The organism is Rhizobium sp. FG96, from assembly GCF_057808655.1.
Genome location: NZ_JBMDIL010000009.1, coordinates 170,710 through 271,332, shown reverse-complemented (window position 1 = coordinate 271,332; position 100,623 = coordinate 170,710). Strand labels below are relative to the sequence as shown.

Here is a 100,623-nt window from a genome sequence, read left to right as displayed (position 1 = left end):
ATCAATGTCAGCTACTCAATCGGGGACACGCACGTTTCCATCACGTTCGATCCGGGCGATTTGCCCGATCACCCGCAACGCCGCCGACCCGTGGTTCCGAAGAAGGGCCGCGCCCTCGGCATCGATCTGAATCCCAACTGGATCGGACTGGCAGTCGCGTCGAATTGCGGTGGGGCTTCAAATGTCGACGACACCTACGTGCTTGAGCATGCGCTAGTGAAGCTCGACATGGCAGTCGACGCATCACCGGAGCTCGTGCGCTAGACGCTGGCGGCGGTCTGTGACCGGGCGATCTCCATGGCGAGGAAACACCGTTGCGGGACGATCGTGCTGGAGAAGGGACTGGGCAAGTTGCGGTCGAGCGGCAAGAGTCGCTCCCTCAACAGGCTCTTGGATTACTGGGCAAGGACGGTGTTCGCGCAGATACTGACGCGTCGCGCGCGTCTTGCCGGGATAGAAGTGCTTGAGGTCTGGGCGGGGCTCCTCGACCATCGGAAACCTCGCCTTCGATGCCCCCGACGCCTGCGCGTCGGCAACAGAAGTAACCAGACGCGGCATCGCCCGTCTGGCTGGAATCAAGGACGTCCTGCCAACTCTCGAGAAACGGTGCGTTTCCCGTCTATGGAAGAATGGGAAAGTGCCCGTCGAAATCAGTTCGTGGCAGGACGTTCATCGGACAATCAAAGCGGCGAAGATTGGCTGCCGCGGCCCGCACCCCGACGTGCCGATTGGCGCTCGGGATTCCGATGTCCATGGAACGAGTATGTTCTGTGGGCATGCGGTCGGCCGCCTTGGCAGACGTCACAGACCGGGATTGTTGTTCCGGCCGATCGTGACTTCGGCCAAGCCGGATGCAGTAGTTCGCCTGGAGGTGTTATCTCAGAAGGGCAGTTCGACACGAAAATCCGAATAGCCAATGATCACGTGGAGATGATGATCGACTTCGTTTCCAGAAAGGCCGCGACACCCTCGGGTCCTCCCTCACGGCCGACACCGGACATCTTATAGCCCCCGAATGGCACGGACGGTGTCAACTCTAGACCGTTGACACCAATCTGCCCTGTTCGAAGCCGGCGCGCCACGTTCACGGCAGCTTCGGTGCTGCCGAACACTGTGCCGCTGAGCCCGAAGTCGGTGCTGTTTGCAATCTCAACCGCCTCGTCGATAGTATCGTACGTGTGTACGGTTACCACTGGCCCAAAGATCTCTTCACTTGCGATACGGGAACGCGGGCTTACTCTTCTGACAACGGTCGGGAGAATATAGTTGCCCTTGTGCTTCCCATCGGGTTTGCCACCGCACAGAACCTCCGCACCCTCGACCACGCTGTCCTCGATGAAGGTCATGATCCTGTTGAACTGACGCTCGTTCAAGACTGGTCCTATCTGCGTGTCCTCGTCCCAAGGGTTGCCGACCCGCAGGTCGCTAATACGTTTGACAAACGCTTCAACGTACTCGGCTTCGCGCGAGCGCGGAACAAGAAGGCGCGATTGTGAAAAGCAAAATTGCCCGGAAAATGGCATGCTAAATTGCTGTAAAGTCGACATAGCAGTTTCGACGTCGGCATCCTCAAGCATTATCGCGGCGGGCTTGCCACCCAGCTCCAACGTGATCCGTCCCATCCTGGAAGCGACCGTCGAGGCGATGGCTGCTCCTGTTTGAACGCTGCCCGTGAAGCTCACTTTCGGGACATCGTGCGATGCGACCAGCTGAGAACTGACAGACGCGTCTGCAAGCAGAACGTTTATCACGCCTGGCGGAAAGCCGATTTCGTGGGCGCACTGGGCAACAAGCATTGCATCCAGCGGACTTTCGGGAGAGCTTTTGATGATGCATGTGCAGCCAGCGGCGAGGGCCGCTCCTAGCTTCGTCATCAAGATCGGCAGCGCCGCGTTCCACGGAATAATGAGCGCCGCAGGTCCGATTGGTTCCTGGATGACTTTCGCGTGGCCGCGGTGCGTAGGACGGTCGGTCTCGAAGGCGAATGACGCTACGAGGTCCGCGAAGTATCGCAGGCGCACGATAGCGAGTGGAGCAAGCCGCGACGTTAGGCTGATTGGTGCGCCGACTTGTGCGGTCCATATCTTCGCGCTGAGAGAAAGGCGTTCTGATAATCTGTCTGCCAGTCGATGGATCAGTATCGAGCGCCTCTGAGGTGGCATGTCGCGCCACGTGCCGCTATCGAAGGCCTGCTTCGCCGCCACGATCGCTGCTTCCATGTCAGCCGGCTCGGCCATCGGTGCAGCAAAGATGACTTTTCCGGTTGCCGGGCTGGTGATGTCCTTCGCGTCTTCCAAGGATCCTTTCACCCATGCGCCGTTGATATAAAAACTGTTGAATAGGTGCGATGGCACCTCGGCCTTCCAATCAATCATCGGGATACTGTCCTTCGTTCGCCGGTTTATGGCGTGAGCAGGCTGAACAATAGGCCGGGAACGATTGACGCGCTTTCATAGCGTTTCGAAATTGGCACCTGGTTGCGAAAGAGTTTGTCCTCGAGGCGCTTTTAGCCGCTACGCTACGATCGAAAGCTCTGTAATCAAGAGTTGCTACGCCTGAACTCGCTAGGCGAAATCCCATACTTCGATATGAAAAAGCGCGTTAGGTGGGAATGGCTCGAGAAGCCCACTCGTGCTGCGATTACGGCGATGGTCTCTTTGGTTTCGATCAAGCTCCGACGTGCGGCCTCCAATCGGATGTCCCTCAAGCACTCAAACGGTGTTTGCCCAGTAGCGAGATGAAACATCTTGTGAAAGTGAGATCGACTGTATCCAGCATCTCTAGCAAGCTCGGCCAGTTTGATGTCTGTTTCATACTCTTGTGAAAGGCGGTCGATCGCTCGTTGGACCATCGTTTTGGGTAGCGGCGAAACGCGCGTTTCGCGGTTTGAATCGGCCGTAGCGAGTCTGAGAAAGCGGGTGATCAACGCTTGCTCGATAGACTCCCGATAGAGACTCCCCCCATCGACCGCAGAGCCGGCTTCAATCGCAGCGAGATGAATTAAATGAGTTAGAGCTTCGTCCGCGACGGCTAGGTGATCACGGAGAATTGGTTTGTCTCCCATCTCCATTTCTTCTGAGAGCGCATGTGCAGCGTCTGCCCTTATCACGCAAGCAGTAACGTCGTAGGGAGTAAGTGCCCGGGTTGCAGGTATCCGCCCCGCCGTTCCAAGAGACAAGGTGTTGGGCGGTTTGACTACGCGCTGGAATTTCCCCACTCGATACTCCCGATCTACAATAGTGGGCTTATTCCCCCAAAGGATCACATAGTGACAGTCCAGCTCCTCTTCAGGGCGCGTTACGGCATCTAAATGCCGTCTTTCGACTCCAATCGCGTTCCAAGCCCTGCAATTCGTTGCGCCGGTCAGTGTTGAACCCCGGAGAAGGGCATTGATGCTTGATGTCTGGGTGTCCATTTTGCTGCCTTCTGTGCTTTGAAAACCATCGAGTTCTGTCGCGTTTCCCCGCGGTCAATTGTGAGCGGGGCCAGTCCGCGACCAAAGAACTTGCCCGTCTGGCTCGTTGAACGCAAATGGCGTCGAAAACTTGCCCGTCCAATCGCAAAGTGATTGCAAATGAAATGCCGGTGGCACGGACGTGCCGACATCGGACGCTATCGCCGAGCGCGGGTTGGAATCGGCGCTTGAACGACGTCGCCTCCGCCTGCTTACGTATAAGTCGTGTACCGCTGCGTGATACAACCGATAAGGTATTTTGTTATTGCAAATGTAATTGCGGTATTTTCTGAGCTTACTGTTGAAATATAAACGGCGTTATCAGCAACCATCATGCAACAAGAATTATGCATAGTGCAGAAATGTACTGGATGATTTTCGATTTAAGCGGAAATTATCAACTGGAGGCGATGTTGTTTATGCAAAACCTGACTGTCTCTCCTCTGGTTGGTCAGATGGGCTACGGCATAGCCTGTAGGACTCACTTTCTTCTGACTGTCGGGAAAGTTTCGAGGCTGAGCGAAATTGCAGCAAGGTTTCTGACCGGAGGCCGTGGGATCGGCGATAACCAGACGCGGTGGCTATCGGCAAAAACGCGATCGCATGCAAGGGACCTTCGACCAGCGTAGCCAGGCGCTTCATAAGTTAAGCGGGCCGGGAAACATCCTTTAACCAAGCGGTCAAAGCGCTGGCGGGCTGTAAAGCTATGCCCGAGTGACAAGTCGGACCCCTTCTTGCGCTCCATCACCTGCTTACACAAACGACCTTGGGCGAGCATCGAGAGCATCGTTGCGATCGCTCGCCGAGATCCAAAGTGAAGATCAAGAGGAGTACGGAGTTGGCAATGCCGTCTAACAAAAACTCGAGAGAAGTAGCTCAACGACCCCTCCGGCTCCGACAGTTCATTCCATACCTCACGATACTAGCGGGTCTGGTGTTGGCCTATACGTCCATTCTTCCACTTGTCTACATTGGCGGTGGGGCCGTAGGTGATCGGGGAGTCGCGAAGCTCCCGACGAGCCGGCAGGCTTATGAGATCACAAGTGTTTTCAACTCCCCTTCAGTCTCCGACAAGTCCGGAACAGCAAGGCTCTCACCAGCTGAACATCTGTCATCCCAACCTGCGCTCGACCTATCGGTTTTGATGGCAACCCTCGCGATCTATGCGGTTTCTATCACTGCGGTTTGCATAGCTGCAGGACTGGCGGCGCGCCAAATCACAGCGCCGCTCGCTAACCTGAAAGAGATGGCCGACCGCCTTTGGAGGGAAGAGGGAGGCGTCGACCGCATTCAGACTGGTGGCGTGGACGCTGCAGAAGTCCTGTCCGCAATGTACCAATCGGTCAATTCGCGACTCGATCAACGGCTGCAACTACTGACGTCATTTGCACACGACGTCCGAATACCTATCGAACGACTTCGGAATCGGGCAGCGATCGTTGCATCCGTCCACGAACGAAAGTTTCTGATCGACATGGGAGAGATCGAACAGCTTATTGACGAGGGCATCGCCTATGCCAGTCAGGGGCACTTACTCGATGAGAAGTTGGTGCTCCTGGAACTCGAGCATTTCCTCATCGAGATCGTTGAGGGGTACGCAGAGACTGGCAGGAACGTATCCCTGGCCGCATCTGTAACAGGTAAAATCCTCGTCAAGAAGACAGCCATCAAGCGCGTGATCGGGAATTTCATCGATAACGGCCTGAAATTCGCCGGCGCGGTCGAAGTGAGGTCTTCTTGTCTACCTTCCGGAGAATTCTCGGTAGCCGTACTTGATCGGGGTCCTGGTGTCGATGAAGACGAGCTGGAGAAGATTGTGCGACCCTTTGTTCGTTCCAAGAAGAACCTTCCGAGCACACCAGGTATTGGACTTGGCCTTGCCATAGCACATCAGTTGGCGCAGACGGCGAATGCTCGAATTATATTGGGCAATAGGCCTCGAGGCGGATTGATGGCCGCAGTCGTGGTCAAGCCAGCTGGCTTCGCCGAAGTCCTCGAAGTCGCGCTCCCGACGTCAGAGACCGAGGACTGGAACGTGCTCGCCAAAGATCCTTCCACGTCAACGTTGGTCTAAAGACGCGAGATCCAAACATATCAACAACTCCTGATTTAACGATTTCTTATATAGCTACAGTTGTAACATAGCCGGATATACGCGTAATCGGCAAGTTTGAGGCAAGGCGCTTACCACAATTTCCAGGCGCACTCGGAATTACAGAGGATGAGTTCAAAGGCCAACTCTTGAAGCAGTAAATGCCTTCCGCCGGATACGGCGACCGCCAATGAAAGTGTTCAGTACAGCGCGCCGCAAAACCATCTGCGGCGCGACACGCCGCGTCATTTTCGCGGAAAGCGATAGATATCATGGAGATAACGGAATGAGTATTTTTGGAAGCATGAAGACTGCTGTGTCTGGAATGAATGCGCAGGCCACCAGGCTCAGCACGGTTGCCGACAACATCGCAAACGTAAACACCGTAGGCTACAAGAGCGCGTCGGTCGCATTCTCCTCGCTTGTGATGCCCGGCTCTGCTGGAAACTACAACTCGGGAGGTGTAGAGAGCAAAACGCTGTATTCTATTTCGCAAGAGGGCAACTACACCTCCACGACCTCAGGTACTGACCTTTCCATCAAAGGGGACGGGTTCTTTATTGTGGAAGCCGCGGACGGAACAACCGTCCTAACACGCGCCGGTGACTTCCTTCCTGATAAGGACGGCAATTTGGTCAATTCCGCAGGGTTCACTCTCATGGGATACCCTTACACGTCAGGGTCGCCCGCGGTGGTGGTGAACGGCTTCGATGGGTTGGTGCCGATCAATGTGAACCAGAGCGGGCTTACCGCGATACCGTCAGATAGCGGCTACTACCAAGGAAACCTTAATTCCAATGCGAAGGTTGCACCGACAGGATCCGCCACTCTACCCAGCGCCAACGATCCGACCAGCACCACCGCTGACTACAAGAAAATCTCGATCGTTGGCTACGACGACTTGGGAAACACCGTGATGTACGACGTATATTTCACGAAGACGGCCGCTGGCGATCCAACCGCGGCACCTCCTGTAGATTCCTCGTGGGAGGTAGCGGTCTACCGCAACGCCGACGCAGCAGCCGGAGGGACCAGCGCCTTCCCCTATTCGTCGGGTCCTGTTGCTGTGGAGGCCCTCGATTTCGATGGCACCGGAAAGCAAACGACAAGTGGAACCTTATCTATTACCGACCCGAAGACCGGTAACACGATCTCCATGGACTTCAGCAAAATGACGCAACTTGCTTCCGATTTTTCGGGAACGGGAAAGATGAACGGACAGGCTCCAAGTCCGGTCACCGGAGTCAAGATCGATAAAGACGGAACAGTTTACGCCACCTATCAGTCCAGCGATCCGAAGCCGATATTTCGCATTCCCCTTGCGACTGTTCCGAGCCCGAACCTACTCACGACCCTGAATGGCAACGTGTACTCCGCGAACAGTCAATCGGGTGTCACGATTACCGGCTTTCCGCAGACGAATGGCTTGGGCGTTATCAATTCGGGCTCCTTGGAAGGGTCGAACGTCGATCTCGCCGATCAGCTTACCACCATGGTGGAGTCTCAGCGAAGCTATACCGCAAACTCAAAGGTCTTTCAGACTGGCTCTGATATCTTGGATGTTTTGGTAAACCTCAAGCGGTGATTGATGGATGTAGCGGACCACCTCTAAGGGTCCGCTGCATCCTTCTCTAGGCAGTAAACGTAAAGTCACGCCTCTGTAGAGCGACCCGCGCAGCGGCACATCTACACGCAATTACATTTTCATTCAGGGATTGGAAGATGCTCCTCAAACACCACACCGCGCTGGAAGAACCGCAGATCGCCGAAGCACTGCGAGCCTGGACTCAGTCAAGGCGACGCGAGGATCAATACCAGAAAAGAGCCGTCTGGTCGACGAGGGGGCCGGGTCCCGTTGCTCTTACAGGAGGGCATTGGAAAAGCGGCGTCTTGCTGATGCCGCCGGATTCGATCGTTTATCCGAGCCGGGTAGCGGCTCTTGATTGGCAATGGGATTCCGCAAAGCTTGGAGAGTGGGTAGGACACGTAAGCGCAAGGCTGCTCGTTCTTGACCTTGAGACATGCATGGCATGGACGCTAGACGTCACCGAGAACTACCAATCCGCTGTCATCCTACCGAGCGAAACAAAACTTTCGGCCAATTGCGCTGTGACCTTTCAAATCAAAGCCGGCGAGAGAGTGGGGAAGCTCTACAGCCCACCGTTTGTTCGAACGGTTTCGTTGAAAGTAACCTACCGACAGCTCGCTCCCCAAATAGGCTAGCTCGCCTGTTGGAGAACAGTTGGCCATTTCATACAAAAATTGAGACAGGCCCAAATCCGCTTATTCATCTTTGTTAGATTTTGTTGGATATGCGTGAAGGAAGGTACCTGCTCGGTGGACCAGAACACCGCTTCCGCCCTTCACGATGCTCTCAAAATATTGAAATTGCTAAGATTAATGTTGGACTTGGGAACGCGAAGCCGTCCCAACGTCAACTAACACGGGCTCACAGAACACAACGCAGATATCCGTTGAGGCTATTGTATCCTAAGGGAGCCGGCAGCTGTCCGGCGCAGGTAATCCATGAGCGAGGCAGCCATGTCGTCCAGTGATTTCGAGGGCACTTCAATTCAGGATGGAGCGCGCGGAATCTTTGCGCGCAGATACAGTGCTTTCGACGCCCGACGCCTGACAGCATCGCGAGGTTCTCGCCGCTTCCGCACCGAGATGGTTGGCGGACTGGCTGCGGGTTCTTTCGAATGGCTCTGCAATCGAACAATGTTCGCGCAGATCGCTATTCCTTTGGTGGGTAGCTCCATTCTCACGATAGCCGTCTTGGTTTGGTCACTCACCGCAGACGAAATGAAGATCTCGACTGAGATGTTTGTTTTTGGTCTTCCGCTAGCTCAAATCCTCTTCTCATTCGCAGTCGTTTTCCTTGCAGCGAAAGGAGCATCACGAACTCTCCGAGACTTTTCTGACGCAGCAGCGCAGATTGCGATCAGTACAAAGAGGGTTGCTGTCCAAGAGCGAGGTCCGCGCGAACTTCGGGCGTTGTCACGCGCGTTCAACGCAATGGGTGTGCGAGTAGAAGGGTACGTCGACGATCGAATGCAGATGTTGACGGCACTTGCACATGATATGCAAACGCCCATAACCAGAATGCGATTGCGAGCAGAACTGTCAGACGACTTCCCCGACCGAGAGAAGGTTCTAAGAGATTTGTCAGAGATGGAGCGACTTGTCCGCGAAGGCATCACCTATGCCAAGAACTCCTTGCATCGACTGGAAGACGAGGTTCTTGTTGATTTGCGGGCGTTCATTGAGAGCATCGTTTTCGACTACCAAGATACGGGTAGGGCAGTCAGGCTCTGTGCCAATGTTGACGGAGCCGTTACCCTTCGTCCAATGACGTTACGACGCATCATTTCGAACCTTGTGGACAATTCGTTGAAATATGCTCGGGATACAGAGGTCTGTGCGTACCGTGGTCGACGCGGAGATATCGTAATCGAGATTTTGGACCGGGGCCCGGGGATCGAACCGTCGATGCTTCAAGCGGCCACCCAACCGTTCGTCAAGCTCAAAGAGGGCGCAGGGGGCATTGGCCTCGGATTGGCTATTGCGCAACAACTCGCGCAGGATGTTGGTGCTGAGCTCCGCATCTGCAATAGGCCTGGTGGTGGCTTGAGAGCAGAGATATCGCTCGGGGTGAGCTCGCCAAGGCGCGTTTTCAACCGCCGGGACGTGAGGCGGTGACAAGCGCGTAACGGGGAGACTCGCTCCTTCAGGCCCGGGACAGCCTCGGGAGAGCCACCAGGGCTCCCGCTTGGACTGAGCAGCTAGAATTAAGTTCCTCCGGCTGTTGACGCAGGCGGCAGTTGCGGCACGCAAGGAAATGTTCCCGGCCGTATGATCAGCGTCTCAACCGTTCGTGACGAATACGCGTTTTGGCGAACCGTGGCCAACAGACGTTTAAACTTGACCGTGCCCGCTCAATTCCAGCGAAGCATTGATTAGCGCTGAGACCTGATACTGCGCGTGAGGGTGGCCCGTAACGACGGCACGCATGGGATCAAGCAATTCTGTATACCAGTGTATCTGACGGTGCAGTTATGACACTCGGTTGCAAGTAGCCTCATTCGGGACAAACCAAGCCCACGGTTCTGTGCTTAATTAATTTTTGAAGGATGAGCTGGAGAGGTTGCAGTGTTGAAAGCAGATTTGGAACGAGGGCGTACTTACGACCATTTTGAGGACCTTCTCAGTCCCTCCGTATACGAAGCCCTGCCGGACGATTGGGTAGTTGGCATGACGGACGTGATTGACTCTACTCTTGCAATCGATCAGGGGCGGTATCACGAGGTAAATTTCGCTGGAGCGTCTGTCATCGCGGCGCTTGGTAACCTGTGTGGTCATTTCGAATTTCCGTTCGTATTCGGTGGAGACGGCGCATCGTTCGCCGTTCCCGCATCCGATCACGCAACAGCTGTCCATGCACTGCGCCAAATCTCGTCTTTCTCGAGGACGGAGCTCCGTCTCCCGATGCGAGTCGGCCTAGCTGCAGTCAGCGCGATCCGTGCGAACGGACACGACATCAGGATGGCTCGCTACGCTGTTTCGGGGAACGCGAGCTATGCGATGTTTTCCGGCGGAGGATTGAAATGGTTCGAACGGCAAGTGAAGGCGGGAAGATTTCAGGTAGACGAAGAGGCGAGTGGCTCGAGTGTCCCGGATCTGCAAGGATTGGCGTGCGACTGGGATCCTTTCGTAAGTAAAAAAGGGACGATCGTTTCGTTGCTAGTCGAACCGGTTAATCCTGCAATGCCGGCTGATTTCGAGAAAGCTACGCGGGCAGTGATTTGCGTAGTAGACGACGGAACAAGCGATGGATCGCCTGTTCCGAAGGCGGTGCATACTCGACGGATCCGGGGAGCGGACAACGTCAGCGTGGCCACGTGGGATGACATAGCATCGAACTCCGACTTCAGAAAATTCGACGATTTGCTGCGGCTAACCGTCGATTGCAATGCGAGCCAGGTTGCCGGCATTGAACGAATTCTCCAGGACGCGAGTAGAAGAGGTGTAGTGCGCTATGGAATGCATTGTCAGAGCCATGCCGTTATGACGTGCCTTGTGCCATCGCCGAGTTCTCGATCTCACCTGCATTTCCTCGACGGGCGGGATGGCGGTTACGCGAGAGCGGCAGCCATGCTGAAGGCTGCTGCGTAATTCGCGTCAGCGTTAAAAAGGTGATTGGTCGAGCACTTTTGGCCGCACCATAAGATACACACCGATGCCGCCAGCAACGCCTCCGATCACTAGCATGTATCCAAAGCGGTAAATGCCTCCGCCTGTGTGGGTTGCCAATATCGCGAACGGGGAAAGCGCGCCGAGAACTGCGTATGCTGCATTGTACGAGAGTGAGACGCCACTGTATCTGACACGAGCGGGGAAAGACCTTACCATCACATAAGGCACTCCGGCAGCGACCGCTCCACTCAGTCCTGAACCGATACTGCGTAAATAAATCCCGCTGGCCCCGGCTCCAGACAATCCGTCTACTGCGAAAATGCCGACCGCTAAGAGTGCACCGCCGACAATGAAAAACAGTCCGGGGCCAACCTTGTCGACGACATACCCACCGCAGAGGACGCCGACCACAAGCGCCGAGGTGCTGATGCACGCGGCGATCAGAGACTCATGTGCAGTGATACCGTAAGCTTGTTCGAGGATGGTTGGAAGTAGTAGGGTCAGGCCGATCACGACGCCAGCCAGTACGCAGGTGCACAACATCGAGAGCACTATTCCTTCGCAGTGACCGGCCAATACGACCCGCAGAGGCATCTCGGGTACAAGTTGTTTCTCTGATCTCATTGTCTGAAATACTGGGGTCTCCGTCAGCGTGCGCCGAAGCTTGATGCCCACCAGGGCGAACGCCCCGCCTAGTGCGAACGGTAGCCGCCAGCCATATGCGGTCAGGGTTGCGGACGCCATGCCAATGTTGATGAGTGCAGCGATTGAGGAAGCCATGAGAATGCCGAACGTCAGACCGGCACACACTGTTCCGCATGCAAGTCCAATGCGTCGAGCCGGAACGTGCTCTGAAATGAAGGTCCAGGCACCTGGAACCTCGCCACCCAGCGCTATGCCCTGAAAGATGCGCAGAGTCAGTAACATGAGCGGTGCGGCCGGCCCAATGTTTGCGTATGTCGGCAGAAAGGCGATCGCTGTTGACGATATCGCCATGAGCAAGATGGAGAAAGCAAACACCTGCTTCCTCCCAAAGAGGTCTCCGAAATGGGCTAGTACCAACCCTCCCAGAGGTCTGAAAATATAGCCTGCAGCAAAGAGGCCAATGGACTGGATTTCAATGAGCCAAGACGGTAGCCCGGGTGGAAAGAACACCGCTTTTATCGTGTCTGCGAAGAAAACAAATACCGCGAAATCGTAGAATTCCAGTGCGCCTCCAAGTGCCACAAAGGCCAAGAGCCGACCATATGCCGATCCGGGGCCGGTCGCTGTAGGATTGCACTTCTCAGACGCATACCTCTTTGTGGTCAGATCTTTCCGCATGTGCCTCTGCTCTCTGTGCGCCTTATGCCGTATCGGGTCACTCTTGCAGCAAGATTGTCACGATCCATCTGTTGCCATCTTCACGTCCATGACCTTTGATAATGTTGAAGCGAGACTGATAGCGCTTACTGGCTTTCTCAAGAGCGTATAGTTGCCCACAAATCTCGTATCGATCGTATCTCTGTGGGGATCGACCATAAATACCGTGGGGACGGGCAGAAACGTCGCAGCGATGGCCGCAAGGGATGGCTTGACGGTCCAAAGATCGAGATCGAGAATGATCAGTTCGGGGGGGCGGGAGTTGCGTGCAATCCAACGCTTGACACCGCCAAGGCTGGATAAACCCACTGGCTCGTATCCTAGCGCCGCGATTTTATCTTCGTGCAGAAGTCTCACTGCGCTTTCACGCTGGCCGATCAAGATTGTCTGACCCGCTCCGCGCTTCAACACGCGTTCATTGAAGAAATCCGAGAGCGGAATGGCTTTGCGAGAGCTCGCGGGAAAGAAAATCTGAAACTTCGTTCCGCAGCCAATGCTGCTTTCGATGTCTATTCGGCCGTTCATTCCGGATACGTAGCCATGGACCGCCGCGAGACCTAGTCCTGTCCCCCCGGACTTTGCTTTTGTTGTGTAGAAAGGTTCAAAAATGTGGGGCAACACATTTGGAGGAATGCCAGCGCCGTTGTCGCTGACGGAGAGTACCGTATATCTACCGGCGCGGAGTTCCCCATGCGAAAGTTGAGTACGCCCCAGAAGATCTACCGAGGTGACTCGAACGCTAACTTCACCGTTATCGCCGGATGCCTGTACAGCGTTCGTGCAAAGATTCATTAGCACCTGCTGGCATTCGATTGGGTTTCCCAATACCGAAGAAGCAGGCTCTTCCGACAGAGTCACGCTGTTTGTCGGAGGGAGGGACATCTTGATGAGGGGAAAGATGTCTCTCACGGCTTCAGCGAGATCAAACGGTCTACTGATGCGCTCCCTTTTTCGGCTAAATGTCAGAATTTGGTCGATAATGTGCTTGGCTCGATGTCCACTCGACACCATTTCCTGGACATAGCGGCGCGTTTGATTGGAGTTGCGCCTTATCTGCAATGCCATTTCGCCGTAGCCGAGAATCGCTCCCAAGGCGTTGTTGAACTCATGGGCGATACCTCCCGCCAGCGTCCCGACCGCTTCAAGTCTCTGAGAATGTTCGAGTCTGGCTTCAAGTGCTTTCCGCTCTTCCCGGTCGCGGTGTGTTCTGATGCATTGCGCCAGTGCGACCACGGCGTTTCCCAAGAGACGTACTTCATTAGCGTCCGGTTTGCGTCGAACTTCGCTGTGCTGGAGAAACAACAGGCCTATGGACTGTTCGCCTATCCGACTGGCGGCGATCGACCCTGCACTCAGAGATCCCTCGGGGAGTGCTTGCAGATCGCTTTGTTGAAGGTTTTCATAGTAGAAACGGTCCCATTGGATCTTCTCGTTTCCAGATTGGGATCTTAGCCGGTGGGCGAAGCGCTCGACGAGCGTTTGAAACGAGACTGTATCGGACCTGCCGGACACGTGCTCTGTCTCGCCGGTCTGACTATTTAATATGGCGAATGCGAACTGGCTCGCCTCGAAAAAGTCTGCGGTCATCGCCAAACTGTCATACAGTGCCGCGGTTATCGTATCGAAATCTTCGTAGAACCTCTTCTTCGTATCGGATATTAGATTTTCGAAGTCGAGCTGTTGAGTGAGCTGATGGGTTTGCGATCGGAGCCGATAAATCAACACAGCAACATAACCGCATAGCAACGCTGAAATCGAGCCGAGCAACAGCCTGCTCCATGCCGACTGAGAACTCAGCATGCCGTAGCCGTTGAGGTACTCAGTCTGTAGTGCCTGTGCTTCCGTGGAAGTTTGCGATTGCTGGATCGCTTCGATCGTAGTGTCGACCTGTGGCAAGATCGTGAGTATCAACTTCGCATGGGTTACATACGACCTTACATCGGGCTTCCCGCCGGCGATCGATCCCGACAGGCCATCGAGTTGTGCCCGTATAGTTGACGCAAGGAGATCATCCGGCTGTGACGCGAAGCGAAGCATCAAGTTTCCGAGGTCGGGTCTGCCGGCAAGGGCGTTGCGGGTCGTTTGGTCCTCGCCATCGTGGAGTTCGCTCAGCATTTGGTTTGCGATGGAAAGCGAATTCTGGACAAGCGCGTTGTCCGTCTTGAATTGCTCGACTAACTGCTCGTCGCGGTCGATTGAATTTGAGAGACGTCCGAGCTCCGCGTCCAGGTCTGAGGTCGTCTCTACGCCACTTTCAGGGAAAAGTGTCGAAAGCTTGGCTACAGTGGCGTGCAGGTTCCCTATCGACTCAGCAAGTGGGTCATAGTTTCGCAGAAGGCCAGCTCGCGCCTGAAGCACGTCTCGCTGAAGTGATGCGTGATTGATGTCAATGGCACGAAGAGCCGTCAGGATCGCCTCGTGAGTTTCTCTCGACGGCACCCGCCAGAAAGCAAATAGCGCGAAGAAAATCGCGCCAGAGACGATCAAAGCAATTCGCCATAGCTCAATTGTTGATCGGTGACGACGGGGCTTCCAACTGGGTTCCATTGTACTGACCTGTGAGTGCCTCCAAGAATGCAACGAGAGACGCTGTCTCGGAGGGTTTCAGAGTGCGTCCGAGTTGGCTCTTCGCCATGATTGATACCGCTTCATCAAGCGTATCGACGCTGCCGTCGTGGAAGTAGGGTGCAGTTAAGGCAACGTTTCTAAGGCTGGGAACTCGGAAAACACCGATGTCCGCAGGGTTCTTTGTGAGTGTAAAGCGGCCCAGGTCCCCCTCATTGGGTTTTCGGGGCAGTTGGGGGGCGGAGAATATGCCAAAGCGCTGGTACATGTTGCCCCCGACATTTGCGCCTTGATGACATGACGCACATCCGAATTCCTTGAATAACCGGTAACCTTCGACCTGCTTTTCGTTCATCGCGGCGGCATCGCCCTTCAGATACCGATCCAACGGGGAGTTGGGAGTACTCAGGGATCGTTGGAAAGTTGCAAGGGCATCGAGAACGGCATCGCGGTCCGCTGGTTCTCCGTAAAGGTCCTTGAATGACTGAGCATACCGCTGACTTTCATGAAGTCGACTGACGATGGTGGGCCAATCTGCACCCATTAAGTTAGGGTCCAGAATAGCGGATTCGTTCTGATCCTCGATTGAAGCGAAGTCCCCGCGCCAGCCCAGTCGGGAATCGTTTGCCACGTTGAAGACTGTGGGTGCGTTAAAGCGATGCACTCTGCCTTTGTAACCGATGGTCCTGCGTTGTCTAATAGTCCCACCGACAGTCAGATCGTGGCAACTTGAGCAGGCGAGTTTGTTCATCCCTGACAAGATAGGATCGAAAAAAAGTGACCTGCCGAGCGCAACCTTTTGCTCATCCATCACCGGGAGCGACGGGAGTGCAGCCAGTGGTTCGCGACTTGACATCTGGCTTAAGCCCGTTGCTAGGGATGCCACCGAGGACAGAAGCAACGCAGCTCCGCAGGAGATGAGATATCTTCGTCTTCCGCCGGTCAACTTACCGCTCCGCTCGTAGACGCGTTTCAATTGGGCCGCCTTAGTTCCTTAACCGAGACTTCCGCATCGAAGATGTATCCCGTTCCGCGTTCAGTGAGGATCAGCTTGGGGTTCGAGGGGTCGACCTCGATCTTTCGGCGCAGACGCAGGATAAGCACGTCGATGCTCCTATCGAAAATTTCCTCGTCGTGAACGCGGCTTGCGGAAAGGAGTTGCTCGCGTGTCAGGATGGTGCGCGGCGTACCGAGAAAAGCGGTCAGGAGATTGAACTCACCCGCAGTGAGTTTTACTTCCTTGTCGCCATTGTGGGTGAGCCGCCGCTTCTGCACGTTTAATTCCCACGCGTTGAAGGAATAGATTTTGCGTTCTTTCCTGTCCGAAACCTGAGGCCGAGCGCGCAAAGCGACTCTAACTCGTGCCAGAAATTCTCTAAGCCCGAACGGCTTAGTTACGTAGTCCACCGCTCCAAGTTCGAGGCCGACCACTTTGTCTGTTTCCTCCAAGCGGTCACCACTGACGATGATTATGGGAGCGTCCGACTTCGATGAGAGCGTTCGCACTATCTCCAGGCCATCTTCGTGCCCGAGGTTCAGATCTACTATGACAAGATCGACGTGTTCTGCCGCAAGGACCTGCCCCAGTTGATGGCTGTCCTTTACGCCGCTTACGCGAAATGCATGCTGCGACAGATAATCGATCAGCAGGCCGCGAAGTTTTACATCGTCGTCCACGACCAAAATGTGTTTCAATGTCCGGACCCCGTGTCGGCAGACGCGCAGGGTTCTCTTGAACCCTGAGCTAAGTTGTTGATTTCCACGTCTTGACGAAAGGCATTCATCAGCTTTTGAGAGCTCCTTAGCGCCTTTTCAAGAGCCGAAGGGCGGAGTCTTCCGTGTCCGACGTGACATCTCCATTAAAGGCGCGGAAGTATCTCAAGTATGTCGAAAATCGCTCTTTTTGTATCTGAATGTAGCAATCGTTTGCCTGTTAGGGGACGGGGGGCAAATCGAGGTGTTCGATCTCGCAGCTGTATTCCAAGGAGTGTGCATCTCCAGCGTTCGGATAGGACGACGTCTCACCGTACGCGCTGTAAGGAAAATAGAGTTCGCACGCCCATGCGAAGTCGGTGAACAATCGCCTGAGGAATCCATGCCGTGCACTTGCGGGTCCGTTATCCACTGGGTTTACTGCGGGGGCCGTGTCTGAGACACCGGCGAGACGCTCCACTATGACTTGTCCGTCTACCGCTACGATACGGAGATCCACCCGACGAGGTCGGTCGCTTTCTGATGCCATATTCTGTCCAGTCCGTTCACGTGACGGCATTCTGGCAGAACGGACGGGCCGTTCGATTACCGGACAAGGAGCAATGGTTTCACTCGTAATGACCGCGATGTGGAGAGCGGTTGAGGTTGAGCATGCCATCTTTGCGGTGCTCGCGCCTAGCGGTCGCCTCGCTCGCAAGGCTGTTCGCTTACGAACATTTCGTAGCCGATGGTGGTGATACAGACTAGGCACGCGTTATCGTACCGTTGAGAGCGTAGTGCTCCAACAGTTTTCTTTCTGCGGCATATGGATGCCCCTCCCAGCCCTGGTACGAGAATCCGATCACGGTAATCTGAGACGTCGGAAAGGTCTGCAGAGCGGATGCGACGACAATCATGCCGCTGCTCGGCATGACATAAGGGTCTGTGCCGACAGCGAAAAGCTCTTCGTCGATCATATCGTGTACTGCCTCATCGATAATGTGGCAACGCTTTCCGTGTTCCTTACAGAAGCGGCGAAATTCGGCCGTGCTATCATGGCAAAAATCGTTCAGCTCTGGATATACTGCTGCAAGCATCGGCCCTATCGACCTCATTTTTCGCGGATCACGAACGCACCAGACTTCGCCAGCACTCAGGACTGGTTCGTGGTTTCGCCAGCTATGTGATTCAAGCAATTCCCGTGCGGGCTTTCCAGTATTGCAGACGGCGACGACATCAGTCCTCCCGGCACAATTGGCAAACGAGAGGCATCCATTTAAGCGAATCACGAAATCTGCCCGGCGAGCCATCGCTTCAGCATTTTCGATATGTCCGTTTCCCACAATCAGGACGGAGGCCGGCGCATGCTCTACGGCGTGCGGTCCGTCGAGAAGGGGATCGATGTCCATCGTGGGTCCTCTGCAATTATACGGGAGCCCTGAATTGCGGCGGGCGAGGTGTTTTGCCAATATCGAGCCACGAAAATGCAGGATAATTACTGTTGTAAATCAAAATCGTTTCGTTCGTAACGCAGTCGAGTTGGCGGTAAGCTTCCAGAAATAGCCCCATAAGGCCCTGAGCGCTATTCGTGGCAAAAAACCGTTTCAACTGTAATGGAAAACCGTAAGTGCTCACGAAATCGTTGGTGACATTACCCAATATTCGTCTTTAAGTAGCTTAAGTGGATGGTGAGGGTAACCCAGCACGGAGAGTAATCGTACTTCTCGCTAGCCGCCGTTCGAAAGCTCAGGGAAGCGATCCGAAATGCCTCTCATCCCGCGTTGTTCCGCTTTCCCCGCGGACTTTCCTCTGTTGATGCCCGACGGAGGAACTGATTTTTGTGGTCGCGGTCTCCGCTCGCAATTTAGATCGGGGCCGAAGACGTGGCGATAACGGCATTTCTCGCGGCCGCCTTTTGTGCGGTGCTCCTCGGAGCCCTGATCAGACTTGGCCGGCGGTCGGTATCGTTAGAGCAATGGGCCCTTGGAGGACGAGGCTTCGGCGCGTTCCTGGTATTTATGCTCATGGCCGGCGAGATCTATACCACCTTCACGTTTCTCGGCGCGAGTGGGTTCGCCTACGCCAAAGGTGGCGCGGTTTTCTACATCCTAACGTACACTTGCCTCGGCTTTGTCGTCTCTTACTGGCTACTGCCACCGGTATGGCGATACGCTACCAGCAGCCGTCTCGTTACCCAGCCCGATTTCTTCGAAGCGAGGTACGGCAGCCCTGCTCTCGGGATGGCGGTGACGATCGTGGGTCTCGCCGCCTTGATTTTCTATCTCATTCTGCAGCTACGTGGATTGGGCATAATCGTTGAAACTCTATCTGAGGGGCGGATTGGTCCAACCGCTGCGGTCGTGCTCGGTGCCACTTTGATGGCCTTGTATGTCATCTCATCTGGAATGCGCGGCTCTGCGTGGGCGTCCCTTGTCAAAGACAGCACGACGTGGCTCGTTTGTGCGTTCCTTGGAATCTATTTGCCTTATCACTACTATGGTGGCATAGCGGGTATGTTCCGGAAGATAGAGGCTGTACGGCCGGGGTTTTCTGCACTGCCAAATATCGGTGAGACCCCCGTTTGGTATTGCAGCACTGTAGCGCTGTCAGCGCTTGGGCTGTACATGTGGCCCCATACTTTCTCGTCGGTCTTCACTTCGAAGGCCGCCGCCACATTTCGCAAGAACGCCGTGTTCATGCCCCTTTACGCGCTGGTCATGATGTTCTCCATGTTAGTCGGGTTCACAGCGTCTCTGCAGGTTCCGGGTTTGGAGGGAAGCCAGGTTGACCTCGCACTCCTGAAACTTTCGATGATAACGTTCGATCCTAGCGCGGTGGCGCTGATTGGCGCGACTGGCGTCCTCGCGGCGCTGGTACCCGGCTCGACTATATTGATAGTTGGGGCTACCCTTGTGTCCAACAATGTGATCCGCAAAATTGCGCCTGCGGTAAGCGACGTTCAGCTTACGAGTCTCGCTAGATGCTCGGTCGTACTCCTCACCCTTGTGGCTGTCTTTTTCACGCTTATGGGAAGCGCGAGCATCGTGCCGATACTCATCATGGGATACAGCATCGTCACACAGCTATTTCCTGCGCTGGTCTTTTCGTTGCTGCCTACAAACCCCATAACGAAGGAAGGCGCTTTGGCAGGACTAATCGTCGGCGTTGGTACTGTCGCGATCGTGGCAACAACTGGGCTGACGATCCTTAGCTTTTTTCCGTCTGCGCCTGCCGTGGCGAAGGAAATAAATCCAGGATTTATCGCGTTGAGCCTCAACATCGTCGTCGCGCTCTTGGTCAGCGCGGTGACTGCGAAATGGCCAAGCAGCTCGACTAGGTGAAAATTCTGACCAATGTGTCTAAACGTATCTGTAAGCCGAAGTGTTACAACTGCTTTCAAGAAAGCGAAAACTTGACATACGGCAGATACAAGCGTCGCACCTAATGATGGACAACAATTGCTGCTGTTCCCCGCAGTAAAGAACTGGTCGATCCTTCAAAACCTTGTGGTCGCCTGATCCAAAGGGCGCGTGAGGTTGGTCTTCTGAAGAGGTGGACAAGTGCACGAACGAGGGCAGGGCTCCATAGTCTTCGAGCAGGCGTCTCCCCCCGGCTGCTCGGTGGCGAGTCATCAGTCCGCCCCGACCTGAGGCTCGCCACATCTATTTGGCGTGCGCAACGACGCGCCGTGCTCAAGGTGCTTAAGCAGCACAGATTACCAGCATGTCCCATGCGCCGAGACAATGCTGGTCGGCTATCCTTGGCTACACCGCCAGGATAGCCGTTTCTTTCTGTGGTAGCAATTTAACACATGCAGGAGCCCTCGGCTTGTGGCGCGATGGCTGCAACCCACCGATAATGAATAAACCTGTCACCGGAATCTACGATGGAATACTCGGACCTGATACTTATAGTGGACGACGACTGTGAGATCCGGGAGCTTCTTTCAGACTACCTGAGAAAGAATGGATTCCGGGTAATTGAAGCTGCGGATGGGCGATCTGCACGGACCGCTGTGGAGACGCAACGCCTAGATGCCGTGATCTTGGATCTGATGATGCCCGGTGACGACGGTTTAGTTATATGCGGGGAAATCAGGTCAGGCCGACAAAGGAATGTTCCAATCCTCATGCTTACAGCGCGAGGAGACGAAGCCGATCGTATTCTCGGTTTGGAAATGGGTGCCGACGACTATCTCGTTAAGCCCTTCGCGATTAGGGAGCTGCTAGCGCGCCTGAACGCCGTATTGCGCCGTACAAGGATGATGCCACCAAATATGCAAAGGTACGAGAACAGCGATAGTTTCTCCTTCGGGAGTTGGACTCTGGATACCGTCAAGCGGCATCTCGTCCGACAGGGTGGAACCCAAGTGCCGCTCAGCGGCGGCGAGTATCGTTTGCTGAGGGTCTTCCTTGATCATCCGCATCGGGTACTCAACCGCGACCAGCTTCTGAACCTGACGCAGGGGAGGGAGCCCGATGGCTTTGATCGATCAATCGACCTGTTGGTAAGCCGCCTTCGACAACGTTTGGAAGACGATGCCCGCGAGCCCCGTTACATCAAGACGGTAAGAAGCGAGGGATACGTTTTTTCGACTCCAATCCAAGGCTCGGCGAGCCGCTAGCCAGTCCCGAGTGACCGCCTAGCGCGTCGATCGTCTACCGCTGCATTTGACGCGGTCATCGCACGGCGGGAAATTTCAACTGTAGTTCAGCCTATCGAATCCGATAACACAAATGTTGTCGGCACGAACGACATCTTCCTTATCTTTCTATGTGAGGATGCGGAATGCAATCTACAGTTCAAGAAATTTCGCGGACCAGAACGACTCTCTCCCACCAACCCATCAAGCTGCCCGATCAGGCCCTCGAGGTCGTCGCGTCTCTCTATACGATCGCTCCCGGCTCGGATTTGCCCTCGCACCGTCATCCATTCCCGAGGTACGGATACGTGCTGAAGGGCGAACTCACGATCTTCAATGAGGAAACGAAGCAGGTCGTTCATATGCGTGAAGGCCAGTTCGGCGTCGAGACGATCAAGCAACGACACAGGGGCCGAAATACCGGTAAATCCGTTCTTACACTCCTTGTTATCGACCAAGTCCCATTCGGTGTCGACAACGTAGAGATGCTCGAGGACGACAAGTGAGAAAATCGAACCTGTAAATCGAATGCTGGGAAGCTAGAGGAATACCAGGCTATTCGGATTTGTGTGTGGGCGCAATGCCTAGACCGCTTCTCAGTGGTGGTGAATTTCTAGTTTGCTCAACTCCTGATGGCTTGGCCTAGTCGCTCACATAGCGCAAAGTTTTGCGCGAGTTAGCGGAGGCATCAATGATCACTATTCTCAAGCGTTGGCGTAATGACACAAGCCGTTCTTGAGACACTGCACTTTGGTGCTTTCACCCTCGATCGTCGAAGGCGAGTACTTTTGTGCCAGGGCGAGAGGCTTTTCATCGGGAGTCGCGCTTTCGACATATTGTCGTTGCTGGCGTCGAGACCGAATGAGGTTGTTCCCAAGGGGGAGATCATAGCTTCGGTATGGCGTGGAATCACAGTCGAAGACGTAAGTCTCAGATTTCACATCACTAATCTTCGCAAGCTGTTGTCCGGCGCGAGCGACGACGACGGCCAAAGGTTCATCACAACCGTGATAGGAAGAGGCTATTGCTTCGTAGCCCCACTCGATAGCGTCTCGGATCAGGCTGCCCTTCCAGTGGTCCCAGGGTCGACTCGCGCTGCACAGCCCACAAAGCTTGACAGTGTGGTGGGACGGTCAGAGGAATGTGCCAACGTGGTCGGGCTACTGAAGTCAGCACGTTGCGTCACCATTTCCGGTCCGGGTGGTGTCGGTAAGACTACGTTGGCCAACATTGTTGCTGAGCGATCGCAGGGAAGCTTTGGCGAAGTCCACATCGTTGATCTGGGATCGGTCGTGGACGGAAAGCTCGTGGAGTCGACAATACTTGCGACGATTAGAGCGCAGGCAAGTGCGGAGCTTGGAGGCCCGCTCACCCTCGCGCTTGCGTCCGAGCGTTGTATGCTGGTGCTCGACACCTGTGAACACGTGATCGACGTAGTCGCAGTGGTGGTGGCTGCGATCACGGCGGCAGCACCCAACGTCCGTCTGCTGTGCACAAGCAGAGAACCACTGAACATCGATGGGGAGGTAGTCTGCAAGCTCTCTCCACTGGCCTGTGCGCCGCAAGACGCGAAGGACCTCTCATCGCTACGCGAATACCCCGCTATCGAGCTTTTTCTACGACGGGCCTGCGCAAGCGGAACGAGCCCAATTCTTAATTCTGAGGACATGTTGGTGGTAGGGGAGATTTGCAGAAAGCTTGATGGCCTGCCGCTGGCTATCGAGTTGGCGGCCGCGCGGGTGGCGAGCTACGGGCTGCACAAAACCCTCGAGCTTCTTGACGACGAAATGCCCTTCTCGTGGCAGGGGCAACGAACTGCGCCAAGCAGGCAGAAGTCGCTAGGAGCGGCGATCGAATGGAGCTACCGCCTGCTCACGGACGACGAGCGTGAAATCCTTCGAGTTTGCTCTGTTTTCGCGGGCCTCTTTACGTTTCGCGCGTTACGCGCGGTAGCACCGCACACGGTAGAAGATCGATCCCTCCTCGAAGCCCTCGATGGGTTGGTGACCAAGTCGCTTCTCGTAGCAACTGCCCTCCGCAAAACGATGCGATATCGTTTGCTCGACACCACCAAGGCGTATGTGACCCGTCTCGCTGTCGAGCATGAGGAGGCTCAACTGCTTTCCAGGCGACACGCCGACTACTACTTGGCCTGGCTGCAGGGGAAGGGTCTGCTTTGGCCATCGATATTCGACGACGAACAACGAGACGCAAATTTTGCCGGCCTTTCGAATGTGCGTGCGGCATTGCGGTGGGCCTTTGAGAACAAGACGAGGCCTGACTTGGCTGTCGGGCTTGCCACCGCTGCAGCGCCGATGTTCCTCTCGTTCACATTGATCGAAGAGTGCAAAAGCTGGATGGCACAGGCACTCGAACTTATTGAGAGCCTGGGCGGCAACCCCCTTTCGGAGATGCATCTACAGTCTGCTCTCGGCGTGGCGCTCATGTTCATGCGCACCGACCTTGATTCTTCGAGAAGGGCACTCGAGAGAAGTGTGGAGGTTGCAGATCGCCATGGTGGCCCTGAGCACCGGTTGTATCTCAGGAGTCCCTTGACGATGTACCACATCAGCGTTGGAGAATTTAGGGAGGCCCTAGAGGTCGGTCGGCATGCCGTAACCATCGCAGAGTCAATGGACGATGTTACCGCCTTGGCTCAAGCTTACTGCGGTCTGGGCGACCTCATTCATTTTACGGGTGATATGCGTGCCGCCAGGGAGCAGTTCGATCGGCTACCTTCGACAGTAAATGGAAGACAGGCGGCGGATAAGATCTTCGGCTTCGAGCAGGTGAAGCGCGGACAGGTGATGCTGGCGCGGACAATGTGGCTGCAAGGTGATCCAAGGGGAGCCAGCGATATCGCACGAGAGTCAATTATCGGCGTCCAGCGGACAAACCATCCTCTCTCTATCTCGATAGCATCGATGTGGGCCGCCTCAGTCTATCTTTGGAACGGGGACTTCGCCGCCGCGGAAAACTGTGTCGACATAATCACCGAATGCGCCGTCTCGTATTCACTGCCGGCTCACCTTGCGGTCGCGCAGGGTTTCAGGGGCAATCTTATGCTTCTTGAGGGCGACGTAAGCGGTGGCGTGGATTTTCTAAGACGCGCCATACAGGAATGCGATCGACTAAAGCATCGCCTACAGCAGACGCCGCTTATGATTACTCTAGCCGAGGGCCTTCTGAGACAAGGGAGGCCCGACGAAGCGCTTCTGGTTATTGCGGATGCTTTGAAATTGATCACTGTACAGGGTGACGAAGTCTACCTGCCCGAGACCTTGCGTATCAAAGGCAAGGCTCTCCGCGTGCTCAACAAAGAAGCGGAGGAGGTCAGCGAGTGCTTTAGAAGCTCCCTCCATCTCAGCCAACTCCATGGCTCGGTTGCGTGGGAGCTACGCACTGCCATCGATATCGCGGCAATTTACGCGGAACGCGGACAGCGGGAGGGAGCCGCGGAGCTTATACGCAACGTGGTAGCAAAATTTGAAAGCGGAGGGTCGGCAGATCTCGATCTGGCTTCTGATTGGCTTTCGAAGCTTGGCGCTGATTAGTTTAGGATCATATTTGGCACGTCGATTTCGATGACGAGAGGCGCGGCGTTCACTGGAGCCGCTGTTAAAATTGTAGCGCTCGGGAACTGAGCTGTAACAAGCTTGAAACCGGATCGGACGATTGTGATCACGCCTAAACAGTTGGATGCGGACTAAACTGCCTGCCATGAGAGGGCATGTTGCATCACAATCCGTTCGCGATCCGCCTGTCTGAACATGCGATGATGAGGTAATGCCCGTGCTGGCGCAAATTAATGAAACCGAGATCTTTTTCGACGTCGTCGGGAGTGGCTTGCGCGATTTGGACGGACGCTTTCAGGAAGCCCCAACGATCATAGCGTTGCACGGGGGGCTAGGCTTTGACCACGCCTACCTCAGGGATGGGCTTGATCAGCTCGGCGACCTGGCGCAGATCGTCTATGTTGACCTTCGCGGGCAGGGCCGGTCGGCCAGACCTCCGCTCGAAACTGCCACCATGGAGCAAATGGCTGATGACGTCGCGGGCCTCTGTGCATACCTTGGTTTAAAGCGACCCTACATATTCGGCCATTCAGCCGGCGGCTTCGTTGCCTTGTATATGGCCCTTCGCCACCCGAAACTCGTAGGCGGGTTGATCCTCTCAGGCTCCTCTCCCACGGTTGCCCCAATTCAAAGCGAGAGCGATGGACCACAGCCTGCGCTGGCAGATCGAGCCAGCCCAGCAGCGATGCAAGCAGCGGGTCGAGTGTTTTCCGGTGACATCTCGGTCGAAAGCGTCGCGACGTTTTTTGAGGAAGTCGGACCGTATTATGCGGGACCGGCGAACATGGATCTGACGGCCCGGCTCATGCATGCAACAAGCCAGAACGTCGATATGATGCGTCATTTTATGACTAAAATTGCACCGACATACGATCTTTCACGAGAGTTGGCGCGGATCACGTCTCCAACCCTTGTCATGGTAGGGAAATTCGACTGGGTATGCCCTCCACGCGCCAGCCGCGCGATCTCCAAAGGCGTGCCGCATGCCAAGCTGGTTGAATTTGAAGACTCCGGTCATTTTCTCTTCTCGGAGGAGCCTCGAAAGTTTTATGCTGAGGTGCAGAAGTTCCTCGAGGATGCCACGGCGCGAAATTAACCCGGTAGCCGCGGCACACCAACTATGCGTTTAAGGTTGAACGACGTCGTCGCTCGACGCTAATGAGCCTCACGATGCCGGCGACGTGATCATGTTCCGACGGCCTTTGACCTGATCAGTAAGCGTTGCCAGTTCCAAAATGTCCGGCGTAGCGAGTTCAAGTAATGTACTTCGGACGTTCTCATCCAAGCGACTTACTTTCCGGGTCCCAGCCGTGAAACGAACCATCAGGCCGATAGCCCTCAATCGTAAGAATGCTTTTGCCGGGCATGACGCCGGAGCGGACAACTGGGCGACCATCGCTTCCCTCATCGAGACGTGTAAGCTCAATGCCGTTGATCCGCTTGCCTATCTGAGTGCCACGCTAACCGCTATCGTCTACGGCCACAGGCAGTCGCGGATTGAGGAACTCCTACCCTGGAATTACGTCGCCGATTACAGACACTCTCCGTGAAGGCCCTGCCTTAAGGCTTAGTAAAACCGCAGGTCGGCGAGATCGATGTCCTTCGGTAACCGTTCGATTGACGACCCATCGTCCTTGTGAACTTCCAACTCGTGAAGCTTGCCTTGCACTACGTGCAGGAGGATGTGGATGGCCGGGCCGAAGTCAACAGCCTCTTTATCTTAGTAGTACGCCTCGGTTGCAACACGGCTCGCTACCGTGGCAGGCGGTGCAGAGACCAAAAACCGAAGGCTGCCGACTTCATAGATATCCGACACTTCTGCGGTGTCTAGCTGTCGGCGAAGATCGTTGCGCCCCGGAAAATTTTCCGACAAGAGTTTTTCGGCTATTCGGATTTTCGTGTGGAACTGCCCTTCTGAGAGAACACCTCCACGTTGTAACTAGAAAGTCCGAACTACTGCATCCGGCTTGGCCGAAGTCACGATCGGCCGGAACAACAATCCCGGTCTGTGACGTCTTCCAAGGCGGACGACAATCCGCCGGATCGAACGTGATGGAAACGTGCGTGTCCCCGATTGAGTAGCTGACATTGATGCGGTGCGCCTTATCGGCCTGCGCGCATATTTCTGCCAGTTGGCGCATAATCGTCGCTGCTGCGCCCTTCATCCTGGCGAGATCGAGAAGCGCAGTTTGCGTCACGGTCCGACCGGACCTTCCACCACTCTCTTTTCGGCCGATTTTCACGACGATCGTCGTCTCATCAATCCGATGAATGTTTTGATTTCCGCGGACCTTCTGGCTATCACCGTAACTGACAAACGGATGCAGGCTCATGCGCTTCCACTCGTCGTTTGAGATCAGGCCCTTCCTTCGGCGCTCGAGCCCAGCGCGACCGCCGAAGACCATGTGCCCTTCGGGCTTCGCCTTTCTTTTCAGAACGCCAACCCGCGTCGCGCACGGTCCTGATGGCAGCCGACTGCACGCGGCGGAGTTCCTCAAGGAACCGGCGATCGTCGTCGGAACAGCGGTACGGGACGGAGAGGGTCTGTACGGAAACATGATCGAGCCAATATCTTCATGAGACTGCGAAAACGCCATCGCCGTCAAACGCCGGCGAAAGTCGAACACAACTAACAGATACATCTACTCAATCACGAGCGAATGACAGAAAATGGCTATTCCACACGGAAATCCGCACAGCCAAAAGCTTCATGGATTATACCGTCGCGATATATGTAAATACAATTTGCAATTAACGTCGGCGTAAATTGAGTGGGTCGAAGTACAGCAAGAGGCCGAACCTGCGACAGACCTACGGAAAGCTTACCCTCGCTACGATTCCGCCTCCCTCTCGGTTCGAGATTTGAATCGCTCCCCCCAGAGCGGTCGTGAGCTGCTGCGCTATTGCGAGGCCAAGTCCAGAGCCGCCGGTTTCTCGGTTTCTCGACTGCTCTAAACGATAGAAAGGCTGCATCGCGGCCTCGAGCTGGTCGGCTGGAATACCTGGTCCTCGATCAAGCACGGAAATCTGCACGCGGCCCTGGCCGTCCCGGGAAACCGATATCTCGGCGGCTCCTGCAAACTTAAGAGCATTGTCGATAAGATTCGACAGGATCCGGCGAAGTGCATGCGGTTTAGTTTTAGCCGTGCCTCTTAGGGCGGTAGAGATCTTCACGCTTTTCCCCGAGTCTTGATAGTCGTAACATATGCTCTCTATGAACGAGAAAAGATCGACATTGGTGAACCTCTCTCCGTTGCCGTGCGAACTTCTAGAATACGCAATCCCATCCTGAACCAACTGCTCAAGCTCGGCGATGTCATGCAGTAGCTTCCCTTTCTGCGGCGAATCATCCGCGAGGTCAGCCCGCAGCCTCATTCGAGTGATCGGTGTCTGAAGGTCATGCGAGATAGCGGCGAGGATCTGAACACGCTCTTCCAGATAGTGTGCGATCCGCTCCTTCATCGCATTAAAGGCCCTGGCAGCTTGGGCGACCTCCGTTGGCCCCGAATCGCTGAGTGTGGGGCCGCCTTTTTCCGGGTCTAGAGCGTCCGCGGCAGCGGCGAGCTCGGCCAGCGGGCGCGACGCTTGCCGAACCGCAAGCCAAGCCAAGCCACCAATCAGCAACATCTGCAGGATGAACACGGCGGGGAGCCATGCCGCGAGCGGCATTATGGCCTTGGGTGCGATGTCAATCGTAAGAGGCGTGCCGTCGCTGAGTGTCAGGTGTGCTTGGAGGCGTTCCTTGTTGCCCGGGATGGCTTCCATTCTAATAGCCAGCCGGTGGCCGATCGCTTCCGAGATCGTATCGGCGATCTCGCGCCCCCGCGTGCTCGTGCTCGGTACGCCAGGCTCGCCTTGTCCAAGAATGAAACGGTAGTTTCCTCTGCTGAGTGGATCGGTCAGATCCGCCCTTCTGTCAGCCGGCAATCGATCTAGGACGGCAATTGAGGTCGCGACATCGCTCTCCAGCGTGCCCAGCATAACAGCCTTCGCCGACATGTAGCGCTCAAGGTATAGGATGCCGAAGGACAGACCGTAGGCGATTGTCAGGCCGAAAATAAGGATCGTGAACAATTGAGCGCGGAGACTGCGCGGCCACACTTCCAGTGCCCCGAAGCGATATGCTGCATTCATTGGGTGGACTCCGCGATTTCGATCGGCACGGAAAATACATAGCCCTCGCTACGAACGGTTTTGATGTAAGTCGGCTCCCGCGCATCGTCACCGAGCCGCTGCCTGAGACGGCTCACGAGAAGGTCGATAGAGCGGTCAAAAATATCCGCATCACGGCCTTGCGTCAGGTTGAGAAGCTGATCGCGGTTCAGAACCCGTTGTGGATGATCTACGAAGACTCGCAGTAATCGGTATTCCGCACCACTGAGCGCGATGGTAGTACCGGACCGATCGAGGAGATTGCGTGCAACAGTGTCGAGTTTCCAATCGCCGAAAATAAGAACCTGGCCGACTTCGGTCACCTGGAAATTGGGAGGAAGCATTCTCGTGCGCCGCAGCACGGACTTGATGCGAGCGAGAAGCTCACGGGCGGCGAAGGGTTTGGATAGGTAGTCATCCGCTCCCATCTCAAGGCCAAGGATCCGATCCATCTCTTCGTTCCTGGCAGTTAGCATCAGAATCGCAGTGGCCTTGTGCCTGCCCGCTCGGAGCTCTCTGCAAAGCACTAGCCCATCGTCGCCAGGCATCATCAAATCTAGCACAATCAGATCGACAGTATTCGCGTCCAAAAACGCACGCATTTGCCGACCGTCGCCGGCTACCGATACCCTTAGTCCGTTTTTCTTGAGATAACCGGATACGAGTTCCCGTATCTCAGCATCGTCGTCGACGATGAGAACGTGATCGACATGTTCCATAAGCCCGTCCCTTTATCTGCGTCAGACTGCGCAGTTGCGACTCGACAGGAACTCCACTCGGCTTCTGTCCAAGTGCCATAGAACCGCGCTGATGTATCTGACGTGTGTCGCATCCGCGTCCATTATGCGTCTCAATGTAGCAAATATCGCGTTTGATACACTTCGATACAAATGGATGAGTGTGTCACCTCTAGGCGGCGACAGGCGATAGACCCTCGTGAGAAATCGCGATGGCTTCGACCTCCGACACGCTTATGGCGGTCGTCAAGCCTCGCGCGTGGGTCAGCGAGCGACGCAAGGCTTCCAAAGTCCTGTTCCTTAAGCTTTTGTCGATGAATATTTCGAATCGCACACAGGAGCCAAACTCTTCAACGCAATCGACGCCTCGGATCACATCGATCACACTGGATTCTGTCAAGGGATATTTGGCCTCGAAATAGACCGCTGCTGCTAGCTCGATTCCGGAGAGGGCTGAGTAGACGGCGTCGATCTCAAAGGTGTGCACGACCAGTTCAATCTTAAGCATTCTGCAATTCCTGATGGTTCGGTGCTTGATTATCCCCATCATCGTCACAGGACGATCTGCCTTTGAGGCGAGTTGGTTTCAGCTGTAGTCGGTAGGCCACGTCAGTGCCGTTTCAATCGTAGCCGTGCAATCACCCACGGAAACAGGCTCCAGACTTCTCCAAGCTATGTTTGGTCCCGCAATTGGCGACAGAGGCCACCGGCGGGCCTCTCAAACACTACAGCTTTGAGAAAGGTACCGAAAATGGATGGTTTGGTAGAGAGTGCAGAGACACCGGACGTATTGCCCTCGATCAACGAGCTGCGAGCTGACATCGAGCCCCACGTGATGCAGATGGAGAAACTGCGGCGTCTGCCGGATGAGGTCGTAGAACGGCTTAAGGAGGCCGGTGTGTTTCGAATGTTTGTACCAAAGCGATTTGGTGGCGAGGAACGAGATTTCCTCGATGCGCTTGAGCTCATCAGTCGGATCGCAACCATCGACGCGTCTGCCGGCTGGGTGGCTTCCATCGCGAGCGGTGGCTGCCTGCTTCTGCCAAGACTGCCGGCGGCATCGTTGCATTACGTATACCGTGACGGCCCTGACCAAGTCATCGCCGGTTCTGCGCAGCCCCGGGGAGTGGGAACGCGCATTGCTGGCGGCTGGAGGGTCTCAGGCAGATGGCCGCTCGCGAGTGGCTGCTCGGCAGCTGACTGGATGCTGCTGGCGTTTAAAGAGGGGCCAGATGATGCCATGAAAGTCATGCTCGTGCCGGCCAACCAGGTCGTTGTCGAGGACACCTGGCATGCAATGGGCTTAAAAGGAAGCGGCAGCCATCATGTCACAGCTCACGAGATTGTCGTCTCCGACGAGTTCGTATTGTCGCTGGATACTGAAAGCCTCTCTGTCGACAGTGCTCTGTATCGTCTACCTCGACACCTTATCGCCCCCATGCATGGGGCAGTCCAAATAGGTATTGCCCAAGCGGCGCTATGGGACATTACAGCAATTCAGAACGCGAATTGCCAGGCGGCCTCTGGACGCCGGGAACTGGCGCAGTTCACGCTAGGGGCGTGCAGTGTGCGCCTCGACGCAGCGAGAGTCGCGCTTCGAACCCAGGTTCAAGCAAATTGGTCGGCGGCAAACGCCGGGCGCGATCCCGATGTAAATGGACTTGCGGCAACTGTCCAGCTTGGAGCTCATATTGCATCGGAGACACTGGACATCGTTCGCAGATGTTTTGAGTTGGCTGGCAGCGCCTCTGTATACGAGTCATGCCCTCTTGAGCGCAGGCTTAGAGATATTCAGGTCGCAACGCAACACGGCATGGTTCAAAGGGCAAACTTTATAGCCGGTGGTAAACACGTCTTGGAGGAAGCACGCTCGGACGATCGCTCGATACTCTTCCGATAGCCGATTGACCAGGCTACGCAGGGCCGAGCTGAGGCGTTCGGCCCCGCGCTTAAGCACTCCGCCGCCTACCTTGGCGCGCCTATTAGTTCCGCCCGTGGTCTTCCGCGGTGTGCGCCCCAACTCCACAGTTTGAAAGTCCCACCCAAAAGTCGTCGCGCTGTCGCGACGTTTTTCCGACCCTCACCTTTGCCTATCGTGGTTACAGTCGTAACGACTTGGTTTTAACAGTAGGCAATTCTGTCGCACTCTGAGCAGTTATGCACTTGCGAAGAATGTGGTCTCAGACAAAATGTAACCAGCTTCCCTATGGGTCCTCCAGACCGCGGAAGCTGTTCCCCTCTGAGGATTTAACGGTCCTCTCACTATGGGGCCATCCCGCCTGGCGCGTGATGGCCCCCTTTTTAAAGTTTGATCTCCAACGGAGTACGGCGCTCCTCCAACTCGCCTAGCAAAGTTGCGCGCTTGGATTTCCCTTGAAACCCTATGCGACATCTCCGCAATCAATCGATCATTGTGGCTGCCGATCTTGAACGCGCGTCATTGAGGCGCGCTCTTCAACGGAGATCGGCTGTGAAAAGAATTGGAAGTGTCTTAGGAAGTCTCGTCGGATTCTGTGTAAGGAGGTGGAACAGCCGGGCGGCGACACAGCAGCTCCTTAAGCTCGACGACAAAGTGCTTAACGATATCGGCTTGAATCGGATAACGCTACGTCACGATTTAAGGCATGGTTGCAGGCACAACTAGTTCCGAATATCGAGACAGCCGGCCCGGCGCACGCCGGGACCGGTCGCCCGTCTACTGCTAACCCTTGTTCTCCGTTGTCAGGACCGGACGATCTCGCCATACAGAAGGAAACAGCTGCTTCAACGCATCGATCCTCGGCTGCTCCACAAACGCGATATAGGGCTGGGTCGGATTGTGAACGAGATAGTCCTGGTGATATTCTTCTGCCTTGTAGAACTGCTTTCCGGCTTCGACCTTTGTGACGATCGGCGATACAAAGGCGTGCGTACTGTCCAGCTGCGCTATGTACGCGGACGCCACCCTGGCTTGTTCTGCATTAACCGGGAAAATCGCGGAACGGTACTGGGTGCCCACATCCGCGCCCTGTCGGTTCAGTTGAGTAGGATCGTGCGCGACCGAAAAGAAAATCTGTAGCAGTGTTCCATAGCTGACCTTCGCCGGATCATAGCTGACTTGCACTGCCTCGGCATGGTTAGTCGTGCCTGTTTCTGTCAGCTCGTACACGGCGGTTTTCTGGGTGCCTCCGATATAGCCGGCCACAGATGCGGTGACTCCCTCGACGTGCTGGAAGACGCCCTGTGTTCCCCAGAAGCAACCACCCGCAAAAACGGCGATCTGTGGGGCGCTCGCTTCAGTGACTGCCGCCGCAGGCGGTGGCAGTATTCGGGCCTCTTCAGCGGCTGCAGGCTTTTGGCCCGACCACGCAGCGTAGAAGAGGGCAACTAATCCTCCGGCGACCAACAGAGGGCGCATTTTTACAAATCCTCCAAGTGACGATTTCAGCATTCTATTTCTCCTATTCAAAGACGTTGAGGCAAAAGAAAACCGAGGCGGAGGTGTCAAGCGAGCCAGCTGACAGGCCGGTGTGTGGCCTGAATGGTTGCTTCCGGGCCGCTGATTTTCGAGTTTACCGGGTAGCTCGTGCCACCATTCCTCACGACCGCCAAAGGGTGAACGCTGTCAGGCTGAGTGCTTGGAGCTAGCGAGTTCCTCTTCGAAAGGAGACACGACAATCAAGCTTCCTCTCAGCGACTGCTGACATTGAGATCTGGCGATCTTCGGACAGAGGAATTTGAACGCACCCAGGTATCGGCATTATGTCCGGAAACGGGCCGAATTGTATCCAAGTTCGAGTGCTGGTCAGAAAGAGCTACGTTAGTTGGGAACGCAACTTGTAACACAATGTGTCTCAGCGCCTGTACGAAACAACAGAATTCAAAAGTGCGTCGATCAGGACACATCGGGGATACATGGCGAGCGTTAACTTCGCCGCATCAGCTAAGGAGAGCATTATGTCCAACGATTTCGAAGTAAACCGGAGAGGCCTCTTTGCCATTGTCGCGGCCGCGGCCGCTGCCAGCCAACTTGGTGAGATCGAGTCGGCGATGGCACAGGAAGCAACTGCCAGCGCGTCGGCAGGAGCGACCAAATTCGCCGCGCTCAAGCAAATCCGCGCCGGCGTATTGGATGTTCAGTACGCAGAAGACGGCCCGGTCGACGGCCCGGTTGTGCTGCTCCTCCACGGATGGCCGTACGACATTAATAGCTATCTCGAAGTTGCTCCTGTCCTTGCCGCAGCAGGTTACAGGGTGATCGTTCCGTCCTTCCGCGGTTATGGTGGCACGCGCTTCCTCTCGGCAAAGACACCCCGCAACGGTCAACAGGCGGCGCTTGCACAGGACATCATCGATTTGATGGACGCGTTGAAGATCGAGAAGGCCGTCGTGGCCGGCTACGATTGGGGTGCACGCACTGCGGACATCCTCGCCGCCGTGTGGCCGGAAAGGGTAAAGGGCTTGGTCTCGGTCAGCGGCTATCTCATCGGCAGCCAGGAAATTAACAAAAAGCCGCTTCCACCCAAGGCGGAGCTCGCCTGGTGGTATCAGTACTATTTCACCACTGCTCGTGGCCAGGCGGGTTACGATGCTAACCGCCACGACTTCAACAAGCTGATCTGGCAGTTGGCCTCTCCCAAGTGGAAGTTTACCGACGAGGTGTATGAGCGTTCCGCGGCTTCATTCGACAATCCGGATCACGTCGCGATCGTAATCCACAACTACCGTTGGCGGCTGGACCTCGCCAAAGGCGAAGCGAGGTTTGACGCGTTGGAACGTAAGCTCGCCAAGTTGCCGCCGATCACAGTGCCGGCGATCACGATGGAAGGAGACGCCAATGGCGCTCCGCATCCCGAACCTGCCGCATATGCGAGCAAGTTCAAGGCACAGTACGAACACCGAAACATCGCCGGCGGAATTGGACACAATCTGCCTCAGGAGGCTCCGGCGGAGTTTGCGAAGGCGGTTATCGACGTCGCCCACATCTGACCGCCGAAATATGACGTTCGGCGACGCATAAAGATCCGGCCCCGACATCTTCAGTGTCGTTGAGCCGGTCGGCTATCCACGGTCGCTCCTCCCGCCTGGATAGCCGCCCCTTTCTCCCAAAATACCGGAGTCAAAACCATGGGTTCATTTAGCGCCTGGCACTGGCTGATCGTTCTTGCCATCGTTCTCTTGCTCTTCGGACGGGGAAGGATTCCCGACCTGATGGGCGATCTCGCAACTGGAATAAAGAATTTCAAGAAAGGTGTCGCAGACGACGAGGATCAAGTATCGCCCGCGAAGAACCGAGATTGAAACGTACGATGACGAACTACCGCTCTCGCTGATGGCATCGGTCGAAACTTCCAGCCGCTGCAGCAAAAAATTCGGGTAACGAATTGTACCCACGCTCCATTCCTACACCTCGAGATACAAACCGGCACCAACCAAGACACAGGCGCGATACATGCCGCGTGCACATACCACGTCAATTCTGAGCTATTAAACGGAGTTTTTGACCAATGACATCTATCTCCCTTGATTTAACGCGCCGAAATTTCCTGGCCGCCACCGCGATTGCAGGCGCAGCGAGCATGCTGCGGCCAGCGATGTCCTTGGCCGCTGGTACGTCGAATGGCGAGATCAGACCATTCAAGGTAGACGTCCCCCAAGATGCCATCGACGATCTCAAGCAGCGTATCAAGAGCACAAGGTGGCCTGCCAAGGAGAATGTCGCGGACGACTCGCAGGGCCTCCAAATCGAGAGCTTCCGTAAGCTCGTAGACTATTGGGCAGACGGCTATGACTGGCGTAAGATCGAGGCCAAGCTGAACTCGTTGCCCATGTTCATCTCGGAGATCGACGGTCTTGATATCCACTTCATCCACGTTCGCTCGAAACACGAGAACGCACTGCCTCTTGTGATGACGCACGGTTGGCCGGGCTCGGTTCTCGAAATGCTCAAGGTTATCGATCCGCTGACCGATCCCACCGCCCATGGCGGAACCGAAGAAGACGCGTTCCATTTGGTCGTGCCTTCGATCCCGGGCTTCGGGTTTTCGGGAAAGCCGACGACCACGGGATGGGGTTCGGACCATACCGCTCGTGCCTGGAGCACTCTGATGCGGCGGCTTGGGTACGAGAACTTCGTCTCCCAAGGCGGTGACTGCGGCTCAGTGATTTCGGAGCGCATGGCCCACCAGAATGTACCGGGGCTCCTTGGCATTCATCTAAACATGCCGGCCGTGGTGCCGAAGGATATCGTTCGGGTCCTCGCAGTTGGCGATCCGGCACCCGCGAGCCTCAGCGATAAGGAACGCGCGGCGTTCGAGAAGCTCGCGGCATTCTACAAGGATAACGCTGGCTACGCACAGATGATGGTAACCCGCCCGCAGACGGTCGGCTATTCTCTCGATGACTCGCCGGTTGGTATGGCGGCCTGGATATACGATAAATTCGTCACGTGGACTTACAGCGACAAGCATCCGGAAAAGGTGCTGACCCGTGACGAGATGTTGGACGACATTTCTCTCTATTGGTTTACGAAGACCAGCACCTCGGCTGCCCAGATCTATTGGGAAGACAAAACCAATAACTTCAACGCGCTCGATAAAGTCCCGTCTGTTCCGGTGGCGGTCAGCGTGTTCCCCGGCGAGATCTTCCAGGCTCCGCGGTCTTGGACCGAACAGGCGTTCGGCAACCTCATCTACTTCAATGAGGTGAAGGACGGCGGGCACTTTGCAGCCTGGGAAGCCCCGACTGTCTTCACCCAGGAAGTGCGGCAGGCGTTCCGGACGTTGCGCAAAGCGTAAATAATTGCGGTCACCGCGTGTTGCGGTGACCGCTTCAAACGGGCAATATCACGATGTTGGCCCATCACGTCCACACGAGTTACCGAGAAAGTAGGCAGGGTGTGAAATATGCAGCGCCGATAATCTTGGTCGTTCTGGTCTTCGCCGGCAGTATCGCTTGCAACCGGGTTACGCCGCTCGTGTTCGGATTACCGATATTTTTCGCCTGGCACATCTTCAGTGTTTTCCTTATCTCGGCGGGCATGTGGCTGATCTTTAAGATCGATCCCGCAAATCGCGGAAATTAAACCCTGATCGATGCGAAGCTCAGCAACCGATCACGAGATCGCGATGTGCTGGTGAAGCCAGGCTCTATTGGAGTTAGGTTTATGGTTAGACCTGCCAACGAAAACTCACGTCCGTTTGGACGCCTTTTCCTGTTGCTGAGCGTGTTCTTGATCGCTACAAACCTGAGAGCGCCGTTTACCAGCGCAGCGCCGCTGCTGGAGTCCCTAAGGGTAATCTTCAACCTCAGCGCTGCGGGAGCGGGTCTCCTGATCACCTTACCCCTTCTTGCATTCGCGATCATCTCGCCGATCGCTGCCGCGCTTCCTGCGAAGGTTGGCTTGGAGAGATCGCTTTTTCTAGCTCTTGCGGTCATCGCCGCAGGGATCTGCATCCGCTCAAGCGGATCCTCACTAATGCTCTATCTAGGCACGGCAGTGATCGGCTCGGGTATTGCCATCGGCAATGTACTACTGCCAAGTGTCCTAAAAAGGGACTTTCCCCAAAGCGTAGCGCCATTGACGGCGAGCTATGTGCTGGTGATGGGGTGTGCCGCAGCTTTGGTTTCCTCAATTGCCGTTCCTGTCGCGGAGATGGACGGCTCGAGCTGGCGTGTCGCCTTGTTGTCGACGCTCGTTTTGCCCCTCGTCGCTATGGTTGCATGGTTTCCCAGATTGAAGGCCAAGAATGACGGGGCTATCGGGAAGTCCGAGCAGAGTCGTCCTCCGATTTGGAAAGCTTCACTCGCTTGGCAAGTGACAGTCTTTCTTGGTCTCGATTGCTTCCTCTACTACGTTGGTGTCAGCTGGTTGCCGTCGATCCTTGAGGAGGCCCAATTCACCCAAGACCAAGCTGGCTCCATGCATGGGGTTCTGCTTCTCTCGACAGCTCTGCCGGGGCTCCTTCTGATCCCTCTTGCACCCCGAATGAAAGACCAGAGAAGCGCGGCCGTCGCGCTCTCGATTTCGATCATGATCGGGCTCCTTGGACTTGACATTGCGCCCGCGTTCGCCGTGATCTGGATATTGTTCTTCGGATTTGGAGCGGGTGGTGGGCTGATTTTGGCCCTGTCGTTTCTCAGCTTGCGAACGCGAGATTCGATTGATGCAGCTGCGCTTTCGGGCTTGTCCCAAGGGGTGGGGTACCTTCTCGCGGCAACCGGCCCGACAATGGTAGGACTTCTCCACGATATTTCCGATGGGTGGAACGTGCCCCTTAGTCTTTGTTCCGTACTCTGTGTTGTTATGGCGGCCTTCGGTGGGTTGGCCGGCCGCAGTCGGCACATAACTTTTGACCGACTTCCGGCCAAAGCCTAGCGAACACTGCCCGCCTAAAACGCGGCGGGCAGCCCTCAAATCCGAGATAGGCATACAACCCGCGCGCTGAGTGTCGCAAGGCCTCTCAGGCGGCGCGGGGCAACAAGATGTTACTTTTGGGTTGGCGCGATTACTTTGAGTGTCGGGACCGTTGTGGGCTCGTTCGGCCCGAATGGACCAGGCACTTCGTTATGCACTGGAGGCAGTGATTTCAGGTAGCTTGCTATTGCATGCACATCCGATGGGGTCAACGAGGCGAATGTCCTCCACGGCATCGCTGGCGCGAGCTCCCGTCCTTCTGGTGTAATGCCGGTCTGCAGGGCTTTGACGATGTCGTCTTCGGACCATTTCCCCAGCCCTGTCTCGGGGTCGCTCGTGAGATTGGGGCCGACAAACGTTCCGAGTCCCGGGATATCGAAACCCACATCCGATCCACCGAGGCGTCTGCTTAAGTCAGGCTTTCCGAGGAAATAGCCGGGCGTGTGGCAGTCGCCACAGCCGGCTATGGTCACCAGATATTTTCCTCGCGCATTATCGTCGCCGGCTAGCGCACTGTGGATCGGGATCGTCGTCATGATCGCCAGAAACGCGATCGTTGAAGCTACGGTGTAGTGTTTGAAGTTCGTGATATGAGCCATTTGGACAATCTCTCAGCCGTTATACCCGATGACAATCTTGCCGATCTCCAACTCCACCATTTCGAATTGAAGGCAATCCGGTTGCAACTGTAATACCGCGACGCATCGCTATGGTGTGCCGGAAGTCCGGTGAACGAACTTCTGGTGCAACGGACCCAAAGGGGCGGCTCCAAGCAACGCGACAAGGCAGATCCCCAAGACGCCGAACCAGAACGAGATGAGCAGGTCATCCGAGTACGCCAACACATTTGCTTGAGTGCGCAGTGCCCTGCCAAAGTATGAAAATGTCTCGGACTGAGCATGAGGGGTAGGGCCGAGCGTTGAAATGACTTTGGAGAAGTGAGCCCCGAACTTGCTCGATGACGATGCGACCTGGGTCCCGAGAATGTTCGAGTGAAATTGCTCTCTGTACCTAAGCCATGTGGTCATGACGCTCCCCGCCATCTCTACGCCAACTAGCCTGATGACCTGGATGTAGGCGGAAACAGCTGTCGATCGTTTTGGATCCGAGTTGGCAATCAGATAGAGCACTGTTGCGAAGAACGCGAAAGTTTGGCCTGTGCCCTGCAGTGCGATTGCCGGCAGGAAGGTCCATGCAGACCAATCAGCGTTCAGCCGAGAGGCGACAAGCGAGCCGGTGGCCATCGCGGCTAGGCCGGCAACGATGCATATGCGAGCATCTATCCGCCTGAGCATCGTAGTCGCCAGAGCTATTGAAGCCAGAATCGGCACGACCGCGCCCAGTACATACGGTTCTGACAAAGCGATTGGCCGCAGACCTGTCACGTTCTGTACGAAGCCGGGAACCGCGATCGATGCGCCGGCGCTCGAGAAAGCAAACGCGATTATTATCGCATAACCTACACCGATGTTCCGGGAGAGGATAACGCTCGCGTGCGCCCAGGGGTGTTCGACCAAGCATTCATTGACGAAAAATGCCGCTGCGAGAACGATACCCGCCACGAGCAAGGCCGTGATCAGCCCGGACTCGAACCAATCGAGGCGGTTTCCCTGATCAAGGGCGATATAGAGCATGGTCATAGCGGACCCGAGCAAGAGCATTCCGCCCCAGTCAGCGTGCTCAACGAGAGATAAGTTTATTTCCTCTCTGGGGGCACCTAGAATCAGCAGAATGGCGATCAAGGGCGCGAGCAGAACATCCTGCCAGTACAGCCACTGCCAGCCGAGGAAGTCTCCATAGAACCCCACCAGCACGACGCCCAGATATTGGGAGAGGGGTACACGTAGAGTGTAGAATGCGATGCCGACCACCCAGTATCGTGGGTCCAGATTCCTGAAGATGGCCATGATCGTCGCGGGGATAAACACGCCAAGCAACAGTGCGCGGAGAACATGCAGCGTGAAGAGTGTCTGAGGATTGTGAACGAGGGGGATGACCAGCGAGACAGCGGCATAGACAATTGCCGTAGGAATCATCACTCTGCGAACACCGAAAGCTGTCGCGAGCCAAGCGACGGCTGCGGAGATAAGGATTTGCGGAGCGTTTGCGATCGTGCTCAACCAAGCAGCTTCGTCGGCTCCTAGACCGAATGGCGCTCGCAGTTCGGTCAATCCAATTGCGAACACGCGGGTATCAAGTCCCACCACAAAAGATGCAAGCAAAAGAGCGCCTACGATAAGAAGCGGACGATCGGAGCTCAAACCACGAGTTAGAGGGCCAGTGTCCCGATTGGCAGCCATCATCGCGAATCCCGCGGCGTTTCGACAGTAGCGTAGACAGACATTCCCGGCCGGAGCTTGTCGATCAGCTGTTGGTCGGGATCGATCTGTATTTTGACTGGTACCCGCTGCACCACTTTCGTATAGTTTCCTGTAGCGTTGTCGGGAGGCAAAAGCGCAAACACCGAGCCGCTGGCCGGAGATAGGGTTCTCACCGTGCCGTGCAGCCGTTGCCCGGGAAATGTGTCAACTTCCAGCTCGGCTCGCCCCCCAGGCCGCATGTTCGCTAGTTGTGTTTCTTTGAAATTCGCAATCACATAAACGCTCGGCAGTGGCACCAAGGACACCAAGGGAGATCCGGACGATACGACTTCACCTTCGTGCAAGACCCATTTGCCCACAACTCCGTCGTTTGGCGCGTAGATGCGGGTGTAGCCCGTTTTGATAGCGGCGCTTTCCAACTGTGCTTTCGCCACATCGGCAAGTGCTTTGAGGGCCGGGTATTGGCCAATGAGCACCTTCAGCTGTGCGCTCTGCTGGTCGATCGCCGAAGAGGTTGCGCGCACCGAAGCCTTCGCCTGAAGATATGCGGCCTGCGCCTGCTGCAGCATCTGCTGAGAGGTTGCTCCACCGAGACTTGTCTGCCGGTTGAACTCCTCGAGCGTCTGGTCGAGTTGCGCGATCGCCGACGTGTTCTGGGCCTCCGCAGCTTTGATCACCGATTTTTGGAGCTGTACCTGGTTGGAGAGGTTGGCCACTGCTGCGTTGGCGGACGCGAGATTGGCGCGGGCCGCATCCTCTGCAGCCACGAACTCGCGGTCATCCAACTCGGCCAGAAGGTCTCCCTTTTTCACCGATTGATAGTCTTCAATGCCGATCCGCCTTAAAACGCCGCTGACTTGCGCACTGACAGTGGCGACATCGGCGCTTATCACTGCATCGTCGGTCGACTGGCTCGACCTCCCGACCGTCCAGACGTTCCAGTCGACGGCGACCAAGCTGACGCATGCGATCGCGACGCCGACGGCGAAAGCGGGGATTGCCAGCCGCTCGATCGCTGACCTTGCATGTGACTTCGCGGGTAGTCGGCTCTGATCCACTGTCCGGCCTTTGGAAAAGTTCGCACCGACATCATCAGCCATTTTCGCAATCTCCATCGCAACCCCTCTCTGACCGACAATCCAATCACTTTGAGAGCGGAATCTACCGCCGCCCGTGTCGTTGCGAGAATAGGAGATACCGTGCTGCAATATCGCGATGATTAAGCTTGATCACCATTCTGGTTTCAAACGTCATCGTTTCCGCGACTTCAGTAATACGTAGGCGAGAACCGAGCCATCATCGGCGTGGCATTAGCCGATTAATAGCCGCCGGAGGCCGTGGCCGCCGGCGGACGGGAATCCCGGTCCTTCCGGGCGGGAGGTGTTCACGGAAGTGAAGCGAGCAATCTAGGCATGCCCACCGTCGGAATTTCTTTCGTGCTCGCTGTCAAATGAGCTTCAGCCGAGTCGCTTTTGCCACGGCGTGGGCCCTTGTTACGCAGTCAAGCTTCTTGAGCGCCGACTTGAGATGTCCGGTTATCGTATGTACGCTCAAACCGTAGATCACCGCGATTTCAGGACTGCTCTTACCTGCAGCGGTCCATTTTAAGCATCCGAGTTCGCGGCTGCTTAGTTGATGAGTAAGAGGCGATCGCAGACTAAATTCCTCCAGTGCCGTAAGCGCGTCGAGTAGAATGACGGCTCGTTGCTCTTTCGTGAGGTCGATATGCGTTGAAGTCAGCACTAAAAAATACTGCTGCCCGTCGCGATCATGCAGAAGCATGCCGAGCCCAGCTGCTAGTTTATCTTCGACGCTTGCTGCATCACCCAAACTCTGAAAAACAACCGGTGTGACAGTCTCGCTCAAATCTGCAAGTACCGACAAGCCATTGCGCCGATCGGTTGTCCAGATTGCGCCGTAGATCTCCACGGGGCAGCTGGAGGCGATGGTGTCCCGTAACAGCCGAGGCTGCCCGGTTTCCGGAATCCTTCCAAAGAAAAAATGCTTCAGGCCAGCCTTTTTCACGATCTCGGACAGAGCTTCGTGAAGAAACGAGTTCGCATCGTGGGCGACAGCCTGCCTGATTGTGGAACCTTCTAATCGCACATCCAACCTCAGTCGGCACAGTTCTGGAGAAACGGGATACAAACCCGACGCATGTATGATGGCGACAACGCTCAGGAAACATGGAGCCCCCGCTCGTTTTCGTCGAGCGTCCGGGGGGCGGTGATCCGTGCCCGGACGTGAGGGCGTTCATAGGCACGTCAACCTGCTATTCAGCCGCGGTCGACGCTGCCTTCTCGATCAAACGGCTGACGGTGTCCGGATGAGAAACCATTACCACATGCGATCCGCCTTTAACGACGATCGTGCTCCTGGATCCTGCACGATCCGCCATCCAGGATAGGGCAGCCGGTGGGATATTCCGATCGGCGTCGCCGTATACGAAAAACGAGGGAATTGTCTTCCATGCGGGCTTTCCCGCGCTCTCTGTAAGAGCAGCCTCGGCAATCGGGCGCTGGCCGGCGGCCATCAATTTGGCTGTCTTGAGAGGTAGATCGGCCGCAAACTGGGCCGGAAACTTCGCTTGGTCGATATAGAGATCATGGCCGCCGTTGGGAAGATCGACTGGCGGAGCGAGGGTCTGGCCGAGAGTGCTTCCGGGGAATTTACCCGTCAATTGAATTGCGCTTTCCCCTTCATCCGGCGCGAATGCGGCTACGAATACAAGCGCCTTGACGTTTGAATGACCGTTAGCAGCACCTGAAATGACTTGACCGCCGTATGAATGTCCTACGAGGACAATTGGACCTTTAATCCCGCTCAACAGCGAGGAGACATACGAAGCGTCGCTGGCCACCCCTCTCAAAGGGTTAGCTGCGCCGACAACAGGAAAACCGTCGGCTTCAAGATCCCTGACAACACCGTTCCAGCTGTTTGACTCGGCGAACGCACCATGGACGAGAACGATTGTTGGCTTCTGCGCGGCCACTGCCGGAGCCGCAAAAGCAATTGCACCTGCAACGAGCGTGGCGGAAATACGTAAGGGAGAAATCATATTGGCTCCTATCGGTAAGGCTGAGCAGCCGGGTATTCCCTAGCCTTGTATCCTAGATGTGTCCTGTTTTCGCTTGGACTGTAACAAACCGTGTCGAAGACGCCCGTATTACAGTGTGTTACCAAAGGCGGGATGAAGCGGCCATCCGCCCGTTTTGACTATCTCAGCCAAAAGCCAGTCTCGTCTTTAAGTTGCGAGTGCATCGGCAAGTGACCTATATGAGCGCTGATACAGTTTATCGCCCATCGCCCGTAACAGGATGTTGCGAGCGAAATCAGGCGCTCGTCGAAGCTTGTCCCGTGCTTGAGCTTGTTTCTGCACCCACTCGATCCGAGGTCTCCGCAGATCTCTGAACCGCGTAAGCGCGACGTTCATCGATGGCTCTCGCGAGATGCAAGCCGCCAAGACGACAGCGTCCTCCAAGGCCATTCCCGCACCTTGTGCCATACTTGGCGACGAGGCATGAGCCGCATCACCGATCAGAACCAGTCGATCGGCGATATAGTCGCTGAATTTAACCTCTTCAATATTGGCACGATGAACTTCCACACGGTCGTCCAGATTCTGGACTATCGGCCCCAGGGGGGAGGCAAATTCAGAAAAAAGCTCTTTCAACGTTTTGATTGAACCGTCGCCGAAATCGCGAGTCGAGCAGTCGGCATAAATGTAAAGCTTGTGCTCTCCGGTTGGAATGGCAAGCAACGTGCGCCCGGCGCCAAGCATCGCCGTCCAGCGATCGATGCCGAATTTGTTATCCATTGTAAGCCGCCAGGCGGAGAGCCCGATGGCGCGCGGGGCGGACGCGGCGCGCGTCGCTGCCCGCATGGAAGAACGAACACCATCAGCGCCGATAACTAGGTCGAACGACGCGACTCGCCCGTCCGAGAAGTGCACATCGCGTCGGTCACCGCGTGTGATGGAATGCATTACGGTCGTGCCAAACTGAATGGGGGTGCTCTTAAGCGAAGCCCTCACAATGTCGGAAAGGGTTGCGCGAAGCAATGCTACACACGGCCCGCAGTTCTTCCACAACGAGTCCGTGGCAACGTGGTGCAACACTGAGCCGCTGGAAGACAATATCGTCTGAGCAACTATTGGGTGCGCGTGCGAATTCACCTGCTCCTTTAGACCGATCTCGCCCAACGCCCGCATCGCATTGCCTAGCAAGAAGATGCTTTGTCCGGAAGTGTTTGGGGCGAGGCTTCGTTCGACGATCTCGGGCCTATAGCCTCGATCTTCAAGAGCTTTTGCTACCGACAAACCAGCTATGCCCGCGCCGACGATTAGAATTCTCATAGAAAAGCTCCTGTCCCGCGGCCAGAAGCGACACGCCTTTATCCTCCGATACGGTTCGTGGATTGCAAGTCGGCTTCAGAAGCCACACATAATGTTTCAACTGTAACTCAGGACGACCTGCATCAATAGGAATCAAGGTAATCCGTAAACAGCACGCCGTTAAGATGGTCTATCTCGTGCTGGATGCAAATTGCCAGAATGCCGCTGGTTTCGAGGGAGCGTTTGTCGCCGTTGATGTCGAGATACTCAACTTTGACCTCAGATGGCCGTTCGATCTCGGCGAACATTCCGGGGATGGATAGGCACCCCTCCCGGTAATTCGAGCGGTTTTCAGATTGGGAGACAATCTCGGGGTTAATGAGTGTAATGGGCTCTCGGCCGCCGTTGGGCCACGAGACATCGACGACGATTAGCCGCTTGGGAACCGCAACTTGTATTGCGGCCAAGCCGACGCCTTTCGCTTCGTACATCGTCGCCAACATAACTGAAGCCAAATCACGTACGCTGTCGTCGACCTGACGGACAGGCTTTGAGCGTTCTCGAAGGATTGGGTTGGGATGCTGAATTATTGGCATTGTGTTCATTCTGACGTCTTTCTTATCAAGCAAGATGGCGGCGGATGCTGATTTCCGCCGCCCCTATCCGCTAGTTTTGGAGTTCCGTCGTTTTGGCACCCTCAGGCGCTTGATCAATCACCAGAAGCTTCAATTGTTCGCGTCCGGTATTCGACCCACTGTGCCAGACGCCGACCGATTCCACGATGAAATCGCCGGTGTGAAAAGTCTGGGACTTTCCGGTCTCGTGGTTTTTAACGGTAAGTTCGCCAGAAAGAACATACCCAAAGCGTTGGAACGCGTGGCGATGAACGGGCAGGGAGGCTCCCGGCTCGACCATATAAATCGATGCGGCAACTTCAACGGGGCCTTGAGGCAACTCGACTTTCTGTTGAGCGATCGTCTGCGTGGACTTATAGAACGGGTCCACTGTCACTTGAGCGGCAAGTGCGCTGGTGGCCATAGCAAAGGTCATGCTCGTCAAAAGAACTCTTGACACAATTCTCTCCTGTTCGTGCTGTCATTCGGACGGCTCAATCTCGATAGGAACGGGTTTCCGAAAAATATGCAGACCTCGGAAATCGGTTTCGTTTGCAACGAGAACGCCGATTGGCGCACACGATGTTGGCTATTCGCTCATCGCGGGCCACCCAAGATTTCAATCGAAACGATCCTGGCGCAATGGCGTAAGAGTCATGCAATTCTGGCATTGCTATTGTGCGTGCGTTTCAAGCCGGAATGACGGCTAGGGACGGGTAGCAGAGCAGTTCAGGGAGACAGATTTGAGGAACTACACCGTTGTCGCGGGATCTGCCTTGGTCGTCGCAGCAGCCGTTGCGTGGTTCGGGTTTCGGTCCGATACAAATGCAATATACAAGATAGTCCGAACGAAATGCATCGCCGACCACGTGGCGGCCCCATGTGTGAAGTTGGACAAGGCCGGCCATTACGCTGTCATCAGAGATCGCAAAGGTAGCCATCACTATCTTGTCCTGCCTACTGACAATATCGCCGGTATCGAAAGCACCGTTCTTCTTGACAAGTCGACGCCCAATTTTTTCCGAGCAGCATGGGAAAACCGCGCTCTCCTCTCAGACGGTCCACCCATCACGAGCGAGAGGATTATGCTCGCGGTGAATTCCCAATGGGGTCGATCCCAAGATCAGCTACATATCCATCTTGCATGCTCAAGGCACGACGTTATGGAGAAATTGTCGAGGCAGGTCAGGCAGTTCACCGACATGTGGACCGCGATTGATGGAGGACTGCTGGGTCACAAGTATTGGGCCCGCGTCGTCACCCAGAAGCAGCTTGACGAGATCGGTCCATTCAGGCTTCTCGCGTTCGGTCTTGCCCAGACAGCCGATGGTATGGGGCGATTTTCCGTAGCAATGACGGTCGTGAACGGAGAAATCGTGCTTCTCGCTACCGAGCGCGATCTTCTGGACTTCAATCTGGCCTCTGCCGAGGAGCTACAAGACCAGGAATGCCAGCGATGACCTTTGAAGTGATCAAACTAGCCTTGAGATTGCTGGCGGCCCCAAACCCAGTTGATAGCCACAGACCCCAGCAGGCAGCCTCCAGTTATCGCCATGACGGCCACATAGATTTCCGATAGCAGGACGAAGCGTGGGGGGCGCGCCAGCCGAAACGCGTTTCGATCGCCTTTCAAAATTTCTGCGAAAACCAGGCACTCAATCAAATCATCCGTCGTTTGCTCTGGTTCTTCCGCTACCGCGCGAATGTCGGCGACGCTAGTTAGTCGTGACCGCTCACCATCGAAGGCAACTGTTAATGTGATACGAAGCGCCATGTTGAATTTTGCGATCGGCATTGCCTTGCTATCAAGAGATCTTTCCAAGGGTCCGGATCGGATTTTTGGCGATACAGACGTCGAATGCATCGGCATTAAGAGAGCTCCCCAATAAACTGTTTGGCTAGGCAACCCGCGCATCGAGATGCCCGCTTCTGTTCGGGAAACTAGAATTGCTATCGTTACGAGACAACGGTAATAGGCGAGGACACAGTTGCACCTGCAATGGAATAATTGGAACTACACAGGTCGCGGGCTAAGTCTGACGTCGTTAAACGAACGACTTAGCCCGCTTTCAGGGTTGGCGTTTGCCCCCTATGCTTCTGCCAGCGCCCTCTTATGGAGTGAGAACGGCTCGAGGCTCGAGCATACCATCAAGGCCGAATGCACCGATTTCTCTGCCGATTCCCGACTGCTTGAAGCCGCCAAACGGAGCGCGGGGATCGTGCGGAGCGCCGTTTACAACGACGCGGCCCGCCATCAGGCGTTCGGCTAGACCTCTCGCCCGGTCCAGGTCTGTTCCGAGCACATAGGCCTGGAGACCGTAGTCGCTGTCGTTAGCGATCTGTACGGCCTCGTCTTCGCTGTCGTAGGCGATCACGCACAGTACCGGGCCGAAGATTTCTTCGCGAGCTACGCGCATGCTGTTGGTCACGCCAGTAAGGATGGTCGGACGGGCAAACCAGCCGCGACTAAGCCCTTCGGGTCTGCCTTCACCGCCAGTGAGTATGGTCGCTCCTTCCTCGAGGCCAAGGCGAATATACGACTGGACTCGGTCCCATTGCGCTCGGCTGGCGAGCGGTCCGATTCGAACTTCAGCACTGCGTGGATCGCCGACCATCAACTTCGCGGTTTCGATTTTGAGCTTTTCGGAGATCTCGGCCAGACGCGATCGGGGCGCGAGAATCCGCGTACCAGCGACGCAAGCTTGTCCGCTGTTTGCAAAGCCGGACATCAAGGCAATCGGAATGGCCTTATCGAGATCGGCGTCCGGCAATAGCACGGTCGGTGCCTTACCGCCCAATTCCAGGATAACGCGCTTCATCCCATCGATGGCAGCGCGCTGAATGATCTTTGCGGCTTGCGTTGATCCGGTGAAGCTAATCGTCGCGACGTCCGGATTGGCAGTGAGAGCCGCGCCAACGATAGGACCGGTCCCATTGACGATGTTGAGCACTCCTGCCGGCAGGCCCGCTTGATGAAGCCGCTTCGCGAGAACCTCCGTCTGGATCGCACTTTGCTCAGCGGGCTTGAGGACGAGAGGGGAGCCGGACCCTATAGCATGCGCTAGCTTCGTGGCGATGAAACCAAAATTGCTGTTCCACGGAGTGATGGCCGCAAGTACCCCGCGGGGCAACATCCTGACACTGCTGCGGCCGACGGTACGGTCGAACTCGTAGTTCTCGACGGTTTCTGCCATGACGTCGAAAACCGATGCGGTATTCTGAACCGAGAAAGCTGTAAAGTACGAGGGCGCTCCGTACTCTTCCGTCATCGCCTGGATCAACTCTGCGGGGTCGGCTGCTACGGCGTCGCGAAGCCTGCGCAGCATGTCGACGCGCTCGGCCTTGGAAGTGCTTGCCAGGCCGGGGAATGCCTTCTTCGCGGCCTCGACAGCCGCGGCTACATCTTCGGCGTTTCCGAGACGCACACTTCCAATTTTCTCCTCGGTCGCAGGATTGATCAGATCCAGCGTTTCCGTGCCTTTGGGTTCGACGAATTCGCCGTTAATGTAGTTATGTACGACTGCACGCATTGGATTTCCTCTTGAGGGCTTGATGATGTCTGATTAGACCGCTTCGGTCGGACCGATCGATGACGGGACACTTCTTGGCTGGACCGCGATCTTCGACTGACGGTCTTGGTCGGTGCGATGCGGCATATCGACCGTTTTCGGACGTTGAGCGCTCCATCGGCCGTGGTGAAATTCAGTCAGGACGGAAGAGTCATCGAGCGTTTATGTCTCCAAGGGTTAGAAGTATCGAGGACAACATCCCACCTGCATGTATCTGCTCTATGTCCTCCCTGCGCAGATTTGAAACTTCATGTCTCAGCGGGACTGCTCGATACAAACTGGTACAAAACTCGCTTCGTTGCTTTCGGGTGCGTCGATTGAGTAGGCGGCTATCGTACCATGTTCAAAGTCTCGCGACTTCACAGTCGAGAACCGGACGTTCACGTCAGATGTCACCGATCCGTTCGCCGACTGGACGTCCAGCTTCGGTCGCATGCGATCCAGAGCGTTTGTTTCCTCGCCTTGCCCCTTGAAAAAGCCTTTCCAACGGTTGCCTCTCAAAAGCCCTTCCGTTGGGGGGAGTAGCAACCGGCTCGTGGAGCCGGTAAGCGCGTCCAGAAGATACGTTGGACTTAGCACTACTTTGGCAGAATTAAACTTTCGCTTTGGAAATGCCGTTGGCAGTGCGGACATCGGATTTGTACTGTCGGTATAGCAAGCGCATTTATCACGGCCCGGCGGATGGCAGGCAAGGTCGGCTCAGGTGGTCCGCGACGAAAGCGCCGCTTCTTTTTTTTCCCGCTTTGCAGTCTGCAATCTTTGGTGCTGGAGGAAGGCATAGGCGATCATCGTCATCAGAGCGTGTCGGTGCAGTCCTTGCCATGATCGGCCTTCGAAGTGATCGAGACCAAGCTCCTCTTTCATCTGCTGGTGCGCCTGCTCGCAAACCCATCTCGCCTTGATGGTAAGCGCTGTTCTGACAGCACGGCAATCAAGGCTTGACGTGTGTCATCGTCACTGCAGGGCCGCAAGGCGCTCGGCTTCAGCCATCGCCGCGGCTTTTGTTTTGAATGGCCCGATGTCATGTTCCTCGGTATCCGGCAGCCATTTCGCCAGGAACCACCAACCGCCGGGGCGGTAGCTGACGTTGCTTCGCACCGATCCGACGTCTTTTGCAAAGAACCAACCGGAATCAATTCCATCCTGTTCCCAAGTGATGCTGTTTTCAGTCATGACATACCTGCTCGTGGACTTATCCGAGCATTTTATCCGGGCGATATGACCACGGCAACAATTCATCGATCTGGCTGTTCGGATGGCCGTTGATGATCTTGGTGATGACGTCAGTCAGATAGGCCATCGGCTCGACGTCGTTCAGCTTTGCCGTTTCAATTAGCGAGGCGATTGTCGCCCAATGCTTGGCTCCGGCGTCGGAGCCGGCAAACAACGCATTCTTCCTATTGAGGGCGATCGGCCTGATTGAACGTTCGACGGTATTGGAGTCGATCTCGATGCGGCCGTCATCAATGAAGCTGGTCAGCCCATCCCAGCGCGACAGCGTGTAGCGGATGGCTTCGGCAAGTTTGGTCTTCTGGCTGATAAGGGCGAGTTGCTCGGTTAGCCATGGTGCAAGACTGTCAGCGATCGGGCGGCTTTTGCTTTGCCGCGCGATGCGTCGCTCGTCTTGGGTCCCGCCCCGGATATCGTCCTCGATCTTGTAGAGTTCGGCGATGCGCCGGAGCGCTTCGCGGGCAATCGGCGCTGGCCCGGCGGCGGCGAGCTCATAAAAGCGCCTGCGCACATGGCTCCAGCATAATGCCAAAGACACCCTATTGCCCGCGGCAATCGCGCGATAGCCGGAATACCCATCGACCTGCAGCACACCGACGAAGCCATTGAGATGGGCCATCGGACGTTCGCCCTTGCGGTCAGGCGCATAGACATAGACGACGCCGGGTGGAGCGGCTCCCTGCCATGGCCTGTCGTCGCGGGCATAGGCCCAGAGTTGGCCAGTCTTGGTTTTGCCTCGACCTGGATCGAGCACCGGAGCGGTCGTCTCGTCGGCGAAGAGCTTGGACGATGTTTTGAGCTGTTCGAGCAGCCTCTGATGAAGCGGGCGCAGATGCCAGGCGGCGCGGCCGACCCAGTCAGCGAGCGTGGAACGGTCGAGTTCGATCCCTTGGCGCTTGTAGATTTGCGCCTGTCTGTAAAGCGGCAAATGGTCGGCATATTTGGAGACCAAAACCTGGGCGACAGTCGCCTCCGTTGGAATGCCGCCTTCGATCAACCGCGCGGGGGCCGGAGCCTGGACGACAACCTCCTCACAGGCACGGCAGGCATATTTGGGACGGCGCATCACCAGAACGCGGAATTGGGCAGGCACGATGTCGAGCTTCTCGCTGACATCCTCGCTGATCCGGTGCAGGCCATGGCCGCAACAGGGGCAGTCATGGCTCTCGATGTCGATGACCACATCGACGCGCGGCAGATGGGCGGGAAGTGAGCCGCGGTTTACACGCCGCCTCGCGGTCCGTTCCCGGCGCAGATCGTCCGACGCTTGCTCCTCAGCTTCCAGGCCATTGGCTTCGACCTGTTCTGCCTCTTCGAGTCCAAGGAGAAGCTGATCTTCGGGAAGCGTCTCGGCGCGACGGCCGAAGCGATGGCGCTGCAATTCCTTGATGATCTGACGCAGGCGGGAGTTCTCGAGCTCGCGCGAAAGCACCATGGCCTTGAGCGCGTTCAGGTCGTCGGGAAGCTCGTCGGCCGTCATCGTCATAGACCGACAACAGCACAATCCGACGACCAAAACGAGGGGGTGAATGAGGCTGATTCAATTGGTCGCGGCGGCTACCCAGCCGTCTGCGGGACGCGCGTTTCCGACGGTGCGTGGACACGTTTCCAATCAAGCCATTCGAACAAGGCAGAGAACTGCCCGGCGGTCAGTCGCATCGCACCTCCCTGCATTTTAGGCCAATGGAATTCGCCATCCTCAAGCCGCTTGGAGACCAGGCACACGCCGCTGCCGTCCCAGAAGACGAGCTTGATCCGGTCCGCCCGTTTGGCCCGGAACACATAGATCGCACCGGAGAACGGATCGGCACCCATCTCAGCCTTCACCAGCGCCGCCAAGCCTTCCGCGCCTTTGCGAAAATCGACAGGCCGGGTGGCGACCATGACCTTTATCGCTCCCGACGGCCCGATCACAACTGCGCCTTCACGGCGTGAATGACCGCTGTAATCGTCGCGGCATCGGTGCCGGATACGATCCTGATGATGGCCCCGCCAAGCTCCGATTCGATTGCGCTGGTGCTCGGCTTCCTTCTCGCTACGCGCGGCGATTCCTGCTCATTCGCTACAGGCGTAGTGGGCACATCCAGGATCGCCGGCGCAAACATCGGAACATCGACATCAGGCGAAGCTGCCAATGACTTGCGGGCAAGCCGACGCCAAGTGAATAGTTGCTGCGGGGTCAATCCGTGACGCCGAGCCACCGAGCAGACCTTCACGCCCGGCTCGTAACTCTGAGAAACAATCTGCGCCTTCTGCTCGGCACTCCACTCGCGACGGCGGCCACTGCCAGTAAAAACCTCAAACCGGCGCACTGGTTCTTCGTCGCTGGATTTAAGCGTAAGCTGTGAAATCGACATATGTCTAAGCCCTCGTTCGGGCTCAACATCGTCAATCACGCACTGATCCGGAAGGTGCGGTCAGAACATCGCTTACCCTTGATGGCGGACGCCAGCACTTTCAAAGTCGCATCGGCTGGTAAGTTGGAGAGGTAGTATTTGCGCTCGTCGTTTGATCGCCACTCGCCAACCAGCCAGGCTTCCTCACCCGGCATGTGCTGTTGTCCCTTGTCGAGAATACGTTGCGGCGTACCGTCGGCGATCCGGATGCGCAATGCCGCAAAACGTGCTGTCAGGCGACCTTTTGTACCATGCCTCCAACTAACCTTTTTCCAGCGTGCAGAAGTCAGCATCGTTTCTGCGGCAACCGACAGGGTGTCGGGGATCGAATGCTTGCGAGGACGGCCATGACCGGCGACGGGAAAGATCAATCCGACATCATAGGGATAGACCTTCTGATGCTTGGGGATGCCGACCGCCCAGGTGAGGCCGCGGCCACTCAATCCCTTTCGGAAGGCCGCCGACAGGCCGTAGCCTGCGTCAGCCAGAACTGTGCCGAACCGGACACCCGCCACGATCAACCGATCGATCTCGGCAAGAGCGATCTCCGGCTTCGTACGAGACGTTCGCATGCTGTCTGGAACACCGGCCCTTGCCATACGCTGCTGATCACCGATCCAGCTCTCAGGCAGGAACAAACGCAAGCCCACCGGGACCGGCACCTCGTCTCGCGTAAGCGTCACTGACACCAATGTCTGGCAATTTGCTCTCTTGCCCAGCATTGAAGCATATTGCGGAGCGACACCGACCGAGTGGTCGCCCTTCTTCGGCAGACCGGTGTCATCGATCACCAGAAACGCATCGGATGCACCCACGATCCTGTCCGCCTGTCGCGCGAGTTCAGTCTCAAGAGGCGCTGAATCCCAAAGGCCATCAGAAATGAAATGGTGGAGGCGGTCGTACTGGCCTGGAGCAAACCGCTCGGCCATCGGCTCGATGCTCTTGCGGTCACCGGGACCGATCAGCCCAGACACATAAAGTGGACACATCTGTCGTCGTTTCTTGTGTCCAAGCTTCTCCAGAAACGGCTGCAAAAATGCCGAAAGATTCGAATCCCAATCCGTCATGTCCCGCCCTCGATAAAGAGAGCCAGAATCATCTCAAACGTGCCTTGCCCGAATCTGCCAAAGTAGTGTTAGATGTCGTTGACAAAGGGTCGATCAAGCCGGAAGTCGCCTTCCTTTTTGACTATCGCGGTTGTGCAATTCGATGTCTCTGCAGACAGTTGCTCGCTTTCAAATGCAATTCTGATTTCCCAGAGTGAAATTCGGTTCGCATTTTCGTTCGCGAACATTTCCTGCGCTTGAACGCTGCAGGAGTAAACTTATGAACCAACACCAAGCTGGATCCGCGCTTCGGGTTCTGGGACCGCAAGAGCGGCTCATGTTTTTTTACTCAATGCGGCATCCCCGTCATTTCTGCATGATAGCTCGGATCGTGGCAAATCGGAAAGATCGTGACTATAGCCATGCAATTGCGATGGTTCAAAGTCGGCATCCGCTCCTCGAAGCTGCGATCAGATTTAACCTGGGAGAGCAACCCTTTTTCTATCGAACAGAACCCCAAGAGCCTACAGTACTACCCCGGAGCACATTTCGGCATTGGAGCGAGGTTGTCCAGTCAGAGCTTGAACGTGACTTCGAGAAAGATCGCCCGCTTTTCAGGGCGACAGCTTTGTTCGATGAAATCGGTGCGGACATCGTCCTGACGTTCCATCACGCAATCGCCGATGGCATGGCGGGAGTGACTATACTTGAAGACATAGCGATGGCGTTGGCTGGCGAGGTTCTTCAGCCGGTGCCAGTTCCGCAGCCAGTCGAGATGGGAGCCGACGATCACGATGCAGATCCAGGCTTGCTTCTTACTGACAGGCCGGATTTTGATAATCGTAGGCTTCTCGCGATCGCGGGTATGCCGCTTTGGCGGTCGTTCGAAGCCGACAAGGTAGCTGTTAAGTCAGCCTCTATACATAGAGCCATTGTCGAGAACTTGAGAAGCAAAGCTCGCGCGAACCGAAGCTCTGTAAATAGTGCCGTCTGCGTCGCGGCGGCGCTAGCCGCCGCCAAAGTTGAAGTGAAGGACGAGATCAGGATTCTCAGCGCGCTCGATCTACGCTCGCTGTTCGGCTTGGACAGAAAGAGTTGCTCGATGTCGGCCGTCGCCGGTACCGTCGGCGTTTCAACCGATCGCAGAATAGAATTCTGGGAGCGAGCAAGCCTTCACAGGGAGAAGCTCAAACAATTGCGAACAGTGGAGAACGGGAGGTATTTGAACAAAACAATCGATGAACTGCTCACACCCGGTTGTAACCCAGATCTCGCTTCGGGGCTCCTTGGAGGACTTGGCTACGATCTTGTGGTTTCAAATCTCGGCGACATAGGAGATGCCAAACAATTCCGAGACGTTCGGCTAGAAGCCATCCGTGGCCCCGCAGGTCAAGGGCGGCTCGTCGACGAGCGCTTCATCGGCGTTGTGACTTACGGTTCGGATATGAGGTTAATTGAGGCGCGGCCGGTGCATCGCCGGTCTATTCTCGACGATGTCGTGATCACCCTCATCGAGGCTAGCGGTCTCTGATTTTACAAAACTGCGATCTCTTAGGTTAGGCCTTATTGCGGCCGACGGCGAGACGATCTTTTTCTCCGATGGAGCACTAATGGAAAATGTTAAAGGAAGCGAACGCGACCACGACACTATTTGTGTGGCTGGAGCAGGGGCGATCGGAATTACGCTCTCCGCAAAACTCTCGCGAGCAGGCTACGAGGTCAACCTGGTGGCACGAGGGGAAAGCCTCGTGACAATCAGAAGGAACGGGATAGCACTTCGCGATGTGGAGGGCTTCCATCGTACAGACGTCCATGTGGGGGAAGCGCGTGACTTTGGAGTTCAGGGCGTGGTTTTCCTCTGTCCTAAGTCGCATGATCTGCCCGATCTGGCGGCAGCCGTACGGTCGCTAATCGGGCGCGAAACTGTCATCGTCCCGGTCATCAATGGGATTCCGTGGTGGCTCTTTGAACGCAGAGAGTCTTGTGATGTCGATCTAGTCACCAATGCGGTCGATCCTGGGGGAACGCTCAAGGAGCTGCTGCCTTCCTCTCAGGTTATCGGCACCACGGCGATGATGACGGCAGAGCGGCTTGGCCCCGGCATTGCGACGACATCCAACGGGCTGCATATGACGATAGGCGAACTAGACGACAAACGTACCGAACGGCTTGAAAGGCTTGAGGCTGTTCTCAATCGCTCTGGCGTAACTACTTCGATCGCGTCGCGAATACGCGATGCCATCTGGACCAAGGTAGCTAGAAACATGATTTCGAACCCGGTAACCGCGCTTACGGGGGCAACCTTGAGCCAGAATTTCGGAGATCCGTATCTCGCAGACGTCAGCAAGCGGATGCTAGAAGAGATCGTGCCTGTAGTAGAGGCGTACGGATCGAAGCTTGAAGTCGATGCGAAGACAATCATCGCTTCGGGTCACGGAATGGGGTCTGTGAAAACATCGATGTTGCAGGATTTAGAGAACGGACGCCGTCTCGAGTTGGCTTCGATCTGCGACGCGGTGCTCGAGCTTGCCAAGGCAAAGCGTCTTGCCATGCCTGTGACGGAAGCAATTACAGCCCTTGCTCACTTCATGGACAACAAAAGAAAGGCTCGTGCGGCGTAGCGGGCATTTCAAATGATAATTAACTCTCAAGCTGCAAACATGACCACGGAACCTGCAACAACTGCAGACAACCGCCTCCATGGGACATGAATATCGCTGAATCCCGATAGCGTACCGCGGCGGAGCTCTGGAGGCTGCCTTGGCCGTCAAAAGAAACCTGCTTTGGTTCTATGATTTGAACCGGCCGAGCCATTCGGCTAGTGCAGCCACGCCTTCGAAGCTGCAGAAAAAAGCTTGTTTAGCGTGTTGGCGCGGGATGGGGCGAAAATGGGGCCGCAGCAAGTTCGGCTCTGAAGTACTTGCGCCGCATTTCACTCATACTTTACCGATCGATGTTAGCGTTCGCTCTTCCTTCATATTGATAAAGGCGGACCAAGGAACTCAACGTGCCACCGCATCGCGAACTCATTGAGAGCGGCCCGATCCAATTTTTCCCCGCCCATGCAGTCAGAAAGACCAGTGAAAAAAGCTGTGGCGTCGAGACCGGGTTTAATCAAGATGTACTGCCGCGCGGGCTTGTCGCCAACATTAAGGAAGGCATGGGCAGCGCCGCCGGGAACCATGACAACATCATTTGTTTCGGCATAGAACCGTTCTCCATTTACCTCGAATAAGTATCTCCCTTCGAGGACGCGGAAGATCTCGGTTTCCATGTGTCGATGCAACGGCGGACCATATCCAGGAGCATTCTCAGTTTCGATGACGGTATACTCCCCACCGGTATTCGATGGCTCTACTCTGACCCAGAGTTTCAGACCGATCTCGGGTATCGCGATCGTCTTGCGCTCATGGTCACGGTGCGCGCTAAAAACGTACATACATCAATGCCCTTGATTGAGGATGCCAACGAAACCTTGCGTCAGCGGCCTGCCTGAAGACGAAACCGATACAAGGCAACTTGGCTTTGCGATAGCGTGGTTTCGGTTACAATTGAAAGGCCGCCCGTAAAAGCGGGGACGGCCGCGCGGGTCTATGTACCGGAGTGGATTGCTGAACGGGAAAACTGTTTATGCCGCCAGGCAAAGGCGTTGTTCCAGGGATAGGGGACCGATCGACGCTCTTTGGCGAATTGATAAGCGGCCTCAAGAATCGGTTCTCTGGCGACGAGATCAGTCTGTTCGGTGGACTTGTGGCCGGTGCGATTGACGAGTGCTCACAACCGAGTTCGTTGTCGGATCGACTGCAACTCCTTGGCTTTCTGTTTCAGGGCGTGGACAGAGCGCTGCTCGGGGATAGCTATGCCACCGGAAGCCTAAATGACACTCTCCGCGGAAGCCTCCAGGGTAGCCTGACCTACAATGAAGGCGCGGGAATCGTTGCCAAACTTGGCTGCGACAGCCAATTCCTGGCTGCCGCTCTCGCGGATCTCGTGGATGCAAGCAGGACCAGGCTGATCACCGGAGATGGAAGAGCTTCGCTCTTCGTGCGCAGTTGCGCGCTGGACAGGTCGGTTGATCAGTGCAAGTGCATGGCTCGGACCATGCAGTCTGTGATCCCGGGCATAAACGATCGCCGCTTCGATCGCTCGCAATTAGCCTCGCTTGCGTCTCAGAACCCATTAACAGCGGCTCAGGTGGGGGCTGTTTGTGGCGTCGGGAACTACTGACGCGCTCGTCGAGCAGTTCAAACCAGCTTGGGTCTCATGCTCCTTCGAGTTTTCGCGCAATGCGCACTGAATTGGCCTGGCAGTGGGCGCAGGCTGTTACTTGGCGATCTCCGTTGCAAAAAAAAGGGCGGGCTTCGTGGCGCCTTTCCGGTGGGGCTTGCTGAAGAGCATCGCAGTAGCCATCTGAGGGTCAAATGCATTGAACGCGAATCGTGATACCGTTCAGTACATGAGTAAGTTCGCGCGTTCGACCGCAATCTAAACGAACAGGATCTCCTTTGGAAAATTTGGCTTCGCCCGCTTTGGGTCTTATCGTCGGTTTCGTAACCGGCGCAACATTGGTTGCCGTTACGTTCCTCGGATTGGTAGCCTTCGGCGGTTGGATCTGGGGAAGGCCGCAATCTGCCGCAGGACGCACAGCCCTCCGGGCTCAGCTGCTTCTCGACGACTTCGCGACTTCGTGTCATGCCGCAGCATTCGACACTCCGGAGTATGACGAGGATGATCCTGGTCACTACTTCATGCACACCGACGAGCCCAACTTCATCCTCCCTGATGACGTCGATTGGTCTGTACTCGGCGCGGAGATCGAAGAAGCTCTGATCAGGATGCCCAGTGTAAGCCGGAACGTCACCCGCGGCTTGGAACACCTGGACGCCGCACCTAAGCACGACGACGCGTTTTTCGAGAAGCGCCGCGGTGAATATCTTCGTCTTGGACTTCTGGCGTTCGATCTGGCCGACCGCATCGAGCGTAAGTTCTCGATCGCGTCGCCGGAGCGGCCCGTTTTCTTTCAGCCGCGTGAGGATCTGCTTCGAGAACTGCGCAATCAGCAATCTGCAGATCTCGGTCGTCAGACAGCGTCCCAGGCTCAGTCCTCAGGAGGGTCTAATGTCACCTCTATATTCGCAGCTAGAAAGCTGACGCAGGCCGACTGACATGGTGGCGTTCTCATTGGCGATGCGAAAGGTTTTCATTTCTTTAGTCGGAGCGTTTCTCCTGCCGGTTACCATTGCCTTCGCGATGGTCCCGCGGGGTCCGCCACCTTGGACGTGCCAACCGCATGCCGCATGTAACGGCGATGACGTCTGCGTGCCAATCTTTGGCCCCCTATGAGCTTTGAGGTTCGTTTATCGGCTGACGCAGATGTTTTCGTTTTAAAGGGACTTCGAGGAGGGGAGCAACTGGCACGCCAGTTTCCATCTCTCGGAGAAGCTCAAAGGTTCGTCGAAGCCGATGAGAGAGGTGCCCGCGTCTCCATGGTCTTAATCCCTAACGACCTCGTCGCCGATGCCAAAGGATTTTGGGCGCATAGTGTGTTCACGCGGGGAAGCGGTGGCCGTCTCATTTGGAAGGACCGCGTCCTTATCTCATGCATTGACATACCGTCGTAGCGATGGCCGCTTCGCCGTCTGGGCTTGCCGTTGAGGTGTCGAATAGACCTGTCTGACAACTCTCGACCGCGTGCGCGAATAGCAAATATCGCAGGCGATGTTGACAGCGGCGAATCTAAAAACGACAACGGAACTGCCAAACAGAGAGAGGAAACCAATGGCCGACGAAACCAACCCAGGCTCCGCGCCAGAGATCGCGGCAGTAACACCGGAAGCGCCGGTGAAGAAGACCCGTGCGCCTCGTGCCAAAAAGGCCGACGCGAAAGCTGCTGCGGGAGCAAATGAACCCGTCAAAAAGAACCGTGGCGGACGTCCCAAGCGGAACGAAGCCACAGCCGCGCCTGCCGCCTCAAACACTAGCACGGCCCGCGGCAAACGGACGACGGCGGCGGCTCCTGCGACCGGGAAACGCGGAGCCAATCGCGCCACGAAGCCTACACCGGCAGCTTCGCCGATGGCCGACGATTTCGCGGAACTTCTCCTGCTCGAACAAGAAAACCAGCGCCTTCGCAAGTCGCTAGCTGAGAAGCTCCGCTCAGAAAACGCCGAGCTTCGTGGCCGTCTCGGCCTGAAGTGATCGTTTATCGGTGGCGGATGGTGTGAGCCGCATCCGCCACCGAAGTTGCAGAGCTTTACGAGAGTGGATTCCGTCTTTTGCAAGCTCGCCCAACGTGGGCGAGGCGACCTTAACGTGTTCGTGGATGGCGCTGCGCAGATGCAGGCTGTCCTTCAAGATCAACGGACCGCAGGCATTCCTAGCCTGCACTCGGGCAACTAGATCCCTGCCAGCTTCCTCAATCCCGCCTTGAGCTTTTCAAAGACCGCCAAAGCGGCAGGCAGCTGACGTCCATGGAGGTATTCCCGTCCGGCTCTAGTGAGGGAAAAGGACGGTGCGCAATCGAAGCCGCTGCTGTCCTCAGTTATTAGATCCAATTCCCACGCTTGTTGAAGGCCGGGAAGGACGACATCGATGTCGTCCAAATCTGAGAGTGGAAAGCGGCCCCATTGGTCTACGATGATGAGTGCGTTGCGTATGCGGTTCATACGTCTTATACCCCGGTGAAGGATCTGGAACTCATAACTCGGAAGATCCTTCCTCGGAAGTCGACACTCTTAGACTATTTTTGGCCTAAAAAACCGTCTGCATCATCAATGCTGACCTGATTTTTAAATCAGCCTACGAGGCCATGTCGAGACGGCTCAGTACGCGATACGTCGGAAGTCTCACACCGCGCTACTTGGGAGCCCGCCGCTGATGCGGAACTCGCGGAACGCCGCCAACGAACGGATCGACCTGCCACCGTCGACCGCCGCGAGATCAAGAATGACGGCATTCGCTACCGTCATCGGGACGACGAGCGACTGGGAGTCGCCTGGAGGCCCCCTCGACACGAGGATCTGATGAAGCGGAGCGGGCTCTATCCTTGCGCCTTGGAGGTCCGTCAGGGCCAAAATCCTCGCGCCGCGTGCGGCTGAAGCTCTGTTAATGTCTTCAACGAGCCTTGGCACCTTTCGAAAGGCCAGGAGCCACATGACGTCGTTCTCGCCAAGTGTCGCCAAGACCTCCGGTAGTTGGTGCATACGCGCGCCCAAATCGATTGCGTCATATCCGGAGCGCGCCAACCGCAAAGCGATGAGCGAACCAAGAGCGGACGCGTGACCGCGGCCGAAGACCAGAACCCGTCGAGCGTCGCGTAATGTTTCCGAAAATCTGCGAATATCAACATCGGAAACGTTGTCTCGAAGTGTTTTCAAGGCCGCGATTTCGCTGTCGATGACCGACGAGAGCACGCCGCCACCGTCGGCTTTCATCACCCGCGCAGCCATACGCGCTGCCGAGCTTTCGAAATCGCCTCCGCCGTCCGTGAGGCTGGCACGGAGGAAATTGCGAAACTCTGGATAGCCCTTGAATCCAAGACGCCGTGCTAGCCGCACCGCAGATGCAGGATGCACGCCCGCGCGGGAGGACACATCTTTTCCGTTCTCCATAGCGCCGCGGAGCGGATCACGAACGAGCACGTCCAGCAAACGGGTATCGGCGTCTGTGAGCTGGCTCGAGTATCTGCTGATCAAGTCGCTAAGGGCGACCGACGGTTCGGGAACGTCGATGGGCGCGGACTTTCGGTCTTCGGAAAATGTCATGCCAGCGCCGCATCATCTACACGTTCGCCACTCTTGTCATCGAAATAGAGTGCCTGGGCCATGTCGACGCATATCCACGCGTTGTTGTGGTTGAGTGACGCGTTCCTTCGCGGTTGTGTGACGGTCAGTCTTCCAGCCTTCGTCTCACAGTGGACAACGACGTCCGATCCCGTCAATTCTGAGAGCGTAATGCGGGCAGGAAGCGATATGCCGGACGGCTGAGAACTGTGCAGCGATAGCGCCTCAGGACGAATGCCGACAGTCAATCCCGTTTTGTCACCTAAACCGAGTGCCGAGGCAGAAACGAAGTTCATTGGCGGAGCGCCCAGGAAAGCCGCGACGAACCGGTTGGCGGGCCTATCGTAAACAACCTCGGGACGGTCGTATTGCTGAAGATGGCCGTCCTTCATGACCGCGACGCGGTCGGCCAGCGAAAGTGCCTCCGTCTGATCGTGAGTCACGTAAACCGTCGTCGCACCAAGCTGGCGATGCAACTCCTTGATTTCCGTGCGCATCGAAATCCGCAAAGCATTGTCGAGATTGGACAGGGGCTCGTCCATCAGGAATATCGAAGCGTCCCGAGCCATGGCCCGCCCCATGGCGACGCGTTGACGTTGGCCGCCTGACAGTGCGCCCGGCTTTCGGTCGAGATACTTCTCGAGTTGGAGCGTTTTGGCTACGGCTTCGGCCCGCGAATTCCTCTCGGTTTTCTTGATACCACGGAGCTCCAAACCGAAGGCGATATTTTCGCGGACCGTCATGTGAGGATACAGGGCATAGTTCTGGAAGATCATGGCAATGTCGCGATCTTGCGGAGCGAGTTTATTGGCAACCTTTCCCCTGATCCGGATCTCACCACCGTCGCATTGTTCTAGCCCGGCGATCAGCCTGAGCAACGTCGATTTTCCGCAACCGGACGGTCCGACGATGACCACGAACTCGCCAGGTGTGATGTCCAGCGAGACCCCGTGGAGAACGGTGGGTCCACCCAGATAGGACTTTCGGACCTCATGGAGAGCTATGCCGTTCATGCCGCACCTCCCGTGCGAAATTCTTCCCGCAACGTGATGGCCAGGGTCGGGCGATCGGTAGTGAACACCTTCACGCCAAGCGACAACGCCTTGTTGATCTGGGTGGTGGAATGAGCCGCCCAACAGCCAAAATCCAAGCCCGAAGCGACAGCTGAGTTTTGCAGCGCAGCGTCTGCGGTGTCGATGTGAACGCCGATCTCCTTGATGGCATGAGCGAGCGCGAGTTCGATTACGGCGTCCGTGCCGAGCTGCTTTAGCACTGGAGGACTAACTAGCCAGAGCGCCGGGCGATCCGTCACCTTCGAAAGGGTATCCATCGATGGTATCAGGAAGGACGAGAACGTCGTGCGCCCCAGCATACCGTTCTTGTCCAGCTCGGACACGACACGCTCCACGAAGTCCGGGTAAGGGCTGCCGTCGGCACCCGGCTTGATCTCGCAGCGGAAGTCTACGCGGCTGTCTGCGTAGATTGTGCAAAGTTCCTCCAGTGTGAGGGGATGACCGCCGGCGCTGTAGCGTATCGTTGCTTGGCGCACCTGCGCCAGCGTCATTTGTGCGATCGTCCCGGACGTGTCGGTGGTCGCATCGAGCGTCGCGTCGTGATGAACGACGATGCCGCCATCGGCCGTCGGATGAACGTCGAACTCGACCTCCTCGAGATTCATCTGGGAAGTCGCGATGAATCCCTGCGGGGTGCTGTCGCCGAACTCGAGGGTGCCGCCTCTATGGGATGCAATGCGTGTCATTCCTAATTTTCCTTTATTTCACAGCGCCAAGCGTAATGCCGCGCACGAGGTGGCGCTCGACCAGCAGGAAGCCGAGAAGCACAGGCAGGATGGTTACGGTTGAGGCCGCCATGACCAGGGGCCAGTCAACCAAACCTTCTCCCGGGTTTATTCGATAGAGGCGTGCAAGACCGATCTGGAGCGTGAACAGATCTTCCTTGCCGACCGCGATAAGGGGCCAGATGTAGCTGTTCCATTCGGTCATGAAGATGTAGAGCGCCATCGAGGCAATGGCCGGCCGGGAGAGGGGCACGATGATACGCCAAAGCACTTTCAACGGTGTGGCACCGTCCATATAAGCGGCTTCGTCCAAGGACTTGGGTATTCCGCGGATGTACTGCCGCAGGAAGAAGGCTGCAAACCCGTTCGATACCGCAGGAAGGATCAGTCCAGCATACGTATCGAGAAGGCCCGCCTTGGCCAGCGTCAGATAGTTCGGGATCAGGCTGATATGGCTTGGGATCATCAATGTTGCGACGGTTGCCCCGAACAGAAAGTTGCCGCCGGGGAAGGTGAAGCGAGCGAAGGCGAAGGCCGCCATCGTCGCAAGCGAGATCCCGAGCAGGGTGACGAGGGCCGATACGAGAAGGCTATTGACGAGATAGCGCCCGAAGTTGAAATCGTTTACCGCCCGGGTGTAGTTGTCGAGTGTAAAGCTTGCTTGTCCGGCATAGTAGGCATCTACCGTCTGCAACGAGATCCAGATCGAGTAAAGGACGGGAAACAGAAACAGCAGGCCCGCGAGGAGCGCTGCTGCCGTCAGGAACGGGTTCTCACGCTTCATAATGCACCTTCCGCCCGATGATCCGTGATTTCAGGAAGGCCAGAAACACCAGGAGAAAGAACAGCAGGACGGCAAGAGCCGAACCGCGCCCGATATCGAAAAGGACGAATCCGATCTCGAAAAGCAAATTGACCAGCATGTCCGTTGCCCCGGCCGGGCCGCCTTTGGTCATGACATTGACGATCGTGAAGACCTGAAAAGCCTCGATGACAGATATCACAAGGAGAAAATAGGTTGTCGGCATGACCAGGGGGAACGTCACGCGGCGAAAGACGTGCAGGCGCTTGCCGCCGTCAATCGAAGCGGCATCGTAAAGGTCCTGCGGGATGGCCTGAAGGCCCGCGATATAGATGACCACGTCGTAGCCGAGCTGCTTCCAGGTATTCACGAAGATCAGCACCCAAAGGGCAAGATGTGGATCCTGCAACCACTGAACCTTTGCAAGGCCAACATGCGCCAGGAGCGCGTTGACCATGCCATAGTCGGTCGAAAAGACCCAGGAGAAGACGACGCCGATCGAAACGGTGGACGTCACGGCGGGAAGGAAAAGAGCTCCCCGCAGGATGCGCGACGGCGCGCTTTCGCGAACCAGGTAGCTGGCAGCGAACACAGCAAGCGCAAGCCGCAGGGGCACGGAAAGGACTGTGAACAGGGCCGTGACACGCAGCGAATTCCAGAAGTCGCTTGAGGCGAGCAGCTGTTGATAGTTTCTGAGACCGACAAAGGGCATGTCAGGCGACAGGAAGTTCCACTGCCTGAAACTGAGGTCCAAGCTCATGATGATGGGAACGTAGGTAAACACCACGATGAAAATCATCAGCGGCGCGACCAGCAGGTATGGCGTGAAAGTACGGGTCATCATCGACAACGCCGACGCCCTTTCTCAGGCGTCGGCGTCCTTTCGCTTCAGTTGCCTGCTCGCTTTTCTTCATCGCGCGTCTGCTGCGCGAAATCCTTCATCGCTTCGGCCACGTCGCGCTGGCCGAGTGCCATGGCTTCCCACATCTTGTACTCGGTGGAGCGCATCCACGTGACCACAGTCGTGCGTGCCCGGCCGTGGGCAACTGGAAGAGATTTGATCGCCACGTCGATACCGGGCTGCGTTGCAAGCGCTTCCTTGGCTACGGGTTGGTCAGCACTCTTCTTGTTGATCGGAAGATAGCCGGTAGCGGCGAACCAGGTCGCATTGGCTTCCGGAGAGGCTGCGTAGCTGATGAATTTGTAAGCCGCATCCTGGACGTCCTTGGGCGATGACGCCAGGATGCCGATACCCGCACCGCCGATCGGAACCGAGCAGGTCTTGTTGCAGGGCATCGGGCGAACCGCGAGATCGTCGCCTAGCGCCTTTTTGGAACCGCCGTAGTTTCCGGTGGAGTTCATCATAATCCCGACTTTCTTTGCCAGAAACGCGTCGCGCCCCTTGTCCTCATCAGTGACACCGTCAGGGGACGCAACCTTGTCCTTGCTTACGAGGGAAGCCATCCATCGATAGGCTTCAACCGTGTTCGGCTTATCGAGAAGAATTTCGCCCGATGAAGGGTCGACCAGTTCGCTGTCGTTGGCCATGACGACACCCCAACGCGCGAACTGGCCAGGAGCAGTGATGCCACTCACGCCTTCCGAGCCGAGCTTGTCGCTTATCGTCTTGGCAGCAGCGGATATGTCAGCGAACGTCTTGAGCGGGGTGTCATCAGACAGGCCAGCGCGCTTGAAAATGTCCTCGTTGAAGTAGACCACGGGAGTGGAGGAGTTGAACGGGACAATGAAGTTCTTCCCGTTGATGACGCCAACCTCCCGAGCGTAATCATAAAGATCGGCCTTTAGGGGGTCGGCATCGAAATATGGCGTCAGGTCGGTCAGAATGTTGTTGTTGGCAAAGAGGCCATAGCGCGTGACCTCAAGAATGACCGCATCGGGGGCGCGACGGGCGGGGATGGCGGCTTGCAACTTTGCGACGACATCGTTGTAGTCGCCGACGAACTCAGCCTCGACATCGATATCAGGATTGGCCTTCTCGAAGCCAGCGATAATCTTATTCAGCGCTTCGCCTTGAGACTTGCTGAACGTATGCCAGAATTTGACGGTGGTGGCTGCGTCGGCTGCGCCGATGGAACCCAGAAAGCAGCTGATGCCAGCTGCCAAGGCGAGTTGCAATTTCCGTCTCATCGATCGCTCCTTCTGCAAATGCGATTGCAATAGGGAGCGGTGTAAAACTGGTTCAAGACAGTTAGTTGAAGGGTTTGCGAACGTTTGGTGACAAAAACCTGTTTCAGGGTGCGACCGGTGATATGGAAATGCCGTGAGCTATTGCGGCTCATGTCGCGAGGCAACTTGGCTTGAGCTGCTTTCAGGGGCAACTGAAACCGTTGCGAATACCGAAGTCGACTATTCGTCAGACGCCGCTACGGATAGCCACTGCCCGCCGTCTTCAATTTGATTGAGCAAGCGGGTGGAAACAATAACCAGTTCCGTCAGGCGCACGGCGTCTATTGGCCGGGTGTGCATGGTTGGCCGACGTGAGGAGATGATCTTGCTCATGTCGCTCTTGAACTCCGCTTGGTTCCGGAAGATTGGCTCAAACGCGGGCCAATTCAATTTCGATGTGATGATTTGCACGAGGTCTCCGACATCGGTGTATTCGATCAGAGGCCGCGCCACCTCTCCATCTTGCATGGCCTTCTTGCGGTTCTCCTTCGCCTTGCCGCCAATGCTGCCGTCCACACGTTGCTTAAAAAAGCTGTCGCCAGCTAACTTCTTGAGCGTGGCCGCCACAAACTCTCGAAGACGCTCCTCGAAAAATCTCAAAACTTTGAACGCGTCATCCTCGGTGGATCCTGCTCTTAAAGTGAGCGAAACACTTCCCACAGTGAGAACGGCAACCGGCTCCTCGTCGAAAAACGCTCCACCTGTTAGTCCGCTCTCGATCATGATCTCGAGTGCGACTTTAGGTGCAGCGTGGATCAGCCCTGGATCAACGTGGGCGTCCTCGTAGAGGCGAACCTTTGTTAAGTCGTCATGCCATAATTCCTCTCGCTCAAGATCTCCGGAAGACCAGGTGCCGAACAAAGCCCGGTAAGCTTCCGTCGACGCCGGAGAATAGAGGTCCGCGTGCATGTCTACCGCCGTAAGTGCAGACATTCTGAATCTGGTAGCCGTAAGTCCTTCATGGCTAGGGACTGAAGTTGAAACAATAGTAGTCGCTCGGCTTCTGAGGCTATCTATGCCGGCTTCTTTCAACGCGCCGCGGAACCTCTGAATCTCTGCCAGCGCGGCGGGAAGCTTGGCATACATCCGGTCGATGTCGGCTTCCGCCGCCGTTTGGAGAGCTTCCGACCACTGTGTTACTCGAAGGATGTCGAATCCTGACGCTACATCTAGGCCTAAATCCCGGACGACCACCTGCGCGTCAGCGATGCTTCGCGCCAGCTGGGCGAAATTTTTCTCCATAGCCGCAAACTCGGGTCGGGACGTCCAATCCCGAAACGCTTTCAGTTGCAATTCGAAGCTCTCGCCAGAACTTGTCATCCCCGAATAGCTCGCGATAGTGCCGTCCGACAGGACCCCGGACTGCTTCAAAAAGCTAGCGCTGTCGGCGGCTTGCGACGCGATAGCGAGAATGTCTTTTGCAGCTTTCGTATTTTGCAAGCCCGCCGGGTGATCGAAATCGCCAAGGGAAGTCATCCCCAGTCCGCCCCCGTTCGCGACTGACAGGGAATTCGTGGGAAAGCCGCGAGCGGCGGCCTCTGCTGCCGTACCAAGGCGAATGGACGTCAAAGGGTCCTGGAGTTTGTCGATTGCCGCCAATGCATGGCGCAAAGGATCTTTGAAATGATCTTTCGCCATCGATGTTTCCTTTGCTCGCGCAAAACTGCAATGATCGTAAGCGCCGGCCGTTGCTATGCAACGGCTTTGTGTTCGACAACAGAATTTTGCACAAGAGTTTTGGCGTGAAACCTCGCGTTATGTGTCCGCCTTGACTATGGTATGAAAGATGAGCTGGGCGACCGCAGCGGCAGAGGTCGCAGCGATTATATGCCAATCGTCCGACTTGTTGTCATCGCAATAATCGACAATGCCGCGGACAATGCTCACTTCTTGTACCGCCGCCCAAGCGGCATCGCGCAGACCTGCGCCTTCCATTTCAACTGCCATCACCTTGTATTGGTCCCTAAGCTCATCCCGAACGACTGGGTCTTTAAGCAGGACGTCGCCAGCGCCGATGACACCGAAATGAACTATCGCAGGAGACATTTCACGCCGGTGGTCGACGGGATGCTCGATGACCTCCCCAGCTTCATCCTTCAAAATATCGGACGGAAGATTGCCCGCGTCGATCCCGAAGGCCGCGAGAGCTTTGTCTCTTGGAGCTAGCCATTCGGTTTTGAATCCGGATTTCGAAGACTGCAAACTCCGCACAACTTGCTGGAAAGAGTAAGAAAGCTTTTGCGGTGCGTCCCTGCGTTCGATCTTGCCGCCGGCGAGCCGCTTCTGGATGTCGTGCTTCAAGACCTGGCTCGCTATCACGACGTCGCCAAGCCTCACATGTTCCTCGGGCTTGCTCGGGTTCGGGCAACCACCGGCAATGCCGACAAGCACCAGGTACGGTGTATTCACCGACCGAAGAAGATGGGTAGTGGCCAGCGCGGACGGACTGTTCCCCATCTCGCTTTGGCAGGCGAGGGCAATCTTCTTCTTTCTCCCGCCCAACTCGGTCTCAATCAAAAAGTAAATGTGCGGGTCGTCGGGGAACCGCTTGGTATCGCCGTCGCCAAAAATGGCTTGAACAGCCTCTCGCTCCTTGGGAAGAGCGGTCAATATCGCGAAGTCGACATCGATCTTATTGTGTTTGCCGTGTGGTTCGGCGGTCCCGTCAGTCTGTGACATAGCGAATATCTCAACAAATTTTTCGTTGAAGGCAATTGTGTCCAACTGGTCAACCGGACACTCTTGGATGGTTTTCAGGAAACCGCTTGCACGGCACATTTTCAGGAGGCTGCCGAAATCGACGTCGTCTTTCGGCTTGCCCGACGGCACGACGCCGCTGAAAACTCCCATGTTCTGGAAGACAGCTGCCTCCAAGTCTGCCGCATAGCTGGCGAAATAGTGGTGATTAATTATCCTGTGTAGGTGGTTGTCCACGAGCAAACTGGTGGCTTTGAACGGCAGGATCTCTTTCACGTGAGGAACGATGAATGCGTCCCTGTTTAAACGTTCCGGCACATCGCGCCAGGCGGTCTCGAATTGCAGGTCAGTTATCGACTCGACGCGGTGACCATGGAAATCCGCGAGCGGACGACCTGATGCCAAGTCAAGCAGCCAAGACGAGGCGATGTCCTTCGTCGCACTTCGACGGCGTCTCTGCCATCCGGCCGCCTGCGACATATTTTGTGAATAGAGGGCTCGTTGTCTCGAACCGTGGCGATACTGATCGATCTTTTCGAGTTTGAATTCTTCGACCGAACTGCCACCACCTACAAGTTTGAAAATCCCCCCGACATCTTTTTCCAAGAAGGGCCTGAGCAGTTCGCATGCGAAATCGGATTCGTAGTACGAGGCCGCCGGCACAAACACTCGTGAGCCCAAAATGACAGCAAATCGGAGCGCAAGTTCCATCTCGGCTCGCGCGTTTCTCGACTTGGCAAACGAGCCGTGCTCTTCAAGGAAGTGAATGTCGAAAAAATGCAGGAAAAAGACCCTGGGGCGAAGGACGCCGGGTTTCAGTACCAAGGTAGTTTGAGCTGGCGCAAGTCGTTCTGGCATATTCGACGATATTGACTAAGAAGCGGCTCGAGATTGCCCCGCAGATCCGATGCACCCCAAGCCGACAACTCATCGGCGTACTCGTTAGGCGTACCGTCTAGCAGGAATATGTGCTTGTTGTCGGCGAAAGCGATCGCGATCTCTGCAAATGTGTTCGGCCCGATATAGCTCCGACGCCCGTGTTTTTCGAAGTTGGCAACCACAATGCCCACGGTTCTCGGGTCGCGGACCTTCGAAAAATGGGCCTTCGACACACTTCGCTTGAACTTCTCATAACTCTCTTGGTCACTGTACTCGGCGGCCAGGTCGACGTCGTCGGGCGGCACGGCCGGGATGTCATATTCTGCAAGCTGCCTAGACAACCGCTGCATTTCGCCAGCAAAGGCCATACTTCCGCAGATCACAAACCTACGTTGAAAGCTGTTCCTTTTCCGCGAGGCGCGTATCGCGCCCAGCGAGGCGACGTTCTCCATCGAAAAGTTCTCCAGAGCCTGAGTCAAAAAGCCAGGTCAATAGTTCACCGTTTACAACGAATCGTAGCACGAATTCTTCTGGCGAGGCTATATGCGCCGGTGAGATTTGAACAGGAAGATCGGCCGGCTTTTCGAGAAAATATAAAGGCTGGCCCCTCTGGACGATTCGACCGATCTCATAGCAGGTGGTCTTCCCAATATAGCCATCCGCCGCAGTGACGACGTACACGGCATCAGCCTCGAAGATACGCTCAAGGGTGGCTGTCTGGACCTCGAAATCGCTCAAGACTGCAGAATCGGAGGCAAATCTTACGAATTCGATTCCTTCCGTTATGGGCGCTCCGCTTGGAGACATGACTTCGATACCGGCGTCCTTGAAGGCCCGTAGCACTTTCAGCACCTTTGGATAGTTCGCTTCGCGAAAGCTGCCGATGAGGGCGATTTTAAGCCTATGCACTGCGTTCCACCGCTTTTTCTAATGCAACTCAAGGAAGTGCATAAGCTGGGACCGCGAGATTGGCAACCCTCAGGATGGAGGGGTCTGGAACGTCCTGATCAACTTTTTCGCCTGAGCATCGTGTTCCTATGTGCCCAAGCGGATTTCAAAGATCGCCGGCGGCAGGCTGATCGGGTTTGGAAACTTTTCACTGAAAAAAGACGGACAGTGAGGACTGTCATTGATGGCCGAACTCAAGCATTCGTTAACCTTGCGTCGGTACTTTCGGTTCGTCGAGAAGGTGAGATGTCTTGACGAAATACCCAGACCGAAGAATGCTGATACAGCCCGCTGCTCGCCAGCAGCGGGCTTCAGTGGCGATCCCAACGTAGCCGATAGTCGAACCTGGGCTACTCCGTTACGCCGCGTTGCTTTGACGGACCTATTGTAAGCGAAGCTTCGCAAAAAGCGCCTCGGTCGCAGGTTTTCGTCGCAAACGTCGCTGATACCTCCGGCCAAGGACACGCTCATTTTGCGAGGTTGATCCCCGGCTTCGACAACATGTTGCCCTGCAGCCCCCATTTTTCCATGATTGCTTCATAAGTTCCGTTCTCAAATAGTACCTCGAAACCAGCGAGAAGAGCCTTGCTTAGTGGCGAGCCTTTGGGAGCTATAGTGCCCTGATAGATGTCCCCGAAGCCGTTGGGAAGGTTGGCGGCAGCGAGCCCCAACTGGCTGGAGGATTGCGAGACAAAGTATGTCAGCGGTGCCTGGCCGGAAAAGAAACCATCCGAGCGCCCGGATCGAACGGACAGGATTGAGGTGTTCTGATCAGGAAAGGACTGCACCTGAAGCGGTTTCCCCGACGTCTTGCATTCTTCCGCCTTCGTCTTAAGTACCCTTTCGGCCGAACCGGCGGCCATCACCGCAATCCTCAAGCCACAGACATCATCCAGGCTGCCGATGTTCTTTGGATTCCCGTGCGGTACGGCGAACGCGACATATTCCTTGACCCAATCAATGAAGTCGATTTTACCACGGCGATCCGGGAAATCTCCGCTGGGACCGATCGCCATGTCAAAGCGGCCGGCATCAAATCCTGCCAGCATCGCCGCTAGGCCGCTTACCGTCTGATGCTTGATTTCTACGCCGAACAACTCGCCGAACGCTGTTGCCAGTTCAGCGCTCGCACCTTCAAGTTCAGTCGGGCTCATCACGATTTCGTACGGAGGGTAAGAGCCCCAATTGACCGCGACTATGTAGCCGCGCTGCCGGATGCTTTCAGGGAGCATTGCCCGCAGTTTCTCATTTAGTTGCTGCTTGGGGATGACATCTTCGTTGGCCAGCGCAGGTATGGCTCCCGTTAGAAGCGCGAAGACTGTTGCGGCATGGATGGCGATCTTCAACATAATCTGTTCCCTTGTTAGGCGCTGTGCGCACACTCTTCTGTGAAGCCTTGTCAGATGAAGCGATTTAGAAAAGCACGGGTTCGCTGATGTTTGGGATTGACGAGCACATCCTGGGGAGCTCCTTGCTCGATGATCTTCCCGCCATCCATGAAGACGACACGATCAGCCGCTTCTTTTGCAAAGCCGATCTCGTGAGTGACAACGATCATGGTCATGCCCTCCTTCGTAAGGTCGCGCATCACTGCCAATACCTCTCCAACCAATTCGGGGTCGAGCGCCGAGGTTGGCTCATCGAAAAGAATGAGCTTTGGCTTGATAGCAAGCGCTCGGGCTATGGCCACTCGTTGCTGCTGTCCCCCGGAAAGTTGGCGAGGATACGCATCGGCTTTGTTTCGAAGGCCAACCCGATCCAAAAGCGTGTAGGCATATCCCTCGGCATCCGAACGCCGCTCTTTGTAAACACCAACCGGAGCCTCGATTATGTTTTCGAGCACCGTGAGGTGAGGGTAGAGATTGAACTGTTGGAAAACCATGCCGATCCCCTTGCGCTGGCGCGCGAGTGTAGACGGGGATGCATGATGCACGCGGCCATTGCGAACCTCGTATCCGACTTGCACGTCACCTACGCTTATAGCTCCTTGCTGTATGCGTTCGAGATGGTTGATGCACCGCAGAAACGTGGACTTCCCTGAGCCGGACGGGCCAAGCACTACAATCGTCTCACCTTTTCGAACCTCGAGATTGATGCCCTTCAAAACCTCGAGGTTTCCGAAGGACTTGTGGACGTTGATCGCGCTGACAAGCGGCTTGGATGTTTCTGGACTGACTGCATGCGGGATCATCGTACGCCCTCCTCGTTCAATTCCACTATTTTTGTGCTTGCTTTGGCGTTCCTGTTCCGATCGCCGCGACCGTAATAGGCCTCGATCCGGGATTGGCCGACGTTGAGTATCGACGTCACGACCAGATACCAAATCACGGCAACCAGCAGCAAAGGAATGATCTCGAAGGTTCGGTTGTAGATTGCCTGGACTGAGTAAAGGAGATCGTTCATGGCGATGACACTGACCAAGGACGTGCCTTTGATGAGGCTGATGAACTGATTTCCCGTTGGCGGTATGATTGCCCGCATGGCCTGCGGTATGATGATCCGCCGGAGCGCGCGCGATCTCGTCATCCCAAAGGCTTGAGCTGTTTCCCTTTGGCCTGGATCGACGGATAGTAGTCCACCACGAATGACTTCGGCCATATAAGCGGCCTCGTTAAGGGCCAATCCCGCGATCGCGGCGGTCAGAGGAGTGATGACGGTGTTGGTCTCCCAACTCAGGAACGTCGGCCCTAAAGGGACCCCGATCGACAAGGTCGGAAAAATCGTGGCCAGATTATACCAGAAAATCAGTTGCACCAGCATCGGGGTGCCACGGAAGAACCAGATGTACAGGCCGGAAAGTGTTCGGGCCAGGACGCTCTCGGACATTTTGGCAATCGCAAGCAGAAGGCCGATCGCGGTTCCGATGAGCATGGCCGCCACGGCAAGGCCGAGAGTGACGCCTAGCCCTTGAATGACTGTTGGCTCGAACAGCCAACTGACTACCGTATGCCATTCGAGGTTTGGATTCATGGCTAGTTGCCAGCCAAATTGAGCTAGGAAAGCGATTGCCAAGAGTAATGTAAGCCAGCGCACCGGGTTTGCGCGTTCCGTTGCGTGCGACACGTCGTAGATCCCATCGGTGGAGACCTGGTGCGCGGGCCTGTCGCCAGCTTTGATGCCGACCAGCATGATTGATCCTCCTTGCAAGACCCAACTGCACCCTCCTTCCTCTAAGGAAAGGCGTCATTGGGTTCGTCTCTGTCTGCATTAGAGAGATTCACTGTAAATCTTGAAAGCGTAATGTTTTTGGAGCTACATAGGCCGAAGCTATGGAGCCTTTCCGAAATATATCGCGCAACTTGATAGAGTGTACTGAGCGTCGGGAAAGATTAGCATCTATGCGATCCATGAGCTGGCAAGGGGGTAGGTGTTGGCGGCCATTGCATCGTTGGGCAATCTGAGCTTACGGCAGCTCGAGGTCTTCTACGCCGTCGTGGAAGCCGGTAGCGTCACAGCCGCAGCGGAAAATCTTAGGGTTTCTCAACCCACAGTGAGTGCCATGCTCAAGCGAATAGAGGACCAGCTGGGTCTGGCCCTGTTCAGGAAGGACCGGGGTCGCTTGGTGCCCACAAACGAGGGGATGATCCTTCACGCAGCGTTGCAAAGCAATTTTAAGTATCTCCAGTCTGTATCGGACGCCATCTCCCAGATTCAGAGAAACGTCTCGCAACTCCTGAGCATTGCCGCCATTCCACCGCTCGGGAATGGGCTTGTCGCTGAGACCATGAAGACATTTCTCGAAGAGCGTCCAGACGCCCGGGTACACCTGCTCGTTCGGCCTAAACGGGCTGTTTATCACGCCGTGGCGGCCGAAGGCGTCGATCTCGCAATCTCTTTTGGAACCGGTGAAGCAGAGCAAGAAGGGCTACAGGTCGAGACAGTATGTTCGGGTCGACTGTTCTGCATCATGCCGAAAGGTCACCCGCTCGAGAACCAGGAGGTTGTCAATCAGTCGGACCTTCAACATCACGCTCTGATCTCTTATCCTCCGGGCCATCAATGGCTCGTTGCCCAACTAGAGAAGGCGATCGAAAACGGGCTCCCGCGGCCGGATCAGATTTTGACAGTCGACAGCGTAGTCGGGGTTTATCCGCATGTAGAGAATGGCCTCGGGATTGCGTTGGTCGACGAATACTCGCTGTACTATCATTCGCAGGAACAAATTACGGCGCGGCCGTTCGTCCCCACGATCGATGTTACCCTGCAACTCGTGTATCCAAACCGCCGCCCTTCTCAGCTCACCCAGATTTTCGTCCAGCATTTCAAGGCGGCGTGCCTCAAGTTTGGTTAGAGGAGGCAAGCTGTTCGAAGTCTGAGAACAATGCTTCCGGATCTGCTGGAGTCGAAACCAGGCCCTGTCGGAGCTGCTCGTCGCAAATGGCCTTGAGCATCCGGCGGTGCGACCGCGACTGCGTCCCAAAGGGCACGACGTCATCAGAGAAGAGTTTCAGCATGGTTTCGGCCTCGTCGATGGCCCAAGGCGAGGCCTCACCAAAGTTTTTCGTCTTTGCCCACCAGATGTTCCAGGACGCCTGAAGAGCCCTGTACAGCGCTTGCACCGCATCGGGGGAACTTTCGGCAAACGACCGCTGGACCGCGACGATATGAAATGCGGGATAAATGCGGGTTCGGGAGTGATAGTCCAGCTCGGCCTGTCGGAAGTCTGTAACCAACCGGCGGAACTCTCCATCACGATCGTAGACTGACGGGGGCATGAAAGCCGTTGTCACCGCATCTATCGTCCGGTCGCGCAAGGTCCCGAGTAAGTTCTGCTCGGCGCTGAGGTAGTCGGCGTTGAATGGAGGTTCAACATCTTTTGGTCCCCGCGGTTTGAGCTTGGTGACCTCGTCCAGATCGCCAAGTAACCATGAAACGTCGTGGACCTCAACTCCTGCTTCTCGCAAGGCGGCGCGCGCCCACAGTGTGCCTGTATCGCCCCAAGAGTTGGTGCCGATCCTTCGTCCTTTCAATTCTGAAAGGCTGGTGAGGGCCGAGTCGCGTCGAACGATATAATTGCGGTGTCGAAATCCCCGCAAGACGAACGCGGGAAATCCGATCAGGTCGCGCTCGCCTCTCGCACGTCCGAGAACATATCTGTTGAAGGAGATTTCACGAGCATGAAAACCGGACGAAAAGTCGTCGGAGAGCGCGGCGCGGAAGTCGACATCGAAGTCGAAGTCCGGATCGCTTACGGCCCCGTTGATCAGTGGACAAAATTGGTCATAGGCGCGGAGGGCAATTTTGATGGTGGTTCTCGACATTTTTATACCTCAGCGGCCTGTAATCTGTCTGAAGTTTGCGACGTCAGCTGTACACGCCGCGCGAAGCCTGGTGGAATCGCTCCCGGTTGCTACCATCAGGTACCCACGTTCATATGCGCCTTCCAGTGACATGTCTGGGCGAAGAACGGTACCGAGTGGAACGGCGGCGGCGTTTGCGTGAAACTCGATCTTGTCGATAAGGGCCAAGACCTCGGGGTGATCCATTTCGCCCATTCTGCCTGCTGATGCCGAGAGGTCGTATGGACCCACAAATATCATGTCTACGCCATCAACAGCTGCGATCTCGCCGGCGCTCGCCGCGCCTTGAACGGTCTCTATCTGGCAGATCACCAGCACGTTCGAGTTGGCAGTCTCCGCGTATTCCTTCGCCGCAACTCCGAAGCCTGAAGCCCGTATGGTACCTGGGGCCGCGCCTCGTATGCCGTGCGGTGGATAATAGCTCGCTGCGATAATGGCACGCGCCTCATCAGCGCTACTGATGCCGGGGACGACAATTCCCTCGGCACCTAGATCAAGCACGCGGCGAATGTAACTGATGTCGTGCCCAGGGACACGTACCAACGACGTCGCGGGGCTAGCCCCGATTACCTGTAACTGGTGCGCCAGCGTCCCAAGGTCGCCGACGCCGTGCTCATGATCAATGATGATAAAATCGAAGCCCGAATATGCCATGATCTCGGTCGCGAAACTGCTCGCCAGGACATTCCAGCTTCCGAACACCGTTTCCCGGTTCTTCAAGCGGCGCTTGAGGACATTCTCTCTGTACATTTGACGCTCCTAACTTAATTAGCTGGGCGTTACTGTAGTCTTCAAAGCCGGGCGGAAAATCGAAATGATCTTGGGCACACATAGCCTGCGGCTATGCGACTTTTCCCGGTCGCGAGCGTGCCTATTTCGCTCTTTTGAAATGCAAAGGCGAGGGCATAGAGTTCGCAATGCCCTCGGCCAGTCGACAAACTCAGGAAAGCTTCGCGATCAACTCGATTTCCACGCATGCGCCTAAAGGCAACTGCGCTACCCCAAAGGCAGAACGAGCATGGCGGCCCTTCTCGCCGAACACTTCAGCAATCAGGTCGCTTGCACCGTTTGTAACGAGATGTTGGTTGCAGAAGTCAGCACTCGAATTGACCATGGCCGTGAGCTTGACCATCATCTCCACATTGTCCAAGTCGCCACTTGCGTGGTGCAGCGTTGAAATAAGATCGATTGCGACCGCCCTCGCGGCTTGAATACCCTCTTCTACGGAGATTTTTTCCCCGAGCTTCCCCGCCCAGACAAGCTCGCCTCGCTTGGCGAGATGCCCGGAGAGGTAAAGCAGCTTTCCTGCACGAATATAGGGAAGGTAGGACGCGGCCGGTACCGCCACTTCTCCCAACTCGATATTCAGGTCTTTCAGTCGTTCGTAGACACTCATCGCACCTATCCTTAGCCACTTACTCCGCTGCCTGATTGTCGACGGCAACTTTCCTGAATGGCCTCCCGTTCGGGCTCAGACGAATGCCGTCACGCAGATTGCGCCACGGCAGATCTTTAGGATTCGCCGAAAACGGGCCTGGAGCTTGGACGACGATGATCTTCTCTGCTATCTGTGAGAAATCAGCGCGGAAATGGACGGAGCTCTTGTTGACGAGGATGCTCATATCCTCGGGATCGATACCTACCGCGCGGTACATATTTCGATCCAGAAGCTGCGCCTTGTTCGATGTAACAACGATGCGGACCCCATCGATTCTCAACTGAGCGGATGGACCAAGTTCGGCTTGCTTTCCGTGCATCATCGGCCCGCCGTAGATAAGTTTCCCGTCAGAAAGATTTTCAACCGTGAAGCTCGCAACCAGAGGCGTGTCGCCGGGCACCTGTGCGCAGCCGCCTAGCGGAATCTCTATCCGAGCACCGACACCTGCCTTATGGGCTGCGGCCGCAGCAGCGGGATCGCACATCAACCCGAGAGCGACGTTATCAGCCCCATGCCTCAGCAATGACTTCAGGATACCGGTCGTGTTCGAGTTTCCACCCACACCCGGGTTGTCTTGTGTGTCGGCCAGAATGACCGGCTTAGTGGCAGAGTTGGCGATTTCCATTGCATGACGCACGGCGTCATCCGGCTTCTCGAACTCTATGCTCCAAGCGGCTTCAGCCGCCAGAACGCGATCGTACAACGCCTGAACGGCCTTATCGATTTTGCTGCTATCCTCGTCATATCCCCATACAGTTGGGCCGCAGTCCAGGAAATCGGATGCTGGAAACCCCGGAGCGAAAGATAGTGAGACGACCTCCGTCTCAAGTTCTTCCAAAAAATCGTACATCCCTTTGGCGGGTTGAAGCATGGTCGACATCGCGTTGACAGGAATGAGAAAGGGGAGTCTCCTGGAAGCCAACGCCAATGGCTTACCCGACGCCCGGAGATGTAGCAGGAGTTTTGCAGCCCGCACCCCGGTTTCTGCCATATCAACATGCGGATAAGTGCGGTAGGCGACGACTGCATCGGCAGCTTTCCAAAGAAGATCGGTGACGTTCGCGTGGGAATCCAGCGACACCACAATCTTCATATCCGATCCGACGACCTTGCGGACGCGCGACACCAGCTCTCCTTCGCCGTCATCGAGATCCTCGGTGACCTGCGCACCGTGGAGATCGAGATAGATCGCATCGTAGGTGAGGCGCTCCACACCTTCGATTATTTCGCCGGCAATGCATTCGTACGCATCGGTCGTCGTATGTGCCGACGCACCTGCACCTGCCCAGACAATCGGAGTCACAGTGTGGCCGAGCGCGGTTACGTGCCTGATAAAACCTCCGATGGGAATATTGACGTCAGCCAGCTTGAGCACGTCCTTTCCACGAGCCATAGACGGGAAGTCCTCCCCGTTAACGAAGCTCGCATATGTCGCTTTTGTAGGTGCGAAAGTGTTGGTTTCGTGCTGAAAGCCTGCAATCAAGATGTTCACGGTGGTTCCTCTCGTCAAACAAACGACCAAGCAGGCCCTGTGCCGCTTGCATGGCGGATGGCCCTGCGCGCTAGAGGCATTTGAAGCCGTCGGTCACTGAAATCGATGATGAGCCGTGCCGGGTGTTCCATCAACTGTAATTTATGTGTAAAAGCGTTGCTTATAGAGCAACGATAGGCATTTTGGATGCGCGAACTAAACCAAGCTCGGCTTAGATATTTCCAGGCCGTATTCGAGCGAAAGTCTATCCGGGGTGCAGCCGATGTCCTCAACACCGCACCCTCCGTGATCACTCGACAAATATCGCTACTGGAGTCTGAAATCGGACATGTGCTTTTCGAGAGACAGACGCGCGGGATGAACCCGAACGAAGCGGCACAGCACGTCATGGACTACGTTCGCGGATGTCGCGACCATCGGCATCAACTTGGCCAGAGATTGGATGCGATCGAGAGAATGGACGAGGGGTCGGTGCGGATTGTCCTGAGCGAGGGCTATGTCGACCATCTGGTGCAGCAGGTCATAGGCCCATTCTGCTCTGAGCATCCGCGACTGAACGTGACTCTTGATGCTCTACCTGTTCGGAAGATCATGAGCGAACTCGCGGACGACAACGCTCATCTTGGCTTGGCATACAATCCTCAAGCGGAGGCCCAGATAAATTTTGTCGCCACCGTAGCCGCTCCGACCAAACTGCTTGTCCGGGCGGGACACCCCTTGACGGAAGACAGTCCCATTCCGCTCTTGGAGAGAATGGTCGAGTTTCCTCTTGCTCTGATGCCACCGGGATACGGTGTTTCGCAATTGGTAGAGGCGTTGCAATACTCGGAACACATTACGTTTCGCCCGGCGTTCACCACTGGCTCCATCGTCGCGCTGAAGCAATACGTCAAATCCACGCAGGGGATGGCGTTTATTGGGGCAGGGGTGGCGGTGGCGTCGGAGGTAGGTGCCGGCGACCTCGCGCTAATCGACATCGATCACCAACTATGCCAGTCGGCCAAATTGCGCCTTATGGTGAGACGGGGACGTACTTTAATACCTGCAGCCAGCCGCCTACTTTCCAACATAAAAAGCAAGCTGCAGACTTTCGGTGGCTGACTTCCATTTTGGTGGGTTCGCAGAGGAGCCGCCGATCTCGGATGATGCCGCGGCCGCGCCGTCGAGGATTTTCACGCTGCCTTCGCTTGCTCCCGAAGTTCCCGCCGCTGCTTTCTGTCGACTGCATACTCAACCAGAACGGGAAACCCTGAATTGATAGGTGGAGTCCACACCACGCCAACGGGCGTCCACGCGAACATACTTTTGGGAAGCTCGTCGTAATGGATATCATGAATCGGCTGCAGCGCCGTTGCGCAGGCTCCAACCTGGTCGGCCAGTGTAGAGAGGCTGAGATCGACGCCTTCTCTGGCGTAGCGCTCAGCTTGGCGGTTCAATGGTTGATGCTGGCCGAACTTCTCGAACAGGATAGTCGCGAGCAAGTTCGGTCCCGCCCATCCGCGTGGCGTCGCATGGAAAGGTTCCGGTGGCTGGCTGATCTTCTCGCAGTCCAGGCAGGTGAACTTCTCGCGCACCGTCTGGATCACCTTCCACTGGCGCGGGATCACCTCCAGCGTCTCGGTGATATCCTCGCCCATCTTAACGATCCTGGCCGAGCCGCAGCAGTTGGAGGTCGAGGGTGTTTCGATGATTAGCCGTTCGCGCGGCAGGTGCTCGGGAAACGGCTTGCGGACCGGGCGGCGGCGTTCAAAGGCTGGAACTTGCACAACCTCAGCCGCCAGGCGTTCCGCGGCGATCTGTTCCTCGGCGGCGTCGGCCTCAAGTTCTTCGAGCTGCAATTCCATCTGGTCGATCAGTTGGGCGCGTCGTTCCGAACTCTGGCCGTATTGCTCGCGACGTAACTTGGCGGTCTCGAGCTTGAGGTGCCGGATCATCGCCTCGGACGTCGTCACGACAGCTCGCACCTGAGCGAGATCAGCCTCGGCGGATGCGGCACGCGCCTCCGATGCCGCAAGCGCGGCCCGTAACCTGGCTATCTCCGAAGCAGCGTCGTCCATGGCCGAAAGCTACCATGCCGCTTGTCAAAAGCTCAACAAAAACAGAGCAATGTTCGCGATCAGCCTGCCGTTGCAGGTCGCTGCGTCCAGCGTGGATTACGCCAGTCGATCCCTTCCAGGAGATAGCCGAGTTGAGCTGCCGACACTGGCACGGAGGAGCCACTCTGGCTGACGGGCCAGATAAACTTTCCAGCTTCCAGCCGCTTCAGGTAGAGCGACATGCCGACGCCGTCATGCCACAGGACCTTGATCAGGTCACCTTTGCGACCTCGAAAGCAGAAGACCTCGCCGCCATGAGGGTCGCGGCCAAGGCCCTGTTGCACCTTCGACGACAGGGTGTTCATGCCACAACGCATGTCCGTCACACCGCCCGCAATCCAAACCTTCACCCCAGGCGGAAAGGCGATCATGACGCGTCCAGAACCGGCAACAGCCGAGCAAGGATAGTTGGATCAAGCGAAACCGGGATCGTCAGGCGACGACCGTTCGGTAGGCCGATCTCGATCGTCCTGTCGTCTTCAGTCGGCGATGGGGCCATCTTGAAAGATACCGCCGGCGGTGGCGAAATCGAAAGCGGCTCGAAGCCCGTTGACCCGGAGACGTTCAGAAGCCCGCTTCGGTATTCCCGACGCCAACGGGTCAACAGTGACCGCGACTATCCATAACGCCGCGCCGTTACCGAGCCCTGCCGAAAGCCTTGCAGGCTTTCCTCGACGATCCGAACCTTCTCGTCGTCCGACCAATCCCGCCGGCGACCGACATCGCCGACAGACAAAAGCTCAATGGGGGAAATCACTGTAGTGCATTACATAAGCCATGGACTTAAAGCCAATCAGCAAATCACAACAGACGGCCTTCGTCGGAGGGGTGCCAAGTGCCGCCTGCCTCTGAGCCTCTGAATATTTTGGCGCTCGCGCTACCGGCTGAGTACGCAGGTCGAGATGCTGTAGGTACTCGCGGTACCAGCCCCTCGGCGCATTCTTGGTGGGATATCCCAGCTGGCGAATGGTCGCGTTAAGACGCTTGCCAAGCCGGATACAGAGCTCAACCGGTCGAAGTCTGTCTGCGTAGGAATACATGAACTACCTCCTTGGTGGTCCAAGTTTTCGTCCGCACGCCCTTATGCGCCTAACCGGCTCAGTTCTGCGTGGAAACCAACAAAAGAGAATAGATTGCAGCAAGGAGGATGACTGACGACAAAGACCTCTCGCGACAATCGCTCACTTTTGGCTATCTCCTGCGACATTTGCGTGTGCGGAAATGCAATGGCATTGGTTTCCATGAAAAGCCGCAAGCTTCACAGCAAAATATCGAGATCGAAACGACGGCGTCAACGAACAATGCAGGCCGACCAAAAAATCTATGAGGGCCTCCTGCTCGTCCTCGCATTGATGGCCCTTCAGCACCTCGCGTCCGGCACGGATCCCGTATGATACCCACCATCCATTGACGAGCTTGCGTGTTTGCACCGTCCACTTCATCTCGGCCAAGAGTAAATCAGTTAGTTTGCGGAAGGTACCGCGCCGCAGGAGCTTATCCCCGCGTTGCAGATTGTAGACGTCCGGCGATTGAAGTTTGACGAGATAGCTCATGGCGGGCTTTAAATGCGGTAGATGGTTTATCGGATGTGGGCGGCGGATGCTTTGCACTGCGATCTTTGCGGACAAAAATTTAAGCTACGCTCGTTTAGTGAATTCAATCATGCAGTTCGGCATCTCCAAGAGCGCTTGCGGTATTCCTTCGAGGCCATACTCTTGCACATGATCTTGCAGGGCCCAAAGTACCTTTGCGCAGCTGCGGTTGTGAGCCTGCTCCGCTCGCATTTTCACGCTGAATAGCTCGTACGCTGCGGAAGCAGAAAAGGATCCAGTCATCTTGCCGACGACAATCGCAGCTTCTATCTCATCCTCCTGCTGTCGGCCTTCAGGTAGGAGAGCAGCGTATAGCTCCATAAGGCGCCGACGGTTACCCGTAGCTAAACTGATGAAGAGGTCTATTTCGTCGTTAATGAGTGTCCGGCGGCGGTCCTCTAATGCCGTATTCGAAGCCGACGCGGTGAGAAGATCCCGCGCCAGTTGGCCTAAGAGAATGGCGTCAAGGAGCGGTCCGATGATCCCACGGGGAAGGTTTCTCGATATAGTAGACACAGGCATAAGAAGGTGTTCCGAACGAACGCGATAACAAATTGTCGATCAAGAAATTTTGCTTCGCAAGCGAAATTTATGCAATTTGCCTATGTCAATCCAATCGTGTGAGCTTCATCGCGAAGAACGGAAAGAACCTGTTTCGAATGGTGTGGTCATTATTAGCGAAAGCTTGAGTTATAGATGAGAGAGAGATTATATCCTGTTGATTTACATAGACCCGGATCACTCGGATGTAAGTTACCACGGTATCTCGTCATCTGCAGCCACTACAGCAATGGGGATTGTAGGAGCATTTCGCTCGAGCGCATTAATGAAAGCGTTGGAGGGATGGATAGAGCGATGCCCAACGTTCCGTAGAGCGTATTCAACCAATGCTGTCTTTAACGCGTCCCGGTGCTGGTTCGCGATGGCAAAAAGCCATGCTAACGTATCTCCCTCCGAGAAATTGTGCATGTAAGACTGCGTTTTACTGGTCACGCTCGCGGATCCAATCCTCAATGGGAGCTGTTGCAATCTCAAGCCCCAAATTTGCTATGCGTAGTGACCTGAAACTAATCGACGAGTTCGGGTTATTTCCCGCGAGACAAGGCGTCTGCTTGAGCACGTCGTCGATCTCCTCCTCGGCGGCCTCGATAACTTCATCGATTGCGCGGTCTAAGCTGTCGCCCGTTTGCGCGAATGGGACGGCTTGATTAAAGACTGTCGGATTCCTCTCTCGGACATCATTTTTGATCCGATTGCGGTAGGAATATGGGAACTCGGTTCCGGCTTTCTGTAAAGCGGAAATCGAATTGATAGTAAAAAGGAGCGAGATGGCCACCCGTCTTCTATCAAGCGGGCGATCGGCGGTCTTGCGCAACCGGTTTCGTCTCCAACAACCCGATTGAGGAGCCAGTAGAGCAATCGGACGCCAAGCAAATCTGTCTTCAATTGCATTGACAGATCCACTGATGCAGGCAACCATATCGGTATCCCCATAGAGTTTGCATATTGCGCCACTATTCGATTCCGCTGGAGCTGGAAGCCAGCATCTACATCCAGGCCCGCACTTTGGCCGACGCACAATCCCAACTAGACGCGGTCCTTTCGAAAACCATTGATGCAGGCGACATGTATTGGTTTACGAACGGCCCATTTGGTTCAAGATATCTTCCTGAGCTGGCATTCGGCTTGGAGATGCAAGTATGCCATTTCCAGCCTGACGAATCCTTTCAAGAGGTCGACCGCTATGACCTGTGGGATCTCGTGCGGTCGCGCGACGAGAACGCCAAGCGCTGCGTCCTACCCGCGTCGCGAAACTGGTACGGTGAGGGAAAACTGCCGATCTACGGTGCTGACGTTGTACTTCGGACAGCATGCTATGTGAAGGCGGCCTCGCCAGAAGCTGCGCTGGTCTTCATCGAGCATTTAAAGGACAAGCGACTAGACCGCTATGAGGACGACCGGATTTTTTGGGACTATTCATTCTTGGGTCCGTCCCAAGTTGTTCTGTCGCCAAACATGCTTGTCGCCAGAGTTTCAGATTCCATAATTCGAGCCGGCGAAAAGCTTAGACTGATCAGTATAGGTGAACCTGCGGCGGCTTTGTCGAACCCTCCTGATGGTTCTAGCACCGAGGACAGAGAACTGCATGAGACTGCGGCCGATGTGAGAGGGTTCCTGCGACGGATTGGAAAGGGCTTCGACGAGATGGGGGACCGAGATGCACATGAGATTGCATCATTGTTGATCCAGTATCGAAACAAAGCCGTGGGAGTGCCGTCGAGCATCGATTGGGACTGTTGAAGACTGGGAGCTGATCTGCCTCCGAAGGCTTAAATGATCGACCACGCAACGAGATGACGTGGTCGGTTGTGCCCGATAAATTGACGTTCAAAATTTCGTTTGCGCCGCTAAAATTTCTGGCGGATCCTAACTGGCACCCCACATTTTCGGAACCCATGAGAAAGCTTTCCTTCCCGACGACTATCTGCCTTTCCGACCTCATCGATCTCGGCTACTCGAAGTGCTTCGCGATACAGCTGAACCATGCTTATGACGTGGATGATACCGACTTTTGCTTGTTGGAAACATCGGACCGAGAGGGTTGGGGTAACACGCTAATGACTGCCGACGAAGCCGTCATGCGCGGAGCGGATGGCAAATACGTTCCTGGTTACGTGAGTAAATGGCTGAGCCCACATTATCGCTTGATTTGCGTCGGTCGATCCCGTCAACGCGATGACAGTGGACCAGCAGGACCAGTTGCTGGAAGCTACAGTCGGTAGGGTGGTCCGGTTGATCTCGAAGAATGACGGTGGTTCATAATTCTTTTCGCTCGTTCGGCGTCCGAGCGGAGATGGGAACTTAGCAGCCAATGATCCTCAGCGTCCTTCGGCAACAAGATCGGCCGCGATATCGGTTGTTTTGAGTGGGCTTTGGAAAGAGCTTCGCGGAGAATCTCGTTCTCCAACGTCTTGCGCCCGAGGATGCGCTCAAGCTCGCGCACTCGATCTTCCAGCTTCTTCACCTCGGAATTGCCGATCACTGGCTCGTCAGAATCCACGGCCACCGCACCTCCCTCGCTAAGGAGCCTACGCCAGCGATACAGAAGATTTGGCGCAACTCCATGTCGCCGCGCCGCGGAGGAAACGGTCTCCCCGGCGGCATAGCTTTCCTCGATGATCTGCAGTTTGCGCTCCGTTGTCCAGCGTCGTCGCCGGACGTCACCGATCATCAGATCAACCTGTCGAGACTCGTTAGACATAAGCTTATCCTCAAGCCTGTGCTTGAGCCTTCCTGCTTATGCTGAGTGTCCGGTCGAAAGTGGGGGCAGTTCACAGAGCAACCTAGCCGCGATTGCCGCGAACCTGTTTGCGTAGAGCTCATCGCCAGATAGAGCCCGGGAAGGCGAGGGAGGGAGCTGAACACAAAGGATGTCGAGGAAAGCTTGAATTTGCATAGCCAAGTTTTTCAGGGCGGCCCCTTCAAGGGATGTGTCTGAATATTCGTTAACCCAGGCGGCCATATCTCGCCTGAATGACGTCGCCATTTGCACTACAAGATCTAACTCATCGGGCCGGATCGGCCGGGTCGGAAACGGTCCGGAGCGATCGAATTCGAGAGGGGGCATTTTGTTGCTCAAAGGCATCTGTTCGATTCTGTGGGCTACTTCCTGTCGGCGCAAGCATCGGCCGTTCCACAATCTTCTGGCAATAGGCAGGGAAGGTACACCTTCAACCCGATATACCGTCCACGGTAATCGGCCGGTTTCTTACCTCACTACGTTGGCTTGATACCCCCCCGCAGGCAGAAGAATAGCTCGACCTCAGCACTTCGATGGCTCGAAGTTGCAGGCGGCGCGGCGATCTGCCGAGTTGCCGATGACCGGAGCGCCTGAAAATGGAGAAGTCCGACCGTGGAGCGCTTTTCTCAAGGCTCGCTGATAAACCGGAAATCTACCCACGGACCTCCTCTGAAGCTCAGAGCTCTGGTTTTTGACCAGCAAAAGCAAATCTCCCATAACCGATCTCATCCGTCCTTGACGTGAAAACAAAGTTACTTAATCTAAGAGGCGTGGCGCGATCCGATGGAGGAGACGGATGCGCGGCGCGCTTTTTTGCGCGTGATCCCCTGTTCTCCCCGCTGATCCGTTGCTGACATTTCCGATAGGACACGCCATGTCTCTGACCATTGCCCAACGCCTAGACAGCCTGAAGGCCCGCACCGCCGAGCTTGCGCATTGGCGCGACAGGCGCAGTGTTTCGATCGATGGCTGGACCTTCGATGGCGAGCCGATCGCCCACCGTCAGGACTGGCCGCATCGCAATGGCACGGTGCATTTCCAGGCTTCGGCAAAGGCCCCGGCCGACTGGCCGCTCGACAAGATCCGCCTGCAGCTCGATCTCGGCGGCGAGAGCCTGATCACGCTGAACTATGCGGGCGGGAAAGCCGAGACCTTCGGTCTCGATCCCTATCACCAGGAATTTCCGGTCAAGGACCGGGTGTTTTCGATTACGACGGAGAGTGTCGCGCGCTTCCCTTTCGGCGAACCGAACCGGGCGCCGCGGCTGAACAGGGCGCGGCTGATCTGGCTCGACGAGCCGGTGCACCGCTTGCATCTGCTGTTGCGGCAGATCGCCGAGGCCGCTGGTGTCCTCGGCGAGCATGAGGCGGTTCCCTATTTACTCGAAGCGGCCGAGCAGGCGCTCGCTTCGCTCGATTGGCCCTCGGATACCGCGGCCTATGTGTCGCGCACGTCGGGCGCCGTCATGCAGCAGAAGATCTGGGAGCTGCCGGAGCTGCAGGCCGATCCCGCCGGTCTCGATGACGAGCAAAGCGGTCTGGCGCAATCGGCCCATGATGCGCTGCTGGCCCGGCTGAAAGAGCTGCAGAAGCGCTTCCCGCCGAATGGCCAGCTGCTTCTGACCGGCCACGCCCATATCGATCTTGCCTGGCTCTGGCCCTATCGCGAGACGCGCCGCAAGATGCGCCGGACCTTCAATACGGCACTGTCGCTGATGGAGCGTTCCGCCGATTTCCGCTTCAACCAGTCGACCGCGCATTATTACGCGCAGATGGAAGAAGACGATCCGGAACTGCTGGAGCGGATCAAGGAAAAGGTTGCCGAAGGCAAATGGGAGACGGTCGGCGGCATGTGGGTCGAGCCCGACACCAATATGCCGACCGGCGAAAGCCTGGCGCGCCAGGTGCTTTATGGCCAGCGCTATTTCGAGAAGATGTTCGGCACCCGTCACACCGTCTGCTGGCTGCCGGATTGCTTCGGCTTTTCAGGCGCCTTGCCGCAGATCCTCAGGCTCGGCGGCATCGACAGCTTCTTCACGATCAAGGTCAACTGGAGCGAGACGAACCATATCCCCTCTGACCTCTTCTGGTGGAAAGGGCTGGATGGCAGCCAGGTGCTGACCCACACCTTCGACAATCCGATGCATGGCTATAACGGCTTCGTGCAGCCGGACTGCTTCGTGCCGACCTGGAAGAATTTCCGCGGCAAGACGCAGCACGATACGTCGCTGCTTGCCGTCGGCTACGGTGATGGCGGCGGCGGTGTGACGCCTGAAATGGTCGAGCGCGAGGTGCAGCTTCGCGACTTTCCGGCGATCCCGCAGGCGCGCTGGGGGCGCGTCGAGGATTTTTACAAGCGGGCGCATCAGGCCGCGGGCGAAAAGCAGCTTCCGGTCTGGGATGGGGAAATCTATCTCGAACTGCACCGCGCGACGCTGACGACGCAGAGCGGCGTCAAGCGCAAGCATCGCCAGGCCGAGCGTGCCCTGATCACCGCCGAAACCATCGCCTCGCTCGCCCATATGCTGGGGGCGGAGAAGCCGCGCAGCCTCGAAAGCGACTGGCGCATCGTGTTGAAGAACGAGTTCCACGACATCCTGCCGGGGTCGAGCATTCGCGAGGTCTATGCCGATGCCGAGCACGAGCTCGACGGTGTGATCGGCAATGCGCGCCAGGAACAGGCTGTGGGTCTCAATGCGCTTGCCGGTGTGTTGCCGAAGGGTGGCGTGTCCTCCGCTCTCGTTGCCGTCAATCCGTCACTGTCGCCGCGGCCGCTGAATGCGACGCTTCCCGATGGCACGGTCATCTCGTCTGCGGATATCGTCGCGCCGCTTTCCGTCGCGGTCTTCGATCGCAATGGCCTGAAGCCGGCCGGCGCCCTGAAGGCGACCAAGCAGGGGCTGGAGAACGACCATCTCGCTATCGTCATCGGCAAGGATGGTTCGGTCACCAGCCTGGTTCACAAGGCAAGCGGCCGCGAGGCCATTGATGGTTCGGCGAACCAGCTCTGGGTCTATCCGGCCGACAAACCGCGCAATTGGGATGCCTGGGATGTCGACGTCGACTATACGGCGAAGGCCATCCGCCTGGAGACGCCTGAGAGCATCGAGCTGGTCGAGAGCGGTCCATCGCGAGCGTCGATCCGCGTCGTCCACCGCTACCGGAACTCGCGCGTCACCAATACCTATGTGCTGACGGCCAATGGAAAGCGGCTCGATATCGAGACGGAGATCGACTGGCATGATCGGCGCACGCTACTGCGCACGTTGAACCCCGTTGCCGTCAGCGCCCGCACGGCGACGTTCGAATGCGCCTATGGCGTTGTCGAGCGCGCGACGCATACGAACACCTCCTGGGAGCAGGCGATGTTCGAGGCGGCGGCTCACCGCTTCGTCGATATCAGCGAGCCGGGCTTCGGCGTCGCGCTGCTCAACAATGCCAAATACGGCCATAGCGCCCGCGGCAATGTCATCGGTATGAGCATCGTGCGTGCTCCGGTCTATCCCGATCCGCTGGCCGACGAGGGATCGCAGAAGTTCACCTATGCGCTGATGCCGCATGAAGGGGCTTGGCATGAGGGCCGGGTGCTCGACGAGGCGCTCGACCTCAACCAGCCGCTGATGACGGTGGAGGCCAGCGGGCTGGCCGCGGGCACTCTGTCTCCCATAACGGTGGAGGGGACTCCGGTTGCCTTCTCGGGTCTCAAATCTGCGGAAGAAGGCGAGGGGCTTGTGCTTCGCCTCTACGAACCGGCAGGGCGCCGCGGCAAGCTTTCTCTGTCGCTGCCGTCGGGCTGGAAGGCATCCGGACCGCTGAACATTCTCGAAGAACCGATGGAGCGTAAAGGCGCAGCCGATATCATGCCCTTCGAGATCAGGACCTGGAAGCTGCAAAAGGCCCGAGAAAGAATCGCGGCGCGCTCGCTACCGCGAGCGCGTCTGCTTCAGAACGGCGGCGGTGAGATCGGCCTGGCTATAGGGTTTGACCAGCACGATGGCGCCGGCATCCGCCTCGAAGCCGGCGACCGATGAATTGCCGGTGGCGAAGATCACCGCGAGCTCAGGGTCGATCGCCCGGGCCTGCTTTGCGAGCTCCGCGCCCGAGATACCAGGCAAGCCGACATCGGTCAGCAGGATATCGAAGCTGCCAGGGCCGAGCTTCGGCAGGGCTTCCTCGGCGCTGCCCGCTTCGCTGACGGCATGGCCGGATTGCTGCAGCATTTCCGACGTATCCATGCGGATGAAGGCATCGTCCTCGACATAGAGAATGCGTAGCGCCGTCGCCTCTGCCGGTGCTTCCTGCGGCGCAGTGCGGCGCTCATGGTGGGAGGCCTTCGCCATGTTGCGCTGGCGCTGGTTGTTCAGCACATGGCGGATCTTGCGGGCCAGCGCATCGCGGCTATAGGGCTTCGACAGCAGATCGACGCCGGCATCCAGCCGTCCGCCATGGACGATCGAGTTTTCGGTATAGCCGGATGTGAAGAGCACGGCGATCTCGGGCAGCCGTTCCTTTGCCTTGCGCGCCAGCTCGGAGCTTTTGAGCGGGCCGGGCATGACGACGTCGGTGAACAGGAGATCGATCGCCATCCCGCTTTCGATGACGGTCAGCGCACTCGCCGCATCTTTCGCCTTGAGAATACGGTAGCCGAGATCGGCCAGCATCTCGACGACGGTGGCCCGCACCTCCTCGTCGTCCTCGGCAACCAGGATTGTCTCCTTGCCGCCGGTCGCCGGGCCATGATCGCCCTCGGCGAGCAGGTCTTCCTCCTCCAGCGTGCGTGGCAGATACAGGCGCACGGTCGTGCCCTGGCCGATCTCGGAATAGATCTTCACGTGACCGCCGGATTGCTTGACGAAGCCGTAGACCATCGACAGGCCGAGGCCTGTTCCCTTGCCCACCGGCTTGGTGGAGAAGAAGGGTTCGAACACCTTGGTGATGATATCCGCCGGCATGCCGGAGCCGGTGTCGCTGACCGCCAGCATGACATATTGGCCGGGCGCCACGTCGACATGCTTGCGGGCATAGTCGTCGTCGATGGAGGCATTGCCGACCTCGATCGTCAGCTTGCCGCTGCCATCCATCGCGTCGCGCGCATTGATCGCCAGATTGAGGATGGCGTTCTCGATCTGCACCGGATCCACGAAGGTGTTCCACAGGCCACCGGCGCGGATCGTCTCGATCTCGATGGCCTCTCCGATCGTCCGGCGCAGCATCTCGCCCATATTGGCAACGAAGCGGCCGACATTGACCACCTTCGGTTCCAGCGGCTGACGGCGGCCGAAGGCGAGCAGCTGGCTGGCGAGCTTCGAGCCGCGGTTGACCCCGGCGAGCGCGTGCTCGATGCGCTTCTGGGCGCGCTCGTTGCCGCCGACATCCTTGCTCAGCAGGTAAAGGTTGCCGGCAACGACCTGCAGCAAGTTGTTGAAATCGTGGGCGACGCCGCCGGTCAGCTGGCCGATCGCCTCCATCTTCTGCGTCTGGCGGATCAGCTCCTCGGCGTCGCGCAGCGCGGCTGCCTGTTCCTTCTCGGCGGTGACATCGCGGCCATAGGCAAAGACCATGTTGCTTTCGAACGAAAAGCGCCAGGAAACAGTGCGTTGGCCGCCGTTCTTGTGGTTGAGGCTAAGCTCAAGCCCCTGCATCTCCTCGCCCGATACAGCCTGCTTCAGCGCCGCATCGAAAAGCGGCGGATCGCCGTCGACGAGGAACTCGCAGAGACGATGACCGGCAACTTCCTTGCGCCGGTGGCCCAGCAGATCGGACCATGCCGGATTGATGGCGCGGACTTCGCCATCGGGACGCATGACGACGAGGATGTCGCCGGAATTGCGCCAGACGCGGTCGAGTTCGGCGCTGCGTTCGGCGACCTTCTTCTCCAGCGACGAGGCGAGTTCCTGCAGCGCCTGTTCGGCCCGGCGGCGCTCGACAGCGGTGCGGGTGCGCTCGGCAAAGTCGCGGATGAAATCGAGCTCGACCTCCGGCCACTCGCGGGGCACGGCATTGTTGAGGAAGAGGACGGCGGCGATCTGGCCTTCTTCGGTCAGTGGCACGGTGACGGCCGAATGGACGCCGATGCCCTTCAGCGCATAGGAGGTCGCGGCCGTACGCGGGTCCTTGTCGACATCGGCGAAGACGACGGTTTCGTTGCGCTTGAGGTCGTCGATATAGGTGCCATATTCCCGAAAATGCAGCGTGCCTGCGATGCTCGGATTGCCCGGCACGTTCCAGTCGCGCTCGATCGTCACCGTTTCGGCAATCGGATCGATCGTGCCATAGCCGGCGCGGGTGACATGCAGCGCCTTGCCGAGGATCTCGGCGGCGGCGTAAGCAATTTCAGCGGGTTCGGTGGTCTGGCGGATGCAGTCTGCGAGCTCGATCAGTGCCATGCGCCGCGTCTCCTCGCTGCGCGCGTCGGTGATATCGCTGTTGACGCCGATCATCCCCAGGAATTCGCCGCGCACATCGAAGCGCGGCCGGGCGTCGGTATGCAGCAGCCGGTATTCGCCGTCCGAATTGCGATAGCGGGCTTCAACGCCGAAGGCCTCGCGCTTGGCGACGGCCCTGCTGACGAAGGCCATCAGCGGAGCGACGTCATCGGGATGGATTGTAGCGTTCCAGTCAAAGGCTGAAACATCCGCTTCGCCCACGCCCCAGAACTGGCGCATCGCAGCGTTCAGATAGAGACAGCGCATCTGCTCGTCGCTCATCCAGAGCATGACCGGCGCATTCTCGGCGACCAACCGGAAGCGGGACTCGCTCTCTCTCGCCGCGTCCTCCGCCTCTTTTCGCTCGGTCACATCATAGCCTTGAACGAAGATGCCGGAGACGCGGGCGTCTTCGCCGAGGAGCGGTTGATAGATGAAATCGAGATAGCGCTCGATGAGCTCCGCATCCGGCTTCTGCTGCAGCTTCACCAGCTGTTCGGAGCCGATATAGGGGATACCCGTCCTACGGACCTGATCGAGCAGCGCCACGAAACCTTGCTCCTCGACTTCGGGCAGTGCCTCGCGGATCGTCTTGCCGACGACATCGCGATGGCCGACGAGCTGCTGGTAGGCGGCATTGGCGATTTCGAACCGGTGCTCCGGGCCGCTCATCGTCGCGACGAAACCAGGGGCCTGTTCGAACATCTTTTGCAGACGGGTCTTCTCGGCGCGTAGCTGCTGCTCTGCCTTCACCTTTGCGGTGGTCTCGACGACGATCGCCATGACGGCAACCGGCGTGCCGCTCTCGTCGCAGATCGGCGAATAATCGAGCTTCGTCCAGAGCCGCTCGGGTTCGCCGCTGCCGCCGCGATATAGGATCAGTTCCTGATCCTCATAGGCGAGCGTGCCGCCGGCCAGGCCGACCTTCATCACATGATCGTTGAAATCGGCGACCTCGGGCCAGCCCTCGCGCACCTTCGAGCCGAAGAGCTCCGGGTGGCGGCGTCCGGCAAAGGCCGAATAGGCGTCGTTGTAGATCATCACGCCATCCTCGTTCCAGAGGGTGACGATCGGCACCGGGGAATGGAGGATGAGGCTGCAAACGCTTTTCAGGGTCGGCGACCACTCGCCGATCGGGCCGAGCGAGGTCTTGGACCAATCGAAATTGGCAATGATGTCAGCGGCCTCGCTTCCCTTTTTCAGAAAGGAATGCCCGCTCATGCTGTTTTGATGCATCTCGACCGACCCGGGTTTCCTCTCGGAAACTGTCCATGAACACGCCAATAAGTATAGGGCGAATGCAAACCGGCAAGGGGCTGAAAAAGATAGGCGGTAAAACCGGTTAACGCCCGTTCTTAAGCCTTGTGGATCGGGTCGATCCAGGCGACCTGTTCGGGCTTTTCGACCGGCTCGATATCGAGATTGACGACGACGGGCTCCTGGCCGGAGCGCACCAGCACGCATTCCAGCGTCTCGTCGCGGCTGGCATTGATTTCCTGGTGCGGCACGAAGGGCGGCACATAGATGAAATCGCCGGGGCCGGCCTCGGCGACGAATTCCAGGTGCTCGCCCCAGCGCATGCGCGCCTTGCCCTTGACCACATAGATGATGCTTTCGAGATCGCCGTGATGATGGGCGCCGGTCTTGGCGTTGGCGTGGATCAAGACCGTGCCTGCCCAGATCTTCTCGGCGCCGGCGCGGGCATTGTTGATCGCGGTGGCGCGGTTCATGCCGGGCGTTTGCGCCGTGTTCGGATCGAGCGAATTGCCGGGGATGACTTTGACGCCGTGCTCGCGCCAGTCGACAGGGCCGTCATCACGGTGATGGGGGTGGTCGTGGTGGTCATGGCTCATTCGTGGTCCTCCGTTGCGCCGATTGTGCCCGCCGTTCGGCCGCCGAGGCAAGAGCGGAAATGCGCCATGGAGTTTGCCGGCCTGGGCTGCTATCCCATCGGCAGCAATGATGAAAACCACGAGTGCGATGCAATGAGCCACATTCCCCAGATCGATTACGAAACGGCATCGGCGGAGATCCGTCAGGCGCATGACGAGGAAGTCAGGGTTCGCGGCCGGATGACCAACATGAAGCGCACGCTGCTGCATTCTCCTGCCGCCCACCGCATCTATGCCGAATGGTTCACGCTGCGCGCCGAGCTCAACCCCGCCGTCAACGACCGGGAGATCTGGATCTTCTCGCATGCGATCTCGAAAGCCAGCAAATCGAAGATCGCCATCACCTTCTTCCGCCGGGCGCTGATCAATGCCGGGTTCGACCCCGATGCGCTGACGCTGTCCGATAACGAGCATCTGCTCGCCCGCTTCGGAACCGCGATCGTCGCCGATTCCAATGCCATCCCCGCCGAGATCTGGGAGGCGCTGAAGGGGCGCTATCCGGCCAAGGTTCTGGTCGATCTCGTCGCCTTCGCCGGGGTCATGCTGGCGACCGCCGTCTTCAACAATGTTGTCGACGTCGATTTCGATCCGGAGCTCGAGGCTTTTGCCGAGCGCAGCTGACTGCCGTTACGTCAGGTTGAGAAGCGCCCGGTATCATTTCTGTGCAAATCCGACCGGCATCCCCAAAAAGCGGGATATCGCCGGCTCTTGAATGGTAAGATAACCCGCCCTGGTTGAGCGGCGATTCGGTATCCAACGCCGCTCCCATAGGGGGAGTGAGCATGATGTCAGATGTGATCGCACAGATCGCCCGCGCGGCGGCAGAGCTTGAGGCCGAGCTTCGAGCGTTGCTGCAACTCGAGCAGGATGCGCCGCCATCCCTCCGAGACGATCTCGATGTTCTTCCTTGCCTTCTCGTCGAGCGCTTTCCGCAATTGTGTGATGAGCGTGCCGAGCTTCGCGGCTTGCTGAAAATCGGCCGGGCGGCCAGCCGCTCCGAACATCTCTCTCCAGCGGTTGCCGCCGCTGCGCTGGCGATGGTGGCGGAGTTCCGGGCGATCATCGCAAGGCTCAGCGCAAGGCCGGTGGTGATCGGCGTCTGATCCCATCTCAGCCGCTTTACGGCGAGCGGAAGCTCGCCTAGTTCTGTCGGGACGCGTGACAGGAACGGATAGAGCGGCATGCCCCATGACACGACTTCCTCCCGCGGCGGCCTGACGCCGCTCGCTTCGATCGACAGTTTTTGCCGCAAGGTCTTTCTTGCAGCCGGGACCGACGAGGCGACCGCCGATGCCGCGACGCGGGCGATGATGCACGGCACCCGCCATGGCATCGATAGCCACGGCGTCCGTCTCCTCGGCCATTACGTGAAGGGGCTGACCGAAGGCCGCCTCAATCCGCGGCCGCAGATCGCCGTCGCCAGCAACCTCGGCGCCATCGCTTCGCTCGATGCCGACAATGCCCATGGGGCGCTCGCCACCTATACGGCGATGGCGCATGCCTCGCGTCTGGCCGTCGATTTCGGCATCGGTGCTGTCGCCGTGCGCAACTCCTCGCATTTCGGACCAGCCGGAGCCTATGCGATGACGGCGGCCGGTCATGGCCTCATCGGTTTCGCGTTCTGCAATTCCGACAGTTTCGTTCGCCTGCATGACGGAGCGATGCGCTTCCACGGAACCAACCCGATCGCCTGCGCTGTGCCCGTCAGGGGCAGCGATCCCTGGCTGTTCGACATGGCGACCAGCGCCGTGCCCTATAATCGCGTGCAGCTCTATCGCAGCCTCGGCCGCGAACTGCCGGCAGGCGTCGCCTCCGACGAGCGCGGCTATGACACGCGCGACCCTGATATTGCCGACATGCTGGCGCCGCTCGGCGGCGAATTCGGCTTCAAGGGTGCCGGTCTCGCCGGCATTTCCGAAATCCTCAGCGCCGTGCTGACGGGCATGAAGCTCAGCTTCGACATCGCGCCGATGCCCGGTCCGGATTTTTCGACGCCGCGTGGCCTCGGCGCCTTCGTCATCGCGCTCAACCCTGAGGCCTTTCTCGATCTCGATACCTTCGACGCGGGAATGAAGCGCTACGTCGAAACGCTCAGGAATTCGCCCGCGCGCGACGGGTTCAAGGTCATGGCGCCGGGTGACCGGGAATGGGCCGTTGCCAGGGAGCGGGCCGAACGCGGTGTCGAACTCGATCCGGCGACCGCTGACAGTTTCCGCACGCTTTCCGTACAATACGGTGTGGACTTCCCGGCCTGATTTCATGCGGCGCATTGACGCACAACCGCCCCGATGTTACGCATGAGTCAATTGGTCAGGCCAGTTGACCAGTTGTGCGCTTGAGGAGAAGCGCGCCGGGGAGGCCACATGTTTTCGGCTGTTGAATCACGCCGCCTCTACAGGCAGGTGGCGGACCAGATTCGTTTGATGATAACCAGCGGCGAGCTTGCCGTCGGGCAACGTTTGCCGGCCGAGCGCGATCTCGCCGAGCAGTTGTCCGTCTCGCGCCCGACGGTGCGCGAGGCCCTGATCGTTCTTGAGGTCGAAGGCCTCGTCAACATCCGCATGGGCTCCGGCATCTATGTCGTGCGCCAGCACAGCGTCGCGGCAACGCCAGCCGAGCCGGAGCCGGTCGAAGGCCCGTTCGAGTTGCTCCAGGCCCGCGCCGTCATCGAATGCGCCATTGCGGAAGAGGCGGCGAAGGCCGCGACCCCAGCCGATATCGCAGCGCTCGACGATGCCTTGAACAGCATGCGTGGCCTGGTCGGCGACCCCAGCGCCGTGATCGCCGCCGACCGCGCTTTCCATACCGGCATTGCCGCGATCGTCCGCAATGCGGCGCTGATCCGCGTCACTGGCGAAATGTTCGACATGCGCATGACGCCTTATTTCGAAAAGCTCGCGAGCCATTTCGAAGGGCCGGCCACCTGGCTCAGCGCCCTTGAGGAGCATCAGGCCATTCGCGACGCGATCGCCGCCGGCGATCCTGATGCCGCGAAAGCCGCGATGCGGGCGCATCTTGCCATGTCGCAGAAGAGATTTTCCGAAAGCTTCGGGGAGGAGTTTCCGGGAGAGGAGGGGCGCGGCCATCCGGCCGGTCCGAAGAAAGGAAATGCAGTCACTTAAACCAGAGCTCGGGAGGAGAGAGCGATGAAGATGAAATTGGCAACAATCCTTTGCACCGCGGCGGCGATCATGGCGTCGACGGCAATTGCGCATGCGCAGACAGTCCTGAAATGGGCCCATGTCTACGAGACGTCGGAACCCTTCCATACGGAATCGGTCTGGGCCGCAGGCGAGATCAACAAGCGCACCAACGGCCGCTACAAGATCGATGTCTTCCCGGCCTCGCAGCTCGGCAAGGAAGCCGATATCAACCAGGGCCTGAAGCTCGGCACCGTCGATATCATCATCTCCGGTTCGAGCTTTGCCGCCCGCGACTACAAGCCGATCGGCGTCACCTATTTCCCCTATATCTTCCGCAGCCCGGAACACCTGATCGCCTATACCAAGAGCGACGTCTTCAAGCGCCTTGCCAAGGGTTATGAAGACAAGACCGGCAACCACATCGCCGCCGTCAGCTACTACGGCACCCGCCACACGACCTCCAACAAGCCGATCGCCAAATGCGCCGATATGGCCGGGTTGAAGATCCGCGTGCCTGACGTGCCCGCCTATCTCGCCATGCCGCGCGCCTGCGGCGCCAACACGACGCCGATCGCCTTCGCGGAGGTCTATCTTGCCCTGCAGAACGGCACGGTCGAAGCGCAGGAAAACCCGCTGACGACGATCGAGGCGAAGAAGTTCTACGAGGTGCAGAAGAACATCATCCTGACCGGTCACATCGTCGACCATCTCAACACGGTGATCTCGAAGACGCTGTGGGCGAGCCTCTCCGACGAGGACAAGAAGATCTTCGGTGACGTCATGCAGGAAGCTGCCGAGCGCACCACCAAGACGATCGAAGGCAAGGAAAACAGCCTGATCGCCACATTCAAGGAAAAGGGCCTGAATGTCGCCGAGATCGACAAGGCCGATTTCGAGAAGACCGTCATGGAGAAGGTGAAGTTCGAGGACTTCGGCTACGAAAAGGCTGATTGGGAAGCGATCCGCGCGATCCAGTAAAACCCGCGGCGCGGCGTCTGCGGGCGCCGCGCTCATTCTTTCCGCAGGGGATCAACGCCGCCCATGACGCAAGAAATCCATACGCCGGTGACCGCCGAAGAGATCGGTCACGAATTCGAAGGCCATGCGCCGACCGCCAATATCTCCGATTATGCGATCGAGGACTGGATCACGCTGATCATCTTCTGGCTGATGGCGGGCTGCGTCTTCCTGCAGTTCTTCACCCGCTATGTGCTGAACGACAGCTACGCCTGGACCGAAGAAATCGCCATCAACTGCCTGATCGGCGTCGTCTTTCTCGGGGCCGTCATGTGCGTGCGCACGTCACGGCACATCCAGGTCGATGTCTTCTATCACTATATGCCGGCCGGCCTGGCGCGCGTGCTCGCCACCTTCGTCGATATCGTCCGCATCGGCTTCCTGGCCTATGGCTGCTACCTGATGTGGCGCTATGTCGGCATCGTCGCCGACGAGCAGATGGTTACCATCGATCTGCCTCGCAACATCGTCTTCTACAGCGTGCTGATCGCCTTCGTGCTGATGCTGATCCGCGCCGTCATCGTCTTCATCGCCAATATGCGCCGCGGCTACTCGGTTCTCGAGCGCCCCGAAGAATTCCAGACTGTCGAGGGTTGATCCAATGCTGCTGCTTCTTGGCTCGTTTCTGCTGCTGATGGTGATCGGCGTTCCCGTCGCCATCTCGATGGCCGTCGCATCGGTTCTCTACATCGTTCTCTACGGCGTCGCCCCCGATATCATCGTCGCCCAGCGCATGATCGCCGGTGTAGAGAGTTTTCCGCTGCTTGCGGTTCCCTTTTTCATCCTCGCCGGCAACCTGATGAACTCGGCAGGTGTCACCGGCCGCATCTATTCTTTCGCGGTTGCGCTCGTCGGCTGGATGAAGGGCGGTCTGGCGCAGGTCAATATCATCGGCTCGGTGATCTTCTCCGGCATGTCCGGCACGGCGCTCGCCGATGCCGCCGGCATCGGCACCATCGAGATCAAGGCGATGAAGGATCACGGCTATCCGGTTGAAGCCGCCGTCGGCGTTACCGCGGCGTCAGCGACGCTCGGCCCGATCTTCCCGCCGTCTCTGCCCTTCGTCATCTACGGCATGATGGCCAATGTCTCGATCGGCGCGCTGTTCATGGCCGGCATCCTGCCGGGCATCGTCATGACGCTCCTGATGATGGTGACGGTCGCCGCTTTCGCCTATCGCAAGCGCTGGGGTGCGGATGCGCCCTTCGACGTCAAGCAGCTGGTTTCGGCGGGCATGGAAATCGTCGTCGTACTGCTGGTGCCGCTGTCGATATATCTGATGATGCTTGCCGGGCTTTCGATGAATGCCGCAGCCGGTATTGCCCTGTTGGTACTTCTCGGCCTCGACTGGTATTTCGGCTTCTCCGCCGTCATGGCGCTGATGACGCCGGTCATCCTGATCGGCGGCATGACGATGGGCTGGTTCACGCCGACTGAGGCGGCGGTCGCGGCCGTTCTCTGGTCGCTGTTCCTCGGTCTGGTGCGCTACCGCACGATGACCTTCTCGACGCTCGCCAAGGCAAGCTTCGATACGATCGAGACGACCGCGTCGGTTCTCTTCATCGTCACCGCTGCCTCGGTTTTCGCGTGGTTGCTCACCGTCAGCCAGGCGGCCCAGCTCCTCTCGGATGCGATCCTGTCGATCACGGACAACAAATGGGTTTTCCTGATCCTGGTGAACCTGCTGATGCTGTTCGTCGGCTGCTTCCTCGATACGATCGCGGCGATCACCATTCTCGTGCCGATCCTGCTGCCGATCGTCGCCAAGTTCGGCATCGATCCGGTTCAGTTCGGCCTGATCATGACGCTCAACCTGATGATCGGGCTGCTGCATCCACCGCTCGGCATGGTGCTTTTCGTGCTGTCGCGCGTCGCCAAACTGTCGGTCGAACGCACGACGATCGCCATTCTGCCCTGGCTGGTGCCGCTCTTCGTCGCATTGATCTTGATCACCTTTGTCCCTTCCATATCTCTCTGGCTGCCGCAGCAGCTCGGTTTGCTACGGTAGGAGGAACAGATGCAGACACGTCTCGCGCGCCTTTACGGCAAGGGTGATCTCAGGATCGAAAGTGGGGCCGTTCCGTCGCCCGGACCGGGAGAGGTGCTGCTGAAAATGGCGACCGCAGGCATCTGCGGCTCCGACCTGCACTATTACCAGGACGGTGGCTTCGGGCCGGTGAGGGTCCGCGAGCCAATCATTCCCGGCCATGAGGCGGCCGGTGTCGTGGAACAGGTGGGCGCAGATGTAAAGCTGAAGCCCGGCACGCTTGTTGCCGTCAATCCGAGCCAGCCCTGTGGCCATTGCGAATACTGCCGGAAGGCGATGCCGATCCACTGCCTGGAAATGCGCTTCATGGGCAGCGCCATGCGCCTGCCGCATGAACAGGGCATGTTCCGCGAATGGTTCGTCGTGCCAGAGAAGCAATGCTTCGAGGTTGCGCCGGGAACGAGTGCGGCGGAAGCTG

82 protein-coding genes and 8 pseudogenes (1 of these 90 only partly in view) are annotated in these 100,623 nt (G+C 56.9%); 35 read left to right on the top strand and 55 right to left on the bottom strand.

The genetic code is table 11. The features are described 5' to 3' along the window. Positions 1–264: hypothetical protein (locus ACODR6_RS19770; protein ID WP_489023857.1), on the top strand; the 264-nt coding region annotated here is incomplete at its 5' end. A gap of 656 nt (positions 265–920) precedes the next feature. Here ACODR6_RS19770 and ACODR6_RS19765 read toward each other — a convergent pair. Both ACODR6_RS19765 and ACODR6_RS19760 read right to left on the bottom strand, forming a co-directional pair. Then, positions 921–2,375: an aldehyde dehydrogenase family protein gene (locus ACODR6_RS19765; RefSeq protein ID WP_489023855.1), complete on the bottom strand. Its 1,455-nt coding sequence runs from the start codon at positions 2,373–2,375 to the stop codon at positions 921–923. A gap of 164 nt (positions 2,376–2,539) precedes the next feature. Then, a complete protein-coding gene (locus tag ACODR6_RS19760; protein ID WP_489023853.1) occupies positions 2,540–3,415 on the bottom strand; it encodes a helix-turn-helix transcriptional regulator in 876 nt (291 codons plus the stop codon). A 976-nt stretch (positions 3,416–4,391) separates the two neighbouring features. On the opposite strand from ACODR6_RS19760, the gene ACODR6_RS19755 reads away from it, so the two are divergent. From ACODR6_RS19755 to ACODR6_RS19740, 4 genes are all read left to right on the top strand, one after another. Beyond that, positions 4,392–5,528 (top strand): sensor histidine kinase, encoded by a 1,137-nt coding sequence (locus tag ACODR6_RS19755; protein ID WP_489023851.1) that lies wholly within the window; start codon positions 4,392–4,394, stop codon positions 5,526–5,528. A gap of 304 nt (positions 5,529–5,832) precedes the next feature. Beyond that, complete coding sequence (locus ACODR6_RS19750; protein WP_489023867.1) at positions 5,833–7,131, top strand: flagellar hook protein FlgE; 1,299 nt, start codon at positions 5,833–5,835, stop codon at positions 7,129–7,131. Positions 7,132–8,072: 941 nt separating this feature from the next. Continuing rightward, positions 8,073–9,248, top strand: coding sequence for a sensor histidine kinase (locus ACODR6_RS19745; protein WP_489023849.1), 1,176 nt, complete (start codon positions 8,073–8,075; stop codon positions 9,246–9,248). A 450-nt stretch (positions 9,249–9,698) separates the two neighbouring features. Then, complete coding sequence (locus ACODR6_RS19740) at positions 9,699–10,721, top strand: DUF3095 family protein (protein ID WP_489023847.1); 1,023 nt, start codon at positions 9,699–9,701, stop codon at positions 10,719–10,721. A 12-nt stretch (positions 10,722–10,733) separates the two neighbouring features. Here the strand turns inward: ACODR6_RS19740 and ACODR6_RS19735 are convergent, their stop codons facing one another. The 5 genes from ACODR6_RS19735 to ACODR6_RS19715 form a co-directional block, all read right to left on the bottom strand. Beyond that, positions 10,734–12,065 (bottom strand): MFS transporter, encoded by a 1,332-nt coding sequence (locus ACODR6_RS19735; protein WP_489023845.1) that lies wholly within the window; start codon positions 12,063–12,065, stop codon positions 10,734–10,736. 57 nt (positions 12,066–12,122) lie between these two features. Further along, positions 12,123–14,651 (bottom strand): two-component system VirA-like sensor kinase, encoded by a 2,529-nt coding sequence (locus tag ACODR6_RS19730; protein WP_489023843.1) that lies wholly within the window; start codon positions 14,649–14,651, stop codon positions 12,123–12,125. After that, positions 14,608–15,645 (bottom strand): cytochrome-c peroxidase, encoded by a 1,038-nt coding sequence (locus ACODR6_RS19725; RefSeq protein ID WP_489023841.1) that lies wholly within the window; start codon positions 15,643–15,645, stop codon positions 14,608–14,610. Before ACODR6_RS19725 ends, ACODR6_RS19730 begins: the two co-directional genes overlap by 44 nt. Further along, positions 15,642–16,364 (bottom strand): response regulator, encoded by a 723-nt coding sequence (locus tag ACODR6_RS19720; protein ID WP_489023839.1) that lies wholly within the window; start codon positions 16,362–16,364, stop codon positions 15,642–15,644. Before ACODR6_RS19720 ends, ACODR6_RS19725 begins: the two co-directional genes overlap by 4 nt. Positions 16,365–17,125: 761 nt before the next feature. Continuing rightward, entirely contained in the window at positions 17,126–17,770 is a 645-nt protein-coding gene (locus tag ACODR6_RS19715; protein ID WP_489023837.1) for a Urease operon accessory protein, read from the bottom strand. Between the two features lie 474 nt (positions 17,771–18,244). On the opposite strand from ACODR6_RS19715, the gene ACODR6_RS19710 reads away from it, so the two are divergent. The 6 genes and pseudogenes from ACODR6_RS19710 to ACODR6_RS19685 all read left to right on the top strand — a co-directional run. Then, complete coding sequence (locus ACODR6_RS19710; RefSeq protein ID WP_489023835.1) at positions 18,245–19,702, top strand: sodium:solute symporter family protein; 1,458 nt, start codon at positions 18,245–18,247, stop codon at positions 19,700–19,702. Positions 19,703–20,247: 545 nt separating this feature from the next. Further along, positions 20,248–20,985: a response regulator gene (locus ACODR6_RS19705; protein ID WP_489023833.1), complete on the top strand. Its 738-nt coding sequence runs from the start codon at positions 20,248–20,250 to the stop codon at positions 20,983–20,985. Between the two features lie 164 nt (positions 20,986–21,149). After that, entirely contained in the window at positions 21,150–21,509 is a 360-nt protein-coding gene (locus ACODR6_RS19700; RefSeq protein WP_489023831.1) for a cupin domain-containing protein, read from the top strand. Positions 21,510–21,722: 213 nt separating this feature from the next. Next, positions 21,723–24,557 carry an ATP-binding protein gene (locus ACODR6_RS19695; protein ID WP_489023829.1) on the top strand — a complete coding sequence of 945 codons (2,835 nt, stop codon included), beginning with the start codon at positions 21,723–21,725 and terminating at the stop codon, positions 24,555–24,557. A gap of 232 nt (positions 24,558–24,789) precedes the next feature. Next, positions 24,790–25,674: an alpha/beta fold hydrolase gene (locus ACODR6_RS19690; RefSeq protein WP_489023827.1), complete on the top strand. Its 885-nt coding sequence runs from the start codon at positions 24,790–24,792 to the stop codon at positions 25,672–25,674. 211 nt (positions 25,675–25,885) lie between these two features. After that, a pseudogene (locus tag ACODR6_RS19685) lies at positions 25,886–26,128 on the top strand (transposase domain-containing protein); the annotation flags it as partial. Between the two features lie 249 nt (positions 26,129–26,377). On the opposite strand, the gene ACODR6_RS19680 reads toward ACODR6_RS19685, so the two are convergent. From ACODR6_RS19680 to ACODR6_RS19665, 4 genes are all read right to left on the bottom strand, one after another. Further along, entirely contained in the window at positions 26,378–27,220 is an 843-nt protein-coding gene (locus tag ACODR6_RS19680) for a hypothetical protein (RefSeq protein ID WP_489023825.1), read from the bottom strand. Between the two features lie 169 nt (positions 27,221–27,389). Continuing rightward, positions 27,390–28,712: a sensor histidine kinase gene (locus ACODR6_RS19675; RefSeq protein WP_489023823.1), complete on the bottom strand. Its 1,323-nt coding sequence runs from the start codon at positions 28,710–28,712 to the stop codon at positions 27,390–27,392. Beyond that, a complete protein-coding gene (locus ACODR6_RS19670; RefSeq protein ID WP_489023821.1) occupies positions 28,709–29,449 on the bottom strand; it encodes a response regulator in 741 nt (246 codons plus the stop codon). Before ACODR6_RS19670 ends, ACODR6_RS19675 begins: the two co-directional genes overlap by 4 nt. Positions 29,450–29,639: 190 nt before the next feature. Further along, on the bottom strand, positions 29,640–29,975 hold the full coding sequence (locus tag ACODR6_RS19665) for a hypothetical protein (protein ID WP_489023819.1): 336 nt from the start codon (positions 29,973–29,975) through the stop codon (positions 29,640–29,642). Positions 29,976–30,218: 243 nt separating this feature from the next. Between ACODR6_RS19665 and ACODR6_RS19660 the strand changes: the two genes are divergently transcribed. Then, a complete protein-coding gene (locus tag ACODR6_RS19660) occupies positions 30,219–31,367 on the top strand; it encodes an acyl-CoA dehydrogenase family protein (RefSeq protein WP_489023817.1) in 1,149 nt (382 codons plus the stop codon). 801 nt (positions 31,368–32,168) lie between these two features. Here the strand turns inward: ACODR6_RS19660 and msrA are convergent. After that, positions 32,169–32,897, bottom strand: coding sequence for a peptide-methionine (S)-S-oxide reductase MsrA (msrA, locus tag ACODR6_RS19655; RefSeq protein WP_489023815.1), 729 nt, complete (start codon positions 32,895–32,897; stop codon positions 32,169–32,171). Positions 32,898–33,403: 506 nt separating this feature from the next. On the opposite strand from msrA, the gene ACODR6_RS19650 reads away from it, so the two are divergent. From ACODR6_RS19650 to ACODR6_RS19630, 5 genes are all read left to right on the top strand, one after another. Continuing rightward, positions 33,404–34,435 (top strand): alpha/beta fold hydrolase, encoded by a 1,032-nt coding sequence (locus ACODR6_RS19650; protein ID WP_489023813.1) that lies wholly within the window; start codon positions 33,404–33,406, stop codon positions 34,433–34,435. 138 nt (positions 34,436–34,573) lie between these two features. Next, positions 34,574–34,747, top strand: coding sequence for a twin-arginine translocase TatA/TatE family subunit (locus ACODR6_RS19645; RefSeq protein WP_489023811.1), 174 nt, complete (start codon positions 34,574–34,576; stop codon positions 34,745–34,747). A gap of 206 nt (positions 34,748–34,953) precedes the next feature. Further along, the gene (locus ACODR6_RS19640; RefSeq protein WP_489023809.1) at positions 34,954–36,243 is read left to right on the top strand and encodes an epoxide hydrolase family protein; all 1,290 of its coding nucleotides are present in this window, start codon (positions 34,954–34,956) and stop codon (positions 36,241–36,243) included. Between the two features lie 53 nt (positions 36,244–36,296). Then, positions 36,297–36,530, top strand: a complete 234-nt coding sequence (locus ACODR6_RS19635; protein WP_489023807.1) for a DUF3311 domain-containing protein — start codon at positions 36,297–36,299, stop codon at positions 36,528–36,530. An 81-nt stretch (positions 36,531–36,611) separates the two neighbouring features. Further along, entirely contained in the window at positions 36,612–37,823 is a 1,212-nt protein-coding gene (locus ACODR6_RS19630) for an MFS transporter (RefSeq protein WP_489023805.1), read from the top strand. 110 nt (positions 37,824–37,933) lie between these two features. Here ACODR6_RS19630 and ACODR6_RS19625 read toward each other — a convergent pair whose 3' ends face one another. The 8 genes from ACODR6_RS19625 to ACODR6_RS19590 form a co-directional block, all read right to left on the bottom strand. Beyond that, a complete protein-coding gene (locus tag ACODR6_RS19625) occupies positions 37,934–38,461 on the bottom strand; it encodes a c-type cytochrome (protein WP_489023803.1) in 528 nt (175 codons plus the stop codon). Positions 38,462–38,569: 108 nt separating this feature from the next. Further along, the gene (locus ACODR6_RS19620; RefSeq protein ID WP_489023801.1) at positions 38,570–40,165 is read right to left on the bottom strand and encodes an MFS transporter; all 1,596 of its coding nucleotides are present in this window, start codon (positions 40,163–40,165) and stop codon (positions 38,570–38,572) included. Beyond that, on the bottom strand, positions 40,162–41,283 hold the full coding sequence (locus ACODR6_RS19615; protein WP_489023799.1) for an HlyD family secretion protein: 1,122 nt from the start codon (positions 41,281–41,283) through the stop codon (positions 40,162–40,164). The genes ACODR6_RS19620 and ACODR6_RS19615 overlap by 4 nt, the downstream gene beginning before the upstream one ends. Positions 41,284–41,629: 346 nt before the next feature. Continuing rightward, positions 41,630–42,289, bottom strand: coding sequence for a helix-turn-helix transcriptional regulator (locus ACODR6_RS19610; protein ID WP_489023797.1), 660 nt, complete (start codon positions 42,287–42,289; stop codon positions 41,630–41,632). Positions 42,290–42,455: 166 nt separating this feature from the next. Further along, the gene (locus ACODR6_RS19605) at positions 42,456–43,241 is read right to left on the bottom strand and encodes an alpha/beta fold hydrolase (RefSeq protein WP_489023795.1); all 786 of its coding nucleotides are present in this window, start codon (positions 43,239–43,241) and stop codon (positions 42,456–42,458) included. A 186-nt stretch (positions 43,242–43,427) separates the two neighbouring features. Next, positions 43,428–44,537: an FAD-dependent monooxygenase gene (locus tag ACODR6_RS19600; RefSeq protein ID WP_489023793.1), complete on the bottom strand. Its 1,110-nt coding sequence runs from the start codon at positions 44,535–44,537 to the stop codon at positions 43,428–43,430. A 122-nt stretch (positions 44,538–44,659) separates the two neighbouring features. Then, on the bottom strand, positions 44,660–45,121 hold the full coding sequence (def, locus tag ACODR6_RS19595; protein WP_489023791.1) for a peptide deformylase: 462 nt from the start codon (positions 45,119–45,121) through the stop codon (positions 44,660–44,662). A gap of 61 nt (positions 45,122–45,182) precedes the next feature. Beyond that, positions 45,183–45,590 carry a cupin domain-containing protein gene (locus ACODR6_RS19590; protein ID WP_489023789.1) on the bottom strand — a complete coding sequence of 136 codons (408 nt, stop codon included), beginning with the start codon at positions 45,588–45,590 and terminating at the stop codon, positions 45,183–45,185. Positions 45,591–45,873: 283 nt separating this feature from the next. On the opposite strand from ACODR6_RS19590, the gene ACODR6_RS19585 reads away from it, so the two are divergent. Then, positions 45,874–46,590 (top strand): CDP-diacylglycerol diphosphatase, encoded by a 717-nt coding sequence (locus tag ACODR6_RS19585; RefSeq protein ID WP_489023787.1) that lies wholly within the window; start codon positions 45,874–45,876, stop codon positions 46,588–46,590. A gap of 17 nt (positions 46,591–46,607) precedes the next feature. Here ACODR6_RS19585 and ACODR6_RS19580 read toward each other — a convergent pair whose 3' ends face one another. The 8 genes and pseudogenes from ACODR6_RS19580 to ACODR6_RS19545 all read right to left on the bottom strand — a co-directional run. Continuing rightward, positions 46,608–47,000 carry a hypothetical protein gene (locus ACODR6_RS19580; protein WP_489023785.1) on the bottom strand — a complete coding sequence of 131 codons (393 nt, stop codon included), beginning with the start codon at positions 46,998–47,000 and terminating at the stop codon, positions 46,608–46,610. Positions 47,001–47,241: 241 nt separating this feature from the next. Further along, positions 47,242–48,660 (bottom strand): aldehyde dehydrogenase family protein, encoded by a 1,419-nt coding sequence (locus tag ACODR6_RS19575; RefSeq protein WP_489023784.1) that lies wholly within the window; start codon positions 48,658–48,660, stop codon positions 47,242–47,244. 617 nt (positions 48,661–49,277) lie between these two features. Then, positions 49,278–49,611: pseudogene (locus tag ACODR6_RS19570) on the bottom strand (IS701 family transposase); the annotation flags it as partial. A 42-nt stretch (positions 49,612–49,653) separates the two neighbouring features. After that, entirely contained in the window at positions 49,654–49,872 is a 219-nt protein-coding gene (locus ACODR6_RS19565; protein ID WP_489023782.1) for a hypothetical protein, read from the bottom strand. A gap of 19 nt (positions 49,873–49,891) precedes the next feature. Then, the gene (tnpC, locus tag ACODR6_RS19560; protein ID WP_489023780.1) at positions 49,892–51,415 is read right to left on the bottom strand and encodes an IS66 family transposase; all 1,524 of its coding nucleotides are present in this window, start codon (positions 51,413–51,415) and stop codon (positions 49,892–49,894) included. A 71-nt stretch (positions 51,416–51,486) separates the two neighbouring features. After that, the gene (gene tnpB / locus ACODR6_RS19555) at positions 51,487–51,843 is read right to left on the bottom strand and encodes an IS66 family insertion sequence element accessory protein TnpB (protein ID WP_489023779.1); all 357 of its coding nucleotides are present in this window, start codon (positions 51,841–51,843) and stop codon (positions 51,487–51,489) included. Beyond that, positions 51,840–52,286: an IS66-like element accessory protein TnpA gene (gene tnpA, locus ACODR6_RS19550; protein ID WP_489023777.1), complete on the bottom strand. Its 447-nt coding sequence runs from the start codon at positions 52,284–52,286 to the stop codon at positions 51,840–51,842. Before tnpA ends, tnpB (ACODR6_RS19555) begins: the two co-directional genes overlap by 4 nt. Before the next feature lie 71 nt (positions 52,287–52,357). Next, positions 52,358–53,392 (bottom strand): annotated as a pseudogene (locus ACODR6_RS19545) (IS701 family transposase); the annotation flags it as partial. Positions 53,393–53,999: 607 nt separating this feature from the next. On the opposite strand from ACODR6_RS19545, the gene ACODR6_RS19540 reads away from it, so the two are divergent. Both ACODR6_RS19540 and ACODR6_RS19535 read left to right on the top strand, forming a co-directional pair. After that, a complete protein-coding gene (locus ACODR6_RS19540; protein WP_489023775.1) occupies positions 54,000–54,902 on the top strand; it encodes a hypothetical protein in 903 nt (300 codons plus the stop codon). 79 nt (positions 54,903–54,981) lie between these two features. Further along, positions 54,982–55,992 carry a ketopantoate reductase family protein gene (locus tag ACODR6_RS19535; protein ID WP_489023773.1) on the top strand — a complete coding sequence of 337 codons (1,011 nt, stop codon included), beginning with the start codon at positions 54,982–54,984 and terminating at the stop codon, positions 55,990–55,992. A gap of 353 nt (positions 55,993–56,345) precedes the next feature. On the opposite strand, the gene ACODR6_RS19530 is transcribed toward ACODR6_RS19535, so the two are convergent. Next, positions 56,346–56,810, bottom strand: coding sequence for a cupin domain-containing protein (locus ACODR6_RS19530; protein ID WP_489023772.1), 465 nt, complete (start codon positions 56,808–56,810; stop codon positions 56,346–56,348). A 191-nt stretch (positions 56,811–57,001) separates the two neighbouring features. Here ACODR6_RS19530 and ACODR6_RS19525 point away from each other — a divergent pair, with 191 nt between their 5' ends. From ACODR6_RS19525 to ACODR6_RS19515, 3 genes are all read left to right on the top strand, one after another. Continuing rightward, on the top strand, positions 57,002–57,598 hold the full coding sequence (locus ACODR6_RS19525) for a hypothetical protein (RefSeq protein WP_489023770.1): 597 nt from the start codon (positions 57,002–57,004) through the stop codon (positions 57,596–57,598). Between the two features lie 278 nt (positions 57,599–57,876). Further along, a complete protein-coding gene (locus ACODR6_RS19520; protein ID WP_489023768.1) occupies positions 57,877–58,536 on the top strand; it encodes a hypothetical protein in 660 nt (219 codons plus the stop codon). A 613-nt stretch (positions 58,537–59,149) separates the two neighbouring features. Then, positions 59,150–59,569 (top strand): hypothetical protein, encoded by a 420-nt coding sequence (locus ACODR6_RS19515; RefSeq protein WP_489023766.1) that lies wholly within the window; start codon positions 59,150–59,152, stop codon positions 59,567–59,569. A gap of 647 nt (positions 59,570–60,216) precedes the next feature. On the opposite strand, the gene ACODR6_RS19510 is transcribed toward ACODR6_RS19515, so the two are convergent. The 13 genes from ACODR6_RS19510 to ACODR6_RS19450 all read right to left on the bottom strand — a co-directional run bounded on the left by ACODR6_RS19510 (position 60,217) and on the right by ACODR6_RS19450 (position 73,592). Further along, positions 60,217–61,134 carry a MurR/RpiR family transcriptional regulator gene (locus ACODR6_RS19510; protein ID WP_489023764.1) on the bottom strand — a complete coding sequence of 306 codons (918 nt, stop codon included), beginning with the start codon at positions 61,132–61,134 and terminating at the stop codon, positions 60,217–60,219. Then, positions 61,131–62,165 carry an ABC transporter ATP-binding protein gene (locus ACODR6_RS19505; protein WP_489023762.1) on the bottom strand — a complete coding sequence of 345 codons (1,035 nt, stop codon included), beginning with the start codon at positions 62,163–62,165 and terminating at the stop codon, positions 61,131–61,133. The genes ACODR6_RS19510 and ACODR6_RS19505 overlap by 4 nt, the downstream gene beginning before the upstream one ends. Then, positions 62,162–62,911, bottom strand: a complete 750-nt coding sequence (locus ACODR6_RS19500; RefSeq protein WP_489023760.1) for a glycerophosphodiester phosphodiesterase family protein — start codon at positions 62,909–62,911, stop codon at positions 62,162–62,164. Before ACODR6_RS19500 ends, ACODR6_RS19505 begins: the two co-directional genes overlap by 4 nt. Positions 62,912–62,924: 13 nt before the next feature. Next, the gene (locus ACODR6_RS19495; RefSeq protein ID WP_489023758.1) at positions 62,925–63,734 is read right to left on the bottom strand and encodes a carbohydrate ABC transporter permease; all 810 of its coding nucleotides are present in this window, start codon (positions 63,732–63,734) and stop codon (positions 62,925–62,927) included. Further along, positions 63,724–64,593, bottom strand: a complete 870-nt coding sequence (locus tag ACODR6_RS19490; RefSeq protein WP_489023865.1) for a carbohydrate ABC transporter permease — start codon at positions 64,591–64,593, stop codon at positions 63,724–63,726. The genes ACODR6_RS19495 and ACODR6_RS19490 overlap by 11 nt, the downstream gene beginning before the upstream one ends. Before the next feature lie 47 nt (positions 64,594–64,640). Beyond that, positions 64,641–65,900: an ABC transporter substrate-binding protein gene (locus ACODR6_RS19485; RefSeq protein ID WP_489023756.1), complete on the bottom strand. Its 1,260-nt coding sequence runs from the start codon at positions 65,898–65,900 to the stop codon at positions 64,641–64,643. Positions 65,901–66,119: 219 nt separating this feature from the next. Continuing rightward, a complete protein-coding gene (locus ACODR6_RS19480; protein ID WP_489023754.1) occupies positions 66,120–67,577 on the bottom strand; it encodes a hypothetical protein in 1,458 nt (485 codons plus the stop codon). A 117-nt stretch (positions 67,578–67,694) separates the two neighbouring features. Then, positions 67,695–69,461, bottom strand: coding sequence for a 5'-methylthioadenosine/S-adenosylhomocysteine nucleosidase family protein (locus ACODR6_RS19475; protein WP_489023752.1), 1,767 nt, complete (start codon positions 69,459–69,461; stop codon positions 67,695–67,697). Next, the gene (locus tag ACODR6_RS19470) at positions 69,452–69,883 is read right to left on the bottom strand and encodes a hypothetical protein (protein WP_489023750.1); all 432 of its coding nucleotides are present in this window, start codon (positions 69,881–69,883) and stop codon (positions 69,452–69,454) included. The genes ACODR6_RS19475 and ACODR6_RS19470 overlap by 10 nt, the downstream gene beginning before the upstream one ends. 19 nt (positions 69,884–69,902) lie before the next feature. After that, positions 69,903–70,424: a hypothetical protein gene (locus tag ACODR6_RS19465; RefSeq protein WP_489023748.1), complete on the bottom strand. Its 522-nt coding sequence runs from the start codon at positions 70,422–70,424 to the stop codon at positions 69,903–69,905. Between the two features lie 506 nt (positions 70,425–70,930). Beyond that, positions 70,931–71,812 (bottom strand): ABC transporter substrate-binding protein, encoded by an 882-nt coding sequence (locus ACODR6_RS19460; RefSeq protein WP_489023746.1) that lies wholly within the window; start codon positions 71,810–71,812, stop codon positions 70,931–70,933. Between the two features lie 50 nt (positions 71,813–71,862). Then, complete coding sequence (locus ACODR6_RS19455; RefSeq protein WP_489023744.1) at positions 71,863–72,654, bottom strand: amino acid ABC transporter ATP-binding protein; 792 nt, start codon at positions 72,652–72,654, stop codon at positions 71,863–71,865. After that, on the bottom strand, positions 72,651–73,592 hold the full coding sequence (locus tag ACODR6_RS19450) for an amino acid ABC transporter permease (protein WP_489023742.1): 942 nt from the start codon (positions 73,590–73,592) through the stop codon (positions 72,651–72,653). The genes ACODR6_RS19455 and ACODR6_RS19450 overlap by 4 nt, the downstream gene beginning before the upstream one ends. Before the next feature lie 241 nt (positions 73,593–73,833). On the opposite strand from ACODR6_RS19450, the gene ACODR6_RS19445 reads away from it, so the two are divergent. Beyond that, positions 73,834–74,754 (top strand): LysR family transcriptional regulator, encoded by a 921-nt coding sequence (locus tag ACODR6_RS19445; protein ID WP_489023741.1) that lies wholly within the window; start codon positions 73,834–73,836, stop codon positions 74,752–74,754. Here the strand turns inward: ACODR6_RS19445 and ACODR6_RS19440 are convergent. The 4 genes from ACODR6_RS19440 to ACODR6_RS19425 form a co-directional block, all read right to left on the bottom strand. Further along, positions 74,741–75,724, bottom strand: a complete 984-nt coding sequence (locus ACODR6_RS19440; RefSeq protein WP_489023739.1) for a substrate-binding domain-containing protein — start codon at positions 75,722–75,724, stop codon at positions 74,741–74,743. The two genes, ACODR6_RS19445 and ACODR6_RS19440, sit on opposite strands and share 14 nt — an antisense overlap. Before the next feature lie 9 nt (positions 75,725–75,733). Beyond that, complete coding sequence (locus ACODR6_RS19435) at positions 75,734–76,513, bottom strand: HpcH/HpaI aldolase family protein (RefSeq protein ID WP_489023737.1); 780 nt, start codon at positions 76,511–76,513, stop codon at positions 75,734–75,736. A 190-nt stretch (positions 76,514–76,703) separates the two neighbouring features. Beyond that, positions 76,704–77,159: a RidA family protein gene (locus tag ACODR6_RS19430; RefSeq protein ID WP_489023735.1), complete on the bottom strand. Its 456-nt coding sequence runs from the start codon at positions 77,157–77,159 to the stop codon at positions 76,704–76,706. Between the two features lie 19 nt (positions 77,160–77,178). After that, positions 77,179–78,693: a M81 family metallopeptidase gene (locus tag ACODR6_RS19425; protein ID WP_489023733.1), complete on the bottom strand. Its 1,515-nt coding sequence runs from the start codon at positions 78,691–78,693 to the stop codon at positions 77,179–77,181. Positions 78,694–78,879: 186 nt separating this feature from the next. Here ACODR6_RS19425 and ACODR6_RS19420 point away from each other — a divergent pair, with 186 nt between their 5' ends. Continuing rightward, complete coding sequence (locus tag ACODR6_RS19420) at positions 78,880–79,794, top strand: LysR family transcriptional regulator (RefSeq protein ID WP_489023731.1); 915 nt, start codon at positions 78,880–78,882, stop codon at positions 79,792–79,794. 224 nt (positions 79,795–80,018) lie between these two features. On the opposite strand, the pseudogene ACODR6_RS19415 reads toward ACODR6_RS19420, so the two are convergent. The 5 genes and pseudogenes from ACODR6_RS19415 to ACODR6_RS19395 form a co-directional block, all read right to left on the bottom strand. Continuing rightward, a pseudogene (locus ACODR6_RS19415) lies at positions 80,019–80,750 on the bottom strand (IS66 family transposase); the annotation flags it as partial. Positions 80,751–80,809: 59 nt separating this feature from the next. Next, positions 80,810–81,160 carry an IS66 family insertion sequence element accessory protein TnpB gene (gene tnpB / locus ACODR6_RS19410; RefSeq protein ID WP_489023729.1) on the bottom strand — a complete coding sequence of 117 codons (351 nt, stop codon included), beginning with the start codon at positions 81,158–81,160 and terminating at the stop codon, positions 80,810–80,812. A gap of 462 nt (positions 81,161–81,622) precedes the next feature. After that, a pseudogene (locus tag ACODR6_RS19405) lies at positions 81,623–81,829 on the bottom strand (IS3 family transposase); the annotation flags it as partial. A gap of 141 nt (positions 81,830–81,970) precedes the next feature. After that, positions 81,971–82,342 (bottom strand): hypothetical protein, encoded by a 372-nt coding sequence (locus ACODR6_RS19400; protein WP_489023727.1) that lies wholly within the window; start codon positions 82,340–82,342, stop codon positions 81,971–81,973. Between the two features lie 1,021 nt (positions 82,343–83,363). Continuing rightward, positions 83,364–83,756 carry a hypothetical protein gene (locus ACODR6_RS19395; protein WP_489023725.1) on the bottom strand — a complete coding sequence of 131 codons (393 nt, stop codon included), beginning with the start codon at positions 83,754–83,756 and terminating at the stop codon, positions 83,364–83,366. Between the two features lie 131 nt (positions 83,757–83,887). Between ACODR6_RS19395 and ACODR6_RS19390 the strand changes: the two genes are divergently transcribed. Next, positions 83,888–84,682, top strand: coding sequence for a hypothetical protein (locus tag ACODR6_RS19390; protein WP_489023723.1), 795 nt, complete (start codon positions 83,888–83,890; stop codon positions 84,680–84,682). Between the two features lie 581 nt (positions 84,683–85,263). Here the strand turns inward: ACODR6_RS19390 and ACODR6_RS19385 are convergent. Next, positions 85,264–85,643 (bottom strand): annotated as a pseudogene (locus ACODR6_RS19385) (transposase); the annotation flags it as partial. 913 nt (positions 85,644–86,556) lie between these two features. Here ACODR6_RS19385 and ACODR6_RS19380 point away from each other — a divergent pair. Further along, positions 86,557–89,580, top strand: a pseudogene (locus ACODR6_RS19380) (alpha-mannosidase); the annotation flags it as partial. Positions 89,581–89,604: 24 nt separating this feature from the next. Here the strand turns inward: ACODR6_RS19380 and ACODR6_RS19375 are convergent. The 3 genes and pseudogenes from ACODR6_RS19375 to ACODR6_RS19365 all read right to left on the bottom strand — a co-directional run bounded on the left by ACODR6_RS19375 (position 89,605) and on the right by ACODR6_RS19365 (position 93,959). Then, positions 89,605–91,560 carry a response regulator gene (locus tag ACODR6_RS19375; RefSeq protein WP_489023864.1) on the bottom strand — a complete coding sequence of 652 codons (1,956 nt, stop codon included), beginning with the start codon at positions 91,558–91,560 and terminating at the stop codon, positions 89,605–89,607. A 66-nt stretch (positions 91,561–91,626) separates the two neighbouring features. After that, positions 91,627–93,327 (bottom strand): annotated as a pseudogene (locus tag ACODR6_RS19370) (PAS domain-containing protein); the annotation flags it as partial. A 134-nt stretch (positions 93,328–93,461) separates the two neighbouring features. Beyond that, positions 93,462–93,959 carry a cupin domain-containing protein gene (locus ACODR6_RS19365; RefSeq protein WP_489023721.1) on the bottom strand — a complete coding sequence of 166 codons (498 nt, stop codon included), beginning with the start codon at positions 93,957–93,959 and terminating at the stop codon, positions 93,462–93,464. Between the two features lie 132 nt (positions 93,960–94,091). Here ACODR6_RS19365 and ACODR6_RS19360 point away from each other — a divergent pair, with 132 nt between their 5' ends. The 8 genes from ACODR6_RS19360 to ACODR6_RS19325 all read left to right on the top strand — a co-directional run. Beyond that, positions 94,092–94,619, top strand: a complete 528-nt coding sequence (locus tag ACODR6_RS19360) for a carboxymuconolactone decarboxylase family protein (protein WP_489023719.1) — start codon at positions 94,092–94,094, stop codon at positions 94,617–94,619. 164 nt (positions 94,620–94,783) lie between these two features. Continuing rightward, positions 94,784–95,101, top strand: a complete 318-nt coding sequence (locus ACODR6_RS19355; RefSeq protein WP_130283776.1) for a hypothetical protein — start codon at positions 94,784–94,786, stop codon at positions 95,099–95,101. A gap of 78 nt (positions 95,102–95,179) precedes the next feature. Next, a complete protein-coding gene (locus tag ACODR6_RS19350) occupies positions 95,180–96,253 on the top strand; it encodes an Ldh family oxidoreductase (RefSeq protein ID WP_489023717.1) in 1,074 nt (357 codons plus the stop codon). A 108-nt stretch (positions 96,254–96,361) separates the two neighbouring features. Further along, positions 96,362–97,120, top strand: coding sequence for a FadR/GntR family transcriptional regulator (locus ACODR6_RS19345; protein WP_112712030.1), 759 nt, complete (start codon positions 96,362–96,364; stop codon positions 97,118–97,120). A 24-nt stretch (positions 97,121–97,144) separates the two neighbouring features. After that, positions 97,145–98,119, top strand: a complete 975-nt coding sequence (locus ACODR6_RS19340; protein ID WP_130283782.1) for a sialic acid TRAP transporter substrate-binding protein SiaP — start codon at positions 97,145–97,147, stop codon at positions 98,117–98,119. 63 nt (positions 98,120–98,182) lie between these two features. Further along, a complete protein-coding gene (locus ACODR6_RS19335; RefSeq protein ID WP_112712026.1) occupies positions 98,183–98,755 on the top strand; it encodes a TRAP transporter small permease in 573 nt (190 codons plus the stop codon). Between the two features lie 4 nt (positions 98,756–98,759). After that, a complete protein-coding gene (locus ACODR6_RS19330) occupies positions 98,760–100,166 on the top strand; it encodes a TRAP transporter large permease (RefSeq protein WP_112712024.1) in 1,407 nt (468 codons plus the stop codon). A 9-nt stretch (positions 100,167–100,175) separates the two neighbouring features. Then, positions 100,176–100,623 carry the 5' portion of an L-idonate 5-dehydrogenase gene (locus tag ACODR6_RS19325; RefSeq protein ID WP_489023713.1) on the top strand. 587 nt of this gene lie beyond the right edge of the window, so 448 of the gene's 1,035 nt are visible here — the first part of the coding sequence; the start codon lies at positions 100,176–100,178; its stop codon lies beyond the right edge, outside the window.

Coding starts and splice junctions, on each gene's coding strand:
- ACODR6_RS19765 (WP_489023855.1), bottom strand. CDS start 2,375: ATGATTGATTGGAAGGCCGAGGTGCCATCGCACCTATTCAACAGTTTT.
- ACODR6_RS19760 (WP_489023853.1), bottom strand. CDS start 3,415: ATGGACACCCAGACATCAAGCATCAATGCCCTTCTCCGGGGTTCAACA.
- ACODR6_RS19750 (WP_489023867.1), top strand. CDS start 5,833: ATGAGTATTTTTGGAAGCATGAAGACTGCTGTGTCTGGAATGAATGCG.
- ACODR6_RS19745 (WP_489023849.1), top strand. CDS start 8,073: ATGAGCGAGGCAGCCATGTCGTCCAGTGATTTCGAGGGCACTTCAATT.
- ACODR6_RS19735 (WP_489023845.1), bottom strand. CDS start 12,065: ATGCGGAAAGATCTGACCACAAAGAGGTATGCGTCTGAGAAGTGCAAT.
- ACODR6_RS19730 (WP_489023843.1), bottom strand. CDS start 14,651: ATGGAACCCAGTTGGAAGCCCCGTCGTCACCGATCAACAATTGAGCTA.
- ACODR6_RS19715 (WP_489023837.1), bottom strand. CDS start 17,770: ATGGACATCGATCCCCTTCTCGACGGACCGCACGCCGTAGAGCATGCG.
- ACODR6_RS19705 (WP_489023833.1), top strand. CDS start 20,248: ATGGAATACTCGGACCTGATACTTATAGTGGACGACGACTGTGAGATC.
- ACODR6_RS19700 (WP_489023831.1), top strand. CDS start 21,150: ATGCAATCTACAGTTCAAGAAATTTCGCGGACCAGAACGACTCTCTCC.
- ACODR6_RS19695 (WP_489023829.1), top strand. CDS start 21,723: ATGACACAAGCCGTTCTTGAGACACTGCACTTTGGTGCTTTCACCCTC.
- ACODR6_RS19690 (WP_489023827.1), top strand. CDS start 24,790: ATGCCCGTGCTGGCGCAAATTAATGAAACCGAGATCTTTTTCGACGTC.
- ACODR6_RS19680 (WP_489023825.1), bottom strand. CDS start 27,220: ATGTATCTGTTAGTTGTGTTCGACTTTCGCCGGCGTTTGACGGCGATG.
- ACODR6_RS19675 (WP_489023823.1), bottom strand. CDS start 28,712: ATGAATGCAGCATATCGCTTCGGGGCACTGGAAGTGTGGCCGCGCAGT.
- ACODR6_RS19670 (WP_489023821.1), bottom strand. CDS start 29,449: ATGGAACATGTCGATCACGTTCTCATCGTCGACGACGATGCTGAGATA.
- ACODR6_RS19665 (WP_489023819.1), bottom strand. CDS start 29,975: ATGCTTAAGATTGAACTGGTCGTGCACACCTTTGAGATCGACGCCGTC.
- ACODR6_RS19660 (WP_489023817.1), top strand. CDS start 30,219: ATGGATGGTTTGGTAGAGAGTGCAGAGACACCGGACGTATTGCCCTCG.
- msrA (WP_489023815.1), bottom strand. CDS start 32,897: ATGCTGAAATCGTCACTTGGAGGATTTGTAAAAATGCGCCCTCTGTTG.
- ACODR6_RS19650 (WP_489023813.1), top strand. CDS start 33,404: ATGTCCAACGATTTCGAAGTAAACCGGAGAGGCCTCTTTGCCATTGTC.
- ACODR6_RS19645 (WP_489023811.1), top strand. CDS start 34,574: ATGGGTTCATTTAGCGCCTGGCACTGGCTGATCGTTCTTGCCATCGTT.
- ACODR6_RS19640 (WP_489023809.1), top strand. CDS start 34,954: ATGACATCTATCTCCCTTGATTTAACGCGCCGAAATTTCCTGGCCGCC.
- ACODR6_RS19635 (WP_489023807.1), top strand. CDS start 36,297: ATGTTGGCCCATCACGTCCACACGAGTTACCGAGAAAGTAGGCAGGGT.
- ACODR6_RS19630 (WP_489023805.1), top strand. CDS start 36,612: ATGGTTAGACCTGCCAACGAAAACTCACGTCCGTTTGGACGCCTTTTC.
- ACODR6_RS19625 (WP_489023803.1), bottom strand. CDS start 38,461: ATGGCTCATATCACGAACTTCAAACACTACACCGTAGCTTCAACGATC.
- ACODR6_RS19620 (WP_489023801.1), bottom strand. CDS start 40,165: ATGATGGCTGCCAATCGGGACACTGGCCCTCTAACTCGTGGTTTGAGC.
- ACODR6_RS19615 (WP_489023799.1), bottom strand. CDS start 41,283: ATGGCTGATGATGTCGGTGCGAACTTTTCCAAAGGCCGGACAGTGGAT.
- ACODR6_RS19605 (WP_489023795.1), bottom strand. CDS start 43,241: ATGATTTCTCCCTTACGTATTTCCGCCACGCTCGTTGCAGGTGCAATT.
- ACODR6_RS19600 (WP_489023793.1), bottom strand. CDS start 44,537: ATGAGAATTCTAATCGTCGGCGCGGGCATAGCTGGTTTGTCGGTAGCA.
- def (WP_489023791.1), bottom strand. CDS start 45,121: ATGAACACAATGCCAATAATTCAGCATCCCAACCCAATCCTTCGAGAA.
- ACODR6_RS19580 (WP_489023785.1), bottom strand. CDS start 47,000: ATGCCGATGCATTCGACGTCTGTATCGCCAAAAATCCGATCCGGACCC.
- ACODR6_RS19575 (WP_489023784.1), bottom strand. CDS start 48,660: ATGCGTGCAGTCGTACATAACTACATTAACGGCGAATTCGTCGAACCC.
- ACODR6_RS19565 (WP_489023782.1), bottom strand. CDS start 49,872: ATGACTGAAAACAGCATCACTTGGGAACAGGATGGAATTGATTCCGGT.
- tnpC (WP_489023780.1), bottom strand. CDS start 51,415: ATGACGATGACGGCCGACGAGCTTCCCGACGACCTGAACGCGCTCAAG.
- tnpA (WP_489023777.1), bottom strand. CDS start 52,286: ATGTCGATTTCACAGCTTACGCTTAAATCCAGCGACGAAGAACCAGTG.
- ACODR6_RS19535 (WP_489023773.1), top strand. CDS start 54,982: ATGGAAAATGTTAAAGGAAGCGAACGCGACCACGACACTATTTGTGTG.
- ACODR6_RS19530 (WP_489023772.1), bottom strand. CDS start 56,810: ATGTACGTTTTTAGCGCGCACCGTGACCATGAGCGCAAGACGATCGCG.
- ACODR6_RS19525 (WP_489023770.1), top strand. CDS start 57,002: ATGCCGCCAGGCAAAGGCGTTGTTCCAGGGATAGGGGACCGATCGACG.
- ACODR6_RS19515 (WP_489023766.1), top strand. CDS start 59,150: ATGGCCGACGAAACCAACCCAGGCTCCGCGCCAGAGATCGCGGCAGTA.
- ACODR6_RS19510 (WP_489023764.1), bottom strand. CDS start 61,134: ATGACATTTTCCGAAGACCGAAAGTCCGCGCCCATCGACGTTCCCGAA.
- ACODR6_RS19505 (WP_489023762.1), bottom strand. CDS start 62,165: ATGAACGGCATAGCTCTCCATGAGGTCCGAAAGTCCTATCTGGGTGGA.
- ACODR6_RS19500 (WP_489023760.1), bottom strand. CDS start 62,911: ATGACACGCATTGCATCCCATAGAGGCGGCACCCTCGAGTTCGGCGAC.
- ACODR6_RS19495 (WP_489023758.1), bottom strand. CDS start 63,734: ATGAAGCGTGAGAACCCGTTCCTGACGGCAGCAGCGCTCCTCGCGGGC.
- ACODR6_RS19490 (WP_489023865.1), bottom strand. CDS start 64,593: ATGACCCGTACTTTCACGCCATACCTGCTGGTCGCGCCGCTGATGATT.
- ACODR6_RS19485 (WP_489023756.1), bottom strand. CDS start 65,900: ATGAGACGGAAATTGCAACTCGCCTTGGCAGCTGGCATCAGCTGCTTT.
- ACODR6_RS19480 (WP_489023754.1), bottom strand. CDS start 67,577: ATGGCGAAAGATCATTTCAAAGATCCTTTGCGCCATGCATTGGCGGCA.
- ACODR6_RS19470 (WP_489023750.1), bottom strand. CDS start 69,883: ATGGCCTTTGCTGGCGAAATGCAGCGGTTGTCTAGGCAGCTTGCAGAA.
- ACODR6_RS19460 (WP_489023746.1), bottom strand. CDS start 71,812: ATGTTGAAGATCGCCATCCATGCCGCAACAGTCTTCGCGCTTCTAACG.
- ACODR6_RS19455 (WP_489023744.1), bottom strand. CDS start 72,654: ATGATCCCGCATGCAGTCAGTCCAGAAACATCCAAGCCGCTTGTCAGC.
- ACODR6_RS19450 (WP_489023742.1), bottom strand. CDS start 73,592: ATGCTGGTCGGCATCAAAGCTGGCGACAGGCCCGCGCACCAGGTCTCC.
- ACODR6_RS19440 (WP_489023739.1), bottom strand. CDS start 75,724: ATGTCGAGAACCACCATCAAAATTGCCCTCCGCGCCTATGACCAATTT.
- ACODR6_RS19435 (WP_489023737.1), bottom strand. CDS start 76,513: ATGTACAGAGAGAATGTCCTCAAGCGCCGCTTGAAGAACCGGGAAACG.
- ACODR6_RS19430 (WP_489023735.1), bottom strand. CDS start 77,159: ATGAGTGTCTACGAACGACTGAAAGACCTGAATATCGAGTTGGGAGAA.
- ACODR6_RS19420 (WP_489023731.1), top strand. CDS start 78,880: ATGCGCGAACTAAACCAAGCTCGGCTTAGATATTTCCAGGCCGTATTC.
- tnpB (WP_489023729.1), bottom strand. CDS start 81,160: ATGATCGCCTTTCCGCCTGGGGTGAAGGTTTGGATTGCGGGCGGTGTG.
- ACODR6_RS19400 (WP_489023727.1), bottom strand. CDS start 82,342: ATGAGCTATCTCGTCAAACTTCAATCGCCGGACGTCTACAATCTGCAA.
- ACODR6_RS19365 (WP_489023721.1), bottom strand. CDS start 93,959: ATGAGCCATGACCACCACGACCACCCCCATCACCGTGATGACGGCCCT.
- ACODR6_RS19360 (WP_489023719.1), top strand. CDS start 94,092: ATGAGCCACATTCCCCAGATCGATTACGAAACGGCATCGGCGGAGATC.
- ACODR6_RS19355 (WP_130283776.1), top strand. CDS start 94,784: ATGTCAGATGTGATCGCACAGATCGCCCGCGCGGCGGCAGAGCTTGAG.
- ACODR6_RS19350 (WP_489023717.1), top strand. CDS start 95,180: ATGCCCCATGACACGACTTCCTCCCGCGGCGGCCTGACGCCGCTCGCT.
- ACODR6_RS19345 (WP_112712030.1), top strand. CDS start 96,362: ATGTTTTCGGCTGTTGAATCACGCCGCCTCTACAGGCAGGTGGCGGAC.
- ACODR6_RS19340 (WP_130283782.1), top strand. CDS start 97,145: ATGAAGATGAAATTGGCAACAATCCTTTGCACCGCGGCGGCGATCATG.
- ACODR6_RS19335 (WP_112712026.1), top strand. CDS start 98,183: ATGACGCAAGAAATCCATACGCCGGTGACCGCCGAAGAGATCGGTCAC.
- ACODR6_RS19330 (WP_112712024.1), top strand. CDS start 98,760: ATGCTGCTGCTTCTTGGCTCGTTTCTGCTGCTGATGGTGATCGGCGTT.